Source organism: Devosia sp. Micro-HW1, assembly GCF_056341075.1.
This window is the reverse complement of sequence record NZ_CP094375.1, coordinates 688,369-803,711: the sequence shown is the minus strand read 5'-3', so window position 1 is coordinate 803,711 and position 115,343 is coordinate 688,369. Positions and strand designations below refer to the sequence as shown.

Below are 115,343 nucleotides of genomic sequence, written 5' to 3'. Positions count from 1 at the left end.
AGTGCCTATCTAGTGCGGCGATGCACGGCTGAAAAGGAGGCACTTTTTTAGCCAAAGATTACCTGGAGGTAAGTGCATGCAGCAGGGACAAGACATTGCCAGCGAATTCGTGGAGCGCTGGAACGAAGCTGCAGAGTTCGAACAGACCGGAACCTGTCCGGTGCGGCATATCCTCGACAAGATTGGCGACAAATGGAGCATGCTGATCGTCATGTACCTGGCGGCTGGCCCCAAGCGCTTTAACCAGCTGCACCGGGAAATTCCCGATATTTCGCAGAAGATGCTGACGCAGACGCTGCGCGACCTGCAGCGGGACGGGCTGGTGTCGCGGCATGTGTTTGATACCAAGCCGCCATCCGTGGAGTATCGACTGACCGGGCTGGGGCAATCGCTGATCGTGCCCTTTGGTCACCTGATCGACTGGGCCAACAGGAGCATACCAGGGATTGTTGCAGCGCGGGAGCACTTCGACCGGGCCGTGCTGGACTAGCTGGAAGCCGCGGTTTCGGCTTGCTATCGTCATCCCAGAGGGGACATTGACGATGAAAACTCTCCGTATACTGCGCTGGGTTCTGATCGTGATGGTGGTGATGGTCGTCGTCACCGGGCTGGGTCTTTGGCTCTGGGCCCGGCCAGACCGTCCCGGAGATTTCTATCGCTCCATGCAGCCGGCCGAGCCGCCGGGAACGCTTCTCGCCGTGCAGCCCTATGAGCTTGACGTACCGGCAGGCGCAGAAGCCTGGCTCATCCTCTATTCGACAACGCGCATCGACGATGCACCGGCGGTGGCGAGCGCCGTCGTGATGATCCCGACCGGTGCGCGAGGGCCGCTGAAGCCGGTGGCCTGGGCCCATGGCACGACGGGGATTGTCCCTGGTTGTGCGCCGTCGGTGGTTGGGCCGTTCGACAACGTGCCCGCGGTGACAGAATTGCTGGCCGAGGGTTGGGCCTATATCGCCACGGACTATGTGGGGCTCGGAACCGAGGGCGGACACGCCTACCTCGTTGGCGACGATGCGGCGCGGGCCGTGCTCGATTCCATTCGTGCGGCAGCGCAGATGGACGAAGCCGAGATTGGCACAGAAGCGGTGATCTGGGGCCATTCGCAGGGCGGCAATTCGGCGCTCTGGGCGGGCATGAGGGCACCTGACTATGCCCCCGAGATCAGTATTGTGGGAGCCGCGGCCTTCGCTCCTGCCAGCGACATGCCCGCCCTGATCGAAACGGCGCAAGGCGGCATGTTCGGCAAGATTGTATCGAGCTATGTGATCGAGGCGTATTCAAATGCCTATCCCGATGTGAACCGGGACGCCTATGTCAGCGGCCCTGCCTCGGCGTTGGCGAGGGACATTGCCGGCCGCTGCGTGGCCGATGCACGGACCTTGTTTTCGGTCTTCGAAACCAGGATCCTGCCTGCCGCCGGCATTTTTTCGGCAGATCCGGGCACGGGACCACTCGGCGAACGACTGCGCGAAAACATTCCCGCCGGTCCCTACGAAATGCCCGTATTCATCGGCCAGGGGCTCACCGACGACCTGGTCCTGCCTGCCGTGCAGCAGGGCTTTGCCCAGCAGCTGTGCGATGCCGGCGTCGTCCTGGATTATCGCGACTATGCCGGACGCGACCATGTTGGTGTGGTTGCCGCGGATTCTCCCCTCGTTGCGGACCTCATCGCATGGACCACTGCACGTTTCGCAGGGGAGACACCGACCAGTACCTGTCAGGGGCGGACCGAGGTTCCAACCTGATGCGGCGGGGAGGATCTCTCCACAGCTCAAACGCCCGAAAATTGGTAATCCAGCGCGGAATCGCCTATCTAACGAACAACTGGAACCAACGTAGAATCACAACGTGACAGATACGCCCGAAGATGTGAGCGGCGGCAGCCTTCCGCCCTCCGACATCGCCCCAATCTACATCACCGATGAAATGCGCAAGAGCTATCTCGACTACGCCATGAGCGTGATCGTCAGCCGTGCGCTTCCGGATGTCCGGGATGGCCTTAAACCCGTGCACCGGCGCATCCTGTTCTCGATGAGCGAGAACGGCTACGAGTACAACAAGCCGTTCCGCAAATCGGCTCGTGTGGTCGGCGACGTGATCGGTAAATATCACCCGCATGGCGATCAGTCGGTGTACATGGCCTTGGTGCGCATGGCGCAGGAATTCGCCATGGGCGAAATGCTGGCCGAGGGTCAGGGCAATTTCGGTTCGGTCGACGGCGACATGCCGGCAGCCATGCGCTACACCGAAGTGCGCATGCAGAAGATCACCAATTCCCTGCTCGACGACCTCGACAAGGACACGGTCGATTTCCGCGACAATTATGACGGCTCGGAACGCGAGCCGACCGTGTTGCCGGCGCGCTTCCCAAACATGCTGGTCAATGGCGGCGGCGGTATCGCCGTGGGCATGGCGACCAATATCCCGACGCATAACCTGGCCGAGACCATCAATGCGGCTTTGGCTGTCCTAGACAATCCCTCGATCACCACCGAGGAACTGCTCGAACACCTGCCGGGCCCGGATTTCCCGACAGGCGGCATCATTCTGGGCCGTGCGGGTATCCGTCAGGCCTATGAAACCGGCCGCGGCTCGATCATCGTGCGCGGGCGCTCAACCGTCGAGGAAGTGCGCAAGGAACGCGAAGCCATTGTCATCACCGAGATCCCGTATCAGGTGAACAAGGCGGCGATGGTGGAACGGATCGCCGAGCTGGTCCGCGAGAAGCGCATCGAAGGCGTGGCGGACCTGCGCGACGAATCCAGCCGCGAAGGCATGCGCGTCGTCGTCGAGGTGAAGCGCGATGCGCTGCCCGACGTGGTGCTCAACCAGCTTTATCGCTTCACGGCCTTGCAGAGTTCGTTCGGCTGCAATTTCGTGGCGCTCAATGGCGGCAAGCCGGAGCTGATGAATCTCAAGCAGATCCTGGACGCCTTTATCACTTTCCGCGAGGAAGTGGTGACGCGCCGTGCCCGGTTCCTGCTCAACAAGGCCCGCGACCGCGCCCATATCCTGGTTGGCCTGGCCGTGGCCGTGGCCAATATCGACGAAGTCATAGCCCTGATCCGCACCGCACCCGATCCGGCGACGGCGCGCGAGCAGCTGATGACCCGCCGCTGGCCCGCTGCTGACGTGGAGCCGCTGATCCGACTGATCGACGATCCGCGTCACCGCATCAATGACGACGGCACGTTCAACCTTTCCGAAGAACAGGCGCGCGCAATTCTAGAACTGCGTCTTGCCCGTCTCACGGCGCTGGGTCGCGACGAAATCGGCGATGAACTCAATGGCCTGGGCGCGGAAATCGAGGACTATCTCGACATTCTGAGGAGCCGCGAGCGCGTGCGTACCATTATCCGCGAGGAACTGGTGGAAATCCGCGAGCAGTTCGGTTCGCCGCGTCGCACGGAAATTTCGGACCATGTCGCCGATTTCGACGACGAGGACCTGATCGCCCGCGAGGACATGGTCGTGACCGTGAGCCATGCCGGCTACATCAAGCGCGTGCCGCTTTCGGCCTATCGGGCGCAGAACCGTGGCGGCAAGGGCCGTACCGGCATGTCGACCCGCGAGGAAGATTTCGTCGCGCGGCTCTTTGTGGCCAATACGCATACGCCGGTGCTGTTCTTCACCAGCCGCGGCATTGCCTACAAGCTCAAGGTGTGGCGCCTGCCGCTGTCGGCAGCCAATGCCAAGGGCAAGGCGCTGATCAACATCTTGCCGCTCGAACAAGGCGAACGCATCACCTCGATCATGCCGCTGCCGGAGGATGAAACCTCCTGGGGCAATCTCGACATCATGTTCGCCACGACCCGCGGCACGGTGCGCCGCAACTCGCTGGCCGACTTCGTGGAAGTGCGCCAGAACGGCAAGATCGCCATGAAACTTGATGAGGGCGATGAAATCGTCGGCGTCGAGACCTGCACCGTCAACAATGACGTGCTGATGACCACGGCCCTGGGCCAGGCCATCCGCTTCCGCGTCGACGACGTGCGCCTGTTCAAGGGCCGCGACTCCATGGGCGTGCGCGGCATCCAGCTGGCCGACAAGGACGTCGTGATCTCGATGGCCATCATCAACCACTCGGATGCCACGGCGGAAGAGCGGGCCGCCTATCTCAAGATGAGCCGGGCGCTGCGTGGCGAGGATGAGGGCGAGGATGCCGTCTCGGACGAGGGCGAAGTGGTGGCCGGTGCGCTGCCGCAGGATCGCTACGCGCTGATGAGCGCGACCGAGCAGTTCATCCTGACCATTTCCGAGAACGGCTATGGCAAGCGGACCTCGAGCCACGAATACCGGATCACCGGACGCGGCGGCAAGGGCATCGTGGCCATGGCGGTGAACAAGCGAAATGGCAATCTGGTGGCCAGCTTCCCGGTGGAAGAAGAAGACCAGATCATGCTGATCAGCGATGGCGGCCAGACCATCCGACTGCCTGTCGGCGGCGACAAGCCGATCGGCATCAAGGGCCGCTCGACCCAGGGCGTGATCGTGTTCGATACGGCCGAGGACGAGAAGGTCGTGTCCGTGGAGCGCATCAGCGAACCGGAAGGCGAGGAGGGCGAATTGCCCGACGCGCCGGAAGCTCCGGGTGACGGTCCTTCTGAGGAATAGGAAAGGGGCGCTTCGGCGCCCCTTCGCTTTGGCCATGACGCCTTGTGCCCGCAGGCCGTGGGAGACGAAAATGAGGGTGGATGGATCATGTCACTGTGGCGCGATCAGCTTTGAAGCAGAGATCGATCCCGAGCGCGTACGCATCTGCCATTGCACCGATTGCCAGCAATTGTCAGGTACCGCCTTCCGCGTGATCGTGCCTTGCGACGAGGACGAGTTCCGCCTGCTGGCCGGTGTGCCGAAGATCTACGTGAAGACGGCCGAGAGCGGGCGGAAACGCCAGCAGGCATTCTGCGGTGACTGCGGCTCGCCGATCTACGCCACGTCGGACGAGCCAGCTGGATCGCGCAGTCTCGGCCTGCGCGTGGGCACGCTCCGGCAAAGGCGTGACCTAGTACCAAGGCGCCAGTTCTGGTTCCGATCGGTGCTCCCCTGGTTGCCGCAGCTTCCCGGAATTTCGGCCGACGGAACCGCTCATCAGCAGTGACGTCATAGAGGGGTTTGCCCTTGCTGCCGATAGGCCCTTGCAAAGGCTGCGATGCGGTGGCTTGCTCCATGTAAGAGGAGTCTTGCCGTGTTCGATCTTTCCGTGCTCATCCCCTATCTCGGGGCCTGTTTCCTGCTCGCCATCGTGCCCGGTCCAACTGTTACCGTGATTGTCGCCAATTCGCTGGCGCGCGGCACGGGGGCGGGGCTGGCCATTGTTGCCGGGACGCAGGCCGGGTTTCTGGTGATGACGCTGGTCGTGGCTTTGGGCATGCAGGCGCTGGTGGCCTTCATGGGCGCGGCCTTTGACTGGATCAAGCTGATCGGTGCGGCTTATCTGGTCTGGCTCGGCTTCAAGATGCTGCGCAGTGACGGCGACCTTGGCGCGGTCGAGGCGGAGCGGGGCAAAAGCAACCTGCGCACGGCGCTGGAGGGCTTTCTGGTCATCCTCTCCAATCCCAAGGCACTGATCTTTCTCGGGGCCTTCCTGCCGCAGTTCGTCGATGTCAGCCAGCCGACTTTTCCGCAGGTGCTGGTCCTGGGCCTGTTTTTCATGGTGGTGGCCGGCTCGACCGACGCCATCTATGCTCTCGTGGCAGGTCAGGCGCGGGGTCTGCTGAGTGCAGCGCGGGTCCGCATGGTGTCGCGGGTTTCGGGTGTGATCCTGATGTTTGGTGGTGTGTGGCTGGCTTTGCAGAAACGGGCCTGAGCCTTCGTCTCCCCGCTCATCTTTTTCATCAAGGAATTCGCCCAATGCCTTCTACCCGAATCGAAACCCGCCGCGGCTGGCTCGGTGACCGGCGCCGCGACTTTATCGAGGCGGTGCAGGCCGCGCTTGTTGCCGGCATCCTCATTCCCGAAGGCGACCGCTGCGTGCGGTTGCTGGAATTGGACGAGGATGCGGTGATTTCGCCGCCCAGCGCGGGGCCGCGCTATACGGTCATCGAGATCAGCCTGTTTACGGGTCGCAGCATCGAAGCCAAGCGACGGCTCTATGCTTCCATGGTGGAAAAGCTGACGCCCTTCGGGCTGGCACCCAACGAGATCAAGGTAATCCTCCACGAAGTGCCACGGGAAAACTGGGGTCTGCGCGGCCTTCCTGCGAGCGAAATCGAACTGGGTTTCCGTGTTGACGTCTGACACTGCACCTCCACCGAGTTACGCCGCCCTCCTGATCATGAAGCCCGCGCGGCGGCTGGCGCTGGCCAGCGTGCCGGCAGATTTCTCGGACTGGCTCGACTACGCGGCGGTGATCGCACTGGTGGTGTTTGCCTGGGGCGAGGGGCCCTATGTGATGGCCCTCTTGGCCATGGCGCTGAGCCTGCCCTATGTGCTTGTCGGCCCTTTCCTGGCCGTCATCGTCGACCGGGCGCCGATCCGCACGGTGCTTGTGCTGAGCAACCTGGGGCGGGGGCTGGCGACGCTGGCCTTTGCCTTTGTCGATCAGACAGCGGTGTTACTGGCGCTGGTGCTGCTGCGAGGCTGCATCGATTCCGCCTTTACTCCGGCGCGTCAGGCAGCCATCCAGGCGACCACGCCCCTGGCGCTGCGTGGCCATGCCAATGGGCTGCATCAGGCGATCAACCAGACGTCAAAGATCGCCGGCCCGGCCGCAGGCGGCCTGCTGTTGGCAGTGTGGCAGCCGCAACAGGTGTTCCTGTTCAATGCCGCGCTATCCCTCGTAGCCATGGCATTGGCCGCTACCGTAATGGTGCCTGCCCGGACCCCTTCGGATGAGGCAAAGGGGAAGTTCTTCACTGAATCGCTCAAGGGTGTCGCTGAATTCCGGCGTAGCAGCAAATTACTGATTGCGCTTATCTTTTCGTCCTGCGCCTATTTCGCGTTCTTTCTCTATGACGCGTTGATTGCCCTATTGGCCGATGGTTTTGGCTTCGATGCCACGCTGTTCGGCCTGTCCATCGCCGCCTCAGGCTTTGGCGGCTTGTTCGGGGCGCTGATCGCGGGGCGGCTGGCCGAGAAGCGGCCAATACTCAGCATGGCGCTGGCTGCCATGGTGTCGGGCACGACGACAGCGTTGCTGGCCATTGCGGCGACGATGGGCTGGCCGGTGCAGCCCGCGGGTTTCCTCATGGTGCTTGGCTTCATGGGCGGGGCGACCGCCTTCATGCTGGTGCCATACCGGACCATCGTTCAGCGCGAGGCGCCGCCCGACCGGATCGCGAGGGTGTTTGCGACAGGCGAAGCTGTCATCGTGGGGTCGATGCTCTCGGCGCCACTGATCGGCAGCTTTATCGCCAGCCAGTGGGGCACGCCGATGGCGTTCCTGGCCGGTGCCGTCATGCTGGTCCTGCTTGGTGCCGGCACGCTTGCCTCGGTGCTGCGCTCGTGACAAAACCGCTTTAAAGAACAAGAGGAAGGGTGGAAATGAACGGTCTGGTCGGGTTTTATCCGGGTTCCTTCGACCCGTTGACCAATGGGCATCTCGATGTGATCGAGCGCGCCTGCAAGCTGGTCGATACGCTGGTCGTTGCGGTTGGCGTCAGCGCCACCAAGAAGAACCCGCTTTTTACCCACGAGGACCGTGTGGCCATCCTCGAACAGGTGCTGCCGCCCATCGGGACCCGCACGAATACGCAGTTCCGCATCGTCGACTTCTCCGGGTTGATGGTGCAGGCAGCGCGCGACAATGGCGCCAAGCTGATCATCCGCGGGCTTCGCGACACGACCGACTATAATTACGAGATGCAGATGGTGGGGATGAACGCCCAGATGGCGCCCGATCTGCAAACCGTTTTCCTGCCTTCCAGCCCACCCGTGCGGCATATCTCGGCCACATTGGTGCGCCAGATCGCAGAGATGGGCGGAGATATTTCCGCTTTCGTCCCTCCAATCGTCCTCAAGGCTCTCAAGTCCAAATGACCAAGTTCTTCCGCACCACCCTCGCCGCACTTTCGCTTGGCGCAGCCCTGGTTGCCGCTCCGGCCTTCGCCCAGTCGGGCGCGCCGCACCTGATCCTGACGCTGGAAGACGGCGTGGTCGATATTGAATTGCTGCCCGAACTGGCGCCAAAGCATGTTGAGCGCATCGTGGCGCTGACTGAGGCCGGTGAGTATGACGGCGTCGTCTTCCACCGCGTTATCGACGGCTTCATGGCCCAGACCGGCGACGTGGCCAATGGTGACTCGGACGATGCCAGCTACAACCTGCAGATGGCCGGCACCGGCGGTTCGGACCTGCCGGACGTGGAAGCAGAATTCAGCTCGGAAAGCTTCCAGCGCGGTATCGTTGGCGCTGCCCGCTCGCAGAACCCGAACTCGTTCAACTCGCAGTTCTTCATTACCTATGCCGATGCCAGCTTCCTCGACAACCAGTACACCGTGTTCGGCAAGGTCGTGAGCGGCATGGAAGCCGTCGACGCCCTGGAAAAGGGCGCGGGCCAGAGCGGCGCCGTCGCCAATCCCGACAAGATCGTCTCGGCCAAGATCGAGTATAAATGAGCTGATAGTCCTCTCCCTGTCGGGGAGAGGTGGCTCGGCGTCGTGAGCGGATGAGGGATACTTCAACCTCCAAAGGGGCTGTTGCGCTCCCTTCATCCGGCGCGACGCGCCACCTTATCCCTTACGGGGAGAAGATTGAGCGAGCCTTGCGCCCGTGGCGCAATCGCCTTACATGCGGGCCACCGTTTCCCAAAGAAAGTTGCAAAAAATGGCCTATGCAGATCCGGAAAACACCCTCGTCGTTGAAACCACCAAGGGCAAATTCGTCATTGCGATGAAGCCCGAAGTGGCGCCCGGCCATGTCGAGCACATCAAGAAGCTGGCCCGCGAAGGCGCCTATGACGGCGTGGTGTTCCACCGCGTGATCGAGGGCTTCATGGCCCAGACCGGCGACGTGAAATTCGGCAATTCCAACCTGACCGAATTCAACCCGCGCATGGCCGGCACTGGCGGCTCGAAGTATCCGAACCTGAAGCAGGAATTCAACGCCGAGCCGCACAAGCGCGGTACGGCCTCGATGGCCCGTGCCCAGGACCCGAACAGCGCGAATTCGCAGTTCTTCATCTGCTTTGCCGATGCACCATTCCTCAACCGCCAGTATACTGTTTGGGGCGAAGTCATCGAGGGCATGGAGAATGTCGACCAGATCAAGCGCGGCGAACCGGTTGTCGATCCCGACAAGATGGTCTCGGTCAAGGTTGCTGCCGACATCGCCGAGTAAGTTCGGCGCGGCGATCATTGCTGCTGCATTTTTGGCCCTCGCTTCGCCCGTTCAGGCAAGCGGGGGCCTTTTTTGTGAGGGCGAGGGCGGCTCGGTGGATATCGCCATGGGGCGTCTCGTGGTGATGCAGGTGCTGGGCGCCAATGCAGAAATCGACGGCAAGTCCTACTCGACGGGCCCGGAGCGCGGCGAAGGCGAGCCTTTCGCGGTGGGCCAGGCTTTTTCTGAGGGCGACAACCTGATGGTGGATTTCGTCGATCCCAATTTCGAAAACATCATCGTCAGCCTGCGCGTGGTCTGGGATCGGACCGCCGAAAGCTATTCTGGTGTCCTCAGTACGCCGGCCACAAAGGTCGACGTCGTCTGCATGGAGGGGTGAATGCGCTCGTGCATCATTGGCGTTGTAGGGGCCGTGCTTCTGGCGGTGCCGGTTGTGGCCCTCGACACAGTGGTCTGCGAGGATGCCGAGGGAGCAATCACCTTCACCTATGTGACCGGACCAGCCCTGGTGCAGCCGGTGCTCAGCGTCGAGATGCAGCTCACCGATGATTTTGGCATCTCCACTGACCCTGACCATCCCGATCATGACGGGGAATATGTCTCGAGTGGCTTTATCGGCGAGGATGTCGAGGGCGGGGATGTGTCGTGGAAAGACGACGGCGGCAGCGAGCATCTGGCGATGAGCTTCCGCATTGGTCGGGTTTACGAGGCGCGGAAGGCGCAGGTGGGCGGCGTGGTCTCGGTCGCCGGCGGTGGCCTCTGGACGGTCACCTGCCGGTCGAGCGATCTGGGAATGTAAGGCCAGCAGCTGACTTGACGGGGTAGGGCGCAGAGGCTCTGGTCGGCTTCCCGGACTTGCCAAAGTGAGTCCGCTTCTCGTCTCAGGTTGCTGATTTTGAAAATGGATACAGTTCTTTGGGCGCTGATGGGCGTCATCGCGGGCGCCTGCATTGCGGCGCAGGCGCCGATCAATGCCAGCCTTGGCCGCGCACTGGAAGTGCCGGTGGCGGCGGCGGCGGTGTCGTTCCTGGCCGGTGGCGTAGTGCTCTGGGCACTGGCCTTTATTTTCAGCCATCTCAGCAGCACGCCGATCAATTTCGGCGCGCCGGCGCCGTGGACCTTCGTGGCCGGTGGGCTTTTGGGCGCGTTCTATGTGTTCTCCAACATCACCCTCACCCCGGTCATGGGCGCCGCTGCAGTCATGGCGCTTTCGGTGACCGGACAACTCGTCGGTGGCCTGTTCCTCGACAAGATCGGGTTCATGGGGATGGCCGTACGAGAAATCTCGATGGGGCGCATCGCCGGGGCCGCTTTGCTGGTCATCGGTGCGGTGATGATCCGGGTGCTCTAGCGGGCCGGACGGGACGGGTTGGGTCCGGCCGGGGAACAGCTTTGCGCGATGCCCCGTTTCCGAGCGTGAAGACCCATGCTAACGAGCCCTCATGCGCGTATCTGAATTCGACTTCATCCTGCCCGAGACCCTGATTGCCCTGCACCCGGCGGAGCCGCGCGACAGCGCGCGCCTGCTGGTGGTGCGACCGGGTGAACCCCTGGCCGATCAGCATATTCCCGACCTCAAGACGTTGCTGCGACCAGGAGATGTGCTTGTCGTCAACGATACGCGGGTGTTGCCGGCGGAATTGAAGGGCACGCGGGTGCGCGGCGATGTCAGGGCCAATGTGTCGTTCAACCTGCATAAGCGTGTGGACGGCCATACATGGCGGGCCTTTGCCCGGCCGGCCAAGAAGCTCCACCTGCTCGACCGACTGGAATTGGGCAATGGCGACGCGGAACCGCTGATCGCACGCGTGGCCGGCAAGGGCGAGACGGGCGAAGTGACGCTGGAGTTCGAGCTCGGCGGCGCTCAGCTCGACGAGGCAATCAAGTCGCATGGGGCTATGCCGCTGCCCCCCTATATCGGCGCCAAGCGGGCCGTCGAGGAGCGCGACAAGGTCGACTACCAGACCGTTTATGCTGCCGAGGATGGCGCCGTGGCGGCGCCGACGGCAGGCCTGCACTTCACTGAAAAACTGCTGCAGGACCTTTCCGACATGGGCGTGACCATGGAGCGGGTGACGCTGCATGTGGGCGCCGGCACCTTCCTGCCGATGAAGGCGGACGATACCGAAGACCATGTCATGCACTCCGAATGGGGCGAGATCGACCAGGCGACTGTGGAGCGCATCAATGCCCGCCGCAAGGCGGGGGGAAGGGTGATCGCCGTGGGAACGACGAGCCTGCGGCTGCTGGAAACGGCATCACGCGCGACGGGCGAGCTGCAACCGTTTGTAGGGGACACGGATATCTTCATCACGCCCGGCTTCCGGTTCCGGACGGTCGACGTGCTGATGACGAATTTCCATCTGCCCAAATCGACGCTGTTCATGCTGGTCAGCGCTTTTTCGGGGCTGGATCAGATGAAGCGCGCCTATGAGCACGCCATCGCCTATGGATATCGCTTCTATTCCTATGGAGACTCGTCGTTGCTGCACCGGGCGCCGCATCCCGAGGATGACGTGTGACCGCGCGCCAGGCGCCAATCACCCGCTACACGGCCCGTATTGCGTCCATCCTCCGCCGCGAAGCCGAGCTGGACCAGTCGCACATGACGCTGTCGCGACTGGTGGATGTGCTGGGCCAGAAGGCGCACCGCCTGCTGCTGCTCGTGGTGTCGCTGTTCAACATGATCCCGGGGCCGCCCGGCTATGGCGGCACCATCGCGCTGACGACCTGCACCATTGCAGTCGCCATGCTGATGGGACGGCCGATCCGGCTGCCTGGTATCATTGGCCGTCGGCGTTTGCCGCTCGACCTGATGATCAAGGCGACCGACAAGATTGTACAGGTGGCCGGCATTCTGGCCCGGTTCTCTCGAGCGCGTTTGCGTTGGCTCACCTCCGCGGCGGCTAACACGCCCTATGCGATACTCGTCATCTGCGTAAGCCTGGTCATGGCGCTGCCGGTGCCCTTCATCAACGCCATTCCGAATGTAGGCCTCTGCATCATCGCCTTTTCAATGCTGAACCGGGACGGCATCGGCGTGATTGTCGGGCTGATGGCGACGGCCATAGGCCTCTGCGTCGCCATCGCCATTGTCTTCGGGGCCTTCCATCTGGGACAGGCCGCAATTGGGATGCTCGGCGCTGGTTAGATCCCGGCCGCGTCGTGGACCAGCGTGCCGCTGAAGCCGCAGGCGGCGCCGTGGTAGGGCATGCAGCCCTCCTTTTCCTCGACCGTCAAGGTGCCGTCGGCGTTGAAGGTCAGTCCGATCTCACAGACTTTCGCATTGACGGGCAGGGCTCGGCTGCGCTGTCGGTGGCGGGCGCGCTCAGAGGTTCAGGAGCGCATCAAGCATGTGCTCGAGGACAACAACAATTTCGCGCCGGTGACCACGGCCTGACCCAGTTGCGGGGGCAGGGGCGGCGCGATAGAACCCGCACCATGAAACAGGTCACCTTCTCCCTCCTCGCCTCGGACGGCATGGCCCGTCGCGGCCGCATCGATACGCCGCGTGGCGAGATCAACACGCCCGCCTTCATGCCTGTCGGGACCGCCGGCACCGTCAAGGCCATGTATCCCGAGCAGGTTCGGGAGACGGGCGCCGATATTCTTCTGGGCAATACCTATCACCTGATGCTGCGTCCGGGCGCGGAGCGCGTCGCGTCGCTGGGTGGTCTGCATGACTTCATGGACTGGCAGCGCCCGATCCTGACCGACAGCGGCGGATTTCAGGTGATGTCGCTGGCCAAGCTCAGGAAACTGACCGAGAAGGGCGTGACCTTCAAATCGCATATCGACGGCTCAGCCTATGAGCTGACGCCGGAGCGGAGCATCGAAATCCAGACGCTGCTCGACAGCGACATCATCATGCAGCTCGACGAGTGCATTGCCCTGCCGGCCGAGCGCAAGGAGATGGAACGGGCCATGGAGCTCTCCATCCGCTGGGCGGATCGATCCAAGACGGCGTTCAACAACCAGCAGAACCGCGCGCTATTCGGCATCGTGCAGGGCGGCGATGATGCCGAGCTGCGCGGACGTTCGGCGGCGGGGCTCAAGAGCATCGGCTTTGATGGCTATTCCATCGGGGGCCTTGCCGTGGGTGAGCCGCAGCAGGTGATGTTCCGCGTGCTCTCCGACATCACGCCGGAATTGCCGACCGACAAGCCGCGCTACCTGATGGGCGTGGGCAAGCCGGACGATATTCTGGGCGGCATCGAGCGCGGTGTCGACATGTTCGACTGTGTCCATCCGACCCGCGCGGGCCGGCATGGGCATGCCTATACGCGCTTTGGCGTCATCAACCTGAAGAATGCCCGGCATAAGGATGACCACCGTCCGCTGGACGAGGCATCGCCCAATCCCAATTGCCGCCGCTGGAGCCGTGCCTATCTGCACCATCTGGTTCGCACAGAAGAGATTTTGGGCGCCATGGTGCTATCGCAGATCAACCTGGCCTATTATCAGGAGTTGACTGCGGGAACGCGGTTGGCCATCGAGGCCGGGCGGATGAGTGACTTTGCGGCGGAGACGCGGGCGGCATGGGCCGCCGGCGACCTACCGGTTCTGTAATTCCCAGGGGGACAAGACTATGGCCAAGGGCGAACGTGGCGACGTGCTCAATCCGCTGATGAAGCAGCGCAAGCGTCTGGGTGACATCACGATGCGCGAGATGTTCGCGCTCGATCCCAACCGTTTCCAGCGCTTCTCGGCGACCGGCGCGGATATCCTGCTCGACTATTCCAAGAACCGCATCGACGAAGACGCCATGGCGGCGCTGTTCGAGCTGGCGCGGGCCTCGGGGGTCGAGGAGCGCCGCAGCCAGATGTGCGAGGGCGAGCACATCAACATCACTGAAGACCGTGCCGTGATGCACATGGCGCTGCGCTATCAGGGCGACAAGCCGGTCGAGGTGGATGGCAAGGACGTGATGCCTGACGTGCGCGCCGTTCTGGCGGCCATCGAGGCCTACACGAAGGCCGTGCGCTCGGGCGACATTCGCGGCCACGGTGGCGAACAGTTCACCGATGTGGTCAATATCGGCATTGGCGGTTCGGACCTCGGTCCGGCCATGGTGACGCTGGCACTGGAGCCCTATACCCGCTCTGACCTCCGGGCTCACTATGTCTCCAATGTTGACGGTGCGCATATCCACGATGTGTTGAAACGCCTCGACCCCAGGAAGACGCTGTTCATCGTCGCCTCGAAGACTTTTACGACCGACGAAACCATGACCAATGCCAATTCGGCGCGGGACTGGATTGCCGACACCCTGGGCGAAGAGGCCGTGCCGAACCACTTTGCGGCCGTGTCGACCAATATTCCGGCCTGCGCGAAATTCGGTATTCGCGAAGACCGCATTTTTGGCTTCTGGGACTGGGTCGGCGGTCGCTATTCGGTGTGGTCGGCCATCGGCCTGCCCATCGCGCTCGCCGTCGGCTACGAGAATTTTGCGAAGTTCCTGGCTGGCGCCGATGCCATGGACCGGCATTTCCTGGAAACGCCGCTGGAGCGCAACCTGCCTGTCATCATGGCGCTGATCGGCGTCTGGTATCGCAATGCCTGGGGTTTTTCGACCCATGCCGTGCTGCCATATGACCAGCGCCTTTCCCGCTTTGCCGCCTACCTGCAGCAGCAGGATATGGAATCGAACGGAAAGTCCGTGACGCTCTCAGGCAAGAAGGTCGAATGGCCAACCGGACCGATCGTCTGGGGCGAGCCGGGCACTAATGGCCAGCACGCCTTCTATCAGTTGATCCACCAGGGCACCGACGTCATTCCGGCCGACTTCCTGATCGCCGCCCGGCCACATGAAAGCCTGCCGCCGCACCATGACAAGCTGGTCGCCAACGTGCTGGCGCAGTCAGAGGCACTGATGCTGGGCAAGACCAAGGACGAGGTCGTAGCCGAGCTCAAGGCGCAGGGCCTCGACAAGGATCAGATCAAGGCGCTGGCGCCGCACAAGGTGTTCCCCGGCAACCGCCCGAGCAACACGCTGTTCTACAAGCAGCTGACGCCGGAAGTGCTGGGCTCGCTTATTGCGCTCTATGAGCACAAGGTGTTCGTGCAGGGCGTGATCTGGAACGTCAATTCCTACGACCAGTGGGGCGTGGAACTGGGCAAGCAGCTGGCCAAGGCGCTGCTGCCCAAGGTCAAGGGCGAACAGAGCGGAGAGGGCCACGACGCGTCGACGCAGGGTCTGCTCGGCTACTATCTCGCCAACAAGGGCTGACTATTGATCATTACGACGGACGAACAGCTCGATAAACTCAAGGCAATCGGGCGGATCTGCGCCATGGCCCGCGAGGCCATGGCCACGGCGATGCGGCCTGGCATGACGACGCTGGAACTGGACGAGATCGGCGCGAGCTTCCTCGCCGAGCATGGTGCGCTTTCGGCACCGGTGCTGACCTATGAGTTTCCCGGCGCGACCTGCATTTCGGTCAACGAGGAAATCGCCCATGGCATTCCCGGCGACCGGGTGCTCAAGGACGGGGACCTCGTCAACATCGACGTGTCGGCGATGAAGGACGGCGTGTTTGCCGATTGCGGCGCCTCCTACATCCTGGGCAAGGGCGACAGGCGGCTGGAAAATCTCTGCCGCGACGGCAAGAAAGCCATGTGGGCCGGCATCAATGCGGTCAAGGCAGGGGCGCCCCTTGCCGATATCGGCACAGCCATCGGCAAGGTGGCCAAGAAGGGCGGCTATACACTGATCCGGAACCTCGCCAGCCATGGCGTCGGCGACAGCCTCCATGATGATCCGGGCGAGATACCGACCTGGCCCGATCGCTCGGAGCGGCGGCGCATTCAGAATGGCCTCGTTTTCACCATCGAGCCCTTCCTGTCCATGGGTGGGCAGATGGCCGAGCAGATGTATGAAGACGACGAGTGGACGCTGACCGCCGAGCCGCTGGCACCAACGGTGCAATATGAGCACACGGTGGTGGCCACGCCGCGTGGCGCTGTGGTGGTGACGCTGGCAGGGTAGGGATGGCTACCAGATCTCTGATGGTTTGCCCGGTTCCAGCACTTCCACCGTGCCGCCCTGGGACTTGATCCGAGGGCCACTATCAACTCATGCGGTCGACGAGATTGGTCCTCGGGTCAAGCCCGAGGACGGAACCGTGGGTGGACGGGTTCTGATCTCACAGCCACACCAGCAGCAGCGGCCCGAGGATGATGAGGCCAATGCCCACGGCGAAGCGCAGGTTACCCAGCTGGCGGAGAGCTGGAACGCTGAGAAAGGTCGATAGGACGAAGAAGCCCGCCAGCCCGACCAAGGCCGGCATTAGCGGGTTCAGATTGAGCGCGGTATTTTCGGTCAGCTGCAGGTAGATCATGTGGCCACCGGAGAAACCGAGCAGCGCGACGATTACGACGGCAACAGCCTTGGCGGCGATCAGCAGCGCCTGATCAATCGTTGCGCTGGTGAGCAGCAGCGCCAGACCCGAACCGGTGACATGTACCGCGGCCAGGGTGCCGAATACTCCGCTGCCGGCCAGAAGGGGCACCAGTTCAGGCGGGGCGTTGAGGGGCAGCGAGCCGACCATGGGCAGATTGGCGCCGTACTGGGCCAGCAGCAGGATCAAATAGAGCATGACCAGCGTGCTTCCGGCAAAGACCAGCAGCGTCACGGCCAGGACTTTCAGGAGGTCGGTGGTATCCTGAGACATCAAATTCCCCAAACAGCGCGCCGGAAGCGCTCCCAGCTCTGCCGATAGTACGGCATGGCGCTGATTCTCAAACGCGATTGCGACGTGGGGCCGCCGTGAGGCGGGTTTGCGTTGTCGGCTGACCGGGCCGGCCGCGACGCGCAATACGGATCGGCTTGCGAAACTCTTCGGATAATTCCCCCGCATCCGCGCGGTAGTCGAGTTCAGCGTAAGGATCGGGATCGAGGAAAGTCTGGGTCATCGTGGGTGCGGTGCAAAAGCCTTGAGGCAAGGTGCCCAGATATTTGGGCAACGTCACGACAGACTAAGACGATGTCGAGGAAGAAGTGGTACGCCGGGTGGGGTTCGAACCCACGACCATTCGATTAAAAGTCGAATGCTCTACCACTGAGCTACCGGCGCCTAGAGGTTGGCGCGGAAAATAGCCAGACTTGTCATCGAGTCAACCGTATTCGGGCACTACTGCCCAACTGTCAGCGGCGTCCCGGCATAAGGCATGGGAATGCAGGCGATGGCGACCCGCTCGAAACGCTGGCAAAGCGAGCGCGCCTCGGCCAGTTCGGTGATCGGGCCGACCACGATGCGTTTGTCATCGCCATTGGCTTCGTCGACCACAAGCGGGGCCAGGCCGAACAGCAGGGGGCCAAGCTTGAGCGTGAGGTCGCTCCAGAGCGCGCCGGTCTGCTCGAACGGCACGGGGGCGCCGATCGCGATGCCATAAGTGTTGTCGTTGGGGGCGGCCAGGGCCACCTGCGGCGTAACAATCGCGGGCAAAGGCTGCTGGGTGTCGGCCGGGGCGGCAGCCTGAGGCAGGCTGGACTGGCGCACGGCGACCGATCCGCCATCGGCATTGAAGGTCAGGGTTTCGTTGGCGCCAATGGACGAAGTGAATGTCGAGCGATCCACCGAAGTGCCATCGGGCATGGTTTCGAGAATGCGCGGGACGCTGACTTCAAGGGCGCCGACGCGACGAGTCACCTCATTGCTCGAGCGCTCCTGAATGCCAAAGCGGGTGACCAGCAGTTCGTTTTCGCGCTTGAGGCGCGTGGTTTCTTCGCGCAGCTCGGCAACCTGGAGGCGCAGTGTTTCGATCGAGGCACCGGCGACACGCGGCTGATGCAGGCCGCCAATGACGCTCTGGGGCACCAGAAGCGATATATTGGACCCGAACACGGCCAGGGCAACGCTGACCAAAGCGACGATGCCCCAGACGGTGACGTCCGATTGCCGGAATTGTTCGGATGCTTTAGCCAAAGTAAAACCTCTGGAACGCCCGAATCGCCGGGCATATCGGGGCTAGAGTGGTCCCTTTGTTATTGGTTCGCCAACTCCTGGCTGCCATAAAATTGTGTAAATGCCGGGCGATGTCGCCGGCCTCTGGGAGTGCGTCATGACCGAGTTGCTGTCGATCATTCTGGCTGCAGGCGAGGGGACGCGGATGAAGTCCGCCTTACCCAAGGTTCTGCACCCGGTCGGTGGATTGCCCGTCGTCAGCCATGTTCTGCGTACTGTGCAGCGATTTGGTTCGAAAGTGGCCGTGGTCGTCGGCCCGAACCATGAGGCGGTAGAGGCAGCGGTCGCCCGGTTTGAAACCGGAGCCCAGATTTCGCGCCAGGAACAAAGGCTCGGGACTGCCCATGCCGTGCAGCAGGCCCGAGACGCCTATGGCGCTGCGCCGGGCCATGTCTTGGTGCTCTATGCCGACACGCCCCTGGTGACTTCAGCCACAATCGGGCAGATCGTGGAGAAGCTGGATCAGGGGGCCGACATGGTGGTCGTCGGTTTTCGCCCGGACAACCCGACCGGCTATGGACGGCTTCTGACCGATGGCGGCCGCGTGACGGCTATTCGCGAGCACAAGGATGCCAGCGAAGAAGAGCGGATGATTGGTCTCTGCAATTCCGGCATTCTGGGATTTCGCGGAGAAACGCTGCGCGCGGTGATCGACCGGATCGACAACAAGAATGCCAAGGGCGAATACTACCTGACGGATGCCGTGGAGCTGGCGGCCGGCGATGGCAAGCGCATCGATTTCATCGAGGCCGATGCGAGCGAACTCGTAGGCGTCGACAACAGGGAGAAACTCGCGGAAGCCGAGGCCACCTTTCAGGCCTTCAAGCGCAAGGAAGCCATGGAGAATGGCGCCACGCTTCGCGACCCCCAGAGTGTCTGGTTCTCCTGGGATACCGAGCTTGGTCGCGATGTGACCATTTTCCCCAATGTGGTGTTCGGTCCCGGTGTCAAAATCGCCGACAATGTTGAAATCCGGGCCTTTTGCGACATCGAGTACGCTGTCATCGGGGAAGGCGCTAGCATTGGTCCTTTCGCGCGCATCCGCGGCGGCGCGGAACTGGGACCAGATGTGCATCTGGGCAATTTTGTCGAAGTGAAGAAAAGCAAGATCGGAGCCGGGACAAAAGCCGGGCATCTGAGCTATCTGGGTGACGCCGAAATCGGTAGCAAGACGAATATCGGTGCGGGCACGATCACCTGCAATTATGATGGCGTAAACAAGGACAAGACGATCATTGGCGACAATGTCTTCATCGGGTCCAACGCTTCGCTGGTGGCCCCGGTGACGATTGGCGACGGGGCCTATACGGCTTCAGGCAGCGTCATCACTGAAGACGTTCCCGCTGATGCCATGGCCTTTGGCCGGGCGCGGCAGGTCAACAAGGACGGTTATGCGCCAAAGGCGCGTGAAAAGGCGCTGGCCAAGAAGGCTGCGAAAGGGAAGTAGCATGTGCGGTATTGTTGGGATTGTCGGTGATGCTCCCGTTGCCGGGCGGCTGGTGGATGCGCTGAAGCGCCTCGAGTATCGCGGCTATGACAGTGCCGGCGTGGCCACGCTGGAAAGCGGCGCAATTGCTCGCCGTCGTGCCGAAGGCAAGCTTGGGAACCTCGCCAGCAAGCTGGGCATGGAGCCGCTGGACGGCCATATCGGCATTGGCCACACCCGCTGGGCTACCCACGGTGCGCCGACCGAAACCAATGCCCATCCGCACGCTACCGAGCGCGTTGCCATTGTCCACAACGGCATTATCGAGAATTTCCGCGAGCTTCTGGCGGACCTCAAGCAGGACGGCTACCTGCCGCAAACGCAGACGGATACGGAATCCGTCGCCCTGTGGGTGACGCGCGAGCTCGACAATGGCGCAGAGCCCGAACTGGCCGTCGCCAGAACGTTGAAGAAGCTCAAGGGCGCCTTTGCGCTGGCGTTCATGTTCAAGGGTGAGGATGGCCTCCTCATAGCCGCGCGCCACGGTGCGCCGCTGGCCGTAGGCTTCGGTTCGACCGAAATGTATCTGGGCTCGGACGCCATGGCGCTCGCCCCATTCACCTCGCGCCTGACCTATCTCGAAGACGGCGACTGGGCGGTGATCACGCCGCGTGGCGTGACCATTCGCGATGGCAAGGACGCCATCGTGCAGCGCGAGCAGATGGTGAGCCAGGCTTCGGCCCTGCTGGTCGACAAGGGTAACCACCGCCATTTCATGGCCAAGGAAATCTACGAACAGCCGGAAACCATCTCGCATACGCTCAGCCACTATGTGGACATGGGCGCTGAGAAGGTCGCCATCCGCGAAACTATGCCCTTCGACTTTGCCGACCTCTCGCGTCTGACCATGAGCGCCTGCGGCACGGCCTATTATGCCGGCGCCATCGCCAAATACTGGTTCGAGCGCTATGCGCGGCTGCCTGTCGACATCGATGTGGCCAGCGAGTTCCGCTATCGCGAGCCGCCGCTGGAACGCGGTGGCCTGTCGCTGTTCATCTCGCAGTCGGGCGAGACGGCCGACACCCTGGCGGCTCTGCGCTATTGCGCCGGTCAGGGCCAGCATGTGGCCAGCCTCGTCAACACCCTGGAATCGACCATTGCGCGCGAAAGCGGCGTGGTCTTCCCGATCCTCTGCGGTCCGGAAATCGGCGTCGCCTCGACCAAGGCACTGACGGCGCAGCTCACCGCGCTGGCGAGCCTTGCCATTGCGGCGGGAAGGGCGCGTGGCGTGCTGAGTGCAGAGCAGGAGACGGAGCTTGTTCAGGCGCTGACGGCCCTGCCATCGGCCGTGTCAGCAGCCCTTGGTGCGGAAGCGCAGATCGTGGATATTTCCAAGCGCCTCTCCAAGGCCAAGGATGTGCTTTATCTTGGGCGTGGGGCAATGTTCCCCGTGGCCATGGAAGGTGCGCTGAAGCTCAAGGAAATCAGCTACATCCACGCCGAAGGTTATGCGGCAGGTGAGCTGAAGCACGGCCCCATCGCGCTGGTGGACGAAGCCATGCCGGTGATCGTCGTGGCGCCCTCGGACGAGCTGGTCGACAAGACGCTGAGCAATATGCAGGAAGTGGCGGCGCGCGGCGGAAAGATCATCCTCATCACCGATGAGGAAGGCGCGGAGAGCGTCGGCCATGGTGTGGCCGATATCATCAAGATCCCGCATGTGCATCCGTTCGTGGCTCCGATCCTGGCCACGATCCCGGTGCAGTTGCTGGCTTACCATACGGCCGTGTTCATGGGCACGGACGTGGACCAGCCGCGTAACCTGGCGAAATCAGTGACGGTGGAGTAGGCGGCGCGAACCCACATCCAGGTTGGGGCTGGCTAGGCTCACCCCGCCCGGATCAGCGGGATGGCGAGGTCTTTCCGGAACAGATAGAGCAGCGTGCGGGCCGCTTCGCCGTCGGGACCGGTCAGACCCGGATTGCGCAGCATGAGCATTTTTGCGTCGTCATGGGCGAATTCGAGCAGGTGGCGGTGGACGTCCGGCACGGCGAGCCGATAGCCGGGCATGCCGGATTGGCGGGTGCCCAGGACATCGCCCTGGCCGCGCAGCTCCAGGTCGCGCTCGGCGATTTCAAAGCCGTCCTCGGTGGATTTTATCGTGTCGAGACGGGCCCTGGCAGTTTCCGATAGCGGGTCCTTGTAGAGCAGCAGGCAGGCCGAGCGCTGGCTGCCGCGACCGACCCGTCCGCGCAACTGGTGGAGCTGGGCGAGGCCGAAACGCTCGGCATGTTCGATGATCATGATCGAAGCATTGGGCACATCGACGCCGACTTCGATAACGGTTGTCGCGACCAGGAGCTTGATTTCATTGGCCTTGAAGCGGGCCATGACCTCCTGCTTGGCGGCAGCAGACATGCGCCCGTGGACCAGGGCGACCTGGTCACCAAACACCTTTGCCAGTTCGGCGAAGCGGTCCTCGGCGCTCATGACCTCGAGCGTCTCGCTTTCCTCGACCAGCGGACAGACCCAATAGGCCTGCGCCCCTTCGGCGAGGCGTGACTGCAGACGGGCAGTGACGCGGGCGTAGTCGCCAATGGACAGCACAGCCGTATCGATGGGCTGGCGGCCGCGCGGCTTTTCCCGGAGGACGCTGACGGCCATGTCGCCGAAATGGGTGAGGACCAGAGTGCGCGGGATCGGGGTTGCGGTCATGACGAGGAGGTCGGTGTGACGCCCCTTGTCGGACAAAGCCAGGCGCTGGTGGACGCCGAAGCGGTGCTGTTCGTCCACGACCGTCAGGCCGAGATCGTGGAAGACGATGTCGGACTGGAAGAGGGCGTGTGTGCCGACGGCGATGTCGATGGAGCCATCTGCAAGTCCGGCGAGAATGGCGCGGCGCTCGGCAGCGGGCATCTTTCCGGTGAGGAGGGCGCAGGTAAGGCCAGCGCCTTCGCAGAGCGGCTGGATGGTGCGAAAATGCTGGGAGGCCAGCAGTTCGGTGGGTGCCATGAGTGTCGACTGGGCACCGCTTTCGGCCATGGCCGCCATGGCCATGAGGGCCACGACGGTCTTGCCGGAGCCCACATCTCCCTGGAGGAGCCTGGACATGCGGTCAGGTGCGGCGAGGTCGGCGCGGATTTCCTCGAGCGCCTTTTTCTGGCCGTCGGTAAGGGCAAAGGGCAAGGCGGCGGCGAGGCGCGCTGTGATCTCGCCAGTAAAGGCGCGCGCGACACCCCGCGCGGCAACCATGCTGGAGCGGACGAGCTGGAGCGTGATCTGGCCGGCGAGATATTCGTCATAGGCGAGGCGCTGGCGGGCAGGGGACCAGAGTTGGGCGTCGTCCGGGTTTTCTGGCAGGTGGACGGTCCGCATGGCGGCGGCGAAGGTCGGCCACTTGCGCTGGGCGATGGTTTCCTGGGCAACCCACTCGGGAAGGTCTGGCACGGCATCCACAGCCTGCCGGACGAGCTTGGTCAGCGCCTTCGAGGAAAGGCCATTGGTGAGCGGATAGACCGGTTCGACAAGCGGCAGGGTGGCGAACTTGTCGGGCTCGACGACATAGTCCGGATGGGTGATCTGCTTTTCGCCGTTGAAGAAGTCGATCTTGCCCGAAACGTACCGTTCCTCGCCAACGGGCAAGGCGCGCTCGACCCAGCCGCCCTGGGCGCGGAAGAAGACGAGGTTGATGTCGCCGGTCTCGTCATGGGCAAAAACGCGATGCGGGATGTGAGGCTTGCCGCGCGGCGGCGGCTGATGCCGGTCGATATGCAGACGCAGAGTGACGATCTGATTGAGATAGGCTTCCGATATGCCGACCTGGCGACGGCGGTCGACCACGCCCGATGGCATGTGCATGAGCACATCGAGGACGATGGCCTCCTGGCCATCAGGTGCGCCGAAGAAGCGGGTCAGCAGTGCGGCCAGCTTGTCTCCTACGCCTTTGATGGCATGGAGCGAGGCGAACAGCGGTTGCAGGCTTTCGGGGCGGGACAAGGGCGTCTCTCGTTGGGTCGCATGACGTGGTGACATTGCCGACCAAGGCGGGTAATAGACATGTCCAAATCGAGAACAAATTGCAATCATGGGTGTCCAAATGGCGGCCGGTGAAGACATTTCTATTCGTCGCAAGCGGCTGCGCTATCGGGCGTGGCACCGGGGCACCAAGGAGATGGACCTGGTGCTTGGGCCATTCTGCGACGCAAATATAGAGGGGTTCGATACGGCGACGCTCGACCGGCTGGAAGCGCTGATGAACGAGGAAGACCCACCCTTGCTCAAATGGGTGATGGGGCAGGAGGAGCCGCCGGCCAATGTCGACCGCGACTTCCTTGCGCTTGTCATCGCCGACCACCAGGCCAGGATCGAAAAATGAATGAGCAGACCGGCGCCGTCCCGGTGCTGCGCACAATCTCGAACGTGCCTGATGGCATGCAGCCGATGACGCTGGCGCGTCTTGTTGAACAGCGGCTCAAGGATGCGCCCGAAGACAGAGCGAGCCTGGTCTTCGTTGCGCGGGACGGTCGGCGCATGCAGCGCATGGCCGAAGTGCTTGGTGCGATGCTGCCCGGCCATACGATCGTCACCCTGCCGGCCTGGGACTGTTTGCCCTATGACCGCGTCTCCCCCAATACGGTGACGATTGCGGCGCGCATGAATGCGCTGGCGGCCCTGACATCCGGTGCAAAAGGCGCGGTCGTGCTGACTGCCGTCAATGCGCTGATCCAGAAATTGCCGCCGCGCGATCTCGTCGAGACGATGAGTTTTTCGGCAGCTGTCGGCCGCGTGGTCGACAGCGACAAGCTTGTCGCCTGGGCGGCCAACAATGGTTACCTGCGCGTGCCGACTGTGCGCGAAAGCGGGGAGTTTGCAGTCCGCGGCGGGCTGGTGGACCTGTTCCCGGCCAGTGCCGAGGCCCCACTACGTTTCGACTTCTTCGGCAGCCAGCTCGAATCGATCCGCACCTTCGATCCAGACAGCCAACGCACGACCGGGACGCTCAAGCGGATCGACCTGACGCCGATGAGCGAAGTGGTGCTCAACGAAGAGACCATTCGTCGTTTCCGGCAAAACTACACCGCGACTTTTGGCGGCAATACTGTCGATGACACTCTCTATGCGACGGTCAGCGGTGGTTCGCGCTATTCGGGCACCGAGCACTGGTTGCCCTTCTTTTACGACCACATGGACCGCCTGGCCGACTATGTCGGCGATGCACCATTTGTGTTCGATGATCAGGTCGGCGAGGCCTATGCCGAGCGCGCGACGCAGATCCGCGACTATTATGACGCGCGCGAAGCGGCTCGGCTGGCGCCAAAGGTGGCGGGGGCAGGGGCTCCCTACAAGCCGATCAGGCCCGAGCTGCTTTATGACTTGGACGTGGCACCGGTTCAGCTGGCGGGGGCTTCGGTCATCCAGTTCTCGCCGTTCCTGTCGCCCAATACCGCGTGGGGCGACGATGCGGGCGGGCATATTGCTCCGAGCTTTGCCGCAGAGCGTGTCGCCTCGGATGTCAACCTGTTCCAGGCGGTGGTGGATCGGCTGCTCGCCGAGCGGTGCAATGGGCGACGTGCGATTGTGGCCTGCTGGAGTGCCGGTACAAGGGACCGCATGGCGCAGGTCCTGAAGGATCACGGGCTGACCAATCCGCGCATGGCGGAAAACTGGCGGGATGCGGAGACGACAAGCGCTGCGACGACCTCGCTTGTGGTGCTGCCGCTGGAAACCGGGTTCGAGACCAAGGACCTGCTTGTCCTCAGCGAGCAGGACATCCTGGGCGAGCGTATCCTTAGGCCGCAGCGCAAGAGAAAGGCGTCGGATGCGTTGACCGAGGCGGCGAGCCTCAATGCCGGCGACCTCGTGGTCCATGTCGATCACGGTATCGGCCGCTTTGTCGGGCTCAAGGTGATCGAGGCGGGCGGCGCGCCGCATGAATGTGTGGAGCTGCAATATGCCGGCGACACCAAGCTCTACCTGCCGGTCGAAAATATCGAGCTGCTGACGCGCTACGGTTCCGACGACGCTTCGGTGACCCTGGACAAGCTGGGCGGTGTGGCCTGGCAGGCCAAGAAGGGCAAGCTCAAGAAGCGTATCCGCGAAATGGCGGAGCAGCTCATCAAGCTCGCGGCGCAGCGGCTGCTGGTGAAGGCCGACATCGTCGACATCAATGCCGGCGCCTATGACGAGTTTGCGGCGCGCTTCCCCTATGAGGAAACCGAGGACCAGCTGACCGCCATCGAGGCGGTGTTCGATGATATCACTTCGGGCAAGGTCATGGACCGGCTGGTCTGCGGCGACGTGGGCTTTGGCAAGACTGAAGTGGCACTCCGTGCGGCCTTTGCTGTGGCCCTGTCGGGCAAGCAGGTGGCTGTCGTCGTGCCGACGACGCTGCTGGCGCGGCAGCATTTCAAGACGTTCTCGGAACGTTTCCAGGGCCTGCCGGTGCGGGTGCGCCATGCCTCGCGCATGGTTTCGGCCGCCGAGCTCAAGGCGACCAAGGAAGGGCTGGCCGACGGGCAGGTGGACATTGTCGTGGGCACGCATGCGCTGCTCAGCAAGTCGATCAAGTTCAAGGACCTCGGTCTGCTGATCATCGACGAAGAGCAGCACTTCGGCGTCGGCCACAAGGAGCGCCTCAAGGAGCTCAAGGCCAATGTACATGTGCTGACGCTGACCGCGACGCCGATTCCGCGCACGCTGCAGCTGGCGCTGACCGGCGTACGCGATCTCAGCCTCTTGGCAACGCCGCCGGTGGATCGCCTAACCATCCGCACTTTCATCTCGCCCTTCGACCCGCTGTCGATCCGCGAGGCGCTGCTGCGCGAGAAATATCGTGGCGGGCAGAGCTTCTATGTCGTGCCCAAGATCAAGGACCAGCCGGACATTGCCGAATTCCTGCGGCAACAGGTGCCGGAGGTGTCTTTTGTGGTCGCAAATGGCCAGATGCCGCCGGGCGAGCTCGACGACATCATGAATGCCTTTTACGACAACAAGTTTGACGTGCTGCTGGCCACGACAATCGTGGAATCGGGCCTCGACATTCCCAATGCCAATACGCTGATCGTGCACAAGGCAGACGTGTTCGGGCTGGCGCAGCTCTACCAGATCCGCGGGCGTATCGGCCGCAGCAAGCAGCGCGCCTATGCGCTGTTCACCGTGCCCCCTGACCGCAAGCTGACCGACACGGCCGAACGACGCCTGGGCGTGCTGCAATCGCTCGAAAGCCTGGGTGCCGGGTTCCAGCTGGCCAGCCACGATCTCGATATCCGAGGCGCCGGCAACCTGTTGGGCGACGAACAGTCGGGCCATATCCGCGAAGTGGGCTACGAACTCTATCAGGCCATGCTGGAAGAGGCGGTGGCTGCGCTCAAGTCGGGTGAAGAGGAATACGAAGACCGCAACGAGTGGAGCCCGCAGATATCGCTGGGCATGCCGGTGATGATTCCCGAGCACTATGTGCCCGACCTGCAGCTGCGCATGCAGCTCTATCGCAAGCTGGGCGATCTGACCGATTTCAGGGACATCGACGCAGCGGGCGCCGAGCTGATCGACCGTTTCGGGCCCTTGCCCGAGGAAGTCGAGGCGCTGCTCAAGGTCATCCTGGTCAAGTCGCTTTGCCGCCAGGCCAATGTCGAGAAGGTCGATGCCGGACCCAAGGGCGCGGTTATCACCCTGAGAAACAACGAGTTCCCCAATCCTGCGGGACTGGTGCGCATGGTGAGCGACATTTCCAATCAGGTGCGCATCAAACCCGATCAGAAACTCGTGTTCGCGCGCAATTGGCCGACTGCAGAACAGCGCCTGAAAGGGGCCGCGGCCATCCTCTCCAAGCTCGCGAAACTGGCAGAAACCGGGGCCTGAGCGTGCCCTGGTTACCACGCTGCACCATAATGTTTTGGCAAGCGCCGTCGGTCATGTTATTGCCCGAATTGCGCCCTTGAAGGGCAGTTCAAATTACATGGCGGCGCGATGCCGCTCGGACCGCCAAGGAAGGCAAGGATATTCTATGACTTTCAGGAAACCCCTCGTCGCCGGAATCGCGGTGGCCGCTCTTATGCTGTCCCCGCTTTCGGCATTCGCGCAGGATGCTGCTGCTCCGGCTGAGACGCCCGCCGCCGAAGCACCGGCCGCTGAGGCTGCTCCGGCCGAGGGTGGCGCAGTGGACGAGATTTCTGCTGCTGTCGACGGCCTCGCGTCTCAGAACTGGCTCAAGGTCTGCGATCCGCTGCCCGACGGGCAGAAGGCCTGCCTGATGCGCCAGGTGCTGTTGGCCAATGGCCAGTTCCTCGGCTCGTTCCTGCTGCGCGACGATCCGGGCCAGGAAAGCCGCCTGCTTGCTGTTGCTGCGGTGCCGCTTGGCGTACTGCTGCCGTTCGGCCTGACCTGGCAGATTGACAATGCCAAGCCGATCCGCGTGCCCTACATGCTGTGCGACACCCAGTCGTGCTCGACCCAGCTGGTCATCAACGAGCAGTACATCAACTCGCTCAAGTCCGGCAACAAGCTGGTCCTGACCGCCAAGAACCGCCAGAATCAGGATCTCGCCATCGAGATCGACCTGGCCGGCTTCACCGCCACCTATGACAGCGACTCCGCGCTGACCTTCGAACAGCTGCAGCAGCAGGAATCGGGTCAGAATGCTCTCGAGCAGGTGCTTCAGGATCGCGCCGAGCAGCTTCGCCAGGAACTGTCGAGTGAGGGCGCTGCCCCCGCCGAAGGCGCTCCCGCCGAAGGCACCGAGGCTCCGGCTCAGTAGTAAGCTGGCTAACCTATAGAATGACGAAACGGGCGCAGGAGACTGCGCCCGTTTTTGTTTTGGTCAGCAGCCACACGTCCTGTGCTGTCCGTCATTGCCGGGCTTGTCCCGGCAATCCATCTTCTTGCGAGCATGGACCACCGGGACAAGGCCGGTGGTGACGATGTGGGGAGACCCTGTTTCGCCTGACGGCGGGGGCGTTTTGCTTCAGCGCTCACCCATGCCGATGGCAAAAGCCTGGCGGCGGAGAGGTGGCAAGAGCTTGAGGGCCCAGAGGCCACCCGCGCGCAGGGCCTGGCTGGGCAGCATGTCGGCCAGCAGCGAGCGGAAGAGCGTGTCGACCATGCCGCCGGTCCGGGCCAGGTCGCCCATGCGGCGGTTCGCGTAGTCGAGGCTGGCGGCCAGACCCCAGTCGGGGTCGCGGTGATCAACCGCCTCTACCGCGGCGAGCAGGTCGGCCACATCGCGCAGGCCCAGATTGAGCCCTTGGGCGCCGATCGGAGGGAAGGCGTGTGCCGATTCGCCGACGAGTGCGACGCCGTCCCTGCCTGCTGTATCCACGGTGAGTGTGGAGAGCGGGAAGACGAAGCTAGGCGAGGCCAGCGCGATCGCGCCGAACAGGCGCTGGGACCGTTCACCAAAGGCAGCCAGAAGGGCATCCGGGCCGCCGGCCTGCACCTTGCGCAGCACGGGTTCTTCATCGATCCACACCAGGTTGGCCCGATTGCCGCCAGCGGGCACCAGCGTGAATGGGCCGTGCGGATAGTGGAACTCGATCGACGCGCCGCCAATGGAACGGGCAAGATCGAGATCGCAGACCAGGGCCGCCTCGGCAAACTGATGCTCGCGCGTCGCGATGCCAACGGCCGATCGGATCATCGATTTCTTGCCATCGGCGCCGACAATGAGCGGGGCGCGCAGTTCGCTGCCATCGGCAAGGGTGACGACACCAAGCGCGCCCTCGCGCCGCCATGCGGTAACGGCCTGGTTTCGGGTTTCGAGGCCGGACGCGGGCGCGGCAGACTGGAACCCCGCAAGCAGCGCGGCATTACCAAAGTTCCAGCCAAAGGCCGAAAGCCCGATTTCCTCGGCGTCGAAAAGCGTTTCGGGCGCGCGGATTAGGCGGGGCGTGGCATCGATAATCCGGATGGCGGTGAGGGCATGACCCAATTCCTGCGGGTCATCGATGAGACCATTTTGGCGCAGGAAGTCGACGCTGGGCATCATCAGGGCGGAGGTGCGACGGTCCGGCGGGGCAGGCGGTGCCAGGTGAATGACCTGATGGCCGGCACGGGCGAGGCTGACAGCCGCCGCCAGGCCGGCAAGTCCACCGCCAACGACGATGATATCGGTATCCTGTGTCATCGTGCGGCATCCGCGAGGCGGCGGCGGTGGCCGCTCGGCAAGAAGACGCTACCGGCTAGTGAGCCCAGGAACATGGCCGCGAGGAATAGCCAGAGGCCATCGGGCTGGAAGGCGATGAGCGAAATGGCCGGGCCAGGGCAAATGCCCGACATGCCCCATCCCAAACCAAAAATGGCAGCGCCCCCAACGAGGCGCGCATCGATTTTCTTGTATTCAGGCTCGTGGAAGCTGGTGTCGAACAGCGGTGCCTGCCGGCGGCGGCCGATGCGAACGGCCACGAACATGACCAGGATGGCGGGGACGATGACGAAGGCGAGGCTCGGATCCCAGCCGCCCGTGGGAATGGCGGTGAAATCGAGAAACCGCAGGACTTTCAACGGGTCGACCATCTGCGAGACGTAGAGGCCGGCTCCGAACAGCGCGCCACTGAGAGCGGCAGTCGCGAGATAGGGAAGACGGAGCACAGCCATCAGACGATCCCCGTAACGGTGACAGTGACAATGGCCACCGAGAAGAAGACGGCTACGGCAACAAGGGAGCGCACTGACAGGCGGGCGAGGCCGCATACGCCGTGACCAGAGGTGCAGCCATTGCCGACCTTGGTTCCGAAGCCAATCAGGAGGCCCGAGACGGTCAGCCAGATAGGGACCGGGATGGACCAGTCTGCCGGTGGAGAAACCAGTTCAGCCGGCTCGATGCCGCCGACGCCCAATTGCGGGAAGGCCTTGGCGGCAAGGAAAGTGGTGCTTACCAGGGCTACGAGGAAAACGAGGCGCCAGACAACGGTCTGTGCCGGCGGCAGCAATTGGCCGAATATTCCGGAAATGCCGGCTATGCGGCCATTGCCCAACCAGAGCACGGCAGTTGCCAGCCCGATCAGTGAGCCGCCCAGAACAGCTGTGAGTGGAGTGAAGGATTCCATGGAAAGCCTCGCTTGGACTGTGGCAACCCGAGGGTAGCATCGGCGAAGGATGCGATACCAGCGCGCAGACGCGTGGGCCATTCCGTTTGATGACGCAGGGGCAGAAAAACTGCACAAGTACCCTTCACCCAAAAGCATGGTGTCCCTAGATTGCTTCCACGCGCTGACTCGCAACCTGGAGCTTAAGATGCTGGAACTGCTGGCCGATCCCAATGTGTGGATCGCCTTTGCCACGCTGACGGTCATGGAGATCGTGCTGGGCATCGATAATATAGTGTTCATCTCGGTGCTCGTTTCGCGCCTGCCGCGCGAACAGGCCGAATTTGCCCGCAAGCTGGGTATCGGCCTGGCGCTGGTGTTCCGCATTGTCCTGCTGTTCCTGATCAGCTGGATCGTGAGCCTCAAGGAGCCGCTGTTCAGCGCCTTCGGCCACGACTTCTCGTGGAAGGACATCATCCTGATCGCCGGCGGCGGTTTCCTGATCTACAAGGCTACCCACGAAATGCATGCGGCCATCGAGGACACGCATGAGGTTTCGCTCAAGGATGCCGCCAGCGCGACGCTGCAGGCGATCCTGGTGCAGATCGTGGTCATCGACATGGTCTTCTCGATCGACTCGATCATCACCGCCGTGGGCATGGTGCCGGCCGACCAGGTGTTTGTCATGGTCGCGGCGGTGCTGGTCGCTGTGGCCGTGATGTTCGTGGCCTCGGGCCCGATCGCAAAATTCGTGGCCGACCACCCGACCACGAAAATGCTGGCGCTGGCCTTCCTGCTGCTGATTGGCGTGACGCTCGTGGCCGATGGCCTCGGTTTCCACATTCCCAAGGGTTATATCTATTCGGCCATGGCCTTCTCGGTGCTGGTCGAGGCCGTCAACATCTTCGCCAAGAACCGCAAGCTCAAGGCGGGCGAGAAGATGCACAAGGCGGAGTTTACACCTTTTACCGGTGACACCGGTTCAGTGTCCTCCGCCGAGGCGATGGCGGCGCTCAGCGCCGGATACAGCGCGCCCGCCGCCTCCTCAAAGCCGGCACCAGCAGCCAGCAAGGCCGCCCCGGCGACCGCAAAGACGCGCGGCGGGGCACAGTCGCGGCCAAAGTCGGCGCCGCGCAAGCCGAAGGCTCCCAAATGACCAAAGTCGTCGCTATCAACGCCGTGGGAGGGCCTGAAGCCCTCTCTATCGAGGATTGGACGGTGGGTGAGCCGGGACCGGGTCAGGCGCGCGTCCGCCAGACGGCCATCGGCCTCAATTTCATCGATACATATCAGCGTTCCGGCCTCTATCCGATGCCACTTCCCTTCGTCGGGGGCAACGAAGCGGCCGGCGTGGTGACTGCAGTGGGCGAGGGGGTGACGGCAGTCAAGGTCGGCGACCGGGTCTGCTATCAGGGCATGGTCGGCGCCTATGCCGAAGAGCGCCTGGCATCGGTGGAGAAGCTGGTGCCCATCCCTGAAGGCGTGGATGATCAGACCGCGGCAGCGATCCTGCTCAAGGGGCTGACCGCCTACTACCTGCTGTTCAAGACATGGCCGGTGCAGGCCGGAGAGAGCATTCTCTGGCACGCCGCAGCTGGCGGCACCGGACAGATTGCAACGCAATGGGCGCGGGCCCTGGGGGCTACCGTGATCGGGACGGCAGGTGGACCGGACAAGGTACAGATCGCACTGGATCATGGCTGCCACCACGCCATCGACTACAAGGCCGAAGATTTTCCGACACTGGTGAAAGAGTTCACCGGGGGCCGAGGCGTCGACGTTGTTTATGACGGCGTTGGAAAAGCGACGTTTGAAGGTTCGCTGGACTGCCTCAGGCCGCGTGGGCTGCTGGCCAGCTTTGGCAATGCCTCCGGCGTGGTGAGCGTGCCCGATCTTGGAATACTGGCGCGCAAGGGCTCACTGTATGTGACGAGACCCACCGGTGCCCACTATTTCCCCAATCGCGAAAGCCTGCTCGAAGGCGCCAAGGCACTGTTCAATGCAGTCCAGTCAGGTGCGATCAGGATCGAGATCGGCCGAACCTTTTCGCTCGACGATGTGGCCGATGCCCATCGTGCGCTAGAGGCGCGGGAGACGACCGGCTCGGTGGTTCTGCTGCCATAGGGCCAGGAATTCACGCGTTTCGTCACCACGGGGCTCAATCGGGTGATCGATGCTTGCGGCAAGATGGATTGCCCGGCCAAGCCGGGCAAAGACGGCGTGGTGCCCAGGAGACCCTCGAACCGTCATGTGCCGAGATTGTGGGTGGCACTAGACACGTTTCTCGCGCGCCGCTAAAGGGGCGTGCAACGGGTAGGTGGCAGAGCGGTTGATTGCTCCGGTCTTGAAAACCGGCGAAGGTGAAAGCCTTCCGGGGGTTCGAATCCCTCCCTACCCGCCACCTTGTCGTCCTTGGACGTCGAGTGGCACGCCGCAGGGTGATCTCTCGGCGCTGCCTGGGAGCCTTGGGCTTGAGCGTGGCGCTGTCGTCAGGCTATGACGCACCGTACGCAATTCATCTGAAGAGGAATCTTCCATGAGCCGCAAGGAATTTGACGCTTCGCGCATGCGGCGCATGAAACGCGTGGCGGGCCGGCACGGGTTGACCATCCTCACCGCCGAGAAAATCAAGGTTCTCGGACAGGCGGGCGGGCATCAGGTGCGCGAGGACGAGACGTTCAAGATTGTCTACGGCGACATACCCAGGCCGTTCTCTGCCTCACTGGATGAAGTTGAGGAATGGCTCGAAAAGCTGGACGGCGAATCGGAGTAAGCGGCCAAATGGCGCTAATCCGGCGCAAGTTGTTGCCCGGCTTCCGGTTTCGGGAATATGCGACGATTTTGTAAAGGCGCGCGAAGCGTAAGCGAGCCTGACCTTCCCGGCAAGCGGACTTGTGATCCGTTACAGCCATATCCGTTATTCAACCGGTAACGGAATCGACGCACACTTGATCCTGTAGGCTCGTCTGGAGCCAGTCTGGTTCCAGACTATTGTGGTGCGGGCTTCTGCGGAAACCTCTCCTACTTCCGCATCCCGCTTCAGTGTGGAGGCGCGTTCCTCATGTTTACCTTGATCAACGCCGACGCCGAAGAAGACGACGCCGAAATCACCGACCCCCAGGAAATCGCTGAACTGTTTGCGGCCATAGCCGCCGTGGCTATCGAGGCCATCGGCGCAGGGCAGGCCCGCACGCTGTTTGAAGCGGTTGTCGAGCAGGAGGGTCGCGACCCCAACTGAACCAGCACACGGCCGCACCATTGCTCCTGCGCCGAATGGCGACTGTCCCGAACACATTCGGGCGCTGACGACTTGACGGACCGCGGTGTCTCCTGAAGCACTGCGTTCCGTCAGATCGGAGACACTGGATAGCTATGAGCGGAACCGATAGCGGCGCACGACGCCGCGCCGAAATCATGCCTTTGGGTGACGCAGCCCTTGTCGTCCGGTTCGACGAAGTCCTCAGCAACGAAGCCAATCTCGCAGCACTTGCGCTCGCCAAGCGGCTGGAGATCGAGCGACTGACCGGTGTCGTCGAGGTGGTTGCGAGCCTGGTTTCCGTATTGGTGCGCTACGAGCCATCTGCCATCTCGCTGCTCCGGCTGTCCGGCGAAATCGGGCTGTTGCTCGGGCCAGGCGATGGCGGCGCCGCGCCTCGAACTCATGACATTGCCGTGCGGTTTGACGGGCCAGACCTTGCCGAGGTGGCCGAAGCGCTGGGGCTGGGTGTGGACGACTTCGTGGCGCGGCACAATAAGGCGCCCTTGCGGGTGCTGACCACCGGATTTGCCCCGGGCTTTGTCTATTGCGGGTTGCACCACGAAGCACTGGTTCTGCCGCGCCGCACTGCGGTGCGACCGCGTGTTCCGGCCGGCAGCGTGCTTTTTGCGGCGGGGCAGACTGCGATTGCCGCAACCGATATTCCGACGGGTTGGCACGTGATCGGCACCACCGGCTTTCGCAACTTTCTTCCCGATCACGACCCCCCGACGGTGCTGCGGGCTGGTGATCTTGTACGCTTTGGAGCGATCCGATGACCGCCCGCATCCGCGTGCTGCGGGCAGGGCCTCTGGCGACTATTCAGGACAATGGCCGCGAGGGGCTGCTGACGCATGGGATCAGTGCTTCGGGGCCTATGGATCGGGGGGCGCACGCGCTGGCTGGTCGTCTGGCAGGGGCGAGTGGAGATGCCGGTATCGAGTTCACGCGGGCGGGGATCGATCTTGTGGTGGAGGCCGGTGAGCTGAATATGGGTTGGGCGGGCGGCGCCTTTTCCGTCTCCGTCAATGACGACGCCCTTGAGTGGCCCGGACAAGCGAGGTTGCGCACGGGTGATGCGATCTCAATTACACCGGGGCAAACGGGCAACTACGGCTATCTGCGCTTTGGTCCCCGTATCGATCTGCCAATGGTAATGGGGAGCCAGGCCACGAGCACGCGGGCTGGCCTCGGTGGGTTTGAAGGCCATGCTTTGAGTGCGGGTGATGCGCTGAACCTGTTGGGGGAGGGGCGTGCCACTGAGGCGGCTGTGGGATCGGAGCCGGGAGGCGGGCCGATCCGGTTCATCTGGGGCCTTCACGCAGAGCATTTCGCGTCGTCCTTGCGGAAGCGGTTCGTAACCGAGGCGTTTCGGATTGGTGCCTCGATGGATCGAATGGGAGTGCGTCTGGTAGATAGCGGGGCGGTGTTCGCGGGAGCAAGCATCCTGTCACTGGTCTCGGACCCGATCCTTGCCGGAGACATCCAGATCCTAGGGGACGGCACGCCGATCGTGCTGATGCGCGACCACCAGCCGACCGGGGGCTATCCGCGTATCGGCACGGTGATCACCGCCGACCTCGACCGGTTTTCGCAGATGCGACCCGGCGAGGCGGTTGCCTTTGAACCCGTAAGCGTGGAGCATGCTCAGCACCTGTTGCGGAGCAGCGTATGACCAGTATCGACCTTAATGCCGACCTGGGCGAGGGAATGGGAACCGACGATGACCTCCTGGCCATCGTATCGAGCGCCTCGATTGCCTGCGGTGGACATGCAGGCGATGCAGCCACGATCCGCCGCATCCTCAAGATCTGCAAGGCACGCGGCGTACGGGCGGGGGCGCATCCCGGATACAACGATCCCAAGCGTTTCGGCCGGTTCCGGCTGGTCATGCCGCTTGAACAATTGCTGGGGCAGATCCGCAGCCAGCTGTTCCTTGTGCGCCACATTGCCGACGAGGTTGAGGTGCCGCTCGCCTATGTGAAATTGCACGGCGCATTGGCCAATCAGACGGCCGAAGAACTTGCCTTTGCGGTCGGGATCTTCGCGTCCATTCAGGCCATGGACCCCAAAATGGCAGTGCTGGCGCTGGACAACAGCCAGCAGGTGCGTGCGGCCAAGGCGGTCGGTCTGCCGCTGATCCGGGAGGCCTATGCCGACCGTGCCTATACCAAAGAGGGTTTGCTGGTGCCGCGGGTGCAGCCGGGCGCCGTCATTCACGACCCCGAAACGGTGATTGAGCGTTGCCTGCGGCTGGCCAAGGCGGGCGAGATCGTGGCCGAGGATGGAACGGTTCTGAAGTCCTCGGCGCGGTCGATATGCCTGCATGGCGACACGCCAGGGGCCGTGGACCTGGCGCGGGAAGTGCGCGACGCTCTCGAGGGCGACGGGATAACGATCGCTCCGGCCGAACCGGAAGTCGAGACCGCAACGGAAATCTGAGCGAAAGACGGCTCCCTGGGTCCTTTGAAGGGGGGAGAGGTGAATTCGGCATTATGCCTTGAAGATCAAAGGACCCAGGTAGTTCGTTTGGCCGCGGGGCCGGTCAGATCGCCAGGTATTCCTGGCGGAGTTCGGCATTGTCGAGCACTTCCTTGGCGGTGCCGGCGAAGGCGACTTCACCGGTGTCGAGGATGACGGCGCGATCGGCGAGCTTGAGTGCGGCGACAGCGTTCTGCTCGACGATGATGGTGGTGATGCCCAGCGGCTTGATCGAGTGCAGGATGCGCTCGATTTCCTGGACGATGACCGGAGCGAGACCTTCATAGGGCTCGTCGAGTAGCAGGAGCTTGAGATCGCGGGCGAGGGCGCGGGCGATGGCCAGCATCTGCTGTTCACCACCCGAGAGGGTGACCCCTTCTTGCTTGCGGCGCTCGGCGAGGCGGGGAAAGCTCTCGTAGATCTGCTCGAGGCTCCAGCCATTTCCGGGCGACACCTTGGCGAGAGTAATGTTTTCCTCGACAGTCAGACCCTGAATGATGCGACGATCTTCGGGAACGAGCTGGATGCCCGAACGGGCAGCCTCGAAGCTCTTCATCTTGTGGATCGGCTGGTCATCAAGCCAGATTTCGCCCTGCCGCATCTGCGGATTGTCGACACGGGCAATGGTGCGCAGGGTCGAGGTCTTGCCCGCGCCATTGCGGCCGAGCAAGGCCAGGATTTCGCCCCTGCGGATGTCGAGAGAGACACCCTGCACGATATAGCTCTCGCCGTAATAGGCGTGCATGTCGCGCACCGAGAAGAAGGGACGCGTGGTTTCGACGGAGGCGGCGTGGGTGCCGGCGACGGCGGCTTCAGCTTGCATGGCAACGGCACTCATCAGTGAGTTCCCCCGAGATAGGCTTCCTGCACCTTGGGATTGCCGCGGACCTCGTCCGGGGTGCCGTCGGCGATGATGCGGCCCTGGGCGAGCACGGAAATCTTGTCGGCGAGCGAGAAAACGACATGCATGTCATGTTCGATGATGACCTTGGTCATGCCGCGGCTCTTGATCTTCTTGAGCAGCTCGATGGTGGTGTTGGTGTCGTGGCGGCTCATGCCGGCGGTGGGTTCGTCAAGCAGCAGCAGGCGCGGATGCTGGATGAGGCACATGGCCAACTCCATGCGGCGCTTGTCGCCACGCGAAAGGCTGCCTGCCTGCATGTCGCGCCGATTGAGCATGCCGACGTCCTCGAGCATGTGCTCGGCTTCCTGGCGGATGGCCGTTTCGCTGTCGAGCGAGCGCAGCATGTTGAGGGTGAACTTGCCGTCGCGCTTGGCGAAGGCGGGGATCATGACGTTGTGCAGCACCGATAGATCGGCAAAGATTTCCGGCGTCTGGAAGACCCGGGCAATGCCGAGCTGGTTGATTTCGTAGGGCTTGCGGCCGGTCAGGATCGCGCCATCGAACACGACCTGGCCGCTCGATGGGGGCAGCTTGCCGATGATGACATTGAGAAGGGTCGACTTGCCGGCGCCGTTGGGCCCGATGATGGCATGGGTCTGACCTTCTTCGACCGCAAGGTCGATGTCAGCCAGGGCATGCAGGCCTCCGAAGCGTTTGTGAACGTCCGCCACGTGCAGGACAATGTTGGGATTTGCCATTCTTGCTGTCCTTATTCTGCCGGCTGCGCCTGAGTGGACTTTGCCGAGGGCGTGCCCGAGCGGCGCACAGCGGAGGCGATGCGCCTGACGCCTTCCATGATGCCGCCAGGCAGGAAGATCACGATGACGACGAACAGGAGCCCGAGGGTCAGGTGCCAGCCGTCGCCCACGAATTTGCTGGTAACGGTGATTATGAAGGCATCAGCGCCATCGGGCAGGAAGTCCCAGAAGCGGGCGAGGATATTGTCGTTGAGGGCCGACAGGATGTTTTCAAAGTACTTGATGATCCAGGCGCCGATGACGGGGCCTACAAGGGTGCCGACGCCGCCGAGAATGGTCATTAGCACGACTTCGCCCGAGGCAGTCCACTGCATGCGCTCGGCGCCGGCCAGGGGGTCAGTAACGGCAAGCAGGGCACCGGCGAGGCCGGCATACATGCCCGAGATGACAAAGGCCGAGAGGGCATAGGGGCGGGTATTGAAGCCGGTGAACTGCATGCGGGTCTGGTTGGACTTGATCGACTTGAGCATCATGCCGAAGGGCGAGCCGGCAATGCGCTGGGCGAAGAAGAAGGCCAGGATCAGGAAGCCGGCGCAGAAGTAGAAGCCGGCATAGCCCGCGAGTTGCTGGCCGAAGAGGGTGGGCACCGGCTGGCCGACAAAGGTCTGGCCGATGGCGGCATCCAGCACGCGGGCGTCACCAAGGGTCAACTGCAGGCCGGTTTCGCCATTGGTGATCGGCGTGAGCACCGAATAGGCGAGGTTGTAGCTCATCTGGGCAAAGGCCAGGGTCAGGATCGAGAAATAGATGCCTGAGCGCCGCAGGCACAGGAAGCCGATGACGAGGGCGAAAAGGCCGGAGATCACTACGGCGAAGAGCATGGCCGGGATGGCATCGAGCGAGAGCAGCTTGAACGACCAGACCGCGGCGTAAGAACCGACGCCGAAGAAGGCAGCGTGGCCGAAGCTCAGGTAGCCGGTGAGGCCGAACAGGATGTTGAAGCCTACAGCGAAGATGCCGAAGATCATGAAGCGCTGCAGCAGGTCCGGGTAGCCAGCGCCGAAAGGCGCCAGCCAGATCGGCATGGCCAGGACCACGACGGTGAAGCCGAGGAAGAGGAAAAGATCGTTGCGGGACATGAACGTTGTGGGCATGTCAGCTCTCCATCACGCCGCGGCGGCCAAGCAGGCCACGGGGGCGAACGAGTAGAATGACGACGGCAACGAGATAGATGATGATCTGGTCGATGCCGGGGACGATGGCCTTTACCTGCGTCATCGAGGCGAAGGACTGGAGAATGCCGAGCAGGAATCCCGCGGCGACGGCGCCGGGCAGGGAGCCCATGCCACCCACCACCACGACCACGAAGGATAGGACGAGGAAGTCCATGCCCAGGTGATAGTTGGGCGGCAGCAGCGGCGTGTACATGACGCCCGCCATGCCAGCGACAACAGCGGCAAGCCCGAACATGATGGTGAAGCGCCTGTCGATATTGATGCCGAGCAGGCCCACGGTTTCGCGGTCAGCCATGCCGGCGCGGACGACCATGCCGAAGGTGGTGAACTGGAGGAAGGCGAAGACGCCACCGATCACCACTGCGGAGAAGAGGAAATAGATCAGGCGCCAGACCGGGTAGGTAATGACATTGGCTTGCATACCCAGCCAGGAGCCGATGTCGGCGGCGCCGCGCAAGTCGGTTGGCATGGGCTGAGGAATGGGGTTGGGTCCGAAGACGGACTTGATGACTTCCTGGGCGACAATGGCGAGGCCGAAGGTCACAAGGATCTGTTCGGCATGCGGGCGCTTGTAGAAGTGCTTGATGATGCCGCGCTCAAGCGCGATGCCGACCAGGAGCATGATCGGGATGGTGACGAGGATGGACAATGGTACGGAGTAGTTGACGAGAACCGCACCGAAATCGCCCAGCCACGCCTGGACCAGCGGCTCGCGGACTTCCAGGGGCGCGCCCCAGGGCGAGGTCTTGGTGGGGTCGATGGTGACCGTTTCCATGGTGAGGAACATGCGCACGGTGACGGCGCAGAAGGCGCCCAGCATGAACAACGCGCCATGGGCGAAATTGACGACCCCCAGCGTGCCGAACACCAGCGTGAGACCCAGGGCGATGAGCGCATAGGCGGCGCCTTTGTCGAGCCCATTGAGAAATTGCAGAAAGATGACTTCGAACATGGCGAGTTCCACGTTTTCGGCGCCAACCCCTCACCCGTCTCGGCCTTGGGCCGATCCACCCTCTCCCGCAGGGGGAGAGGGGGACTCGGTGGTCGTCGCACGCTCAGTGCTACCCTTCTCCCCTTGCGGGAGAAGGTGCCCCAAAGGGGCGGGTGAGGGGTAAGTCTACCCCTAGGCGCACATCGGGACCGGTTCCGCCGGGCCGAGGTCGCCGCCGAAGATCGACGGATCATAGGCTACGGTTTCGCGGTCGATTTCCTGCACCACGTTCAGCACGTCGTATTCGCTGGTGGGGGCGTCGTTGCCCTGCACCACGAGAACCGACTTGATGCACTGATGGTCTTCGGCGCGGTAAAGCGTCTTGCCGTTGCCCATGCCGTCGAACTCGTGACCTTCCAGAGCCTTGATGACTTCAGGCGGATAGAAGGTGCCGGCGCGCTCGCAGGCGTCTGCATAGAGCAGAGCCTGGACATAGGCAGTGTGGGCTGCCTGGGACGGCGGGGAGCCATAGGCAGCGCCGAACGACTTGGTGAAGGCGATCGAGCCAGCGTCCTGCAGGTTCCAGTGCCAGTTCGAAGTACCGAAGATACCCTTGACGCTTTCGCCGGCACCCTTGGCCATCAGCTCGGAGATGAGCGGGGTGACGATCTGGAAGTCCTTGCCGTTGGCCTGACGGTCACGCATGCCGAACTGCACGGCCTGGGTGAGCGAGTTCACCATGTCGAGGCCGTAGTGGTTGAGGATCAGCACGTCGGCGCCGGAATTGAGGATCGGCGTGAGGTACTGAGAATAGTCGGTGGCACCGAGCGGGGTGCGCACGGCAGCAACGGTTTCCCAGCCAAGGGCCTCGGTTGCGGCCTTGATGGACTCTTCCTGGGTCCAGCCCCAGGTGTAGTCGGCGGTCAGGTGGTAGGCGCGGCGATCATTGCCGTAGGACTGACCGAGCACCGGAGCAAGGCCGATACCCGACTGGTAGGCGTTGAAGAAGTGGCGGAAGCCGTAGCGGCGCTTGTCCTTGCCGGTCGTGTCGTTGGAATGGGTGAGGCCCGCCATGAAGATGACGCCCATTTCCTGGCAGAGGCCCTGCACGGCGATGGCTTCGCCCGAGGATGAGCCACCGGTGATCATGATCGCGCCGTCGCGCTCGATCATTCGGGTGGCGCCGGCGCGAGCCACGTCGGACTTGGTCTGGCTATCGGACGAAACGTAGACGACCTTCTTGCCCAGGATGCCGTTACCCTTGAGGGCGGACGGAGCCAGGACATTGAGAAGACCGCCGTCGCCTTCACCATTGAGGTGAGCGATGGCGAGTTCGTAGGCCTTCTGCTCGTCGGCGCCTTCTTCGGCATAGGTGCCGGTGAGGGGCAGATTGAGGCCGAAGGTAACGGTGTCTCCAGTGGGGTTGTTGCAGAACTCCTGAGCCCAGGCACCTTTGGTGAACATCATGGGCGCAACGCCCGAACCAATAATGCCGGCCATGCCGGTCTGCAGAACTCTGCGGCGGGAGAGCCCGCGCGTCAAAAGTGTCATCGATCTCCTCCTTATGGCGCGGGGCGACCGATACATTGCCGGGTGCTCACCGCTGGCCAAGTATTCGACGCATTGAAAATGACAGCAATAGGTCGTTGTAATCTCACAGAAAAATTGTAAATTGTTGATCTAGATAAGATAAGTATCTGTCAATTCGTTGACAAGGCGCATCCAGGGGAGGGGAAGCTCATGCGTGCACCGATCGGGTTCAGGATCAGCAACAGACGGAAATCCTTGAAGATTTCCCAGGCCGCCTTGGCGCGGCTGATCGGCATTTCGCCCAGTTATCTCAACCTCATCGAGAACAACAAACGCGACATCGGCGGGGCATTGTTGCAACGCGTGGCGCTGCATCTGGATATCGACATTGATGACCTGACGGGGCAGGCCGAGCAAAAGCTCCTGCAGGACCTGGAGGAGGCCTATGCCGATCCAATGGTCGAGTCGTTGCCATTCCAGCCGGATGAACGGCGGCAGATGGTTGCCCAGTATCCGGCCAGCGCTGCGGCCATGGCGCGTCTGCACAGGGCCTATGCGGGGGCGGTGGCCAATGCCGACGCCTATGCCGACCGGCTGCGCTCTGACCCCATGCTCGGCCAGATGTTGCACCAGATCCTGTCGGGCATCACGGCGGTGCGATCCAGTGCGGAAATTCTGGAGGACGTTCCGGATCTTGACGATGCCGAGCGGCAGAGATTCATCAGCGCCATTGGCCGCGAAGCCAAGGTGCTGGGCGATGTAGCGCGTAGCCTCATCGGCCAGTTCGAGAGCACCAGCCAGACTGCGGGTCGCATGTCGGCGCTGCGCGAAATCGATGACCTCATCATCGAGCACCGCAACTACTTTCCGGAGCTGGAGCAGGCCGCCGTGCACCTGCGCGCCGAGGTGGAGCAGCAGGGCCGGTTCGACCTTGCGACGCTGACGGAGACCCTTGAGCACAAATTCGGCGTGACGATCCGCGTCGGAGGGCGCCCTGATCTTGAGGATTTCCCCGGGCAGTACCGGTTTTCGCCGGAAAGCCGGACCATGTGGTTCCAGGGGACGACGACACAGGCAACGCGCTTGTTCCAGATGGCAAGGCTGCTGGGAGAGCTGTCGGCGCCTGACATCTTGCGTCAAACACTGGATGGGGCGGTTCTGTCGTCTCCTACGGCGCGGCGGCTGGCGGCTCGGGCGATGGGATCCTATCTCGCGGGGGCGATGGTCTTTCCGTATTCGCAATTCCTGGCCGCAGCCGAAGAGACTTCTTACGACATCGATCAATTGCGGCAGGCCTTCAATGGCAGTGTCGAGCAGGTGGCGCATCGGTTGGTGTCGTTGCGTCGCCCTGGCGAGGAAGGGATTCCCTTTGGCTTCCTCCGTTCGGACCCGGCGGGGCGCCTGACCAAGCACTTTCCGCTGCCGGGCCTGCTGCTGCCCAATGCCGGTCATGCCTGTCCGCTCTGGGCCATCTATGGGGCATTTCGCCAGCCGGACACGTTGCTGCGGCAAGTGGTGCGCTTCTCGGACGGATCGCGCTATCTGTTCCTCGCGCGGACCCTGCAGCATCGCCCGAATTCCTACCGCGACCAGCCTACGGTGATTTCGGTGATGCTGGCCTGCGACGTTCTGCATGCTGACCGGACGATCTATGGTGCGGGGCTGAACCTGTCAGACCAGAGTGCCGATGTACCGGTGGGGCCGAGCTGTCGGCTGTGCCCCAGACGGGACTGTTCCGCACGGCAAGAGGAGATGCTGGGACCGGGCGGGCAGCGCTCGGTGACGCGCCTGCCGCTGATCCCGCATGAATTCGGCCTTGGCGAAAACGGCTGATTGGGATTTAGTGTGGGAATTCGCGGAGGGGAGACCGCGGATTTCTGGGGGGAATTTTGGCTGTCGATATTCTGATTGCCGAAGATGAGCCGAGCATTCTGGAGTCGCTGGACTTCATCCTGCGCCGCGCGGGATGGAGCATCGATTCAGCGACCGATGGCGAGGCCGCGCTGGAAAAGGTGCGACGAAGTCGTCCGCGCGTGCTGGTGCTCGATGTGATGTTGCCGCGGCGCAGCGGCTTTGACGTGCTCAAGCAATTGCGCGCCGACGGCGACACCAAGGACCTGCCGGTGTTGATACTGACGGCCAAGGGGCAACAGCAGGACCGGCGCATAGCTGAGGAGCTGGGCGCGGACGGGTTTGTCACAAAACCCTATTCCAATGCCGAAGTGGTTGGAGCAGTGCGGCAACTGCTGGGTGAAGATGGCGGACCGGCGTAGGGTCGTTGGCGGCATGCTGGTGCTGACCCTGGGCGGCTTCCTGTTGCTGGTGCCGCCGCTGGTGCAGCTATTCAACCACCAGGTACGCTTCCTGGGTGTCCCGCAAATCGTGGTCTACCTCTTTGGGGTCTGGCTGGCGCTGATCCTGGGTACAGTGGCGTTGACACGGCACCTTGAGCCCGACCGGATCGAGCCGCAAAACGAGGGCGAAGGCTGATGTTGTCGGCCGATTTCGTCATCGCCACGTCCATCGCCTATGTGGGCCTGCTGTTCTTGCTGGCCTATCTCGGGGACCGCAGGGCACGCCGGAACAAGCAGAGCTGGTTGCATTCGCCGGCGGTCTACACGTTGTCGATCTCGGTTTATTGTACGAGCTGGACCTTCTACGGCGCCGTCGGCAATGCGGCGCGCAGCGGGCTTGAATTTCTCACCATCTATCTGGGACCGACGCTGGTCTTCGTTGGCTGGTATTTTCTGTTGCGACGCCTGGTGCGCATCAGTCACCTGCACCGCATCACGTCCGTGGCGGACCTGTTGTCGTCGCGGTTTGGCAAGTCGAGCCGGTTGGGCGTTCTGGTCACCTGCATCGCCGTGGTGGGCATCGCGCCCTATATAGCCCTGCAGCTCAAGGCCGTGACGTCGTCCATCCAGGCTGTGGCAGGCGCGTCGGAATTCGGGCGCGGAAGCCTGACGGGTATTGACGATGTCGGCCTGGCGCTCGGCGTGGCGGCGGCCATGGCGCTGTTCACAATTCTCTTCGGTACGCGCCACGTCGACGCCAAGGAGCAGCACCATGGCGTGGTGGCGGCCATCGCCTTCGAGGCCGTGGTGAAGCTGGCCGCGCTCGTCGCGGTGGGTGTTTTCGTCGTCTATATCGGTGGCGGGCTCGATGCGATCTTCACGCGTGCGGCCGAGGTGGGGGTAGAAGTCGATACGTCGGTGGCTTTTGACAGTCGCTGGATCACGACGCTGGTGCTGTCCATCGCTGCCATTGTCTGCCTGCCGCGACAGTTCCAGGTGACGGTCGTTGAAAACTCCGATGAGAACCATCTCCGCGTCGCCGGCTGGGCCTTTCCGGCCTACATGATGCTGATGAGCATCTTCATCCTGCCCATCGCCGTCTATGGGCTGACAGTGATGCCGGCGGGATCAAATCCGGACATGTTCGCGCTGACCCTGCCGCTGGCCGCCGGGCAGAACGGGCTGGCGCTCTTTGCCTTCATTGGCGGGTTTTCTTCGGCGACCTCGATGATCATCCTCGAATCCATCGCGCTGTCGATCATGGTCTCGAACCACATCATCATGCCGTTGGTGCTGCGTTTCAGCACGTCGGAGCTGTCGGCGGACGGGCAGGGCGTCAGCCGCCTGCTGCTGGTGGCGCGGCGGTTTTCAATCGTCCTGATCCTGTCGCTTGGGTTCTTCTATTTCTTCTTCACGCGCGATTCCGATGCGCTGGCGCCCATCGGCCTCATTTCGTTCACGGCCATAGCGCAGTTCTTCCCGGCGCTGCTGGCCGCCATTTTCTGGCGCGACGCGTCGCTGAAGGCGGTGACTGCGGCCATCCTTACCGGGTTCGTTGTCTGGGCATGGTGTTGCTTCCTCCCCTCGTTCGAGTCCGTGTCGGAATCGGTAGCGATACTGTTGCGGGTTGGACCTTGGGGCATAAGCTGGCTGCGGCCGGAGGCGATGTTCGGGCTTGAGGGTTGGGACCCGCTGACGCATGCGGCGTTCTGGAGCCTTTCCACCAATATTGTCATCCTGACAATCGGGTCGCTGCTGACCAATCCGTCGGCTCTGGAACGCATCCAGGCGACAGCCTTTGTCGATGTGTTCAGTCGCCGTGGGCTGCCACAGGGCAATTTCGTACGCGGCTCGGCAACGGCCAATGACCTGTTCTTCGTGGCAGAGCGCGTGCTGGGCGAACGACGGGCGGCTGCCCTGTTCGAGACGGCAGCACGGGAGCGCGGCGTCGACCCTGCCGTGCTAGAGCCAACCCCGGACTTCATCGCCCGGCTAGAGCGCGAATTGGCTGGTTCCATCGGTGCGGCTTCTGCGCATGTCATGCTGTCCAAGGTGGTGGCGGGCGGTGACGTGTCGCTCGAAGAAATGATGCAGATGGCCGACGAGACGCAGCAGGCCATCGAATATTCGCAGGAACTGGAGCGAACCTCGGCTGAGCTTCGGCTGACGGCGCGCAAGCTCGAGGACGCCAATTCGCAATTGCGCGAACTGGACAGTCAGAAGGATGAATTCCTGAGCCAGGTGAGCCACGAAGTGCGCACCCCGATGACGTCGATCCGGTCCTTCTCGGAAATCCTGATGGAGCCGGGCGAACTCAATGACAGCCAGCGGCAGCGTTTCATTTCAACCATTCACCAGGAAAGCCTGCGTCTGACCAAGCTGCTGGACGAAATCCTCGACCTGAGTGCTCTGGAGAGGGGTGAGCGCAGCTGGCGCAATGTGCCTGTCGATGCGGAGGCGGCGCTTGATCGAGCCGTAGCCGTGTGTGACGCGCTGCTGCGGCAGAAAGGCATGCGGGTGGAGTTCGGCGAGCGGGCGCAAACCACAATGGTGGAGGGCGACGGCGACCGGCTATGCCAGGTGTTCATCAACCTCATCTCCAATGCAGTGAAGTACAACGACGCGGGAGACCCCGTTGTGCAGATCAAGTCGGCGGTTCGCTCGGGCCATTTCGTGGTCGAGGTAGCCGACAATGGTCCAGGCATATCCAAGACCGACCGCAAGCTGATTTTCGAAAAGTTCTGGCGCGGCGTCGAAGGTGGAGGGGACCAGGGCGGGGCTGGTCTTGGGCTCGCAATCAGCCGGCAGATCGTGGCGCGGATGAACGGGTCGCTGGACCTCGTTCAGGGCCCGCTCCCAGGGGCATGCTTCCGGGTGCGGTTGCCTGTGGTCAAGCAGGTCATCCCGGCCTAGTCGATTCCTTCGTCGGGAATATTGAGCAGGTGGCCGCAGGCCTTGCAGTGGACTGCGTCGTGGTCGTGCCGCTCCAGGCCGCATTGCGGACACGGAAAATGCGCCTTGGCCGGCCGGAAGATCAGCTGGGCGAGGCGCACGAAGAGCGAGACGCCGAAGATCATCACGACGATGGAAATGAGTTTTCCATAGGTGCCGGGCAGCACGATGTCGCCATAGCCCGTCGTGGTCATGGTGGTGACCGTGTAGTAGAGCGCGTCGACATAACCGGCTATGCCGGCGTCCCGGTTGACGAAGGCCGTGAAGACGAATCCGGATACGACGAAGATAAAGACCAGCAGGTTGATGACGGCCTGGATGGTTTCGCGATGCTCGGCGAGGCCGTATTTTTTCAGCGGCCGCCAGACGAGGCTGCTGCGGCTCAGGGTCCACAGGCGCAGGATACGCAGGAAACCCAGATTGACCAGCCAGGTCGGCGCCAGGAGGGTGATCAGGATGAAGATATCGATGATGACCGGAAACTGCCTGACCCAAAGCAGCGGGTGATTGGAGGCGAGGCATCGTGCCGCCAGATCCAGTGCCAGAAGCGCGGCGATCGAATAGTCGATCCAAAGGAAGATCGGATCGTCGCGCAGGATCGGCGTGGCGATGAAGAAGACGATGATGGCCAGGTCCACAATCAGGATGATGGTCTGGAAACGCAGGGCCGCCGTGGTCTGACCATGGTAGAGGATGCGCAAGGTCGTGCGCAGCTGGACAAGCCAATCCGGCTGCCGCGCATCGACGGGATTGTCTGGCTGCTTGCCGATGTCTGCCACCCCTGTTCACCCCTCCCGAAGGCCCTTCGCGTCGGCATGGAATGGATGCCGGGCGGTCAGGGACAAAACTGACAGCGCGGTCACCGGTTCCGTATCTGGGGTGATGGCGTCGGCGTTTGCGTAGGCGGCGTGGTCGTGCCATTGGCGGTCGTGCTGCCAGATGTGTCGTTCGATTGCCGCACTGACGGCGCCATGCAGGCCTGGGCACCATTGACGCGGAATTCCGGCAGGAAGGACGCCTGAATATTGGGAAGCGGAAATCTTGCTGCCGCTGGCGGATGCTCTTCGTCGGGCCAGGTGAAAAGATCGGCCAGGCCGCCACCGGTGACTGCGATGTCGCAACGGCTCTCAAGATCGACGCAGACGCCGCCCTGGCATTGGGTGAGGGCACCTTCGAAGAGCATTGTGTAGGTCTGTCCGCCGCCAACGGTGAGGTCGAACTTGGTGCCGCGCACCGCAATGGACGCGGTGGGCGTATTGATCGAATACGCCGATTTCGGGCTGTTGCCGGAAATGAAACGGAAGGTTCCGGCCAGTGCATTGACGGCAAATCGGTCCGCGCCTGAGCCATTGAGTAAGTAAGTCTCGATGACAAGGGTGCTTCCGGGACCCACGACGAGGCGAGTCTGATCGTTAAAGAGCAGTTGCGCGGTGCCACGGGGGCCGGTGGTAACGCTGTCGCCCACCGAAACATCTGCGCCGACGACGAGGATTTGCTCAATGGCACCGCTCTTTGACGATGCATCCGGCTTGACGCCCACAGCTACTCCTTCGCCAGCGGCGAAGGCTGGCGCGAGCAAGATAAGCGAAGCAATGGCGGCGAGGGCGGTGTGGTTCATCATGATGAATACCATGCAACATCGCCGCTGAACCGGAACTGAACCGGAAGGGCACGTGTCTATTCTAGCAGATGCAGCGCGGCAACGAAAAGACGGGGGAGTTTGACCGCATGGCATGGGCAATAGACGTCGCCCGGTTGCCGCAGCGAGCGCGGCGCGGTATGTGCAGCACAAACAAGGCCGACAGCGTCGGCAAGAGGACCTCATGAAGCTCGCCTTCGTCATTCCCGCCTACAATGAAGAAAAGCTGATCGGCACGTGCCTGGAATCGGTACTGGCGGAAATCAAGCGATCCGGCGCTGATGCCGACGTGATTGTTGTCAACAATGCTTCAAAGGACCGCACTGGCGAAATCGCGCGCGGCTTTGAAGGTGTAAGGGTCGTCGATGAGCCCAAAAAGGGTCTGGTCAATGCCCGCGATGCCGGGTTTGCCGCCAGTGAGGGCTACGATCTCGTGGCCAATATCGATAGCGATACGATCGTGCCCGAAGGCTGGCTCGACACCGTGTTCAGCGAGTTCGCCAGGGACGACAAGCTGGTCTGTCTCAGCGGCCCCTACATCTACTACGACATGGCCTGGTATAACCGTGCCCTGATCGGCATGTTCTATGGCTTGACCTATCTCATCTACCTGCTCAACCGCTTTGTGCTGCGGGTCGGTTCTGTCGTCCAGGGCGGCAATTTCGTGTTCAAGCGCGATGCGTGGGCCGCGGTAGGCGGCTATGACCGCAGCATCGATTTCTTCGGCGAAGACACGGACGTCGCCGTTCGACTGTCCAAGGTGGGCGGGGTCAAGTGGACCTTTGCCCTCAAGATGAAGACCTCGGGACGCCGGCTCGAGAGCGAGGGTGTGTTCAAGACGGCAGGGACCTACACACTCAACTTCTTCTGGGTGACCTTCAAGGGCAAGCCCATGACCAAGGAATACAACGACATCCGCAAGGAGTGAGGCGGCACCCGGTTCGGGCTGGCGCCACGGACAGGTTAGGCTAAAGTCGGCATCAGCCACATGTCGTGGCCGGAGTCTGCCGGCCGATGAGCATTACCGCGCAGCTACCGCCCATTGCCCTGGCTCAGGCCAGCGCTGGCCTGCGCGCATTGGCGCAGGCATCCGGCCAGACGGTCGAGGCGCGGGTGCTCGCCCAGAATGCCAATGGCACGACGCAGGTCCAGATCGGCCGACAAGTGCTAAGCCTGATGCTGCCGCAGCCGCACCCGGCGGGAACCACGCTCACCCTTTCAGTGCAGCAGGCCGATGGCCAGTTGCGGCTGGCACTGATCGAAGTCCGCCCTCCGGGATTGCCGTCCGCAGGGATGCCCAATATGACCACGGCACCGGCGACCTCAGTCCAGCTTTCGGCCGCGGCTCTGGCGAGTTCGGCCGCGAGCCCGGCTATCAGTCCGGGGGCTATGCCGGGCGGATCCCCGGTCAGTCCCGCGCCGGGCGTGACCGGTCAGGTTCCGCCGACGACATCTCCGGGCACTGGTGCGATTGCCTCTGGTGTCTCAGGGGAGCCCGGCGCAGGGGTACGGGGCATTCCCGCTGCTCCCTTTGTTGGCCCGGCCCCGCTGTATCAACCGAGCATCGGCCCATCTGCCAAGGCGAGCATTTCCCCGGGGGTGCCGACGTCGTCTGCTTCCGCATCTGTCTTGACGCCTCCGGTAGCAACAGCGTTACCGCTCCAGGGCGGAAACGCGGCGCTGACGGCTGCGTTTCCGCCGCCAACTGTCGGGTCTCCCCCCACAGGCCCAGTTAGTGCGCAGGCCGGGACGAGTGCGCCTCTGGGTGCGCACGCACCGGTAGCGGACCCGGTGACCGCTGCGGTAACGCCTGCTCCCACAGGCGCGCGCGTCGCTGTGCCTTATGTGGTGGCTGCGCCCGCCGTTGCTCCTGTGCTGTTGACCGGGCTCGCGAGTTCGGCGGCAACAGCGCTGCCGCCGGTGGGACAAGCTGTTTCAGCAGGCACTGTGGGGCAACATGCGCCTTCGCCCAATATGCCGGGCACCAGTGCGGCATCAGGGGCACCGGCGCAGATACCGCCGCAGGTGACACAACCCTCGAGTCCGCAGGCGGCCCTGGCACAAATGGTGCAGCAGGCCCTGCCGCGACAGGACAGTATTTTCGGGCTGACGACCGCCCTGACCTCCATCGCCGGCAAGGTGGCCCTGCCAGAGCCGGTCGCCAAGGCCGCCCAGCAGGTGCTTGCGGCGCGGGTGCCTCTCGACGGGGTCAAACTGAGCGGCGCGTTGATCAGGACGGCGATTCAGCAATCGGGCATTTTTCAGGAGGCCGCCCTGGCGGGGGGGCAGGCCAGGGATGGAGACCTCAAAAGCGCGCTACTCACCCTCAGGCAGGGATTGGGTACCTGGCTGGGTAATCAGTCGCCCGTGGCGCAGGTCGGGAGCGTGCCCCCGCCAATAAGAGGGCAGGTGCCGCGGGCCAGGGCTGGCGAGGGGCTGCCCATGGATCAGCCTGATGACCCGGCCGAAGTTGGAAAGCTGCTGCTCGAGCGGACGGATGCTGCCCTTTCGCGGCTTCGACTGCATCAGAATGCTTCGCTGCCGGACCCCAATCCGATGCGGCAGGATGCGCAGTGGAGCATGGACCTGCCGGTCATCGTCGCGGGCCAACAGCAGATTTTGCAGATGCAGATTCAACGCGATGCGGACCAGGAGACCGAGCGAACCGAAGAGCGTAGCTGGCAGGTTCGATTTGCCATCAATCTCGCCGAGCGAGGCGAAGTTGGGGCGCAGATCTCGCTGCGGGCGAAAAATACCAGCGTGCTGCTCTGGGCCGACCAGGAAGCAACGGCCGTGTCTATGGCCATAGCGGTGGAAGAATTGCGTGGGGAACTGGCCGAGGTGGGTCTCGTGCCGGGGGCCATCGTGGTGCGGGCAGGCGCGCCGTCGGAGCAGCCTGCGCAGCCACCGGGACAGGTCGGGCATGTAGTGGATGCAACGCGATGAGTGACGACGAAATCCGTGAACGCGCACTGGCGGTAGCGCTACACTATGAAAAGGGCTCGAAAGAAGCACCGCGGGTGATCGCCAAGGGCAGGGGGCTGGTGGCCGAGCGCATCATCGCCCTGGCGGAGGAGAATGGCGTGGTGATCGAGGCCAATCCGCTGCTTGCAGAGGCATTGAGCGGGGTTGAGCTGGACGACACAATTCCCCTCGAACTCTATGACGCGATCGCTGTTGTGATCGGCTATGTGCTGAGGCAAACACGCCGCTGAACCTTGTCCTGGGGGGTGTCGGCTCCCATGTCTTCTTTACGGACAAGGGAGATTGTCATGCTCAGACCAGAAGACGAACGCGCCATCAATGACCTATTCGAGCGCTTGCGACGCGTCGAGGGAAACAGCGAACCGCGCGACGTGGATGCCGAAGCGCTGATCCGGCAAAGGCTTTCTGAAAATCCGGCAGCGGCCTACTACATGGCGCAGGCTGTCGTGGCGCAAGAGGCGGCGCTGCGCCAGCAGCAGGCCCGGATTGCCGAACTCGAGAAACAGGCAGAGCGCCGTGGCTCGGGTTTCCTGGGCAGCATTTTTGGCGACGATCCGCCACCGCCGCGCGAACCTATGCCACGCGAACCGCAGCGCCGTCCTGGTCCATGGGACCGCCAGGATGGCGGCGGCTTTCTGGCCGGGGCGGCGCAAACTGCACTTGGCGTGGCCGGCGGCGTGATGCTGGGTTCGGCAATCGCCGGCATGTTTGCGACTCCGGCTGCGGCTGAAGAGGCGCCGGTCGAACCGCAAGCCGATGACCCCATGGATGATGGTGGGGGCGACTGGGGTGGTGACTTCGATATTGGCGGCGACTTCTAGGCGTCAGCGTACAGTGCGCTTCTCGTAGAATTCGTTGCCACCGGCTTCGAGCACGTAGAACATGTTGTTGTAGGGGAAGCGCAGGCCGGCCGTGTGGAAATGCTGCGCATTCTGCACGCCCGGATGACGCGAGCCTCGCAGTACTTGGTCGGCAACCTGGGAAGCGAGGACCGCGCCGCTATCGGTCATCGGGCGGCTGAGTACGCCCTGCGCAAACTGGTTCTTCTGGCCGACGACGCCGCAGACGGTCTTTGGATAGCGCGGGTCATTGTAGCGGTTCATCACCACAGTGCCGACCGCAAGCATTCCTTCCGCGCTGGAGCGGTTGGACTCGAAGTACATCGCGCGCATCATGCATTCTTTTTCGCTCATCTGGTTCATGGCGAAATTGATGCCCATGAAGCTGCATCCGCCGAGGCTCGAGGCGACGATGGCGAGAGCCGCAACGCGGAGGAGCGTGGATCGAATGGCGCGCATGGAAATACTCCGGACTGTGGCGGAAAGGCCGCTTGATCCGAAAATGCGCGCTCAGGCTTAAGGAAAGCCTCAGCCGGTTGGTGAATAGTTTGTTAGCGGCGGCGCATGAGCCGAGCGAGCAACAGGCCGGTGCCAACGACGGCGATCAGAGGCAGCGGGTCGCGCTTTACCATCCGGGCACTTCGCGCCGCTTGTGTCCCGGCCATTTCCGCAAGATGCGCCGTCTGGCGCGCGGCGTCGTGGCTCAGCCCACCCAATTGCGTTCCCCACTCATGCGCATTGTGACCAAGATGGCTGGAGACATCCCGCCCAAGCCTCGCAATATCGCGGCGCACAAGGTGCAACTGGTCCGCAAGAGTAGCGGGTCGGCGCTGCTGCAGGCCAAGTTGGGCGAGGATTGTATCGAGGGACATAGGACGCTCCCGGGGGTTCCATTGAACAGACGGACAGGCATTGCGCATAAACGAGATATATGGCCGCGCGGTTCCGTCCCCTTGACCTACCCCTTGCGGCATTCCATCTAGATCGCATGGAGGGCGCCTATGAGTAAAAGCGCAGACCGGCTCAACAGGCTGTTTGATCGACTGGAACGGAGCGTTCCGGGTCTTGCTGCCGGCTGGCTGGCCCGTGTGCGCCGCCCCGAGGCCCGCTGGGTGCGCATCCCACTCGGCATCCTGCTCGTGCTCGGCGGTATTTTCAGTTTTCTGCCGGTGCTCGGCATCTGGATGTTGCCACTGGGGCTGCTGCTGCTGGCGATCGACCTCATTTTCCTGCAGAGCCCGGTCAACATGGCCATCCTGCGTGGCGGCCGCTGGTGGACACGCTGGCAACGATCGCGCCGCGACAAGAAGCGGGCTCGCGAGCAGCAGAAGTAGTCAGGCCAAGACGCTGTAATGGTCCTCGACCAGGTCGACGGCCGCCGCCAGCCTTTCATCGATAATGTGCAGATATTGGGTCCAGTCGGCCATCTGGGTGAGTTCGGCCTTGCCGTCGGAAATGCCGCGCAGCGCCAGTAGCGGCACGCCGAAAGTCTGGCATGCTCGCCGCACCGCGAAGGTCTCCATGTCCACCATATCCTCGGCAATGCCATCGTAGGCGGTGCCCGAGACGATATTGGCCCCAGTGGACAATGTCGCCGGGTTCAGGCCGGGCACCAGCGGGGCTAGCGGCAGCGTCGCCGGCAGGCCGAGGAAGGGCGTGATGCCCTTGGGGAAGCCGATCGGGCTGGCATCCATGTCGCGATATGACACTGAAACGGCCTGGTAGACGCTACATTGGTCCAGCCGGGACGAGCCCGCAGAGCCGAGGGACACGACGAGGCTGGGCAAGTCATCCTGCCTTGCGGCGAGCGCACGCGTGGTATTGATCGCAGCCTCGACCGGACCAACCCCGATCATCACCGGCTGGATACGGGCGCGCAGATGGGGGCCGAATTCGGCGTCGGCGGCCATGACATACAGGATCGACATGGGGTGACCCTAGCATTCGTGATCACCGGGCCAACAGGTATTTTCAATTCGGTAACCAGCCGGGTCCTAGGGTAGGACTTGCCGCGGCAGAAGGCGCGCGGCCCAGGGTCCGCAAGAAATGCGTTTTGCAGTCATCAGGGATAGTCGCGAGTGGAGCGAGCCGCAGGCTCGTTCATCTGGTCTGGGCCATGTGGTCGACACTGTCGAGGTCGAAAACGAGGCGCGCCGGCGCAAGAGCCTGCTCAAGCTCGATGAGTGGCAGCTGCGCCAGTTCGTGACCGACCGGCCGGTGCCGGAGCATGTGACGCAGATGTGCCGCCAGATCGACCTTGCCGCCGCAGCGCTGGCAAGGCTGTCGCCCATACCAGCCGACTATGCTGACGATCTTTACTGGCCGCGCATGTGGTAGGTGCGACCAGCCGGCAGGGCCGCCTCAGGCGGCCTTTTTTGCGCGGGGCGCGCGCTTGCGCGGTGACTTGATGGATTTGGCTGCCTCGGCAGCAAGTTCGCTGACCGCCTTGAACCAGTAGGCCTGATCCTGTCCTTCGGGACGGCCATCGGCCTCCCACAAAGCATAAGCACGACGCTGGATATCTTCGTTCATCATGGGGCTCCAGGAAGGTGGCCGGTCCAGCCTGCGCCCTTATGGTTGCGGTAGTGTTAAGCCGGACGGGCGTCCTGGATCGCATTCTGGTGCGCGCGTCATGTCGAACGGGACGTTCGCGAAGCGTCGTATGCCTAGCGACGCAAGGAGGAGGCCATGACACCTGATGAAACGGTAATCCGGGAAATTATCGAGAACTGGGCTGCCGCAGTGCGGGAAATCGACATGGAGGCGATCCTTGCCAACCATAGCGAGGACATCGTGATGTTCGACGTGCCCGAACCGCTGCAAAGCCGGGGAATCGATGCTTACCGGAAAACCTGGGACCTGTTCTTTCAATATTCGAAAGGTGGACCTGAATCTTTCAATGTGCGGGAGATGCAGGTGACAGCGGGCGACACCGTTGCCTTTGTCACGGCGATCCTGACCATTGAGGGTGGTCCGCTACGGCTGACGGTGGGACTGCGCCAGGAAGGCGGGCGCTGGCTGATAGCGCATGAACATCACAGTTATGCAGCAAAAATAGGGTAATCGCAGCTGACAGGAAATGTCAGCGTCGTCCCGGATAGTCGTTGAGCAACAGGTTCGGTGCGCCTAGTCTCGCCGCCGGCCAAAAGAATGGACTTTCGACATGTCTCCGTTTCACCTGATCCTGGCGAACAACCTGGTCGCCAATGTCACCAATTTCACGGTCTGGTTTGCCGTTACATTCTGGGTCTTCCTGGAAACGCAATCGGTCTTTGCCACCGGCATGATTGCCGGGATCTACTTGGTCTTCACGGCCGGCTTCGGTATCTGGTTCGGGTCGATCGTGGACCACAATTCCAAGACCAAGGTGATGATGGGCTCGAGCGCCGTTTCTGCGGTGTTCTATGTGCTTGGACTGCTGATGGTGCTTTTCGAGCCCGAAGGCGCGTTCACCGATCCCTACGGCCCCTATCTCTGGGGTTTCGTACTGCTCGTCATGCTGGGCGTGATCGTGGGCAATATCCGCTCGATTGCGTTGCCGACCTTGGTGACCATCCTCATTCCCGAGGATAGCCGTGACAAGGCCAATGGCCTTGTGGGCATGGTGAGCGGCATCGGTTTCCTGACGACCTCAGTCATTTCAGGTTTCCTCGTTGCCTATACCGGTATGCTGGGCGTGATGGTGCTGGCGCTCGTCGCGACGGTGCTGGCACTGGTCCATATGGCCTTCATCAAGGTCGACGAGGGGCGGATCGAGCCCAGCGCGGACGAGCCGGCCGAACCCAAGCGTGTTGACTTGGCGGGGACGATCAAGGTGATCGGGGCCGTGCCGGGTCTGTTTGCGCTGATCTTCTTTGCCTGCTTCAACAATTTCCTTGGTGGCGTGTTCATGGCGCTGCTTGATGCCTATGGCCTTTCGATGGTGCCGGTCGAAATCTGGGGGCTGACATTTGGTGTACTGTCGCTGGCCTTCATCCTCAGCGGCATCATCATTTCCAAGACCGGGTTGGGCAAAAATCCCCTGCGCACGCTGATGATGGTCAACGTCATCACATGGTCGGTGTGCTGCGTCTTCACCATCCAGCCCTCGTTCTGGCTGCTGGTAGCGGGGTGCTTTGTGTGGATGTTCCTCGGGCCCTATGCCGAGGCTGCCGAGCATACGACGCTGCAGAAGGTGGTGCCACTGGAACGCCAGGGCCGTGTCTTTGGCTTTGCGCAGTCGATCGAGCAATCGGCATCACCCCTCACCGCCTTCATGATCGGGCCGCTGACGCAATTCGTGGTCATTCCGTTCATGACGGATGGCGCCGGTGCGGACACAATTGGAAGCTGGTTCGGGACCGGGCCGGATCGGGGCATGGCGCTGGTCTTCACTATTGCCGGCCTGATTGGCCTGCTGGTCACCATCATCGCCTTCAATTCCCGCTACTATCGAGAGCTGTCGGCAGCCTATGCTGCCGGCAAGGATGATGATGGGGAAGATGGCGGAGAGGCCGTGGCCGTCCCCGCCTGAGCGAAAGGATTACGCCGGCAGTGCGCCTGTCGGCGTAATCTCCGGCCTCTTGGGCGGGAAGGCTAGGGCGAGCATAGCGGCGGCGAGGCCAACCGCGGCCGACGCCACGTAGAGCCAGTGGTAGTCCCCAAACGTATCGTATAGGTAGCCGCCACCCAGGGGGCCGAAGGCCATTCCGATTGATGAGGTCATAGTGATCCCGCCAAGGACTGTGCCGAGGACGTTGGGCCCGAAATAATCCCGGGCCAGCACCGAATAAAGCGGCATGACGCCGCCATATACCAGTCCCAGCACCACAGCCAGCAGGTAAAAGTGGGTCAATTCGGTGACGTATATGTAGCTGTAGATGCCTATGGCCTGCAGCACCAGACCCAGCACAATGACGCGCTTGACGCCAATGCGGTCGGCCATGACGCCAAAAATCACGCGGCCGAAGAGCCCCGCGAAGCCCTCCACACTGTAGATGCTGGCCGCAGCAATCGCCGAGGCGCCGCAGAGCATGGCATAGCTCACAGTGTGGAAGATCGGGCCAGAATGGGCGCCGCAGCAGAGGAAGAACACCGCCGCCAGCACGATAAACTGCGGTGTGCGGAATATCTTGCCGATACTGGTGGGTGGCTTTTCGGCCGGAACCACGTCACTTGACGGACTCGGGCTTTCGGCAAGGGCTTGTGGAGCGCGACGGATCAGGAACGCTGCCGGAATGATGAGTGCCGCCGCTGCAATTGCGGTCATCATCATCGCGCTGCGCCACCCATAGTTGGCAATAAGCACGGTGGCGAGCGGCGTGATGGTCATGGGCGCCACGCCGCCGCCAAGCGAGACCAGCGAGACAGCGAGGCTCCGATGCTTGTCGAACCACCCCAGGGTGGTAGCGATAAGGGGAGCAAAGAATGCGCCGCCCGAGGCGCCAACGAGGCCGCCATAGGCGATCTGGAATATCAGGAGGTCATTGGCGCGGCTGGCGATGAAGAGCCCGAGGCCCAACATCACGGCTGCCACCAGGATCACGGGACGGGCGCCTATTCGGTCAGTCAGCGTGCCCCAGAGAAAGCCGGCGACGCCCATGACAATGAAGGCGACTGTCATCGCCCCGGAAATGCCGGCGCGGGTCCAGCCGGTCTCGTCGGCAATGGGTTGAAGGTAGACGGGCAGGGCGAACATGGCGCCCATTGCCAGACAGGTGATCACGGCCCCCGCCGCGACAATCACCCAGCCATAGTGTCGTTCCATTTGGAAGCTCCCTCCTTGCAAGGAATTCTCCACAGCGACGGATGGAGCGCCGACGGTTCGACAGGTGCAAGCGAATTTTACTGCCGGGATGAGACGTCGCCTTGCCGCGGCTGGTTATGGGCCACATATTCATTCAATGAGTGAGAAAAATCCGACGCGGCGGGGAGACGCCGTCGCCCCAGCGGGAGAAGTCCGGAGTGAGGTTGCTGCCTTCGTCAGGAAGGTGGGGCAATTGGCACGGCCAAATGCCGGAGAAGACGGTCGACTCCTATTTGCCATGGACGCGACAATGAGCCGGCAACCCACCTGGGACATGGCGATGTCCCTGCAGGCGGGGATGTTCGACGCGATCCCGAAGGATGCGGCACTGCAGGTGCAGTTGATCTATTTCCGGGGGCTGGGCGAGTGCCGGGCTTCGAAATGGGTGATTGATGCGAAGGCCCTGGCCAAGCTGATGAGCACGATTTCCTGTCAGGGGGGCGATACGCAGATTGGTCGGGTGCTTGCCCATGCGCGGGACGAGCACCGGAAACGTCGAATCCATGCCGTGGTCTATGTGGGCGATGCGATCGAAGAGAGTGTCGATGCGCTTTGTGCCAAGGCAGGGGAGCTGGGTCTGATGGGCCTGCCGCTGTTCGTATTCCAGGAAGGGCGCGATGCACGGGTAGAAGCGGCATTCAAGGAGTTCGCGCGCCTTTCCAAAGGCGCCTATGCCCGTTTTGACAGCAGCGCACCGCAGCAGCTGGCGGACTTGCTGAAAGCCGTGGCGGCCTATGCCAGTGGCGGGCGGGCGCAGCTCAAACTGCAGTCAAGCGGTGCTGCGCGGGCGCTGCTAACACAGATCGAGGGACGATGAGTTGGGTTTTTCTGGGCGCGCTGGGGCTGGTGGGCGTGCTTTGGCTGGTTTTTGCCCTTCGCAACATGGACAGGCGTCTCGTCATGCAGGGGTTGCGCTGGATCGTCGGTACGGGGGCAGCTGTGCTCGCCGCTGGAGCGCTCCTGTTCCGGCGGATCGATATTGCGATGATTTTGGGGGCAGTGGCGGTTTCGGTGTTGCTGCGCGGACGGCTCGGACGATTTTCCTTCGATAGCCTGGGTGGCGGCGGTAGTTCCAATGTCTCCAAGGTGCGGAGCCGGTTTCTGGCGATGGAGCTGGACCACGATACGGGTGAATTGACCGGCCGGGTGCTGGATGGACAATTTGCCGGCTGGGATCTGATGGATCTGGGCGAGGGCGAAACGCGTGTGCTGATAGATGAAATCGGGCATGACGCCGAGAGCATCAACTTGCTGGAAAGCTGGCTCGATACCAACCGCGCCGGTTGGCGGGAGTATTTTGCGGAGACCGAAGCAGGCGGCGGGCCGGGCCAGTCAGCCGGCATGGCCAGCGACCCTGTTGCGGAGGCCTACGCGGTGCTCGGCCTGAAGCCCGGCGCGAGTGATGACGAGATCAAGGCGGCGCATCGAGAGCTAATGAAGGGCGTACACCCCGATCGCGGTGGCTCAGAATTCCTGGCCGCCAAGATCAATGAAGCCCGCGACTTGCTGCTCGGGCGGTGACGCGCGCAGGATGTGCTCAGTGGGCGCCGATATTGATCATCCAGCGCGTACCGAACTTGTCTACCAGCATGCCGAAGGTGTCACCCCATGGTGCCTTGACCAGCGGTTCGATGATCGTGGCGTCCTGAGCGAGGCCATTCCAGTAACCGGTAAGCAGCGCTTCCTCGTCGCCGCTCAACGAAACCGTGATGTTGCTGGTATCAGCCAGGTCCATGGTCTTGGGCGTGTCCGAGGCCATTATGGTCATGCCGTTGGGAATGTTGATCTGACCATGCATGACAAGATTGGCGTCGGCCGGGTCCTGCGCGGCGCCATTTTCGCCAAAGGTCATGATCTGCAGATCGCCACCGAAGACGCCGTGATAAAAGGTCAGCGCGTCACGCGCCTGGGTACGAAATCCGATATAGGGGTTGAGACGAGCGGTCATTTCATTCTCCCTAAGGTTGCGTCCTGGGCCAGTCTAGCGCTCCATCTTGACGGTTGGTAGGCGCGAATGCAGGAGGGTGTGATGGAAAGGTTCAGCGGCGGTTGTCTCTGCGGCAAAGTGCGCATGGTTGCCGAAGGCGAGCCCTATCGCGTCGGCATCTGCCATTGCCTCGATTGCCGCAAGCATCATGGCGCGCTTTTTTATGCGGCTGCAATCTTTCCGCGCGACGCCGTGCGCATTGAGGGCGATGTCAGCGACTACCAAGGCCGGTGTTTCTGTCCCACTTGCGGATCGTCTCTATTTGCCCGGAGCGATGACGAGATCGAGCTGCATCTGGGCGCCCTTGATGCGCCGGACCAGTTTGTACCGACCTATGAAAGCTGGACGATCCGTCGCGAGGCTTTTCTACCCGAATTCGTGGGCCTCGCGCATTTTGCGAAGGACCGAACAGGGTCGGGGCGCACGCAGGCCTAGGGGCGGGCGGCTCCTACACACATGGTGTTTCGCGGCCTCGACGGCATGCCTCTGCTGGGGCGCGGCGGTGTGACCATGGGTCTGGCAACCGGCAAGACCCCCCTCCTCATCTATGATGCATTGGTAGCGTGTTCGCGTAGGGAGTAGGTGTCCTTCGCCCAGGCGTTCAGCATGCGTGCAACCAGAGATCGCTAGGAAACTCCTCCGAGCTTGGTCCTGGAACTGCGCGCCCGCAGCAACTTTGGATCGCTTTTCGATGAAGTCGGCCAACAAACGGCGGCGAGCACCGCGCTCGGCGCCATTTCTTCCTGTCTCTGCCAGAATCAGGCGAGGCGTGCCCTGGCGTTGGCTTCAAGGAAAGCGGTTTTGGGACCGATTGGGACCCGCTTGGGGCAGGTGGGACCGAAACCGCTGTGATCTCTAAATTATTGCAGCGTCTGGCAGTTGAGACATATAAAATCATAGTCAATCATTTGGACCAAAGTCCAAGTGTAAGTAGACTTTTGCCCAAGACCAAAGTCCTGTCTCGTTCCCCCTTATAGGGGAAAAAATAATTAGACCGTTGCATCTACAGGTGTGGCGGGATTTTCGATTATCTTTTGACATTCATACGCAGGTTTTCTGGAAAATCTGGGTATTCATTTCCATTTTTTGCGACTTTTGGATTTGAAGTCGCAATAGGAGGATGTCATGAGAAAACTGGCTTTTGCTTTGCTCGTTGGTTCAACGCTTTCTGTGGCGGGTATGCCGACCGGCGCTTTCGCGCAGCAGGGTGGGCTCGTCCAGACTGTGTTGGATCTGTGCCCCACAGGATCGGGTCAGAGCTGCGTGCCGGCATTCCAGGTGGCGGTTACGACTTTTCCGGCCGGTCCACAGCGCGACGCTGATTTGATCCTGGTCAGTATGAGCCTCGCCGAGGTCGCGCGCCAACCACAAACGCCGGTCCTGGTTTGCCTCGATATTGCCGAAGGCATTCGGTTCGCGGGCGAATCTGTTGCAGATCCGGGCGATCGCCAGACCCTGATGGACCTCGCGACCAACCTTTGCAATCGCGGCTTCGAGACAGCGGCTATTCCGGGCGACGATGACGATGACGACGATGATGATGACGATGACTTCGATGAAGTTCCGGTGGTCGGCATCACCGATACGCCGCCGGTAGTCGACCCCACCGACCCCACCGACCCTCCCAGTGCACCCCCACCTCCGGTCGGTGACGACGACGATGATGACGACGACGACGATGATCATCATCATCACGATGACGATGACGATGACGATGATGATGACGACTACGACGACGAGGAAGATGGCGAGGAAGATTACGACGACGAGGACAATGATCATCACGACGACGATGATGACGATGACTACGATGACGAGGAAGATGGCGAAGAAGACTACGACGATGAAGACAATGATGATGATTATCATCACGACGACTGAGGACAGAATCCTGCGTTTCGCCTGACCCGGGCGGGGTGGCCTTTGCCGCCCCCCTCGCGGAAATTTTACGAGCTATAGAACCGAATCACCTTAGCCTGCCCCTGTATCAAGTTGGGGGCGGGCATTGCGTCATTCCATTTTCGTGGCGGCCATTGTCATGGCCCTGGTTCACCCTGTCGCAGTGACTTCGGCAGTTGGCGCGGGTGTTCCCAGACTTACGACGTCTGGGGCGTTTTCCGCTCCATATGGTTTTAGCATGTTCTGCTTGGCCAACAGGGCCTTTTGTCGCGGCGGGGGAGCCGAAGAAGTCGCTCTCACGCGTGAGTTGCTCTCGACACTGAACAGCGTGAATGGGCGAGTGAATTCCAGCATTCGGCCGGCTAGGGACCGTGTGGATACCTGGGCGCTCGGAGTGGCCGAGGGGGATTGCGAGGACTATGTGCTGGCGAAGCGAGCTGCACTGGTGAACGCCGGCGTGCCCGCCAGCGCGTTGCGCATCGCCGCCGCAACAACCCGCTCAGGTATCGGCCATGCTGTACTGGTCGTGCGCACAGATCAGGGTGACCTTGTGCTCGATAACTTGACGTCCACGATCAAGCCATCAGATCAGACTGGGTTGCGTTGGGTCGCCATGACCATGGCAGACGGACGCACCTGGAAGCGGATCGTCTAGGGGCCGGCTGCCAATTCGAAACGCTCATGCCAGACGCGTCGCGCGACGATGTGGTGCTTCTACTGACAATGCATGAATTTGGTGTGGCATATTTGTCACCTGGCAGAATAGCGCGGCTGGTCGTCGCGCTTGGCTTTTTTGCGCGTTTATTTTCAGTCGGGTACCGCCTTCGCTAGGATTGGGATTTTTACCAATTTTTCAGCGCCGACAAAGTCTTCACAATCTTGGATACAAGATTTGACTGCTGAGTTTTGAGTAATTGCGCCTCAAAAATTGGTCAATATCTGTGACGCTTAACTAAATATTAATTACCCGCTGACAGGCGGGGCAATAGAGGATATTGTCCCATTATCGAACTGTCCTAGAGTTTTTTGTTCGGGTGTTGAATGATGAGGGACGTAGTCAGAATAGCTTTCGTGGACGATCATCCCGTCCTGTTGAAAGGGATGGCTGCCATCTTTGCATGCGAAGACTGGCTCGACATCGTGGCTCAGGGCGACTCCGCAGAGGCCGCGATCGATATAGCAGCGACGCACAAGCCGGATGTGCTGGTCACCGATCTTTCCATGCCTGGGAATGTCTTCGGCGCCATATCAGAGATATCCAGCAAATTCCCTGATACCAGAGTGGTTGTCTTCACCGCTTTCTCAAGCGTGGATTCCGTACTGAAAGCCCTCGATGCCGGGGCGACGGGATTTGTCCTTAAAGGCGGGCGGATAGAGGAAGTGATCGAGGCCGTCGACGCGGTGATGCGCGGCGAGATGTATATAACCAAGCAGTATGCTGGACAGGTGCTTGGTGGTCTGCGCAATCGGGAAGCGCGGTCGCGGTTGAACAACGCTATCCGGCTGAGCGTGCGCGAAAAGCAGATTATCGGTCATCTGATGCATGCTCGCACTAATCGCGAAATCGCCGAGGCGCTTTTCATCAGTGAGAAGACGGTCAAATACTATATGAGCGGCCTGATGACGAAGTTGAATTGCCGCAACAGACTTGGAGTCGTGGTTGCTGCGCAACAGAGCGGTGGCCTGGACTAATTTGACGGTGCGTCAATTATAGGCAGATGCACCACGAGCCGGGTCCCTCCTGACGGCGATGACTGTATGGCAATTGTGCCATGAAGCGCGCTTACGCGGTTGTGCATCCCCTTCAGACCCAGGTGTTCACCGCTGCTGCCGGGATGCTGCGGCGGTGACAGGCCCGGGCCGTCATCGGCTACCTCGATCACCAACGCATCGTCATGAACGACGACTGACAACATCTTCTGTGCCCCAGGGGCGTGTTTTGTCGTGTTGGTGAGCCCTTCCTGGATGACGCGGTAAACGCAGATCTTGAGCGCCTCGTTGACCTGAGCGGGCAGGGGTTCGGAGTTGTAGTCGACGGATTCTCCCGTCAGGTCCTCATGGCGAAAGACTGCCAATCGCACCGTTTCTGCCAGGGTGAGGCCGCTGATTTCAGGCAGGATCAGTCCGGTCGATACGTTGCGCAGCTCCGTCATCGCTTCCTGGGTGATGTGAATAGTGCCCTCGACCTGGGAAAGAGCCTCCTCGGATGGTTCCTTGCTGGACCTGATCGCCCTAGCCGCCGCGGTCAGCCTCAGGATCGACAGTGTGAGCAATTGCAGGGGGCCGTCGTGAATATCGGCGCCCAGTCGACCCAGATATTGTTCATTGGCCTCACTCGCCCTCAAGCGGCTCTGATCAGCGATGAGCCGAAGTTCGGCGGTTTCCTTGGCCGTTCGGACTGCCTGGTTATAGCGCTCCCGCAACAGCCGTCGCTGGTTGGCAATGGTGTTCCCGGCCCGTCGAACGATGAGATAGAGCAGGCCGATCATCAAGGATGTGGTCACAGCCACCACGGCCCAGGTGGCGAGTTGTCCGCTGGCGAGCTCTCGCGCCAGAGCATCGGCACTTTCATAGGTTTCCGCGACGGCAACTACCTCAGACGTGCCGGTTCGATAGAGTGGCGCGTAGACTTCGATAAGGTTGATGTCGAGTGACTGCTCGAAGGCGTTTTCGGCGCGCAGGGCACTTTCGAACTCGCTGACCACGGCGCCCTTTGCGGCGGCCTTCACGTGGGTTGCGTCGAAGAACTGGCCAACGAGGTCCTTGTTTGTAGCGTAGAGCACCATGCCGTCGGACCGCCAAATCTTGACCGAAACCACGGTTTTGGACAGCGGCGAATGTATCAGGATGGCGTCGAGTGCGAGGCTGGAGGCTTCATCGAGAACGCCGCCGGGAACCAGCCCCTGCACGTGCGGCTCAAGAAACGACTCCATGAAATTGCTGGCCTGAACTCCGGACGCGGTGAGTACCGATTCCTTGATCTTGAGGCTGACCCAGGTTCCCAGAACAGCCATCGAGACACATAGAACGATCGCCGAAGCCAGCAGGAACTGGGCCGAGATCGAGCGCTGGGAAGCGTCGTTGGCGGACAAAGGTCTAGTCAACCACTGGACCAAGGTCTGGTCTCCGGACTGGACAGTTGGCGGGCAACAAAACCCGACATTGCTCAGTATCGTGCCGATCCCCTGCGAGCAACACTCAGTCTTGAAATTCCACAGTCGTGCCTGGTGCCGATTGGGGAGGGCTCTGGATTGGTCCTTGAGGGGACAGGGAGAGACAAATGGCTATCGAACTCAATCTCAACGACCTGCAGTTCGTTCTCAAGCAGATCAAAATCGGTGAGGCTCACGCCAATGGCGCCGCGTTGACGGAAATCCGGCTTCACCCGGTGACCGGCGAAGTGCTTTCGGATGGCGCGCTCTATGATGACAGTGGCGTGTTTATCGGGGGCCCTGGCTTCCCGCTTGTTGACGGTACAGGCGCTCCAATTGTCTATCCCCTCGCTATTCCGGATGCAAAGACGCCCTTTGGTATCCGCACGGTGGATGGCAGCTATAACAACCTGATGGAGGGCCGCGAACTCTGGGGCGCTGCCGATCAGACCATGCCGCGCTTCTTCGAAGCCAACTACATCAATGGCGGGCCGGAAGCCCCGTTCATGCCCGGCATTACCAACACCAATTACGGCACTGCCGGCAATGTGCTGGATCGCGATCCGCGAGTGATCTCCAATCTTGTCGTTGACATGAGCGTCAACAATCCAGCTGCAATCTATGCGGCGCTGGTCTTTGCCGAGTCAGAAGACCCCTATGCCGATCTGGCCGAGTTGATGGCACTGCGCGCGTCCGGCGGAGCGGATCTCACTCTGCTGCAGCAGGCCGTAGCGGAGGCCGAAGCAGCCCTCAATACTGCAGTCGGCAGCTATGACAGCAGCAATCCCGCGACATTTGACGCCATCCAGGATGCCTCTGCAGCCCTGACCGTGGCCGAGGAAGCGCTCGCTGCCGCCCAATCAAGCTCGACCGATCCAGAGGGTGCCTTCATGGCGCGGGCCGGGGAGCTGGGCATTCTGAACGAGGATGGCGGCCTCATTATTCCGAACGTGGCCCCGGACGAAGGCATTTCTGCGCCGTTCAACGCTTGGATGACCTTCTTCGGCCAGTTCTTTGATCATGGTCTGGACCTGATCACCAAGGGCAATAACGGTACAATCTATGTGCCGCTCAATAATGACGATCCGCTGGTGACTGGCGCTGATGGCGTGCTTGGTGACGATCCAACCACGGTTGACGTCGATGAATCGCTCGATGACTTGCCGGCCCAGTTGCGCTTTATGGTGTTGACTCGTGCGACGCCGACCAATGTTGATGGCGTGAACCAACACGTCAACACGACGACGCCGTTTGTCGACCAAAACCAGACCTATGCGTCGCACGCTTCGCACCAGGTGTTCCTGCGCGAGTATGCCCTGGTCTTCGATGCTGCCTACGGCTTCGCCGTGCCGAAGGCGACCGGCCGGTTGCTGGAAGGTGAAGAAGGCGGCCTGGCCACCTGGGCCGATGTGAAGGATCAAGCGCGCACCCTGCTCGGCATCGAACTCGATGACCGCGACGTGCTCAACGTCCCGCTGCTGCGCACCGACGCCTATGGCGAATTCATCCGTGGCGCCAACGGTCTGCCGCTGATTGTCACCGGTCTTGGCGGGGATGGAACGCCCAATACCAGCGATGACGTCGTGGTCAGCGCTAATATCGGTGTGCCTGTGCGTCCATGGGACATTGGCGCGGTGCGCACTTCCCATGCCTTCCTCGACGATATCGCGCATAATGCCGCGCCGCAATTCGTCGATCCGGACCGCGATCCGAACACGCTCAACAGCATCTGGACCACGGCGGATACGGATACGACGACCGGTAACACCATCGTGCCCAATACCCTTGGTGTGCGTACCCAGTATGACGATGAATTGCTCGACCGCCACTTCATCACGGGCGACGGGCGCGGCAATGAGAACTTTGGCCTGACCGCGGTGCACCATGTCTTCCACTCGGAGCACAACCGGCAGACCGTGATCCAGAAGCTGAAAATTCTGGAAGAGGGTAACCTGGCCTTCGTCAACGAATGGCTGATTACGGATCTGACCCAGGGTCAGCTCGACACCCTGCATACGAACCTCAATGCGGCTGTGAACAAGCACGCCTTCATCGAAGACCTAACCCTGAACTGGGACGGTGAACGCATCTTCCAGGCAGCGCGCTTCGCTACCGAAATGCAGTATCAGCACCTCGTCTTCGAGGAATTCGGCCGCAAGATCAATCCGGCCATCGACCCCTTCGTGTTCAACTCGGTGACCGATATCAATCCGGCCATTTTCGCCGAATTCGCTAATGTCGTGTACCGTTTCGGCCACTCCATGCTGACCGACAGCCTGCCCCGTGCCTTCTACGATCCCACTGGCTCGGCCGATACGTCCTTCCTCAATACGGTGGACGAGGGCCTGATCGCGGCCTTCCTTGATCCCGTCGACTATGATCTCAACGGCGCGATCACGGACGAGCAGGCGGCCGGCGCCATCGTTCGCGGCCTCACCAATGTGCGCGGGAATGCGATAGACGAGTTCGTCGTCGATGCCTTGCGCAACAACCTGCTGGGACTGCCGCTTGACCTGGCTGCAATCAACATTGCCCGCGGCCGGGACACCGGCATGCCGACCCTAAACCAGGCTCGTGAGCAGCTCTTTGCATCCACTGGGCACAGCTTCCTCAAGCCCTATGCAAACTGGGCGGAATTCTCGATAGGGCTGAAAAACCCGCTCTCGGTGGTGAACTTCATTGCCGCCTATGGCACGCACACGGCTCTCCTCGCCGCCACGACGCTGAATGACAAGCGTGCCGTGGCCATGGAACTGGTGTTTGGGGTCGATGCCGAGGGCAATGCGACCACGCTGGCCAATCGCGATGACTTCATCAACGGCACCGGCGCCTATGCGGCGGCCCTGGGTGGCCTCAACAACGTTGATCTGTGGATTGGTGGTCTTGCAGAGAAAATCCTGCTGTTTGGCGGCATGCTCGGCTCGACCTTTACGGCCGTGTTCGAAGCACAGATGGAAGCGCTGCAGGATGCGGATCGCTTCTACTACCTGACCCGAACCCAGGGACTCAACTTCCTCGACTCCCTGGAAGCCAATGCCTTTTCCAAATTGATCATGGCCAATACCGACTTGGCCGGACCCGGTGATGACGGCATTCGCGGGACCGAGGACGACGAGATCCGCCATCACATTGGCGTCGACTCGTTCGGCAAGTATGACCTCGTGCTGGAAGCCGATCCGACCTATCAGCAGGACTATAACGGCGCCGATCCGGGCAAGGACCCCAACGACATCGACCCCGTCCTGGCCGCCCTGGGCTACTCCCAGGTCAACCGCACCCTGCCGCCCGCCTTCCAGACCTACTACGATACCTACCTGCGCTACATTGGTGGCGAGCATGTCGTGCTCGGCGGCACATCGGGCAATGACGTCCTGATCGGCGATCTGGGCGACGATGGCATCTGGGGTGACGCTGGCGATGACTATATCGAGGGCGGTCAGGGCGTAGACCTGATCATGGGTGGCTACGGCGACGACATCATCATGGACGAAGGCGATGAAGGCGACTTCATCAAGGGCGATGCCGGCAATGACGTGATCTCCAGCTCCAACGGCCTGGATGTGTTGATGGGCGGCGAAGGCAAGGACGTCATCTTCACCGGCAAGGACGACACTGAAGTCTTCGGTGGCGAAGGCGACGATTTCATCATGGGTGGCGACGGCGTCGACCTGCTGATGGGCAACGAGGGTGATGACTGGATCGAGGGCGGTGGCGGCTTTGATACGACAGCTGGCGACAATTCGCAGTTGTTTTTCAATTCCGATATTCTCGGCCATGACGTGATGTTCGCCGGCTCCGAGGAGCATGATTTCGACGCCGAGTCCGGCGATGACATCATGGTGCAGGGCGAGAGCGTCATGCGCAACGAGGGCATGTTTGGCTTTGACTGGGTGAGCTATCAGGGCTCGGCCATCGCTGCCGACGCCGACATGCGCATCCGTATCTTCACCACGGAGGAAGCCGATATCCTGCGCAACCGCTTCGACAAGGTCGAGGCGCTGTCGGGCAGTGCCGGCGATGACATTCTGCGGGGTGACGACCGAGAAGCCGGTGACGCCCCTGCAGTCCCCACCGTGAACAACACCGAAACGCTATTCTTCAAGGATGAGCTGAGCCAGGCCGGCCTCGACCGCATCGAGGGTCTCCGCGAATTGCTGGGAAGCCTCGTTGCTGGCGTGCCCGAGGGCAACAGCGAAAGCATTGTGGCCTTCACCGGCGGCAATATCCTGCTCGGCGCCGGCGGCGATGATACGCTGCAGGGCAATGGCGGCAATGACTTCATCGACGGCAATGCCGCTCTCAATGTGCGGATCCGCCTGACGGCACCGGACTTGGCGAACACAGCTGCCAACGAGATCGCCACGATCTACACCCTCAAGCATGTTTTCACGGGTGCCGAAGGTGCCGGCGTCCAGCCCGCATGGATCGGCAAGTCGTTGTTCGAGCTGCTCGTCGCTAGGATCATCGTGCCCAGCCAGATGCATATCGTGCGCGAGATCATCGCTGATGCCGGCGAAGAGGACGACATCGATACGGCAGTGTTCAATGACAACCTGCAGAACGATGATGGCACGTTTAACTACACCATCGTCGCCAACGGAAATGGCACTGTCACGGTGTCCCATATCAATGTCAGCAACATCGACGACCCGGTCACCGGTCGCCCGTTGATCTCCGATGGCGTGGATACGTTGCGCAATATCGAGCGCCTGCAATTCCTCGACCAGACGGTCGAGTTCACCGCGCCGCAGCTCTACCTGCAGCATACGGCCAATACGCTTGCCGAGGCCTTTGGCGGCAATGCGGCCACTGGCTACACCGACAATGACGGTGCCTGGACCGACAACTGGGCCGAGACGGGGGACGACGGCAGCTCGACCTCGGATGGCGGAGGCCAGATACGGATCAGCAATGGCCGACTGGAATTCGACGGTGCCGATACCGCCAGCAATGGCGCTGTCATCCAGCGCGGTGTGGCGGGTCTCGCCAATGCGCTGTCGGCCCGGGTCTCGTTTGACTTCGGCGAGAATATCGACGCCGGGGAGACGGTGTTGATCGAGTTTTCCCGCGACGGCACCGCATTGGAGGAAATTCTCACCATCACCGATACATCGGGCAATGGCAACGTGCGGGATTTCCAGCTGACCGGGCCGTTCACGGCGGGCGCTTTCATGCGCTTCACGGTTTCGGCCATGAACAATGACGCCGACGTGGCCTGGGTGGACAATCTCAGCATTGTCGGGGTGACATCGCAGAATGTGAACTACCAGGCGACCTTCACGGAAGGAAACGGTACCAATACCGGCGCCGACGTGGATGTCACCGGCAATGCCCTGATCATCGAGAACGACGAGATTGTTTCGGCTCGCATTGTCCTGACCAATTCCAGGCCGGGTGACGCCTTCGATATCCCCGGGGACCTGCCGGGCAATATCATCAGCAGCGTTCAGAACCTGGGCGGCCAAATTATTGTCACCCTGACCGCCGGCAATGGTGGTGAGCCGGACGAGTCCGATTGGCAGGCAGCTCTGCAGGCGGTGGAATTCCGCAACACGTCGCAGAACCCGGATCCGACGCCGCGCATCATCCAGATTACCGTCAATGACGGCTTCCTCAACAGCAATGTGGCGACGACGACGATTACGGTTGTGCCGATCGACGATGCGGTGAACGCTAACAACGACAGCGTCATCACGAACGTCCTGCCCGGCACGAGCCTGGTACTGCCAAAGTGGGCTCTGCTGCTTAACGATACCGATCCTGACAGCCCGATAGACATCACGGCGGTCTCTTCGCCTAACGGCGTTACAGCGGTGCTCGGTGCCAATGCGATCACAGTTACGGATACCGGGGTGCAGGACGGCAGCTTCGTCTACACCGCCAATGGTGGGTCAACCAACGACAATGCCACCGTCAACATCGATACGGTCAATCTGTTCGCGGAATCCTTCGGCACGACGAGCTACACCGAAAGTGATGGCACAGGCGCAACGGAATGGGCCGACAACTGGGTGGAAATCGGCGACGACGGTAGCAATATTTCTGCGTTTGGCCAGATACGCATCCAGAACGGCCAACTCGAGTTCGATGTTGGCAATTCGGCGGCGAACAGCAATGGCGCCCAGATCCAGCGGGCAATTGCAGGTCTGAACGGCCTGACCGGCGCCCGCATATCCTATACCGCGTCGTCTGCTGGCCTGGACGCCGGGGAGAACGTAAGGGTTCTTTTCTCCCGCGACGGGGCAGAAGCCAACTTCGTGGAACTGCAAGTCATGAGCGGCACCACGGCGACGGCAACCTACACCCACAACCTGGTAGGGCCATTCACGGCCAACGCTACGCTCCGGTTTGTCGCCAGCGCGATGAACGATCAGAATGACTTTGTCATCGTGGACAATATAGCCATTGGCGCGCCGATCGCTGCGCCCGTTAACGGCACTGGGGCCAGTGAAATCCTCTACGGTGATGCGGCGAGCTCGACCTTCGATGCCGGAACGGGCAATGACGTCATTCTGGCCGGAGACGGCAACGACACCATCATTTGGAATGCCAACAACGCCACCGCTGCCAGCAATACCAATAGCGACGGCAGGGATATTGTGGATGGCGGGGCCGGCACAGACGACACCTTCGTCATCAACGGTAACGCCGCCAATGGTGTGGCCGAGACCTACCGCGTTTACTCGCGGATCGCCGCGGATGCTGCGGGGCTGGTCGTGCTCAATCCAGATGCCGAAATCGTCATTACCCGGGGCGGTACGACCAGCGATTTCATTATCGCTGAACTCGACAATATCGAGGAAATCGTCATCAACACCGACAATGGCAACGACACTGTCCTCGTGATCGGCGACTTTTCATCGACCAGCCTCGACATCAACACGATCACCATTAATGGCGGATCGGGCGATGACACGGTCGACTTTTCCGCACTGACTTCGGCCCACCGCATCTTCTTCCGCTCCAATGGTGGCAATGACACCATTATCGGCAATGTTCGCCCGCAGGATGTGATCGAGTTGGCACCGAACGAGGATGTCTCGGGTTACCAGCTCACCAACAATGGCGACGGGACGCAGACCTATTCGAATGGCACCCATTCGATCACCTTTACCGGTGCTCTGCCCCCGCAGTTCCAGAATGGGCATGGCGGCAGCGAGTCTCTGCTCGGTGATGAAGACATTGAAGACCTGCTCGAAATGGCGCAGGACCCCGATTTCATCCGCGATGCCTCCGGCTATGGCAACAACGTCGCCAATCCCAATTATGGTACGGCCGGCCAGCAGTTTATCCGCCTGACCGACGCCTACTATACCGACGGCATGTCTGGCATACGCCAGACGGCGCTTACGCCGCGTCAGATTTCCGACATCCTGGCCAACCAGGACGAAGACGGTGACGGCGTCGAGGAAAGCCTGGTCAACGACTTTGGTGGTACGAGCCTCCTGACATTCTTCGGCCAGTATTTCGACCATGGCCTCGACTTCGTGGCCAAGGGTGCGCCGGGCTCGGTGCAGATCGGTTCGCCGACCTTCCCGATTGCCGCCCCCCGATCAAACATCGTGCCGGGCACCGGCGTCGATCCAGACGGCATCCCCAATAGCGGCGATGAAATTCCTGCCGAGTACATCAACAATGTCTCGCCTTTCGTCGACCAGAACCAGGCCTATGGTTCGCACGACGCTGTGACCGACGTCCTGCGGCGCTGGGAGCTCGATAGCAATGGTGACGCGGTTCAGACAGCCTATCTGCTGGCGGGCGACATCGACGAGAGCGGCTATACCCTCCTGCCGACACTGACCGACATTCGCGCCAACTACCGGATCATGACCAATGGTGGCGAACTGACATCCGAGGATATCAGCGATTTCGATGGTACCGGACAAGCACTGTTGATCGATTTCATTCCCAGATTCGTTCTCCTGCCTGATGGGACGGAAAGCCAGGATCTGGATCTCGATCAGATCGGCCACTTCTTCGTGACCGGGGACGGCCGCGCAAATGAAAACGTGATGCTGACTTCGATCCATACGATCTGGCATCGAAACCATAACTACTGGGTCGATGAGCTGAAGGAGCGTACCAACAACGAGTGGACCGAGCAGGAGTATTTCGAAGCTGCGCGTATCCGCAACATTGCTGAGTACCAGCGGGTCGTCTTCACCGAATTCGCCACTGCCATGGCGGGCGGCTTTGACGATGACGACGATCATGGTTTCGAAGGCTATGACCCCGGGATCGACGCTTCGATTTCGGTCGAATTTGCCCAGGCAGCCTACCGCTTTGGTCACTCGATGCTCAACGAGACTGTCAGCTATGTAGACGACAATGGCGTACGCCAGGAAATCTCCCTGGTGCAGGCATTCCTCAACCCGGCACAGGTGGTCAATCTGGGTGTGGGCAACTTGCTGGCCGGTTCGGTGCAAGTCCAGCACCAGGCAATTGACGAGAACGTCGTCAATGCCCTGCGCAATCAGCTCGTAGGACGACCGCTCGACCTGGCTGCACTCAACATCTTCCGTGGCCGCGATATGGGTATTGCGCCGTTCAACACGGTGCGCACCCAGCTCTATGAGCAAACCAACCTGACTGCATTGCGCCCCTATTCGGGTTGGGCAGACTTTGTCCAGCGCAATGGTATCTCTGCTGTCATGCTGGCCAAGCTGCAGGAAGCCTACCCAGACGGGTTCGAGACTATGGACCTCTGGGTCGGCGGACTGCTCGAAAAGCCGGTGGCCGGACAGTTGGGTTCTACCTTCGGATACATTTTCCTCGAACAGCTGAACCGCCTGCAGCACGGCGACCGGCTCTACTATCTCGAAATCTTCGATGACTCCCTGTTTACCGACGAGAACGACGTCTCCTTCGCGGAGATCATCGCTCGCAACACCGGTCTGACTGGCCTGCCGGAAAATGTCTTCGACCTGGATGGATCCAATGCTCCGGCAGATGACGACGAGAATATCCTCAATGACTTCGATGACGAGGAAGGCCACGGCCAGGATGATGACGAAGACGAAGACGAAGACGAAGATGACGACGAAGATGATGATGATGACACCGTCGGCGAGGATGACGACGACGAAGACGACGACGAAGATGAAGACGATGATGACGACGAAGACGACGAAGACGATGATGATGCTGAAGATGATGATGCTGAAGATGACGGCGGCGCGGGTGTAGGTGCGCCGATAGTCGGGACGCCTGCTGGCGGGGTTCTGCTGGGGACGTCTGGTGCGGATCTGATCTTCGGGCAAGGCGGCGTCGACTACGTCATTGCGGGAGCCGGGGCGGATATTGCCCGGCTCGAGGGCGGCAATGACTTTGCCGATGGCGGTGCGGGTCGCGACGTGATCTGGGCCGGCGACGGCGATGACGACGTGCTGGGCGGCGACGACGACGACATGCTCTATGGCGAAGCCGGGAATGACTGGATCTCGGGCGATGCCGGCAATGACCTGATCGACGGCGGTGCCGGAGACGACGAGCTGTTCGGCGGCGATGGCAATGACAAGTTCATTGGCCGGATCAATGACGGCAATGACCTCATCGATGCCGGATCGGGCATCGACACCCTGGACCTGGGTACATTGACTGCGGCGACGCACGTCAACCTGGGGACAGGCGTGGATGGTCGCGGCTCGGTCTCGGGAGCGCAGTCCGGCACCGATGTTCTCTATGGCGTCGAGAATGTGACCACCGGTTCGGGAAACGACCGGATCGTGGCCAGCAACGCTGTCAACGTAGTGGATGGCGGGGCTGGGCAGGACGTGTTCGTGTTCGGCAGCGCCGCCGCCGCGGACGGTGACACGATCCTGAACTTCGAGGCTGGCGACAAGGTCGAACTGAGCGGCATGCTTGCGGGCAACCAGGCGTTCACCCTGGTGAACGGGGCGCCCACGGCCGGTCAGATCGCGGTGACCCATGAAGTGCGCGAGGACGGTGAGTACACGGTTGTGACCGGTAACGTGGATGGAGCCGATGCGGATTTCCGCATCTCCATCACCGGTAACCACAACCTGACCGCCACCGACTTCAACCTCTGACGGAACAGGCCTGGCCGGCGACGAACCGGCCGGGCCTGACGCATTTCGAGGGTTTCCAAAATGGCCAAACCAAATTCCAGCAAGGCACTTGCCGAACGGCGCGCCGATGCCATGCTCAAGAGTGAGTTCAAGGGCATCGGTATCTTCCTGTTCTGGATTTCCGGCATCATCAATGTGCTGGCCCTGACCGGCTCGTTCTACATGCTGCAGATCTACGACCGGGCGCTGACCAGCGGCTCGGTCCCCACGTTGATCGCGCTGTCGGTCCTGGCCGTGGGGCTCTACCTGTTCCAGGGCGCCTTCGACATCATCCGCTCGCAGCTTCTGGTGCGTATCGGGGCGCGAATTGACCGCATCCTGTCGCCCATTGCCCACCGGGTGGCGGTGGACATGCCTCGCTTCGGCTTTTCGACCTCGGAAGCGCTGGAGCGCGGCCGGGACGTGGATACGCTGCGCGGCTTCATGGGTGGGCAGGGGCCGATGGCTCTCTTTGACCTGCCCTGGGTGCCGCTTTACATCCTCTTCGTCTATTTCCTGCACCCGGTCCTGGGGGCGGTGACGCTGGGCGGGGCGGTGGTGCTGACGCTCCTGACGGTGTGGACTGAACTCAAGTCGCGCAAGCTGGCCGGTGCCGCGCACCAAGCCAATATTGCGCGCAATGCCATCGCCGATTCCAACGCGCGCAATTCCGATATCATCAAGGCAATGGGGATTTCCGGACGGGCAGTGGAGCGCTACACGCGGGCCAATACTGAGCATCTGGTGCTGCAGACGCAGGTGACCGACGTCACCGGCACATTCAGCGCCATTTCCCGCGTCCTGCGCATGCTGCTGCAATCGGGGCTTCTGGGCCTTGGCGCCTATTTCACCATCCAGGGCCAGATGTCGGCCGGGGCGATCATTGCGGTGTCGGTGGCGTCGGCGCGGGCCCTCGCGCCAATCGACATGGCCATCGGGAACTGGAAGGGCATGGTGATGGCGCGCCAGGCGTACAAGCGCCTGCGCGAAACGATGGTAGCGCTGGCCGACCTGCCCGAGCCGATCGACCTGCCGCCGCCCAGCCAGTCGATGCGGGTGGAAAAGATCACAGTGGCGGCGCCCTCATCGGGGCAGATCCTGCTGACCGAAGTCGGGTTCGAGATCAAGGCGGGGCAGGGCCTTGCGATTGTCGGTCCCAGCGGCGGGGGCAAGACCACCCTGGTGCGGGCGATGACCGGAATCTGGCCGATCCTGCGGGGCTCGGTGCGGCTGGACAATGCCGACCTGCCGCAATGGAAAGAAGACGTCCTGGGGCGCTATGTCGGCTACCTGCCGCAGGAAGTGGCCCTGATGGACGGCACCATCGTGGAGAATATCTCCCGCTTTTCTCCAAAACGCGATGGCAAGGGCGTCGTCGCTGCGGCGGTGGCAGCCGGCATTCACGAGATGATCGTTCGCCTGCCGGATGGCTACGACACCCAGCTGGGGCCGCAGGGCACGGCTCTGTCGGCCGGGCAGCGGCAGCGGATCGGGCTGGCCCGGGCGCTCTATGACAACCCCTTCGTGGTGGTGTTGGACGAGCCCAACGCCTTTCTTGATACCGAGGGCGAACAGGCGCTCAACCGCGCCATTGCCGGGATCAAGGAACGGGGTGGCATCGTCATTGTGGTGGCCCATCGCCCGAGCGTGCTCGAGCAGGTGGATCTGGTGGCCGTGATCCAGTCGGGCAAGCTGACCGCCTTCGGGCCCAAGGCGCAGGTGCTGGGCATGCAGACCAGCGTCGAGAAGGACAAGCCCGACCGGCAGCCGGTGCGCGCAGCGGAGTGATGAGAGATGCTGATCGAGGTCAAATCCAGCCAGAACGCGGATGTTGAAGCCAAAGGGGCCAAGCGTTTCGAATTCAATCTTGCCGAGCGACTGACGCGCCTGCCGGCCTACTTTGCCCTCCTGGTCCTGGGTATTGCTGCCTATATCCGCTCGCTAGGCCCGGTCCAGGCCGGCGTACCGGAGAATGCTGGCCGGAGCGGCGAAGATAACGGCGCAGAGGATGCGCCCCGGGATCAGGCCGTGGCCCAGATCGACGACCTGGTGCCATCAGCGACCGATGAGATCACAACCGGCAGTATCGGTGAGGGTGGCGGCCGGCAGAGCCTTGGAATCGAGCCGGGCAATCCCTGGCCCGGCCCCTTCGTGGTACCAGACTTCGCGCAGCTCTATTTTGCAGAGCCGAGCTTTTATGTTCCGGCCATGCGCCCCTTCCTGCCTGCCGCGCTCATGGACTTCCCCGGCAATGACAATTTTGGCGGACGATCCGTCTCCATCCCCGCCAATTTTCCAGCCCAGGACTTGCCCGACCCCGCGGAGCCGGTTGGATCAGTGCCGGACGGAGGTGATGATGACGGAGGCGATGATGACGAAGATGATGACGGCGGGCCCGAAACCAGCAATCGGGCCCCTGTGGTTGTCGGTCCGGTGCGCCTCAATGATGTCTTCGCAGGCCAGGTGGTGCTGATCGCACTGGTTCATCTGCTGCGCGGTGCCTCCGATCCGGATGGCGACACGTTGCAGGTCAAGAATGTGGTGGTCACGGGTGCCGAACTGGTGGCCACGGCCGAGGGCTGGCTGCTCCAGACCCGTCCGGGCATGATCGGTCCGGTCGTCGTGACCTACCGGATTACAGACGGCCAGGCGTGGGTCGGCCAGGAAGCCATGTTCGAGATCGTGCGCAAGGTAATGGCGCTGGGCGATGGTGATGATCTCATCATCGGCTCGGCCTATGACGACGATATCGATGCCCGTGGCGGCCACGATATTGTCGATGCCCTCGATGGCAATGACCATGTGTCGGGCGGATTGGGCAATGACCACATCAATGGCGGCGATGGAGACGACGTGCTCCTGGGCAATGCTGGCAATGATGTGATCTTCGGTGGCAATGGCAATGACCTGATCCGCGGAGGGGCCGGCAACGACCGTCTGTTTGGCGATGCCGGGAACGATACGGTCCTGGGCGAGGCGGGCGACGACCATATTGAGGGCGGCGCTGGCAATGACCACCTTGATGGCGGAGATGGCCGCGACGCCCTTTACGGCGGGGCCGGCGACGACAGGCTGATCGGTGGCGCGGGCGACGATATTCTCGAAGGCGGCGACGGCAATGATCTGCTCGAAGCGGGCGCGGGCGATGATACGCTCGATGGTGGCGCCGGCGATGACGTCCTTGTCGACGGCGCCGGCAATGACACCGTTCTTGGTGGCGATGGCGACGATACACTGGTGGCGGACGCCGGCGACGATATGATGGATGGTGGCGACGGTTTTGACACGTTCGACCTGTCTGGCGTGCAGGTGGACATGGTTGTCGACCTGGTGGGCGGCACCAGCTATGGCGCCGAGACGGGCACGGACGGACTTGCCAATATCGAAGAAATCATCGGCGGCGCCGGCGACGACATGATCGTGGTCGGCGGCAAGGCCACGGTGCTTTCGGGTGGCCGGGGCAAGGACACGTTTGTCTTCGAGGTCACCGATGTCAATCCCGCGCTCAGCGATCACGTCGTGCACAAGATCCTCGACTTCGTCGTCGGAGATCGGGTGCGGATGCGGAACTACGACCTGGATCGGGAGGCCCGCGAAGTCGAACGGGACATGTTCGAGGCCATCTATGGCGATGACAGCGATGACTGGCTGAGCTCCGACGTGCCCCTGCAGGTCTCGCACGAACTCATCGATGACGAGAACTGGACCATCATCGTCGCCGATCTCGACGGTGACAATATCTATGACCTGGCGGTCAACATTCAGGGCGTGATGCTGCTGCCGCCGGACAATCTTGCTTGAACTGTAATGCGTTGAGGGGACTTCCAGAATGACCATGATCGATGCCGCCGGCCTGTTCGGGCCATCATCATCGCCTGACCGCGCCGCTCGCCAGGGAGCCGATCCGGCAGGCTTTTCCATGCGGGGGCGGGTGATCTGGGGCCTCGTCTTCGCTGTTATCTTGCTCGCCGGTATTGGCGGCTGGGCCGTCACGGCCAAGCTGTCGGGTGCGGTCATCGGGCAGGGCACAGTCATGCTCGACGAGGACCTCAAGGTGGTCCAGCATGTGGATGGCGGCGTGGTGCGCGAAATCGCTGTGCGCGTCGGCGAACGGGTGCAGGCCGGTCAAGTGCTCCTGCGCCTCGATGCCTCCCAGGCCGAGGCCGAACACGCCATCCTGTCGGGGCAGGTGATCGAACTGGAAGCGCGGCGCTTCCGCCTCGTGGCCGAGCGCGACAACAGCACCGGCCTCGATGTGCCGGCCAGCTTTGTCGAAGGGAACCAGTCCGGCCAGGTCGCCGTGGATGAAGAGGCCCAGCTGTTCGACAGCAACCTCGCCTTCCGCACCACCCAGATCGAACAGATGGAACTGCAACTGGGCCAGCTGCAGCAGGAAATTGTGGGGCTCGAGGCCCAGCAGGCCGCGACGGCCAGCGAGTTCGAACTCGCCAGCGTTGAACGCCAGCGCCTTGATGAGCTGGCCGGCGATCAACTTGTAGAAGTCTCTCGCCTCACAGCAGCCGAACGCGATACCGCCCGCCTTGAGGGCCAGATGGGCGAGGTCGGCGCCGCCATTGCCCGGGCGAAGTCCCGCATCAGCGAGCTGCAGGTGCGCATCATGGGCATGGACAGCGACCGCCGCACCGTGGCGCAGCGCGAGTTGCGCACCGTCGATGCGCAATTGGCCGAGCTGCGCGAACGGCTGAACGCCGCCACCGCGCGCCTGGCCCGCGTCGAAATCCTGGCGCCCGCCTCGGGCGTGGTCAACGAGCTCAACGTGAACACGCTGGGCGGCGTCATCTCTCCGGCCGAGCGGCTGCTCACCATCGTTCCTGATGATGCCGACCTTACCATCGAGTTCCGCGTCGCGGTCACCGATATCGACCAGGTGACCCTGGGCAAGCAGGCGACCTTGCGCTTCTCGGCTTTCAACCAGCGTGTCACCCCCGAAGCCGAAGGCCAGGTCACCCGCGTCGCGGCCGCCGCCCAGGTGGACCCCGCCACTGGCCAGAGCTATTACAACGCCGTGGTCGAGGTCACCGATGAGGCCATCGACGTCACCCAGCTTGTTCCCGGCATGCCGGTTGAAGTCTTCGTCCAGACCGAGGAGCAATCGGCCATCGCATACTTCATGAAACCCTTCACAGACCAGGTCTCAAGGGCTTTCCGCGAAGACTGAAACGCGATCAAGTCCAGAACTGGCGGCGAAGGAGATGACCGTCGGCGTGAGCTGCTGCCAGTTCGGTGGACAGGAAGTCGGGCTGGCTGGACAGCAGCATTCGATCTATGCCGAGAGCGGTTTCGTGGCAAAAACGACCTGTAGCGTTTATCCATCCGCAAGCCGTCGATAGGAATGTTCTACCGTCGTGATATGGGAGCGCATCGTTAGCTCCGCACCGGCACGATCACCACACAAGATAGCCGCCACGACATTGGAGTGCTCTTCGTGCGAGCGGCCGAGACGACCCAATGAGCTGAATTGAGCGCGGCGGAAAGGCTGCAAGCGCTGGCGCGTGGCGCTTGTCAGTTCCATGAGATAGCTATTGTGCGCGCCGGAATAGATCATGGAATGAAAGGTTTCGTTGGCCTCAACGTAATGTTGCGCGTCACCCTCACGCACTATGGCAGCCATGCTTGTGTGGTGGGTGCTCAAGGCCTGGCGTTCCCCCACAGTCATGGCCACAGCCGAAAGACCCGCGCAAAGCGCCTCGAGATAGGCCATGACTTCGAACATGCCAGCCAGGGTTGCATCGTCTGGTTGAGCAACGACCGCACTGGAGTGGGGGCGCTGTGCTACCAATCCGCTGGCGCGCAAGAGACGAAGCGCCTCGCGGATTGGTGTGCGTGAAACGGAGAATTCTGCAGCAAGCCCTTGTTCGTCGAGCGGTGTGCCCGGCGCCAGCTCGCCGTTGATGATGCGGGCCGCAAGGGTCTGCCGGATCTGCTCGGCGGAAGTGCGGGGGGGACGCTGATACACGCGGGGACTCTTCTCTGCCTCAGGGCCTGGGCATCATGCTGACATGGGCGGCGCCGATCTTCCAACCGTCCGCGGTCCGCACCCAGGTTTGTTGCTGGCGCCCAACCGCGTCGGGGAAGTCGCTCAGATGAAACATGGTGGAGGCCACGGCAACATCTGCACCAAAAGCGGTGATCACTGTTTTGTCGAGATCACGCTCAAATGGGGCTTGAGCCGCGCGGAAAGCGCGGACTTCGTCGATGCCATATTGGACTTCGCTGACGCCGTAACGGACAACGTCCAGCCGATGAAGGAAGAAAGCATCCAGCATGGCGACGTCATTGGCCAATAGCGCGGTCTCGTAGGTGTCAAAGGCAGACCGCACCTCTGCCAACACGGCGGGATCGTTGAAGATCATGCTGGTGATTCCGCCATCACGGACTGCCTGAGGCTGGCGAGCGGTGTTGCCCACCCCACAATGCCGCCTTGTGCCACGATCATCTCGATGGCCGCATCCTTGAACTGTGGGAAGTAGCTTTCAGTGGCGTCCTCAATGAGCAGGCATTGATAGCCCCGGTCATTTGCCTCACGCATCGAGGTCTGGACGCAGACTTCGGTGGTGACGCCGGAAAAGACCAGGTGGGTAATTCCCAGTGCCTCCAGGCGCTCCTGGATTCCAGTGGCGTAGAACATGCCTTTGCCCGGCTTGTCGATGACAATCTCCCCATCCTCAGGGGCCAAGGCATCGACGATCTGGTTACCGGGCTCGCCGGCAATCAGGATGCGACCCATGGCGCCCACGTCGCCGATGCGCAGACCCGGTTTGCCGCGATTGCGCTTGGCCGGGGGGCAATCGGAAAGATCGGGCTGGTGCGCCTCTCGGGTGTGTATGATGGGCCAGGCCTGGGCGCGAAACAGCGAGATCAGCGCCGCCGTGCTGGGGATGATCGCCTCGAGACGCTCTACGTCATTGCCCAGAGAGTCTCCGAAGCCACCGCGCTCGATGAAGTCACGTTGCATGTCGATGACCACCAGCGCCGTGTGATCAGGGTCAAGGGCATAAGGGTAGGGGCGGGCAGGGATGGAGATGGTGGTCATCAATGCCCTGCCATGTGCTGACCGATAGTGTTGCGGTCGGTGTCCTCGACCTTGCTGACATAAGTAATGGTGCCACCGCTCATCACCGCCACGCGGTCGGCCAGTTCGAGGATTTCGTCAAGGTCTTCGGACACAAGCAGTACCGCGGCCCCGCGATTGCGCTGCTCCATGATCTGGCTGCGGATTTCCGACACGGACGCGAAGTCGAGGCCAAAGCACGGATTGGCGACGATCAGCACATCGACGTCGCCCGAGAGTTCACGGGCGAGAACGGCGCGCTGCACATTGCCGCCCGAGAGGGTTTCGATCGGGGCGTCCGGCGAAGTCGTCTTGACGCGATAGCGGGCGATTAGCTCCTCGGCTTTGACCCGCAGCGGCCCGGGCGACATCCACCAACCGAATTTGGCAACCGGTGGCTTGTCGAAGGAGCGGAAGGCGATGTTTTCGGCGACGCTCATGCGCGGCACGGTGGCGTTCTTGAGCGGCTCTTCGGGCAGGCCAAAGACCTTGTAACGGTCGAAATCACCGCGTTTGGGAAAAAAGTTCTGGCCACGAATGCGGATGGCGCCGTCGCTGAGGGCGCGTTGTCCCGCAAGGGCCTCAACCAGGGCCGACTGGCCATTGCCTGAAACTCCAGCAATGCCGACGATTTCGCCGGCATGGACTTTCAGATTGACCGCCTCAATGGCATTGCCGCCCTCGGCATCGTCGGCGAACAGGCCGGCGAGTTCGAGGATTTCCTTTCTCTCGTTGTGTTGACGGCGCTCGGCGCGTTCGCGGATTTCGGTGTCGCCAATCATCATCTGGCTCATTTCGGCCACGCTCGCGGTCTGGGCGTCACCCGAGCCGGTGAACTTGCCGCGCCGCAGAACCGTGAAGCCATCGCAAAAGGCTTTCACCTCCCGGAACTTGTGCGAGATCATCAGGACGGTGATTTCCTTGCGGCTGGCCATGTCGCCAAGGAGGCCAAGCACCTCGTCGGCCTCGCCGGGCGTCAGCACCGAAGTGGGTTCGTCGAGGATCATGAAGCGCTGGTCGAGGTAGAGGAGCTTCAGGATTTCCAGCTTTTGCTTTTCACCGGCCGACAGCGCCGAAACCTGGGCATCCAGCGGCACTTGGAAGGGCATGGTTTCCATGAACTGAGCAAGAGACTTCTTCTCCCTGCGCCAGTCGATGACCGAGGGCGTGTCGGCGCGGGAAATGACAAGATTTTCGGCGGCCGTGAGGCAGGGGACAAGGGTGAAATGTTGATAGACCATGCCGATGCCATTGGCCCGGGCGTCACGCGGTGAGCGGATGGAGACTTCCTTGCCATCGAGCAGAACCTGGCCTTTGTCGGCCGAGTAGAAGCCCATGATGGACTTGACCAGGGTTGACTTGCCGGCCCCGTTTTCGCCCAGCAGGGCATGAAAGGAACCTGCCGGGACATTGATGCTGACATCATCAAGGGCGACCAGCGGACCAAAAACCTTGGTCATCCCGATGGCTTGCAGCGAGGGTGCGCGACCGGCAGCAGTGACGGGAGCGAGAGCGTTCATGGCAAGGCCTCGATCAGCGCGGTCGAATTGGAGACGGCGCCGAAGACGCCGCCTTGCATCTTGATCATGTCGACGGCCGCGTCGTGATTGCTCTGCTTGGTGGCGGCGCAGCAATCTTCGAGCAGCAGGCACTCATACCCGCGGTCATTGGCGTCTCGCATAGTGGTGTGGACGCAGACATCGGTGGTGACGCCGGAAAAGATGATGTTGCGGATGTTCTTCAAGCGCAGCACCATTTCGAAATCGGTGGCGATGAAGGTGCCCTTGCCTGGTTTGTCGATGATCTGTTCGCCGGGCAGGGGCTGCAATTCGGGGATGATTTCCCAGCCCGGCTCACCGCGCACGAGGATACGGCCGCAGGGGCCCTGGTCGCCGATGCCGGCGCCGATGCGCTGGCTGCGCCACCACTTGTTGGCTGGCAGGTCCGAAAGGTCCGGCTTATGGCCTTCACGGGTGTGGATGATGGTGTAGCCCTTGGCGCGCATGGCTGTGAGGACCCGCTGGATCGGCTCGATAGGCGCCCGCGTCAGGCTGATATCGTAGCCCATGGTGTCGACGTAACCGCCAGGGGCACAGAAATCGACCTGCATGTCGATCACCACGAGGGCAGTGTTGTGCGGGCCCCAATTGCCGTCAAACGGCCAGGGATAGGGATCGGCGCTGGCGATTGTGGAACCACCGGTGACCATGGCGGCGTCTATGCGTTCGTCGATCAAGCTCATGGTCAACCTCATTTCGTGATGGAAAGTTCGCCCGGCACCTCGCGCGCGGCTCCCCTGGAGCGGGCCGCGGCGATCATGATGACGAGCGTGAGGATGTAGGGGGCGGCATTGAAGAAGTAGTAGCCCTGGGAAATGCCAACCGATTGCAGCGAGGGGCCGACGGCGCCGGCGGCGCCGAACAGCAGGGCAGCCCAGATGCAGCGGATCGGGTCCCAGCGCGCAAAGATCACCAAAGCCACGGCCATCAGGCCCTGACCGGAGCTCAGGCCCTGGTTCCAGGAGCCGGGATAGTAGAGCGAGAGGAAAGCTCCGCCGATGCCGGCCAGAAAGCCGCCTGCGGCAGTGGCGAGGAAGCGCACCAGATCGACCGAAACGCCCATGGCCTTCGCCGAGGCGGCGCTGTCGCCGGTCATGCGGACGATGAGGCCCCAGCGGGTATTCGCGAAGGCCCAGCTCATTGTGACGGCAAGCGCTATGCCGACGAAAAACAACGGGTTTACCTGGAGAGCCTGGGCCAAAGCAGGGTTGCCGGTCCAGTCACCTAGCGGGATGGCATCGAGCCGGGGAGCCGATGGCTGGATATAGGGCTTGCCGAAGAAGAAGGCGACACCCGTGCCGAAACTCATGATGGCAATCCCCACGGCGATGTCGTTCACCCGTGGCAGCTTGCAGATATATCCGTGCATGGCGCCGAGGATGAGTCCCGAGCCGCCAGCGGCGATCACCCCGATCCACGGATTGCCGGTGTGGAAGCTGACCGCGTAGGCAACCATGGCGCCGAGCACCAGATTGCCCTCAAGCCCCAAATTGATGCGGCCCGACTTTTCAGTGAGGCATTCGCCCAGGGCCACGAACATGAACGGAGTGGAGACTCGGATGGCGCCGCCCAGCATGGCGATGAGAACGGTCCAGAAGCCGGCGTCACTCATGTGCGGTCTCCACGCAGATCGGGCTGGAAGAATTTCAGTCGTCCGTAGAGCGTGTCGCTGGCGAGCAGCACCACGAAGATTATGCCCTGGAGCACCAGGACAGTGGCATCGGGCATTCCCATGCGGCGCTGAACGAGGCCACCGGCCGCAGCGAGGGCACCGAACAGGATGGCAATGGGTATGACCATCAGAGGATTGTGGCGTGCGAGGAAGGCGACAAGAATGCCGGTGAACCCATAGCCGGCCACCAGGGAAGCATTGGCCTGGCCGTGAATGGCGGCGACTTCGAAGAAGCCCGCAAGCCCGGCGCAGGCTCCGGCAATGACGCAGCAGGCAACCATGAGGAAGCCGACCGGCAGGCCCTGGGCTTGGGCGGCGCGCACGTTGCCCCCGGTCATGCGCGCTGCAAAGCCGAAGGTGGTTCGGCTCATAAGCACCCACAGAACGATAGCCGCGAGAATCCCGGCGGCAAAGCCCCAATGCACGTCCGTGCCGGGTATGGCGCCAATGCGATAGGCATCGCCAATTGGCATTGTGGATGGCTTGTTGGCCGAGGCCGGGTCACGCAGTGCGCCTTCCACGAAAAAATTCATGATGGCGATGGCGATGTAGCTCAGCAGCAGCGAGGAGATCGTTTCATTGACGCCGCGATAGTGGCGCAGCCAGCCAGCCATGCCGATCCAGAAGCCGGATGCAGCCATGGCGGCCAGCGCCATGATGATCCAGGTGATGGGGACCGGCGCGCCGCCAGAAACCAGCGGAATGGCGATTGCCGCCGCGCTCATGCCGCCCAGCACCAGGGCGCCTTCAGCACCGATAATGGTCAGGCCTATGCGGGCAGGAATGGCGAAGGCGAGGCCGGTCAGTATTAGTGGCGCGGCGCGCTGTAGCGACTGCTGGAGCGAGAAGGGTGAGCCGAGGCCGCCAGTCCAGATCAGGGGAAAGAAATCCAGCGGGGATTTGCCAATGATGAGCAGGAAGATCGAGAAGATCAGCGCTGAGGCAACAAGCGCAAGAACTGGCACGAAGATAGCTTCGGCAAGTTTTAGGGTGCGCACACTCGGGGCGCGGTGAAGTGGCACTGAGGGGCTCGCAACTGTCATTCAGGCCTCCTTGATTTCACTGGGGTTCCCCTCTCCCTTTGCGGGAGAGGGATCGTGCGGAATCAAGTAATCGAACCGACGACGCCTTCGAGGAGGTAGCCCATGCCGTCCAGGACAGGATCGTAATTGTCCATTTCGCCCTCTATGACGACATTGCCGGCATTGTCCTTGAGGGGCCCGACATAGATGGGCTTGGACGCCTTGAGGTCGGCAATAGCGGCGTCGGCAGCTGCAATGGCTTCGGGCGTGGCGCCGGCGCCGTAGGGCGTGTTCTGGATCATGTCATTGTGGTAGCCGCCAGCCACGAAGTTGGGCAGCGGCTCGCCTTTTGCGAGCAGGTCTGCATACATCGAATAGATGGTCGACCACTTGTATTCGGCGCCGGTGATGAAGCCATTAGGTGCCAGCGGGGCCTGGCTGGCATTGTGACCGCAGGTCTTGACGCCACGGCTTTCGGCCGTTTCCACAACGACCTTCGGGCCGTCCACATGGCAGGTGATGATGTCGCAGCCAGCGTCCACCAGAGCATTGGTGGCCTCTGCTTCGCGCACCGGCATGGACCATTCACCGGTGAAAATCACTTGCACAGTGGCATTGGGATTGGTCCTGCGAGCGCCGAGCAGGAACGAGTTGATGTTGCTCAGGACCGAGGGGATCGGCTTGGCGGCGACGAATCCGAGCTTGCCAGTGGGCGAAGCGGCCCCGGCGGCAACACCGTCTACGTAGTGGGCCTGGTTGAGATAGCAGAAATAGGAGCCTGCATTGGCCGGATCGGCATCGGTCCAGAGCGGAGCGGCGTGGCGGAACTCGACATCGGGGTACTTCTTGGCCAGTTCAACCACGAAGGGGCTGTAATAGCCGAAGGATGTCGCCAGGATCAGATTGGCGCCATCGAGATTGATCATTGATTCCATCGATTGGCTGACGGCGTCGGTCTCGGGCACGTTTTCCTCTTCGATCACCGTGACGCCCGGTAGCTGCTTGAGAATTTCCATGGCGACTGAATGCGCCTGGTTCCAGCCGAAGTCATCTCGCGGGCCGACATAGACGGTGCCGATTGTGAGGGGAGACTGTGCTCGCGCCCAGCCGACCGGTAGGGCAGCGGCGGCAATCCCCGCGGCACCGGCCTTGAGTAAGGAACGACGGGACAGGTTGAATGGCAACATTGGTGAACTCCCTCGATCCATCCCGATATCGGGTGGCTAGAGAAGATGTTGCAAACCTCATGCCAACCGCCATCTGGGGTCAGTAACCGAGTTCTATCAGCCGGTTAGCGTCCGTGCGGACGCTGGAAGATTAGCTTCGGGACCGCCTGATTGCATACATTGACCGCATCAGTGCCTCTTTTGTGTGCTAATTTTGAAGGTTGCATACAGTTTGGTCGGATGCCAATCTTCCACGCATCGACGAGATGGAATTCGCTCATGACCCTCTTTCTGCCGGACCTGTCCGCCCTCCGCCAATTCTATGCATCGGGCGGCTCTCCGCTGGAAATGGTCGAAACGGTCTTGGCTGCATGTGACGAGTATCCGGACAAGGCCGTCTTCATCACCCGGGTAAGTGCGGACCACCTGCGCGACGCCGCTCGGTCGCTGATGGCCAGTCATCCCGATCACAATGCGCTGCCGCTTTGGGGCGTGCCATTCGCGGTCAAGGACAATATCGACGTCGCCGGACTGCCCACGACGGCGGCTTGCCCCGCCTTTGCCTATCGGCCTGAGCAAGATGCACACGTGGTCGCGCGTCTGAAAGCGGCAGGCGCCCTGGTGATTGGCAAGACAAACCTCGATCAGTTTGCAACGGGTCTCAATGGCACCCGATCGCCCTATGGGGCACCGCGCTCGGTTTTCGATTCAGACTACATTTCCGGAGGTTCGAGCTCCGGTTCAGCCGTCGCCGTTGCCGCAGGTCTCTGCAGCTTCGCCTTGGGGACCGATACTGCGGGCTCAGGCAGAGTGCCGGCTGCATTCAATAATATTGTTGGCATAAAGCCGTCTTTGGGTCTGCTTTCGACATCGGGAGTCGTGCCTGCGTGTCGTACCGTCGACGCCGTCAGTATTTTCGCTGGCAGTGTGGCAGATGGTGTGGCCATCCGAAGGGTTGCGGAGGGGTTCGATCCGCAGGATGCCTATTCCAGGCCGGCGGTTCCTGCTCTTCTTCCGGGCAGCTTGCGCATTGGGGTGTTGTCTGGCTCCGAGCGCGAATTCTACGGCAATCTAGCTGTCGAACTCGCCTATGACCGCGCCATCGCGGCCGCCCGATCGCTCGGCGCCGCTATTGTCGAGTTCGACTATGCGCCCTTCCGTGCAGCGGCAGAGCTGCTCTATGGCGGGCCGTGGGTGGCCGAACGCCTCGCTGCAATTGAGGATTTCCACGCCCAGCATGCCGACGAAATGGACCCTACGGTCAGGACAATTGTCGAAGGGGCTTTCAACCAGACGGCCGTGGACGCCTTCAAAGGCCGCTACCGGTTGGCGGGCCTCAAGCGAGAGGCCGAGCAGGCCTGGGCGAAAGCCGATGTGCTGCTGCTGCCCACGGCGCCGACGACCTATACGGTCGCCGATATGAAGGCTGAACCGATCGCCCGCAATAGCCACCTCGGGCGCTACACCAATTTCGTCAATCTGTTCGATCTGGCCGCTATAGCAGTGCCGGCGGGGTTTGACGCTGAATGGCATTTGCCCGCGGGCGTGACCCTGGTTGGCCCCGCATTCAGCGATGATGCGCTGGCCCCTTTGGCAGGAGCGCTGCATCGAAAACTTGGCCGAGGCATGGGGCGCAGGCTGGATCAGGACATCCCCCCGTCTTAGTCCCCGCCACGGGCGATCGCAAAAGCCTCGTGGTAGTCGGCGCATAACTCACTCTTCGCGGAACGCTCTGGAGACCTGGTCGGTGAAGGGCTTCATGAAATAGGCGATGGCAAGCTGTTCCTCGGTTTGAACGAAAACTTCTACAGGCATGCCGGGAATGAGTTCGGTGGGTTCGATTGCGCTGTCGAGCAATTCTACATCGGCGGTGTAGTAACCTTGCCCAGTCGCCTGATCGATTTGAGCGGCGGAAGCGACGCGTGTGACGATGCCCTGGACCTCGGGCGTGACGCGCTGGTTGAATGCGGAAAAGCGCAGGGTCGCTTCCTTGCCCACAGTGACCTGGTCGATATCCGTCACCGACACCCGGAATTCAATCGTCAGGTCCGCATCGTCTGGCACAATGGTGAGGAGCCGCTCGGCGGGTGAGATCACGCCACCCAGCGTGGATACGTTGAGCTCGTTCACGACGCCTGATACGGGGGACACGATGTCGACCCGAGCCAGACGGGCCTGTGCCGCCCGGTGATGCTCCCGCAATTCGGCAAGCGCGGCATCGACTGCGCGGAGTTCGCGCTGCGCTTCAGTGCGGCGCTCACTATCCATACTCAGGATGCGCACGCGCAATTCGCTGATGCGGGATTCAGCGCGGGCGATCGAGGCAGTAATCTCGCCGACTTGGCCATCCAAGCGCGCCGCATCGGCTTCTGCAGCGCTGAGCCGCGTGGCCTCCACGAGCTGTTCCGACGCGAGTGCGCGCAGTCGCTCGCGGTCGGTCGCGGCCAGCTCAAGCTGACTTTGATAAGCGTTGCGCTGGGCGTTCAGGCCCACAACCTCCTGCTCAAGCTGGCCAATCTGTAAATGCATCTGTTCCAGCTGAGAGGTGCGGGAATTCAGATTGCTCTGGAAGAGCTGCTTTTCTTCGTCGATGGCGACCTGGGCTGGTTGCAGGCGGGCATCGAAATCGGCTGGCACCTGCATCGTGGTCAGGCCGTCGCGCTCAGCAAGGAGCCGAAGCCGACGTGCCTGTTGCTCAACGATTTGCCCGTCGAGAATGGCGTAATCTGCAGCAACCTGCGTAGCATCGAGCCTCAGCAGAACTTGCCCGGCAGTGACGCGGTCACCAACCCGAACGGCGATTTCGCGCACGACCCCTCCGTCGACATGCTGGACCACCTTGAGGTCTTCGTCGACCTGCACGGTGCCCTGCGCGATGACCGCACCTGAGAGGCGCGCCGTTGCGGCCCATCCCCCAATTCCGCCCAGCAGGGCAATGGCAAAAGCGGTTGCCCAGATAACCCGCCCTCGCATGGAGAAGCGAGCCGGATCACCCCCCTTGTCGGGCCTGGCGCTATCCTGCTGTGAGAAAAGCGAAGTCGCGTCGATCGTCGTCATGGCGTGTCCTTAACTCGATACAAAATCATGCCAGATGTTCGGGAGCGGTCAGCAGAACGCCCTGGATGTTGATGGCGATGTCGGCGCTGTGGTCGCCATCGATGTCGGCCAGGATGACAGTCCAGTCCATGTCATCGATGCGCTCGTGCCGCACTTGCAGGGGAATGTCGGAGTTCAGCCAGTCATCGTCGTCGTCGCCATAGATGGCTTCGAACAGATCCTTTTCGGCCCGCTTGTTGTCTCGGCCGAGATCGTATTCCCGGACGCGGACGCGATCGCCCACGACGAAATCGAGGATCTTGTGCACCACGTCTTCGCTGAGCGTCGGATCGTGGTCGGTGACCTCGAACACGAATGTGTCCCGTCCCCGACCACCCGACAGCACGCTGGCCCTGCCGCCCACCACAAAGAGATCGTCCCCAGATCCCCCCTTGAATTCCTCAATCCCCGATATCGTGTCGGTGCCAATGCTGGCCCCGTAAACGGTGCCGCCGACGAGATCGACCACGATGTCATCGCCGGTCGCCGAGGCGTCAAAGATATCGTGACCCTGGCCGCCATCGAGAACGTCGTCTCCGGTGCTGGCGATCAAGGTATCGTCGCCGTCTCCCCCAGACACAGTGTCGTCGCCATCTCCATCGATCAGCACGTCATTGCCGGATCCGCCAATGAGTGTGTCAGCACCCTCGCCGCCGTCCAGCAGGTCATCACCCATGCCGCCGTCCAGATGGTCCGCGCCCGCACCGCCGAAAAGGCGATCGTCGCCCCGGTCGCCGATCAATGTATCGTGGCCGTGCCCGCCATGGAGATGGTCGTCGCCGATGCCGCCGTCGATATAGTCATCGCCGGCGTCGCCGAAGAGGGTGTCGTTCCCCGCCTCGCCGAACAATCGGTCATGTCCATTGCCGCCAAAGACGACGTCGTTACCGGCTCCCGCAAAGATTATGTCGTCGCCCTCGCCGCCGACCAGCACGTCATCGCCGGCACCACCATTGATATGATCGTCGCCGGCGCCGCCTTCGACGTGATCGTTGCCATCCATGGCGTCGACGATGTCATTGCCGTCCCGTGCATCGATATCGTCGTCGTAGGGTGACCCGACCATCAGGTCGTCGCCTGAAGTGCCCAGATGCTGCATGCGGACTATGTCGAGTTCGGCCGTCTGATCGATCCAGGCCCAGCCGTCGGTTATGCGATAGGCAATCCTGACGGGTCCCATCATGCCGTGTTCGGTCTGCAGCGCCCAGCCGTTCTGCGTGTTCACCAGATCTGCGCCACTGACCCTGATGTTGTATACGGCCAGCTCGTCCCCATCGGGATCGGAAGCGCCACGCAGCAAATGCACAAGGCCAATCAGCACCATTTGGCCGGCAAAGACGTCGTTGAGACGAACCGGCCCCATCGCGACGGGCGCCCGATTGGAGGGGTTTACAGTGTCATCGTCGTCGTTGTCGTCCTTATCGTCTTCGCTATGATCCGAGCTGTCGAGGGGAGGCGGTTCCTGCACCAGCGGAAATGCCGGTGCGTAGGGCAAACCGAAGACATTGTCGTTCACCGGCGGATGAAAGACCGCTGCCGGGCGGAGGACCGGGACCGACGGGGCGAGGAAGGTCGGCGCGACAAAGTGGAACTGCGGGAAGTCCGGAGGCTGAAAGGCTGCGGGCCAGGGATTGCCGCGGCCAATGGTGTTTTGCGGTGGATCGTCTTCCGCGATGCTTCCGGTTTCACCCTGGTCCACGCCAGCGACCGCCAGGTCGTCCAGCTCGGCGACCCGTTTGTCTCGCGGCGCCGCGGCCGGCTGGTCCTTTGTGGGCCGTTCTTCCGGTTCCTCGCTCTGACGCGCTGCCGTCGCGGTCATCGATCGCAGGTAGACGGCGATGCCCACGACGACCATGGCGAAAATCGCTGGGAGCCGCGACAGCCGCTCCGCCGTGGAAAATTCGTAGCGCTTGCCGCCGACTTTTTCGGCATCCTGCTTCTGCGTGGATTTGACGTCGATCAGCATCGTCATCACTCCGCAGCGCGCAGTGTGCTGCGCATGGCCGGCGCCTGCTCGGCAGCGGCCGGCATGCCGAGGATCTGCGCCTTCGGACCGAATGCCGACAGCTTTCCGTTCTGGACCACGGCCACCAGGTCCACATGCTCAAGAACGCTGGGTCGATGGGCCACGACAACGGCGATCCCGCCACGGGCCCGGATGGCAGATATGGCCCGATTGAGCGCCTGCTCACCCTCGGCGTCGAGGAAAGCGTTGGGTTCGTCCAGCACCACCACGAATGGGTCATTGTAGAGTGCGCGCGCGAGCCCGATGCGCTGGCGCTGACCGGCGGAAAGTGCCGTTCCGTTCGGCCCCATCTGCGTGTCATAACCGTCAGGGAGACGCACAATCATTTCATGGATGCCGGCCGCTATGGCGGCGGCCACGACGCCCTTGCCGTCCCGTTTCGGCGAGAAGCGGGAAATGTTCTCGACGATGCTGCCGTCCATCAGCGCCACTTCCTGGGGCAGATAGCCGATATAGTGGCCAAGCACGTCTTCCTTCCACTGCGGCAGGTCAGCATTATCGAGCCTGACCGAGCCACGCAGCGTTGGCCAGATGCCGGTCATGGCGCGAACCAGGGTCGTCTTGCCGCCGCCGCTGGGTCCAATGATGGCGAGCGCCTGGCCCGCCTTTACCTCGAACGCGACCTCGGAGAGCAAGACCTGTCCGGTGGCGGGGGCCGCCACCGTGATCTTTTCCACCCGCAAGGATTTGGAAGGGGCGGGCAGGTCGATCGGTGCCGGGAGGTCGGCCAGCGCGACCATGGTTTCGCGCAGCCGGCGGAAGGCCTGTCGAGCGGTTACCATGCCCTTCCAGTTGCCAATGGCCATATCGATGGGGGCGAGGGCACGCGCAGAGGCGACGGACACTGCGATGATCGCGCCTGCCGACATCTGGCCCTTGATCGTGAAGTAGGCGCCCAGGCCCAGAAGAGCAGACTGCAGCAACATGCGCAGCACGCGCGAGATGGCCGCAAATGTCCCGGTGACATCGGTCACTTTGGTCTGCAGCACGAGATGCTCGGTATTGGCGCGGCTATATCGTTGTACCGCCCGTTCCGAGATGCCCATGGCCTTGATGATATCGGAATTGCGCGCGTTTGAATCGGCAATGGCCCCGCGGGCGATGTTGGCCTGGTGTGCAGCGGTAGCCAGTTTGCGGGATTTGAGTTCCGTCCAGACGGTGAGCAGCGCCAGGACGACCGCGCCACCGAGTGTCACCGCTCCCAGGACGGGGTGAAGGAAGTAGACGAACAGAATATAGAGGGGCACCCACGGCAGGTCGAAGAGCGCAACCGGCCCCTGGCTGCCCATGAAATTGCGCAGCGTATCCACGTCGCGGCCACGCTCAAGAGCCTCACCGGTCGAAAAGCCAAAGCGGGGCATGTCGACGCTGACTCGATGAGCGATGGGCGAGAGGATGCGATCGATCCTCGCCCCGATCCGGACGAGCAGCTGGGAGCGGATGATGTCGAATGCGCCCTGGAACAGATAGAGCCCAACAGCAAGCACCGACAGCGCGATGAGCGTCGGGATGGACCCACTGGTCAAGGCGCGATCATAGATCTGCAGCATGTAGAACGAGCCGGTCAGGGCCAGCACATTGATGATTCCCGAAATCCAGAACAGGAAGACGCCGATGCCCTTGAATTCACGCTTGAGCAGGTCGTCACTGCGCTGTTCTGCGAGTGCCTTTGCGGAAGCAGGCTTGGCCATTTTGGTGTCCCTCGTTCCCAAGAAAAGGGCCCGACCGGCGCTAGCCGGTCGGGCTAGTGCCTATAGATTGAAATCCGACGAGTTCAGATTGTGGTTTCCGGAAATCGAAATCCGGAAGTCGGGCTGGCCTCCATCGGTATTGCCCGTTACCACCGTGTATTCGCCGTCTTCGCGGACTTCGTGGGTTACGGCGATCTGGCCGGCTGAGGGCGCCCCGTTCACCAGCGTGAACGCACTGTTGCCCGCAAGCATGCCCGACAAGTCAACCTTGTCGCCGGCTTCGAAGTTGAGAATGGTGTCCCCGTCGGCGGCGGCAGCGCTGCGGAAAACAAAGACGTCTTCTCCCGCTCCGCCATCCATGATGTTGACGGCATTGCTGGCAATGATGGTGTCGTTGCCCGAGCCGGTGGTGACATTCTCGATGCCGTAGAGCGTGTCGTTACCGGTCTGGCTGCCGGCAACGTAGCCGCGTCCACCGATGCCGGTTCCGAGGTTGACCTCGACATCCGAGGTGATCGACCCGATGTCGAGTTTGTCCGTACCCGCACCGCCGTCTATCAGGTCGTTGCCATCGTTGGCCCGGCCGATGAAGGAGTCGTTACCGGAGCCCCCGAACAGCTCATCATCGCCGGCACCACCATCGATGAGGTCATTGCCAGCATCGCCCGAGAGCCAGTCGTTGCCGGCTTCGCCGTAGAGCATGTCGTCGTCATCGCCACCCAGGATGTCGTCGTCGCCTTCACCACCCCAAACGATGTCACGCCCGGCACCCGCATCGGCAAAGTCGTTGCCTTCATCGAGCCGGATCGTATCGCGCCCGGCACCGGCGACGACATAGTCCACGCCGCCCATGCCGAAGATCAGGTCGTCGCCCGATGTGCCGATAAGCACGTCGCCCAGGCCCGTTCCGGCGATCGGATTGCCGTTGCCAGCAGGCGCGGGGCCTTCAGTGTCATCATCTTCATCGCCGTCGACATCGTCGTCGTGATCTTCGTCTTCGTCATCGTCCTCGTTGTCATCATCGTAATCGTCATGTTCGCCGATGATGGCGTCGAAATCGCCGGCATAGCTGATCGAGTGACCGTTGCCGTTGGACAGCGTCGACTGCCCGGTTTCTTCATCAAAGGTCCGCTCGTAGGCGTTGGGATCACTGTCCGTGGGCAGCTCGATGACGTCCTGCGGGCGCAGTGTCCCCACGATCGTGTCGTTGCCACCGTTGGAGCGGAAGACAATACGGTGTGCGGAGGAGAGCGCCGAGATATCGACGATGTCGTCGCCGGCACTTCCCTCGACCGTAATGGTCGAGAAGTTGAGGCTGGTACCGGTGAAGTCGCCCAGCACCTGGACGGTGTCGCCAGCCGTATTGCCCTGATTGAGGCCACCGCCATCATCGGCGCTGACATTGAGCGTGTTGATGATGATTTCCTCGACATTGTCGAGTTCAGCGATCACCGATTCGACGCCGTTGACGGTCCGCGTGACGACAATTTCCGTCGTCGCACGGAAGGTTGTCGCCAGGGTGGCGGCAAGCAGGGCGTTCTGGCCGCCGGTGACGGCGTAGATGCGGAAGGTTTCGGCACCGTTGACCCCGGTCAGGCGATAGGTGTCGGTGCCGGCGCCGCCATCGATGATATCGCGGCCTTCGGTGCTGGTCTGATCAATCGTGTCGTTGCCGCCGTTGGCGAGGATCACGTCGTTGCCGCCGCCGCCATTGATCGTATTGGCGTTGTTGTTATCGACGAGGATGTTGCCTGCGCCGGTTCCGTTGAGGGTGCCGTTCGTGTCGTAGCTCAACGTCGCTGTTGCGTTGCTGTTGTTGCTGCCGGTCGCGGTATAGGTGAATGAACCGCCGGCGGTCTGGGTGGTTGGATCCGTGAACGTGACGTTACCATTGGCCCGTGCAAGACCGGTGAGACCATTGGCACCGGACACCGCAGTGACTGCAAGGGTGCTGTCCGGATCGACGTCGTTGGCCAGCAGCGCCCATTCCGGCAACACGATCTGCGTGCCACGGGCAATATTGGTGATGATGCTGTCGGCCGATGCGGTGGTTGGATCCTGTACAGGCGTTATGGTCACCGTATGGGTAGCCGGCGTGCTTTCGAGCAGGCCGTCGCTGACCGTTACCTCGATGATGCGCGGTGCGGCCGAAGGATTGTCGGACGTGTTGCGGAACGTGATGGCCTGGATGGCAGCCTGGTAGGCCGCGCCGGTTGCCGCGCCGGTAAGCGCCACAGTGATTGTGCCGTTCTCGGCGGTAACGAGACCGGTGATCCCGGCGGGAAGGGTGCCGAATGCCAGGACGTCGCCGGCCGAGGCATTGGTCAGGACCACCCGGGCAGAGGCGATCGTATCCTTGTCGTCGGTGACCAGAGGCTCAGACCCGATCGAGATGGCGGCCTGACCTTCTGTGAAGGTCGAGGCGATATTGACGTTGGGCGGATTGAGAACCTGCGTCCCGTTGGCGGTGATCACCAGATTGTCGACGGTGAAACGCTCGGGCAGCAAACCGAAAAGATCGTTGTCGAGCGTGCCTTCCAGACGGAAGCGAATGGCGCCGTTGGCTGTGAAACCGGTTCCGACCGGCAGGGTCAGTGTTTGGTTGCCGCCATTGTCACCATTGAAGCTGGCCACAGTGACGAAATTCACGCCATCGGCGGCGTATTCAAAATGCAGTCGCTCATCGTCCCCGCTGAGGAAGCCGGTGGAGATGTTGTTGTCCGAGACATTGAAGGTGACGGACGCGGATGTCACTCCAGACAGGTCCAGTGCCCGGGTCAGCGTAGCGCCGTTGGCGGCATTGACGTTAAACCGCAGCTGGTTGCTGTTATCCTGGTCAATCTGCACATTGCCGGCAGTGACCGAGTTGGCGCCGTCACCAGCTTCCGTCCAGCCTGCGGCGAAGCTGTGGGAGCCATCGTTGTTGGTGGCGCTCCGCACATCGAAGCTGTCGGCAAACGTGCGGGTGACTGTGTTGAAACCGTCCAGTGCGACGGTCGGCGCGGTATTGCGCAGGTCCATCACCTGGTCGGCGAATTTCAGCAGCTCGATATTGAACAGGCGGTCGACGCCTTCGTTCTGGAGGTTTTTGCCGGTGGCCGGATCGATCGCGCCGACCGTCTCGTCGATATGGCTGACTGTGACGCTACCGTCTGCATTGAAGATGACTTCGTAGTTCTCGCGGACGTCCCAATAGACCGCCGTGTCGACGTCATCTTCCTGGCCGCCGTCGACGATCTCGCGCTTCGCTTCGAGCTGGCCAGGCGTGATGGTGCGCGAGAACAGCAGCGACTCAAGTGTCGCCCCGTTGAACTGCACCACACCATTGTTGACGATAGGCTTGGTCAGCCCGTCGGCGCGGCCGATGACGACCCCGGACGCATCGGTGATCTCGATATAGACATTGAGCCACTTGTCGCCGTCGATAATGTCGTTGCCGGCCATGCCACGGATGGTGTCCGATCCGCCGCCGCCAAGCAGAATGTCCGAACCATCGGCGGTGTTCATCACCCCGACGAGCTTTTCCTTCGTGGGATCAATCACCTCGAAAGTGACCTCGTCTTCGTCTTCGCCGGGGACTTCCCGCAGATTGTGGGGATTCCAGACGTCGAACCGCTCGAGATGGTCGACCAGTTCAGCCAGACCATCGATCAGGTGAAGGTTCTTCTCCAGCAATACGTTGGAGAAGCTCTCGATCGGCGCATCGGCATCGATCTGGGCGGCATTGCCGTTGACGTCGTAGGCGCCCAGCACGACTTCGCGGCCGGTAAGCTTGTCGTCGTAATTCCAGCCGGACAGGCCTTCGACCAGGTCGTAGCGATCGCGCAGGATATTGTTCTGCTGGTTGACGAAGATACTGACATTCATGTCGGCGTCGGCGGCGTAGTTATTGCCCTTGAACGCCACCCAGTCGAAACCGGCCATACCATTGCTGCGGTTGATGCCGATCCCTTGGATCATGACGTCATCGCCGGACTCGCCGTCGAAGTCGGTGTCGTTCTCGCCGGACAGCATGATGTCGTGGCCGATAACGCGGGAGTTGAAGAACAATTCGGAATTGTCGCCGGACAGGGTGTTCATATTACCCTGGCCTTCCATCCAGTCGTTGCCTTCATTGCCATAGACGACACCACCACCGCCGGACGCAGCGCGGATGAAGTCGTCACCACGACCGCCGAAGATGCTCTTGTCTTCCGATCCGCCGGACAGGACGTCATTGCCTTCGCCGCCGAAGATCAGGTCGAGGCCCATGCCGCCATTGATGACGTCATCTCCGGCTTCACCCTTGATAACGTCGGCCTCGCCGACATCGGTGCCGCTATCGGTGATGATGTCGTCGCCGTCGCCACCGTGAATGTGATCTACGCCGAACCCGCCTTCGATGCGGTCACTACCGCCTTCTCCCCAGATGGTGTCGTCGCCTTCACCACCAATGATGGTTTCACTGTTGTTCGTGCCGCCCAGAACCACGTGTTCACCGCCGGTGAAGCGCAGATAGTTGGTACCGCGGATCACGAGGGAATCCGTGCCGGTGACGGCCGAGATGACGTCCGGCTCGCGGGTGGGATCGGCATTGCCGAGTCCGGCATTGTACTGACGCGACTGGTCCATCTCGATGATGTAGTCCGCAGTCTGGAAGGCGGCGCCGTTAATGTGCAGTCCCACATCTTCGGTGTTGGTATTGCGACGGATGACGTCGGCGAAACTGTCGCTTTCGAGCTCCGTGAGCAGGTTCATGCCCTGCGTGCGGCTGAGGTAGTAGAAGCGGTCCCCGTTCTGGAGACGTTCGATCTGCAGTTCGAAGACGTAGGTGAAGGTCGAGCCCAGCATGCCGCCGAACGCCATCAGCTTTTCGGCCAGGCCGCCAATCCAGAAGTCGACCTTTTCGAGCCCGCCGAGAAGGGCGTTGGCATAGCTGCCGGTTGCGTTCAGGAAGTCGAGGCGATCGTTCTTCTGTTCAACGGTCTCGTCGGACTTGCCGAAGACAAGATCCCAGGCCGCGTCGCGCTTTTGCTCTGCGGTAACCGCAGCAACAATGTTGGCATGCGTACCGTAGGCAGCGATGAAGTTTACGATCGAAAGCGGGTTCTTGATCGCCTGCGCGAAATCGGCCCAGCTCTCATATGGCTTGAGATAGGTGTCGTTGGTCTGCTCGTAGATCTGCCGGCGGGCGGCATTCAAAGAGGGCACGCCGGTTTCGCGAGCGCGGGTGATATTGAGCGTTGCCAGATCGAGTGGCAGGCCCACGAGATTGTTGCGCAGCGCGTCGGTGGTGAACTCGTCGATTTCGTTGCCGGCCTGGCGCGTCATGCCGCGCAGAATTGCGCCCGCCGCGGTGTGCGCGTCGGTGCCCTGCGCATCGAACATCACCGGGTTGAGGAAGGCGTCGAACAGTTTCTGCTCGGTGGCCGTCACCGCGCCATTGGCAAAGTTGAGCAGCTCAACCGATTCATTGAGCATCGAGTGACCGAAGCGGTAGACGACCTGAGCAAACTCTTCAAAAATCAGCGGGTCGATTTCGACGGAGTTTGAGAACACGAACGGGTCGATCTGCGGCGCGACGGCGCGGACAAATTCTTCGAAGACCAGGTGCTGATAGACCATTTCGGTCGAGAAGCGTGCGGCCTGGAACAGGCGCTCGCCGTCCCAACCCAGATTGAGCCCATCAATGTAAGCGGCCTTGTCGGAAGCCGTTTCGAGACCCGCACGGTAGGTGGCGAGCTGCTGCGCGGTGATGTCCGTGCTCAACCACTCGTTGAGGAATGCCAGGTCGCCGTCCGCGATCAGTGTCTGGCGGATCTGGTCGATGCGCAGGTTATGCTCGCCGTGGAAGATGGCGTGGGTGGCCGTCAGGGCGATATTTTCGTTGCCGCGGCCATCACCGACGATGAAGTGGCGGTCGAGCAGTTCGTTGTCATAGGTCGATACGCCGCCAAACATGTTTGGCGCTGCCTGGGCATTGCCGGTGTCGCCATCAGCATCCGGTGTACGCAGACCGTAAACCGTGGTCTGGCCACGACTGACGATGTACTCGCCGGGTACCGCGGTGTGCGCGATATCATTGAGGAAGGCGCGACCGGCGGAAACGGCTTCCATGGCGTTGACCGTGGCGCCGGGAGTGCCGGAGAAGAGCACTCCGTTGGGACCAACCAGCTGCGGCATGCCGTTTTCGTCGCGGATGAATTCGCCATAGAGGTCGGTCAGGACAGCGGGAACGGCATGGACGTTCATGTCATCCAACTTGATGCCGAGCTTGGTTTCGGCCTGGACCTTGATGTCCTTCCAGGTCGGCGGTCCACCAGTGGCGCTTTCGAGCATGCGGCCAGTGGCAACTGGCTTGCCATCGACCATGGCGTATTCGCGCAGGAACACCTGGTGGGAAGCATTGGACGTATAAACCTGGTTGAGGTCGATCCAGGGCGTAGTTTCGTTGATGTGCTCGCGAATATCGTCTGCAGTCCCCAGCACCCCGTCGGCGCCAGGCTGGTTGGTGGCGCGCGTCAGCACCATGAAGTTCGTCGGCGAGCCTGGGATATAGAGCGGGTCATCAGGCTGCAGCGGCACATAGACCGTGCCCGAGCCGCCCTTGGTGGTCAGGTCGAGGCCGTGGTCGAAGAACTGGCCGAAAATGGTCATGAAGCCATTGAATGAGGCGGTGTCACCAAGGTCAGCCGCAATGTTCTTGATGAAGACGTTGTTGCCGTCCATCTCGAGGCCATGCGTCTCCGCCAATGCGCGCAGGGCGGCGTCGGCGTTTTCCAGGGCGGTGTTGGCGGCACCCAGGTTCTGCAGGGCCGTCTGCACCGCCTGCTGGGCAGCGGCAATGGCGACGGGATCCGGGTTCTCTGCGGCGTTTGCAGTGTTGAGGGCCGTTGTCGCGGACGCCAATGCGGCCTTTGAGGCGGTGACCGACGCCGCTGCAGCAGTCGCCACATCAATAGTCGGCATCATGCTGCGCACGATGGCCAGCTGTTCTGCGCCCGTGATGCCATTGACGGCCAATGCCGCTGCAATCGCAGCCGGGCTATGCAAGGTCTGGTCGGCAACCAGATTGGAGATCAATCGCGGCTGCGCGTCATAAACACTGCCGGTCGTCAGATTATAGTTGGGCGCAGCGCCGTCCCTTGTATTGCTGCCCGCGGAACCAAGGTTCATGTCCATCAGGCGCTGCATGGGCTGGCCCGAAGATCCGAACCGCTCCATGCCAGGCTGGAAATTGTTGAAGGAGCCGTCGACGGTCCGCAGGCCGTATGGCACGAGCGGACTGGACACGAGCTCGCTCAGTGGCGTGCCGGCCGAATGGGCCTCCGCAATCTTGATCTGCTTGAGGATGTGTTCGAGATCGCCCTTGATCAGCTTGACCATAATTATGCCCTCTGACTGTCCCGACCAAATGGGGACTTGTTGCACCTTGCCATCAGCATGAAGGATGGGCCCGATCTGCGTAATGTCGGAAAGTCTAACGATGTTTGCGGCCTAATGACCCCTCATTAACTGGGCCTTGGCCCAGTTTTGGTTGTCGTCATTTGCGCGTGCAGAATCGAACCCTTGCAATACAAGTGCGTCACATCATTCAAGTGATTTGGAAGAAACTAGATCTCTATGCTGCCCTTGGCGGCGAGAGCGACCTCAACACGGTTTCGCGCATTGAACTTGGTCATCAGGCTGGCCATGTAATATTTGACAGTCTTCTCGGTGAGATTGAGACTCTCAGCGATTTCCTTGTTGGTGCGAGCCTGCATCAAGTGCCCGACAATCTGTCGCTCCCTGACATTCAAGCGCACCGCGGCAGCGACCTCCCGGTGGTGATCGCGCCGCCGAAGACCTAGCAGCACCTCGGCCGCGTATTGACGGGCGATATAGAGCTGATCCGTCCTGGCGGCTTCGATCGCCTCCAGTATTTCCGAGGCCGGGCAGCCCTTCAGCACGAAGCCCATGGCTCCGGCGTCAAGCGCCTTGATGGCAGAGTCGACGCTGGAGAATGCCGTTAGAATGATGATGCGCGTGCCGGGAAAGTCGACCGAGATTTGACGGATGGTTTCGACCACGTCACCTGGCATGCTGAAATCCATGATCAGGATCTGTGGCCCAGCTGCCTCGACAAGGGCCAGCGTCGTCGGCGCGTCCACGGCCTCTCCGACCAGTGCATACTGAGGATAATCGCGAAACAGGTCGGTCAGCCCTCTGCGCATCAACGGATGGTCGTCGGCGATGGCGATTGTTGTTTCGGTCAAAGCTTCTTCGCGCCGTATTGGCGGCTCCCTTATGCCGCCAACAGTATTGAAGTATTAATAGATCGTAAATAACGTCCGGCGTCTTCTTGAAAATGTGATTAACTCGGCGCAAGAACTGGACCAAAGTCCAGCTACATCGATCAAATCTTGTCTATATAGGATTGCGAGATTAGATCGCGAAAAGTTGTCTTTGTGACCCGTCTTTTGATTGGCTCTGGCCCTTGGCGTTATGGGTCCTCAAACTGACGGAGCAGATATACTTACCTCATCCCAAGAAAGGCGCGACGCAGTGGCTTGATCTGCCGCCAATAACTTGGTCAAACTCCCACGATGGAGGCAGGAGGCCTCTAAGACTATGGGTGCACGAATAAGCGCCGGCTTCGCCCGCTGGGAACGAAAGAGCCTCACGATCAAGTTTCTCGTTGCGGGCAGCTTGGTGATGGTCGCCACAACCATCCCGGCTGCGTGGGTGATTGGCAATATCGCCGAAGTGAACCTGCTTTTTCACCGGGCGGCCGCAACGGCTCTCTTTATGGACAATGTCGTTGCGCCCGAGCTCCAGGGACTGAACGACGGACCTCTCTCCCCTGCGGAGATCGCTCGTGTCGATGCCCTGCTGGACGACCCGGACCTGACGGCGCGCATACCACATTTTGAAGTCTGGATGCCCGACGGAACCGTCGCATTTTCGAGGGATGCCGATCTTATCGGCCGTCAGTTTCCATTACCTGCGCCAGCCACCCGGGCCCTACAAGGCCAGGTCGAAGTCGGTAAGGCCGACCTTGGTGCGGGTGAGCATGTCGTACGCGATTTCAAGCAACAGTATCTGGAGATCTATGCGCCCCTTCATGGCACCGGAACGGGCGAAATTTACGCGGTCATGGAACTGCACGAAGATCTCGGGCCGCTTGAGCAGAATGCGTGGGAAGTGGTTAGAACGGCGTGGGTAGTGGTGGTGGCGGCCATGCTGGCCCTGTTTGGCACCATGTTCATGATTGTCCGTGGTGGAGCGAGGACGATAGATGCCCAGAAGTCCAGGCTTGAGCTGCAACTGGGCGAAACGCACAGGCTCGCCCAGCGCAATTCGGCGCTCCACGAACAGGCCGTAGAAGCCGCGCTGCTCAAGGTTGAGCTTCACGAAAATCTTCTTCGGTCCATCGGCGCGGACCTCCACGATGGTCCCGCACAGCTTCTGGCCTTTTCCAGCGTCAAGCTCGAAAGTCTGCGGCGCACCCGTGACGAGAGCGCGAGACTCCTCATCATTGATGATTTGGAAAACAAGCTTCGCGAGGTGCAGGACGATATCCGGGATCTGGCCACCGGCTTTGTCGTGCCCGGCATCGAACAGCTCAGCATCGACACCGTCGTTATGGAGGCAATTTCCTTCAGCGAACGGCGCATGGGCGTCGCTGCGCACCTGAAGATGTCGAAGCTGGACGTGCCATGCTCGAGGGCTTTCAAGATGTGCGTGTACCGCTTCATCCAGGAAGGACTCAACAATGTGTGGAGTCACGGCGGCGGCGTTCAGGCAAATATTCTCGTTGAACTTCGCGATCAAACCCTTTGCGTTCTCATCCAGAACGTCGTGACAGCGGACAAGAAAGCCAGCCGTCCGCGCCGCGGTCTTGGCATCAGGGCGTTGAAGATCAGAGCAGAAAGCCTGAACGGCAGTGTTTGGCTATCCCTATCCTCGGAGATCGCCGAACTGGGACTTGTACTGCCCTTGGAGACAATACATGCGTGATGTGGTCACGATCGTGGTGATAGACGACCATCCAATATTCAGGTCCGGGATGGTTCAATTGCTTCAGCTGGAAGAACGATTTGTCGTCGTGGCCGAAGGCGCTACTGCCGCAGAAGCCGTATCGCTGGTCGAGCAGCACAAACCACAAATCCTGACGCTGGATCTCAGCATGGACGAAAGCGGCCTTGGCGTTATTGCACCGGCCCGTCGCGCCAGTCCCGACACCAGCATCATCGTTCTTACTGCCTCTGACGCTGCCTACGACGTTCAGACTTCGCTGGAACTCGGCGTCGATGGTTACATCCTGAAGGGCGCCGGCGGTTCCGAGATTATGGATGCAATCGATATGGTTGCCGCGGGCCAGAAGTTTATATCGCCGCGCGCCATTAGCCGTGCCCTGGCGTCATCCCAGGCTCCGGAGGCGCAGGCCAAACAGAAACTGAGCACCTTGTCCGCGCGCGAACTGACGGTGCTGGCAATGATTTCTCAAGGCCTCAGCAATCGTGAAATCGGACAACGGCTCGGGATTCAGGAGAAATCCGTAAAGTTTCACGTTACCAATATATTCGCGCGGCTCGGCGTGCGAAATCGAGTGGAAGCGACGATCGTCTTTCGGGCCACTTCTTAGCCGATCAATCGCAACTCGTCCGGTAGGCAATAGTTGGTCCGCCAAGCATGGATCGCATTGTCTGCTTAGCGTCATGCGGCACAAGGCGGACAGGCAGGTCACGGCCCCAAATCGGTCGTGGGGGAAGGCCTGGGAAGGGCAGGGTAGGGCCGGAAGCAGAATGGCAGCTTCAGGTTGCTTTGGACGAATAGCCGACATCCACCTAGCTCCGATGTCATAGGCCCAATGGTCCGCCGATCCGGTCGAGTTCGGTGTCTGCATGACATGGATTGCCACGACACTAGCCGTGGCCCAGCCCACGGCTAGTCGTCATTTGGAAATTCCAAAACCATCGGGCCTCATCACGGTGTGCAAGACCTGACGTGGTCGTATTGCAAGCGAGATGAGGTCGCGATCAAGGAATACTTGATGTGGTTGGCCAGCGAGCGTTAAATGACGTAATAATACCCACAACATCGACCATGAACCTAATCTAAACGCTCAAGGAAGCCGGACAACTTGGACAAGAAGAGATCGTGCGCTTCAATCTGGGCCCAGTGGCCGCAAAGCGGAACCGTAATCAGGCGAGCTTGTTCCATACGCGATGCCGCGCGGCGGGACGCATCAGGAGGAACCATCCGATCCTCCTCGCCGTGAAATAATAGCGTTGGAACAGTAATACGGGAGACAAGACTGGATAGGTCATTGCCCATGCCCCTTCGTTCCAAGGTTGCCTGATTGTACCGGGCATATGCAATCCCTCCGCGCGGTTGGTTCGCCTCACGGATAAACTCAGCCGCAACAATTGGCGGTATCGAGGCTGGATCATGGACCATCGCGCGCAAAGCTGCCGCAGTGAAAAAATTGGCCGCTCTGACACCGGGCAGCAATATCCAGTCAGGCACCTGCGCAACCAACCAAGCAAAAAACTGGGTGCACCGATTTCCTATTCTTGGAACCAACCCTCCGGATGCAATTAGAACCAGGCCAGAAACTGTTCGCGGATAGCGCAGCGCCAGGTTAAGAGCCACGTCGCCGCCCATCGAGACGCCGATAACAATGGCGGATTTTATCCCTAGTCTCTCAAGTACTTCGACCGCCACTTTAGCAAGTGCGTCGGGTCCACCTACCGGGACTGCGTCGATGCTGCCTCCAAATCCGGGTAGGTCAAAAGCCCACACGGGGCGATCGCGGCTCAGTGGTTCCATAAGCCGATACCAGGAAATTGCGGCGCTATCGCTACCGCCCCCATGAATGAGCAAGAGCGGCACGCGGGTATCCGTGTCCGAACTCGGCGCGGCGTGCAGCACTCGTAGCAGGCCAAACCTAGTATCAAGGCTTATGGGCGTCGCGCCTGGCGGAATAAGTCGGTCCAACTGAAAACTATTCATCAGGCACGACCATCGGCCATAATTTTCACTGGAAACAGCGCAATTATGTTGATCAGCTTGATTGAGTTCCGCGATCAAGCAAATGCGTCCGCGGCCAAGGCCGATGGGCTTCGCAGTGTTCCTTGTCACGACTGGGCAATGGTGCGACGGGTTATGAGACCTTGTCTGAGGGCAGGCCCTGTCGCGACCGGAACATCTCAAACGGCCTCAGTCTTTCCTCGATAGGGAGCCAGTTGGCGGTTGGCGCCTGCCAGTCGCGCGGATCATCCGCAAAATGGCGATAGCTGGTGCAGTAGTCGAACCCGTGCTCAGCGGCCTCATTGCGATCGGCAGCAAAGACCACGTGGTCAATACCGGCGAAAAGTGCACTGAGATAGCACATCGCGCAGGGCTCACCTGAGGCCAAGAGCGTGGCGCCTGACAAATTCGACGTACCTTGCGTACGACAGGCGTCGCGGATCGCTTCAACCTCGGCATGCGCGGTTGGGTCATGATGCACCCGGACGCGGTTGACACCGCGTCCGAGAATATTGCCGTTGCGATCAACCACCAGAGCGACAAACGGAATACCACCTTGGAGTACATGCTCCATGGAAAAGACCACTGCTTCTTCCATGAGGCTATTGTGGCGCTTCGCAACGTCTGATCGCATTAGCCATGCTCCTGAAGTTTTGCGCTGTCGGCAAGCTTGAGCCAGACGACGCCACCGATGATGACCGCAAGCCAGAATGTCTGCGCGAGGGTGAGCGACTCGCCCAGAAGGATGCTGCCGAACGCTGCGGCGCCAACGGATCCGATGCCAGCCCAAACCGCATAGCCGATGCCCACATCGATGGTCCTAAGGGCCATACTGAGAAAGTAGAGTGTCAGCAGGAAGAATACGACGGCTGCAACCGACCAGCCAAGAACGGTAAAGGCCTCACTGCCGCCGACGCTGAGCGCGTAACCGATTTCGAAGACGCCAGCAAGGAGCAGGCTTATCCATGCCCAGGTACCGCTTTCGCTGCCGTGGCTATTCGTTGTCATGTTGAAAGTCCTTACGTGAGTTTGTGAGAAGCGAATCTGTTGCGCTGACCGCTCGTTACGCTGCGCCGCTGAGGCGCAGGCCGACCACGCCCCCGACGACCAGCAGAATGCCGAGGGTCTTCTTCCAGTTGAGCGACTGGCCGAAGAACAGCACGCCCAGCACAACAATTCCGACGCCGGCCGCTGAGGTCCAGATGGCGTAGCCGACGCCGACATCGAACGTGAGAAGGGCGAGACTAAGGAAGAATGTCGCGACCGCTCCGCTGATTAGGGTTGCGGCGGTCCAACCGACATGGGTGAACCCTTTCGCCTTGCCTGCGCTGATTGCGACTGCGATTTCCAGGATCACAGCAATTCCAAGGTAGAGCCAGCTCATCGTATTTTCCTTTGGTGAGTATGATGTGGTCAGGCATTCGCCTGAAGGGTGGAGTGTTTTGCGCCGAGCGCATCGAGCGCCTGTCGCTATGCGTGCTGCGGCGGCGTACCGCGGAAAATCCGCTCTCCCCACGATTGTGAGGGCCGATGTTGTGCCCATATGTTCGTGTGTAGGGTGCAACCTTCGCGATGGCGCAGGGCAGGCAGTGCTTTACAAGCTGCACGAACACCCCGCGCATAGAGCCTCGCCTCGGTCGCAGGCCGGATCAGAAAGTAGCGTTGACTATGTCGAGGCCGTGCTTGAAGGGTGCCCAAGAGGCTGGCGTTGTCGAGGCCCGTGGGGAGTTGGCGACATGTCACAATTTCCGACGGGCACAGATAAAACAGGAACGAGATATCCTGCTCCATTGCCGAATTTAGGCAGCTCACTGGTCACCGCGCAGACCCGCAGGGAACCAGTCCGCCAAGGTCGGCCAAAGAACTGTGATAAGGCTTGATACATTTCGGCCCCAAACAACGACCCCGACCCGACCGCGCACCAGGCAAGCCGTCGAAAGTGGTGTCGACATAAGATTTGGCCGACAATTGCCTGCCCACCACACCGCAGTGAAGTGATTAAAATAGCATCAAATTGATCACTTGCACTGATCACCTTCCAGCGCCAACACTTGGCTATCCCACCTCAAGTAACCAAGGGTGTTGGCGGAGAAGCTTTTGATTTGGTCGGTCGGATTACGCCCCGAAACTGGCTAAATTACGCGGTCGCAACTGCCATCCGCAGCGCTACGTTTTCCCGCGTCAGGCGCTCAGATCGATCAGGATATCCGCAAGTCGCCGCGCCGCCGGGCCCAAAGTTTCGTCCAGTCGATGCGCAACATAGGCCTCTGAGGCCACTTCACCGTTGCGGCCCAGAGCCCTGACATTGAGCCTGACCAACTGCCCTGTCTCAAGCTCGCTCTCTACCAGCCAAAAGGGAAGGCGCCCCCAGCCGACACCGCCCAGAATAAGTTTGTGCTTAGCGTCTTGCGTGTTGACGCGGCATGTCTGCGGAGAGAGCACACCAAAATCACGCCCTTCTGATATCGCGGAGGGGTCGGACAGGACGATCTGGAGATAGTCTGAGAGCTCCAGCGCCTCCAAAGGCCTGCCCACCTTGCCTCTTGCCAGTGGATGCATAGCAGAAACCACGGCCACCTGAGCAATGGATGTCAGTGCGTCAAACTTGATACGAGGGTCGCGGAAATCCTCCCCGACCATGACCGACAAGGCGCAGCGGTTTTGGCGGAGTGCCTGGAGTGGGCCGCCGAGAGGCTCGACCTGCACCCGAACCGAAACCGAGGGGAAGGCTTCCCGCATTCGGGCGATTGCCTGTCCAACCTGTTGCATTGGATAGAGCGTGTCGACAGCAATCCCCAGTTCGGTCTCCACCCCTTCTACAAACCCACGCGCTTTCGCACGCAACACGTCGACCCGAATAATGATGTCTCGGGCGTTGCCAAGCAGAACATGCCCTTGTGGCGTTAAAACTGGCCGATGCCCGGAGCGGTCGAACAACTCAACGCCCAGCTGAGCCTCGAGGTTGGCGATGGCGACACTCACACCTGACTGTACGCGCGACAACCTCTTAGCTGCGGCACGAAAGCTTCCGCTATCTGCAATAGCAACAAATGTACGCATTTGGTCGAGGGTCAGAGCGTCAAGCATGATCACCAAATCTGATTGGACTGATTATTTTTATATCACTTATGTTGCTCGATCTTCAAGGGCAGTCTCGCGTCATCAATGTCCAGGGAGATGTGTGCTCATGACCGAGGTTCTTGTTCTCTATTATTCGTCTTACGGACACGTCGAGACGATGGCAGAGGCCGTTGCGGAAGGTGTACGGCAGGCGGGAGCGTCAGTTGCGATTAAGCGCGTGCCGGAACTCGTGCCTGAAAACGTCCGGGAACGCTCAGGCTACAAAATGGAACAGGCTGCACCAGTCGCCACCGTGTCTGAGCTCGCCGAATACGACGCCATCATTATCGGCACGCCGACCCGGTACGGCAACATGGCTTCGCAGATGAAGAACTTTCTCGACCAAACTGGCGGCCTCTGGTTTGAAGACAAGCTTGTCGGCAAGATTGGCAGCGTCTTTACCTCGACCGGTAGCCAGCACGGTGGTCAGGAAACAACCATCCAGTCGACGCAAACTGTCCTGTTCCATCTCGGCATGATCATCGTAGGCCTACCCTATAGCTTCAAAGGGCAGATGCGCATGGATGAGATTACCGGTTGCTCCCCCTATGGCGCCTCGACGCTAGCTGATGATGGCATGGGTGGGAATCGTGAGCCCAGTGAGAACGAACTCGAAGGCGCTCGCTTCCAGGGGCGCCACGTCGCCCAAGTCGCCATGGCCCTGAACGCCGGGCGGCAAATCGCGGCGGCATAATCATGGCCCCGTCACAATCGAACCTAACGACCACCAGCTGGTCGGCAGTCCTCCTGATTGTCGCTGCCGGCATTGTTGCCGCATTGCAGGTCGGCAAGGCCTCCATCGCTGCCCCTTTGCTACAGAACGACCTTGGCATTGGCCTGTCAGCGCTAGGCTGGCTAACAGGCGTGTTTGCCGTTTTGGGGTTGGTGGGCGGCATCCCAACGGGCGCGCTTGTCGGTCGCTTCGGAGCACGTCGCCTGTTGCTTCTGGGGTTGCTGGTCACAGCGCTTGGCGCTGCGTCCGGCGCCCTGGTAAGCGATTTGTCTGGGCTTTTGACATCGCGCGTTGTCGAAGGGGCCGGATTCTTATTGATAACAGTAGCCGCCCCATCAATCCTGAGCGTTGTTGCGCGGCCTTCAGATCGAGACCTGGCGTTCGCGCTGTGGAGCTGCTTCATGCCCGTGGGCATGGCCGCAGCCATGCTGGCCGGCCCCCTTTTTGCGGACTGGCGGACCATGTGGTGGGTCAGCGGCGCGCTGGCACTCGGTCTATGTATACTGGTGCCAATCGCAGTTCCATTGGCAGGTGAGCGGGCTCCATGGTCCTGGCGGACTCTTCAAGCCAACACTGCCGCTGTCCTTGGCTCGGCAGGCGCAGTTGGACTGGCCGCCACCTTCGGGCTCTACAGCCTGATGTTCTTCGCCATATTCAGTTTTCTGCCTGTCCTCTTAATGGATCAGATGGGGGTGGATCACCTGACTGCGGGCCTGCTCAGCGCACTGGCCTCTGTTGTCAACGTCATCGGCAATTTGGGGGCAGGTTTCATGCTCTCGCGCGGTGTCGGAAGGCCAGCGCTCCTGATCTCTGCAAGTTTGATCATGGGGCTGGCGGGCCTTGGTATCTTTCTTCCCATTTTTCCGAGCACGACCACTTATCTGCTCTGTGTTCTGTTCTCCGCGGTTGGTGGCTCGATACCCGCGACGCTGCTTTCGTCGGCACCGATCGTAGCACCGCGGCCAGTTCTGGTACCCGTCGTCATCGGGCTTATCGTCCAAGGCAACAATCTTGGCCAAATTCTCGGACCAACTGCGGTTGGCAGTGCAATTGAACATTTTGGGTGGAGTTCAGCCGCGCTCATCGTTGCTGGGGCAGCGCTTCTCACAGTGCTGGTGGTCTTGGGCTACCGGCGTCGGATCGGCAGGACGCTCTGATGGCCCCCCTAACCCCCGCAACGACACAAGAGGAGAGCTCCTATGAGTATTGACTTCAACCACACAATTCTCATGGCCGATGATCCGCAGATGTCGGCCCAGTTCATGGCAAGAGTTCTGTCTCTGCCGGCGCCCACGAAATGGGGACCATTCTGGATGGTCACCACCGACAATGGCGCGAACCTCGACTATATGAAGGCCCAGACCGGAATCGTCGCGCAGCACTATGCGTTCCTGGTTGACGATGCGAGCTTTGACATCATCCTCAATCACATTGAGGATGAACGCCTTGCCTACTGGGCCGATCCCGGCAGGGCAACTCGCGGCCTGAATAGGCATGACGGAGGACGCGGCCTCTATTTCAACGATCCCGATGGGCACTTGCTTGAAGTCATTACGCGACCTTATGGCAGCGGCGGCTGGAACCCGTAACCTGCGAGCTCAACGCGCCATTTGGCTGTGTGGGGACCAAGGCATCAAGGTTCGGGTTGCGTCCCAATCCGCGCGGCAACCGAAAAGGGCTGCCGCGTTTTTCGCGCTACGCAGATGTAGACCGCCAGAGCGACGACCAGCCAAAGCGCCGCGGGCATCAACCATGAGCATGAGGACCCTGATCACTTCGCGCGATCAATCTGATCAAGTTGTCCTACCTTTGCGGGTCCGCTCCTGGGTGCCACCTTTCACCAGTCTTGGACTCGAGAGGAGGTAACCAATGGCAGAATTTCTGCTCCACGCCGTCGCAACGGATGCCCTTGTGAAAGTCACAACTGCACCTTCGCACATCAGAGGCGGACAACTGACCGAAACGACCGTGGCCATTGGTCGGACGCGCACAAAGCTGCGTCAACCCCTAAGCCGCCCTCGCGACTTTCGCTTATATGGTCGAGTGGGAGGATAAGCAGACTGGTCGCCCATATGCCAAATAACGTGGACACATCAATGGATCTATGGTGTTCGCGCGGTCCTCTGGAGCCCGTTGGCTTCTCTTCAAGGCTCGCCACGAAGAAGGTTACGTCTCGATGATGCCTCTCACCCCAACCATCACACGGATCGTTGAAACAGCTATCTATGTTGACGACATTGCACGTGCCGCTGAATTCTATGATCTAGTCTTCAACTTTCCAGTTCTGATGCGAAGTGATCGTGTCGTGACCTATGACGCCGGGACATCGACAGTACTGCTCCTGTTCAAGAGAGGCGAAACCCAGTCCGACCTGGTTCTGCCTGGTGGAACAATCCCATCACATGATGGGTCAGGGCCTGCCCATTTCTGCTTGGGGATCACGGCCGAACAAGTCTCTATCTGGGAACAGCATTTGGAAAGGCTGAAGGTTGAGGTCATTGGCCGCATGTCTTGGGACCTTGGGGGCCACAGCATCTATTTTCGAGATCCAGACCAGCATCTGATCGAGCTGGGCACGCCGGGCATCTGGCGAAACTACTGACAGCGGCGCGTCGGTTCTTCGATCCGTCCGGAGTCCGCTACGTTCTCCATCGATGCTCCCGGTGGCTTTGCAGTTGAATGTCTGCCTTGATGCCGGGGCACCACCTAAACTTAGGCGGGGCATTAGTTTCGGGGCCCCACCATGAGGGTGACCTGACGTCAAAAGCGGGTCGCAAAGTCATCCGAGACGGTGCACGAGGCATAGTCTTTTCCTTGAGGGTCGCTAATGAACACTCCGCCCACGGATCTCAAGTCCAGTCGGTTCTCACCACTGGCATGGGCTAATCTGTGCGCCCAATTGTCAGAGCAACTTGCACTGGCTGCAGCACCTTTGGTCGCCGTTGTGGTGTTGGGGGTCGGGCCCGCAGAAACTGGCTGGCTACAGACGGCTCAGACCTTGCCATTCCTGCTCTTGGCTATACCGGTCGGAGTTCTGGTAGACCGGGCCGCGCGCCGGCAACTGATGATCGGTGCCGAAGCGATCCGTGTCGCTTGTCTTGGCCTGATGATGTTTTTGCTGGCCACAGGCCAACTGAACTTGCTGCTTCTGGCGTTACTGGGATTTGTCGGCGCGGCTGGGACTGTCTGTTTCAATGTTGCCACCCCGGCACTTGTGCCCGCACTTGTGCCCCGCGCGCGGCTGACTGAAGCCAATCGCTGGCTTGAGTTCGTCAGGAGCGCAGCCTACCTCGGCGGTCCGGCGATCGGGGGTGTTGTTATCGGATGGACCGATGCCTTACCGGCCTATGGCATCGCGCTGGCCCTCTCGATAATGGCCATAGGCTGGCTCGCCACATTGCGCGCTGATGGGCCGCCTAAACGAAATGGGACCAACATATGGCGTGAGGTGTGTGCGGGGGCAGGATTTGTGGCCACTCACCCGCTCCTGCGGCCAATTCTGCTGACCGCGGTCCTATTCAATCTAGCCTGGTTCGTGCTGCAGGCAATCTATGTCGCTTATGCCATCCAAAATCTTGATATGACTGCAAGCACGGTTGGAATGACCTTGGCTCTCTACGGCGGCGGAATGTTGGTCGGAGCGCTTTTCGCTCCAGTCCTGGCGCGAAATATGGCGTTCGGCAGGCTGATCTTGCTTGGGCCTTTGGGTGGGCTTGCGGGCGCGCTGCTGATTACGGCAACGCTGGCCGTGCCCAGCCCGATCCTCTCCGGCCTCGGCTACTTCCTGTTCGGCGCCGGTCCTGTCCTTTGGACCATTGCGACCACAACGTTAAGACAATCCGTTACACCACCATCGATGCTTGGCCGCGTCTCGGCGCTGGTCATGGCCGCAACATATGGCGCACGGCCAGTCGGTGCGGCCTTAGGCGCGGTCACCGCACTGCATTGGGGCGTGGAGGCTTGTCTACTGCTGTTCGTGCTTGGTTTTGTGGCGCAGTTCGCCGTGATCTATTCTTCTCCAGTTCCGCGGCTAGCTGTTTTGCCTGTAACTGTCGACCGATATAGTGAGGGCGAGGCCATTTGACACTATGGGTGCCAAAGCCCCGCAATCGTGGTTGGAAGGCTATGGGGGCGAGTGCTCCGACCCTGGCAAGTTGCCTTCAATCAGTCGCGGAATTCCGCTCATAGTGCCACTAATTGATCAATCAGCTGGATCGCGCCAACGACGTGTCAGCAGATCGCCGGCGGGTGCCGCATGAGGCAATGCCCCAGGGCCGGGCCGCAAACCATTCAGTGCAATCGTCACAAGTCGATCGCGCGCCTTTCGAGCATCGTCCAACCAATCCTCGCGCCCAAGGGCCTCAAATTGTTCCACCAGCGACCACCTGCCGAGTTGTTCTACAAGCAACGCGATGTCCACCGTCGTGATGCTATCGCTTAATACATTGGCGCGATGGCATCGTTCGACAAGCGTTCCAACAACATCATCTAGACGCGTGAACCTTGATGCCATCACCTCCGTGACCTCAATGGTGCCTGCAATGGGACCCAACGATCCACCGCCGAACGCGATGACTGATTGGATGTAGTGCACCAGACCATCCCAGGGGTCATCATATACTATCCCGGTTTCTGCCGCTGTAACCCATTCCTGCAACGACAGCTCACACAGATGTTGGAAGAGCTCTTCCTTCGTACTGTAGCGCCGGTAAAGGCTGGCGATCCCCACTCCAGCCCGCTTTGCTATCATGGCGACAGTGGCGTAGCGCCCTTCCATCGCCAGCACCTTTTTTGCTGCTTCCAAAAGAGCTTGGTCATTTCGTTCGGCTTCTGCCTGTCGGGGCGCTTTTCGATTCACGAGTG

General features: G+C 61.5%; 98 protein-coding genes, 2 tRNA genes and 1 pseudogene. 61 read left to right on the top strand and 40 right to left on the bottom strand.

The features are described 5' to 3' along the window. Nucleotides 1-76: 76 nt before the first annotated feature. The 18 genes from MQW79_RS03685 (at nt 77) to map (ending at nt 16,270) form a co-directional block, all read left to right on the top strand. On the top strand, nt 77-490 hold the full coding sequence (locus tag MQW79_RS03685) for a winged helix-turn-helix transcriptional regulator (protein ID WP_476586904.1): 414 nt from the start codon (nt 77-79) through the stop codon (nt 488-490). Nucleotides 491-542: 52 nt separating this feature from the next. After that, nucleotides 543-1,748 carry a lipase family protein gene (locus MQW79_RS03680; RefSeq protein ID WP_476586903.1) on the top strand — a complete coding sequence of 402 codons (1,206 nt, stop codon included), beginning with the start codon at nt 543-545 and terminating at the stop codon, nt 1,746-1,748. A gap of 181 nt (nt 1,749-1,929) precedes the next feature. Next, entirely contained in the window at nt 1,930-4,617 is a 2,688-nt protein-coding gene (gene gyrA / locus MQW79_RS03675; RefSeq protein WP_476588179.1) for a DNA gyrase subunit A, read from the top strand. Between the two features lie 70 nt (nt 4,618-4,687). After that, complete coding sequence (locus tag MQW79_RS03670; RefSeq protein ID WP_476586902.1) at nt 4,688-5,104, top strand: GFA family protein; 417 nt, start codon at nt 4,688-4,690, stop codon at nt 5,102-5,104. Nucleotides 5,105-5,191: 87 nt separating this feature from the next. Then, nucleotides 5,192-5,812 (top strand): LysE family translocator, encoded by a 621-nt coding sequence (locus tag MQW79_RS03665; protein ID WP_476586901.1) that lies wholly within the window; start codon nt 5,192-5,194, stop codon nt 5,810-5,812. Nucleotides 5,813-5,856: 44 nt separating this feature from the next. Further along, nucleotides 5,857-6,243: a tautomerase family protein gene (locus MQW79_RS03660; protein ID WP_476586900.1), complete on the top strand. Its 387-nt coding sequence runs from the start codon at nt 5,857-5,859 to the stop codon at nt 6,241-6,243. Beyond that, the gene (locus MQW79_RS03655; protein WP_476586899.1) at nt 6,233-7,453 is read left to right on the top strand and encodes an MFS transporter; all 1,221 of its coding nucleotides are present in this window, start codon (nt 6,233-6,235) and stop codon (nt 7,451-7,453) included. The genes MQW79_RS03660 and MQW79_RS03655 overlap by 11 nt, the downstream gene beginning before the upstream one ends. Before the next feature lie 35 nt (nt 7,454-7,488). Then, nucleotides 7,489-7,983: a pantetheine-phosphate adenylyltransferase gene (coaD, locus tag MQW79_RS03650; RefSeq protein ID WP_476586898.1), complete on the top strand. Its 495-nt coding sequence runs from the start codon at nt 7,489-7,491 to the stop codon at nt 7,981-7,983. Beyond that, nucleotides 7,980-8,561, top strand: a complete 582-nt coding sequence (locus tag MQW79_RS03645) for a peptidylprolyl isomerase (protein WP_476586897.1) — start codon at nt 7,980-7,982, stop codon at nt 8,559-8,561. The genes coaD and MQW79_RS03645 overlap by 4 nt, the downstream gene beginning before the upstream one ends. 208 nt (nt 8,562-8,769) lie before the next feature. Continuing rightward, nucleotides 8,770-9,282, top strand: a complete 513-nt coding sequence (locus MQW79_RS03640; RefSeq protein WP_476586896.1) for a peptidylprolyl isomerase — start codon at nt 8,770-8,772, stop codon at nt 9,280-9,282. A 106-nt stretch (nt 9,283-9,388) separates the two neighbouring features. Beyond that, entirely contained in the window at nt 9,389-9,661 is a 273-nt protein-coding gene (locus tag MQW79_RS03635; protein ID WP_476586895.1) for a hypothetical protein, read from the top strand. Further along, nucleotides 9,662-10,081 carry a hypothetical protein gene (locus tag MQW79_RS03630; RefSeq protein WP_476586894.1) on the top strand — a complete coding sequence of 140 codons (420 nt, stop codon included), beginning with the start codon at nt 9,662-9,664 and terminating at the stop codon, nt 10,079-10,081. A gap of 102 nt (nt 10,082-10,183) precedes the next feature. Continuing rightward, nucleotides 10,184-10,633: a DMT family transporter gene (locus MQW79_RS03625; RefSeq protein WP_476586893.1), complete on the top strand. Its 450-nt coding sequence runs from the start codon at nt 10,184-10,186 to the stop codon at nt 10,631-10,633. Nucleotides 10,634-10,724: 91 nt separating this feature from the next. Then, nucleotides 10,725-11,804 carry a tRNA preQ1(34) S-adenosylmethionine ribosyltransferase-isomerase QueA gene (queA, locus tag MQW79_RS03620; RefSeq protein ID WP_476586892.1) on the top strand — a complete coding sequence of 360 codons (1,080 nt, stop codon included), beginning with the start codon at nt 10,725-10,727 and terminating at the stop codon, nt 11,802-11,804. Then, nucleotides 11,801-12,433, top strand: a complete 633-nt coding sequence (locus MQW79_RS03615; protein WP_476586891.1) for an exopolysaccharide biosynthesis protein — start codon at nt 11,801-11,803, stop codon at nt 12,431-12,433. The genes queA and MQW79_RS03615 overlap by 4 nt, the downstream gene beginning before the upstream one ends. A gap of 290 nt (nt 12,434-12,723) precedes the next feature. After that, nucleotides 12,724-13,851, top strand: a complete 1,128-nt coding sequence (gene tgt, locus MQW79_RS03610) for a tRNA guanosine(34) transglycosylase Tgt (protein ID WP_476586889.1) — start codon at nt 12,724-12,726, stop codon at nt 13,849-13,851. Between the two features lie 19 nt (nt 13,852-13,870). Continuing rightward, a complete protein-coding gene (pgi, locus tag MQW79_RS03605) occupies nt 13,871-15,511 on the top strand; it encodes a glucose-6-phosphate isomerase (protein WP_476586887.1) in 1,641 nt (546 codons plus the stop codon). Between the two features lie 3 nt (nt 15,512-15,514). After that, a complete protein-coding gene (gene map, locus MQW79_RS03600) occupies nt 15,515-16,270 on the top strand; it encodes a type I methionyl aminopeptidase (RefSeq protein ID WP_476586886.1) in 756 nt (251 codons plus the stop codon). Nucleotides 16,271-16,427: 157 nt separating this feature from the next. On the opposite strand, the gene MQW79_RS03595 is transcribed toward map, so the two are convergent. From MQW79_RS03595 to MQW79_RS03585, 3 genes are all read right to left on the bottom strand, one after another. Continuing rightward, nucleotides 16,428-16,955: a hypothetical protein gene (locus MQW79_RS03595; RefSeq protein WP_476586885.1), complete on the bottom strand. Its 528-nt coding sequence runs from the start codon at nt 16,953-16,955 to the stop codon at nt 16,428-16,430. A gap of 327 nt (nt 16,956-17,282) precedes the next feature. Beyond that, a tRNA-Lys gene (locus tag MQW79_RS03590) sits at nt 17,283-17,357 on the bottom strand. Nucleotides 17,358-17,414: 57 nt separating this feature from the next. Continuing rightward, nucleotides 17,415-18,209 (bottom strand): coiled-coil domain-containing protein, encoded by a 795-nt coding sequence (locus MQW79_RS03585; RefSeq protein WP_476586884.1) that lies wholly within the window; start codon nt 18,207-18,209, stop codon nt 17,415-17,417. A 136-nt stretch (nt 18,210-18,345) separates the two neighbouring features. Here MQW79_RS03585 and glmU point away from each other — a divergent pair, with 136 nt between their 5' ends. Both glmU and glmS read left to right on the top strand, forming a co-directional pair. Next, nucleotides 18,346-19,695 (top strand): bifunctional UDP-N-acetylglucosamine diphosphorylase/glucosamine-1-phosphate N-acetyltransferase GlmU, encoded by a 1,350-nt coding sequence (glmU, locus tag MQW79_RS03580; protein WP_476586883.1) that lies wholly within the window; start codon nt 18,346-18,348, stop codon nt 19,693-19,695. 1 nt (nt 19,696) lies between these two features. Then, entirely contained in the window at nt 19,697-21,523 is a 1,827-nt protein-coding gene (gene glmS / locus MQW79_RS03575) for a glutamine--fructose-6-phosphate transaminase (isomerizing) (protein WP_476586882.1), read from the top strand. A 38-nt stretch (nt 21,524-21,561) separates the two neighbouring features. Here glmS and recG read toward each other — a convergent pair whose 3' ends face one another. Further along, complete coding sequence (gene recG / locus MQW79_RS03570; protein WP_476586881.1) at nt 21,562-23,706, bottom strand: ATP-dependent DNA helicase RecG; 2,145 nt, start codon at nt 23,704-23,706, stop codon at nt 21,562-21,564. Between the two features lie 64 nt (nt 23,707-23,770). On the opposite strand from recG, the gene MQW79_RS03565 reads away from it, so the two are divergent. From MQW79_RS03565 to MQW79_RS03555, 3 genes are all read left to right on the top strand, one after another. Continuing rightward, complete coding sequence (locus MQW79_RS03565; protein ID WP_476586879.1) at nt 23,771-24,049, top strand: FAD assembly factor SdhE; 279 nt, start codon at nt 23,771-23,773, stop codon at nt 24,047-24,049. Further along, nucleotides 24,046-27,534, top strand: coding sequence for a transcription-repair coupling factor (gene mfd, locus MQW79_RS03560; RefSeq protein ID WP_476586878.1), 3,489 nt, complete (start codon nt 24,046-24,048; stop codon nt 27,532-27,534). The genes MQW79_RS03565 and mfd overlap by 4 nt, the downstream gene beginning before the upstream one ends. Before the next feature lie 145 nt (nt 27,535-27,679). Continuing rightward, on the top strand, nt 27,680-28,429 hold the full coding sequence (locus tag MQW79_RS03555) for an invasion associated locus B family protein (RefSeq protein WP_476586876.1): 750 nt from the start codon (nt 27,680-27,682) through the stop codon (nt 28,427-28,429). Nucleotides 28,430-28,636: 207 nt separating this feature from the next. On the opposite strand, the gene MQW79_RS03550 is transcribed toward MQW79_RS03555, so the two are convergent. Genes MQW79_RS03550 through MQW79_RS03540 form a run of 3 tightly spaced genes read right to left on the bottom strand, consistent with a single transcriptional unit; the run spans nt 28,637 to nt 30,716 of the window. Further along, on the bottom strand, nt 28,637-29,794 hold the full coding sequence (locus MQW79_RS03550; protein WP_476586875.1) for an FAD-dependent monooxygenase: 1,158 nt from the start codon (nt 29,792-29,794) through the stop codon (nt 28,637-28,639). Beyond that, nucleotides 29,791-30,264, bottom strand: coding sequence for a DUF6691 family protein (locus MQW79_RS03545; protein WP_476586874.1), 474 nt, complete (start codon nt 30,262-30,264; stop codon nt 29,791-29,793). The genes MQW79_RS03550 and MQW79_RS03545 overlap by 4 nt, the downstream gene beginning before the upstream one ends. Continuing rightward, the gene (locus tag MQW79_RS03540; protein ID WP_476586873.1) at nt 30,264-30,716 is read right to left on the bottom strand and encodes a YeeE/YedE family protein; all 453 of its coding nucleotides are present in this window, start codon (nt 30,714-30,716) and stop codon (nt 30,264-30,266) included. The genes MQW79_RS03545 and MQW79_RS03540 overlap by 1 nt, the downstream gene beginning before the upstream one ends. Nucleotides 30,717-30,903: 187 nt before the next feature. Here MQW79_RS03540 and MQW79_RS03535 point away from each other — a divergent pair, with 187 nt between their 5' ends. From MQW79_RS03535 to MQW79_RS03500, 8 genes are all read left to right on the top strand, one after another. After that, nucleotides 30,904-31,851 carry a TerC family protein gene (locus tag MQW79_RS03535; protein WP_476586872.1) on the top strand — a complete coding sequence of 316 codons (948 nt, stop codon included), beginning with the start codon at nt 30,904-30,906 and terminating at the stop codon, nt 31,849-31,851. Beyond that, nucleotides 31,848-32,819 (top strand): quinone oxidoreductase family protein, encoded by a 972-nt coding sequence (locus tag MQW79_RS03530; RefSeq protein WP_476586871.1) that lies wholly within the window; start codon nt 31,848-31,850, stop codon nt 32,817-32,819. The genes MQW79_RS03535 and MQW79_RS03530 overlap by 4 nt, the downstream gene beginning before the upstream one ends. A 187-nt stretch (nt 32,820-33,006) precedes the next feature. After that, nucleotides 33,007-33,096 (top strand) — tRNA-Ser (locus MQW79_RS03525). Nucleotides 33,097-33,231: 135 nt separating this feature from the next. Further along, nucleotides 33,232-33,468, top strand: coding sequence for a hypothetical protein (locus MQW79_RS03520; protein ID WP_476586870.1), 237 nt, complete (start codon nt 33,232-33,234; stop codon nt 33,466-33,468). A 288-nt stretch (nt 33,469-33,756) separates the two neighbouring features. Next, on the top strand, nt 33,757-33,933 hold the full coding sequence (locus MQW79_RS03515; protein ID WP_170926370.1) for a hypothetical protein: 177 nt from the start codon (nt 33,757-33,759) through the stop codon (nt 33,931-33,933). Between the two features lie 134 nt (nt 33,934-34,067). Beyond that, nucleotides 34,068-34,730, top strand: coding sequence for a 5-oxoprolinase subunit B family protein (locus MQW79_RS03510; protein WP_476586869.1), 663 nt, complete (start codon nt 34,068-34,070; stop codon nt 34,728-34,730). Continuing rightward, nucleotides 34,727-35,626 carry a 5-oxoprolinase subunit C family protein gene (locus MQW79_RS03505; RefSeq protein ID WP_476586867.1) on the top strand — a complete coding sequence of 300 codons (900 nt, stop codon included), beginning with the start codon at nt 34,727-34,729 and terminating at the stop codon, nt 35,624-35,626. The genes MQW79_RS03510 and MQW79_RS03505 overlap by 4 nt, the downstream gene beginning before the upstream one ends. Next, entirely contained in the window at nt 35,623-36,393 is a 771-nt protein-coding gene (locus MQW79_RS03500) for a LamB/YcsF family protein (protein WP_476586866.1), read from the top strand. Before MQW79_RS03505 ends, MQW79_RS03500 begins: the two co-directional genes overlap by 4 nt. Nucleotides 36,394-36,496: 103 nt before the next feature. On the opposite strand, the gene MQW79_RS03495 is transcribed toward MQW79_RS03500, so the two are convergent. The 5 genes from MQW79_RS03495 to MQW79_RS03475 form a co-directional block, all read right to left on the bottom strand. Then, nucleotides 36,497-37,255, bottom strand: coding sequence for an ABC transporter ATP-binding protein (locus MQW79_RS03495; protein ID WP_476588178.1), 759 nt, complete (start codon nt 37,253-37,255; stop codon nt 36,497-36,499). A gap of 14 nt (nt 37,256-37,269) precedes the next feature. Next, nucleotides 37,270-38,034 (bottom strand): ABC transporter ATP-binding protein, encoded by a 765-nt coding sequence (locus tag MQW79_RS03490; RefSeq protein ID WP_476586865.1) that lies wholly within the window; start codon nt 38,032-38,034, stop codon nt 37,270-37,272. Nucleotides 38,035-38,045: 11 nt separating this feature from the next. Further along, nucleotides 38,046-39,188 carry a branched-chain amino acid ABC transporter permease gene (locus MQW79_RS03485; protein WP_476586864.1) on the bottom strand — a complete coding sequence of 381 codons (1,143 nt, stop codon included), beginning with the start codon at nt 39,186-39,188 and terminating at the stop codon, nt 38,046-38,048. A gap of 1 nt (nt 39,189) precedes the next feature. Beyond that, a complete protein-coding gene (locus MQW79_RS03480) occupies nt 39,190-40,221 on the bottom strand; it encodes a branched-chain amino acid ABC transporter permease (protein ID WP_476586862.1) in 1,032 nt (343 codons plus the stop codon). A gap of 171 nt (nt 40,222-40,392) precedes the next feature. Beyond that, nucleotides 40,393-41,751 carry a substrate-binding protein gene (locus tag MQW79_RS03475; protein ID WP_476586861.1) on the bottom strand — a complete coding sequence of 453 codons (1,359 nt, stop codon included), beginning with the start codon at nt 41,749-41,751 and terminating at the stop codon, nt 40,393-40,395. A gap of 189 nt (nt 41,752-41,940) precedes the next feature. Here MQW79_RS03475 and MQW79_RS03470 point away from each other — a divergent pair, with 189 nt between their 5' ends. The 4 genes from MQW79_RS03470 to MQW79_RS03455 are packed head-to-tail and all read left to right on the top strand — an operon-like array spanning nt 41,941 to nt 46,937. Continuing rightward, entirely contained in the window at nt 41,941-43,563 is a 1,623-nt protein-coding gene (locus MQW79_RS03470) for a helix-turn-helix domain-containing protein (protein ID WP_476586860.1), read from the top strand. Nucleotides 43,564-43,619: 56 nt separating this feature from the next. Beyond that, entirely contained in the window at nt 43,620-44,003 is a 384-nt protein-coding gene (locus MQW79_RS03465; protein WP_476586859.1) for a response regulator transcription factor, read from the top strand. Between the two features lie 13 nt (nt 44,004-44,016). Next, the gene (locus tag MQW79_RS03460) at nt 44,017-44,220 is read left to right on the top strand and encodes a hypothetical protein (protein ID WP_476586858.1); all 204 of its coding nucleotides are present in this window, start codon (nt 44,017-44,019) and stop codon (nt 44,218-44,220) included. Continuing rightward, entirely contained in the window at nt 44,220-46,937 is a 2,718-nt protein-coding gene (locus MQW79_RS03455) for an ATP-binding protein (protein WP_476586857.1), read from the top strand. The genes MQW79_RS03460 and MQW79_RS03455 overlap by 1 nt, the downstream gene beginning before the upstream one ends. Here the strand turns inward: MQW79_RS03455 and MQW79_RS03450 are convergent. After that, the gene (locus MQW79_RS03450) at nt 46,934-47,755 is read right to left on the bottom strand and encodes an ion channel (RefSeq protein WP_476586856.1); all 822 of its coding nucleotides are present in this window, start codon (nt 47,753-47,755) and stop codon (nt 46,934-46,936) included. The genes MQW79_RS03455 and MQW79_RS03450 overlap by 4 nt on opposite strands. 80 nt (nt 47,756-47,835) lie before the next feature. Further along, nucleotides 47,836-48,609 carry a FecR family protein gene (locus tag MQW79_RS03445; protein ID WP_476586855.1) on the bottom strand — a complete coding sequence of 258 codons (774 nt, stop codon included), beginning with the start codon at nt 48,607-48,609 and terminating at the stop codon, nt 47,836-47,838. A gap of 190 nt (nt 48,610-48,799) precedes the next feature. Here MQW79_RS03445 and MQW79_RS03440 point away from each other — a divergent pair, with 190 nt between their 5' ends. From MQW79_RS03440 to MQW79_RS03425, 4 genes are all read left to right on the top strand, one after another. Then, nucleotides 48,800-49,543 carry a glycosyltransferase family 2 protein gene (locus MQW79_RS03440; RefSeq protein ID WP_476586854.1) on the top strand — a complete coding sequence of 248 codons (744 nt, stop codon included), beginning with the start codon at nt 48,800-48,802 and terminating at the stop codon, nt 49,541-49,543. Nucleotides 49,544-49,629: 86 nt separating this feature from the next. Next, the gene (gene fliK, locus MQW79_RS03435; RefSeq protein WP_476586853.1) at nt 49,630-51,561 is read left to right on the top strand and encodes a flagellar hook-length control protein FliK; all 1,932 of its coding nucleotides are present in this window, start codon (nt 49,630-49,632) and stop codon (nt 51,559-51,561) included. Continuing rightward, on the top strand, nt 51,558-51,830 hold the full coding sequence (locus tag MQW79_RS03430) for an EscU/YscU/HrcU family type III secretion system export apparatus switch protein (RefSeq protein ID WP_476586851.1): 273 nt from the start codon (nt 51,558-51,560) through the stop codon (nt 51,828-51,830). Before fliK ends, MQW79_RS03430 begins: the two co-directional genes overlap by 4 nt. A 57-nt stretch (nt 51,831-51,887) precedes the next feature. Beyond that, complete coding sequence (locus MQW79_RS03425; protein ID WP_476586850.1) at nt 51,888-52,421, top strand: DUF2076 domain-containing protein; 534 nt, start codon at nt 51,888-51,890, stop codon at nt 52,419-52,421. Nucleotides 52,422-52,424: 3 nt separating this feature from the next. Here MQW79_RS03425 and MQW79_RS03420 read toward each other — a convergent pair whose 3' ends face one another. Both MQW79_RS03420 and MQW79_RS03415 read right to left on the bottom strand, forming a co-directional pair. Continuing rightward, complete coding sequence (locus MQW79_RS03420) at nt 52,425-52,898, bottom strand: cell wall hydrolase (protein ID WP_476586848.1); 474 nt, start codon at nt 52,896-52,898, stop codon at nt 52,425-52,427. Between the two features lie 92 nt (nt 52,899-52,990). Beyond that, complete coding sequence (locus tag MQW79_RS03415) at nt 52,991-53,311, bottom strand: hypothetical protein (protein ID WP_476586847.1); 321 nt, start codon at nt 53,309-53,311, stop codon at nt 52,991-52,993. Between the two features lie 129 nt (nt 53,312-53,440). On the opposite strand from MQW79_RS03415, the gene MQW79_RS03410 reads away from it, so the two are divergent. After that, nucleotides 53,441-53,773 carry a hypothetical protein gene (locus MQW79_RS03410; protein WP_476586846.1) on the top strand — a complete coding sequence of 111 codons (333 nt, stop codon included), beginning with the start codon at nt 53,441-53,443 and terminating at the stop codon, nt 53,771-53,773. Here MQW79_RS03410 and MQW79_RS03405 read toward each other — a convergent pair whose 3' ends face one another. Then, nucleotides 53,774-54,367 (bottom strand): 5'-methylthioadenosine/S-adenosylhomocysteine nucleosidase, encoded by a 594-nt coding sequence (locus MQW79_RS03405; RefSeq protein WP_476586845.1) that lies wholly within the window; start codon nt 54,365-54,367, stop codon nt 53,774-53,776. A 118-nt stretch (nt 54,368-54,485) separates the two neighbouring features. On the opposite strand from MQW79_RS03405, the gene MQW79_RS03400 reads away from it, so the two are divergent. Next, on the top strand, nt 54,486-54,776 hold the full coding sequence (locus tag MQW79_RS03400; protein ID WP_476586843.1) for a hypothetical protein: 291 nt from the start codon (nt 54,486-54,488) through the stop codon (nt 54,774-54,776). 24 nt (nt 54,777-54,800) lie between these two features. Here the strand turns inward: MQW79_RS03400 and MQW79_RS03395 are convergent, their stop codons facing one another. Then, nucleotides 54,801-54,971, bottom strand: coding sequence for a DUF2934 domain-containing protein (locus MQW79_RS03395; protein WP_476586842.1), 171 nt, complete (start codon nt 54,969-54,971; stop codon nt 54,801-54,803). A 156-nt stretch (nt 54,972-55,127) separates the two neighbouring features. On the opposite strand from MQW79_RS03395, the gene MQW79_RS03390 reads away from it, so the two are divergent. Then, nucleotides 55,128-55,502, top strand: a complete 375-nt coding sequence (locus MQW79_RS03390) for a nuclear transport factor 2 family protein (RefSeq protein WP_476586840.1) — start codon at nt 55,128-55,130, stop codon at nt 55,500-55,502. A gap of 100 nt (nt 55,503-55,602) precedes the next feature. After that, nucleotides 55,603-56,952 (top strand): MFS transporter, encoded by a 1,350-nt coding sequence (locus MQW79_RS03385; protein ID WP_476586839.1) that lies wholly within the window; start codon nt 55,603-55,605, stop codon nt 56,950-56,952. A 9-nt stretch (nt 56,953-56,961) separates the two neighbouring features. On the opposite strand, the gene MQW79_RS03380 is transcribed toward MQW79_RS03385, so the two are convergent. Next, the gene (locus tag MQW79_RS03380; protein WP_476586838.1) at nt 56,962-58,185 is read right to left on the bottom strand and encodes an MFS transporter; all 1,224 of its coding nucleotides are present in this window, start codon (nt 58,183-58,185) and stop codon (nt 56,962-56,964) included. A gap of 289 nt (nt 58,186-58,474) precedes the next feature. On the opposite strand from MQW79_RS03380, the gene MQW79_RS03375 reads away from it, so the two are divergent. Then, nucleotides 58,475-59,041, top strand: a complete 567-nt coding sequence (locus MQW79_RS03375) for a vWA domain-containing protein (protein WP_476586837.1) — start codon at nt 58,475-58,477, stop codon at nt 59,039-59,041. Further along, the gene (locus MQW79_RS03370) at nt 59,038-59,745 is read left to right on the top strand and encodes a J domain-containing protein (protein WP_476586836.1); all 708 of its coding nucleotides are present in this window, start codon (nt 59,038-59,040) and stop codon (nt 59,743-59,745) included. Before MQW79_RS03375 ends, MQW79_RS03370 begins: the two co-directional genes overlap by 4 nt. Before the next feature lie 16 nt (nt 59,746-59,761). On the opposite strand, the gene MQW79_RS03365 is transcribed toward MQW79_RS03370, so the two are convergent. Next, a complete protein-coding gene (locus tag MQW79_RS03365) occupies nt 59,762-60,172 on the bottom strand; it encodes a VOC family protein (RefSeq protein ID WP_476586835.1) in 411 nt (136 codons plus the stop codon). An 81-nt stretch (nt 60,173-60,253) separates the two neighbouring features. Here MQW79_RS03365 and MQW79_RS03360 point away from each other — a divergent pair, with 81 nt between their 5' ends. The 4 genes from MQW79_RS03360 (at nt 60,254) to MQW79_RS03345 (ending at nt 63,802) form a co-directional block, all read left to right on the top strand. After that, nucleotides 60,254-60,646 carry a GFA family protein gene (locus MQW79_RS03360; RefSeq protein WP_476586834.1) on the top strand — a complete coding sequence of 131 codons (393 nt, stop codon included), beginning with the start codon at nt 60,254-60,256 and terminating at the stop codon, nt 60,644-60,646. Between the two features lie 690 nt (nt 60,647-61,336). Continuing rightward, on the top strand, nt 61,337-62,092 hold the full coding sequence (locus tag MQW79_RS03355) for a hypothetical protein (RefSeq protein WP_476586833.1): 756 nt from the start codon (nt 61,337-61,339) through the stop codon (nt 62,090-62,092). A gap of 157 nt (nt 62,093-62,249) precedes the next feature. Beyond that, on the top strand, nt 62,250-62,765 hold the full coding sequence (locus MQW79_RS03350; protein WP_476588177.1) for a transglutaminase-like cysteine peptidase: 516 nt from the start codon (nt 62,250-62,252) through the stop codon (nt 62,763-62,765). A 416-nt stretch (nt 62,766-63,181) separates the two neighbouring features. Further along, entirely contained in the window at nt 63,182-63,802 is a 621-nt protein-coding gene (locus tag MQW79_RS03345; protein WP_476586831.1) for a response regulator, read from the top strand. Here MQW79_RS03345 and MQW79_RS03340 read toward each other — a convergent pair. Then, on the bottom strand, nt 63,799-65,202 hold the full coding sequence (locus MQW79_RS03340; protein ID WP_476586829.1) for a sensor histidine kinase: 1,404 nt from the start codon (nt 65,200-65,202) through the stop codon (nt 63,799-63,801). The genes MQW79_RS03345 and MQW79_RS03340 overlap by 4 nt on opposite strands. A gap of 188 nt (nt 65,203-65,390) precedes the next feature. On the opposite strand from MQW79_RS03340, the gene MQW79_RS03335 reads away from it, so the two are divergent. The 4 genes from MQW79_RS03335 to MQW79_RS03320 are packed head-to-tail and all read left to right on the top strand — an operon-like array spanning nt 65,391 to nt 80,508. Then, nucleotides 65,391-75,311 carry a peroxidase family protein gene (locus MQW79_RS03335; RefSeq protein WP_476586828.1) on the top strand — a complete coding sequence of 3,307 codons (9,921 nt, stop codon included), beginning with the start codon at nt 65,391-65,393 and terminating at the stop codon, nt 75,309-75,311. 60 nt (nt 75,312-75,371) lie between these two features. Further along, nucleotides 75,372-77,117, top strand: a complete 1,746-nt coding sequence (locus tag MQW79_RS03330) for a type I secretion system permease/ATPase (RefSeq protein ID WP_476586827.1) — start codon at nt 75,372-75,374, stop codon at nt 77,115-77,117. A gap of 6 nt (nt 77,118-77,123) precedes the next feature. Further along, nucleotides 77,124-79,130, top strand: a complete 2,007-nt coding sequence (locus MQW79_RS03325; protein ID WP_476586826.1) for a cadherin-like domain-containing protein — start codon at nt 77,124-77,126, stop codon at nt 79,128-79,130. A 28-nt stretch (nt 79,131-79,158) separates the two neighbouring features. Then, complete coding sequence (locus tag MQW79_RS03320) at nt 79,159-80,508, top strand: HlyD family type I secretion periplasmic adaptor subunit (protein ID WP_476586825.1); 1,350 nt, start codon at nt 79,159-79,161, stop codon at nt 80,506-80,508. A gap of 147 nt (nt 80,509-80,655) precedes the next feature. On the opposite strand, the gene MQW79_RS03315 is transcribed toward MQW79_RS03320, so the two are convergent. The 8 genes from MQW79_RS03315 to MQW79_RS03280 all read right to left on the bottom strand — a co-directional run bounded on the left by MQW79_RS03315 (nt 80,656) and on the right by MQW79_RS03280 (nt 87,841). Continuing rightward, nucleotides 80,656-81,306 (bottom strand): GntR family transcriptional regulator, encoded by a 651-nt coding sequence (locus tag MQW79_RS03315; protein ID WP_476586824.1) that lies wholly within the window; start codon nt 81,304-81,306, stop codon nt 80,656-80,658. 19 nt (nt 81,307-81,325) lie between these two features. Beyond that, on the bottom strand, nt 81,326-81,703 hold the full coding sequence (gene hpxZ, locus MQW79_RS03310) for an oxalurate catabolism protein HpxZ (RefSeq protein ID WP_476586823.1): 378 nt from the start codon (nt 81,701-81,703) through the stop codon (nt 81,326-81,328). Beyond that, complete coding sequence (locus MQW79_RS03305; RefSeq protein WP_476586822.1) at nt 81,700-82,383, bottom strand: cysteine hydrolase family protein; 684 nt, start codon at nt 82,381-82,383, stop codon at nt 81,700-81,702. The genes hpxZ and MQW79_RS03305 overlap by 4 nt, the downstream gene beginning before the upstream one ends. Continuing rightward, nucleotides 82,383-83,921 (bottom strand): ABC transporter ATP-binding protein, encoded by a 1,539-nt coding sequence (locus tag MQW79_RS03300; RefSeq protein WP_476586820.1) that lies wholly within the window; start codon nt 83,919-83,921, stop codon nt 82,383-82,385. Before MQW79_RS03300 ends, MQW79_RS03305 begins: the two co-directional genes overlap by 1 nt. Beyond that, nucleotides 83,918-84,610 (bottom strand): biuret amidohydrolase, encoded by a 693-nt coding sequence (gene biuH / locus MQW79_RS03295; protein ID WP_476588176.1) that lies wholly within the window; start codon nt 84,608-84,610, stop codon nt 83,918-83,920. The genes MQW79_RS03300 and biuH overlap by 4 nt, the downstream gene beginning before the upstream one ends. Nucleotides 84,611-84,651: 41 nt before the next feature. After that, nucleotides 84,652-85,572, bottom strand: coding sequence for an ABC transporter permease (locus MQW79_RS03290; RefSeq protein ID WP_476586818.1), 921 nt, complete (start codon nt 85,570-85,572; stop codon nt 84,652-84,654). Then, on the bottom strand, nt 85,569-86,675 hold the full coding sequence (locus tag MQW79_RS03285) for an ABC transporter permease (RefSeq protein WP_476586817.1): 1,107 nt from the start codon (nt 86,673-86,675) through the stop codon (nt 85,569-85,571). Before MQW79_RS03285 ends, MQW79_RS03290 begins: the two co-directional genes overlap by 4 nt. A 62-nt stretch (nt 86,676-86,737) precedes the next feature. Beyond that, nucleotides 86,738-87,841 carry a BMP family ABC transporter substrate-binding protein gene (locus MQW79_RS03280; protein ID WP_476586816.1) on the bottom strand — a complete coding sequence of 368 codons (1,104 nt, stop codon included), beginning with the start codon at nt 87,839-87,841 and terminating at the stop codon, nt 86,738-86,740. A 258-nt stretch (nt 87,842-88,099) separates the two neighbouring features. On the opposite strand from MQW79_RS03280, the pseudogene atzF reads away from it, so the two are divergent. Beyond that, a pseudogene (gene atzF, locus MQW79_RS03275) lies at nt 88,100-89,476 on the top strand (allophanate hydrolase); the annotation flags it as partial. A gap of 57 nt (nt 89,477-89,533) precedes the next feature. On the opposite strand, the gene MQW79_RS03270 reads toward atzF, so the two are convergent. The 5 genes from MQW79_RS03270 to MQW79_RS03250 all read right to left on the bottom strand — a co-directional run bounded on the left by MQW79_RS03270 (nt 89,534) and on the right by MQW79_RS03250 (nt 102,867). Beyond that, a complete protein-coding gene (locus MQW79_RS03270; RefSeq protein WP_476586815.1) occupies nt 89,534-90,877 on the bottom strand; it encodes an HlyD family type I secretion periplasmic adaptor subunit in 1,344 nt (447 codons plus the stop codon). Between the two features lie 25 nt (nt 90,878-90,902). Beyond that, on the bottom strand, nt 90,903-92,882 hold the full coding sequence (locus MQW79_RS03265; protein ID WP_476586814.1) for a cadherin-like domain-containing protein: 1,980 nt from the start codon (nt 92,880-92,882) through the stop codon (nt 90,903-90,905). A gap of 5 nt (nt 92,883-92,887) precedes the next feature. After that, on the bottom strand, nt 92,888-94,633 hold the full coding sequence (locus MQW79_RS03260) for a type I secretion system permease/ATPase (protein WP_476586813.1): 1,746 nt from the start codon (nt 94,631-94,633) through the stop codon (nt 92,888-92,890). Between the two features lie 60 nt (nt 94,634-94,693). Further along, nucleotides 94,694-101,998 carry a peroxidase family protein gene (locus tag MQW79_RS03255; RefSeq protein WP_476586811.1) on the bottom strand — a complete coding sequence of 2,435 codons (7,305 nt, stop codon included), beginning with the start codon at nt 101,996-101,998 and terminating at the stop codon, nt 94,694-94,696. A 227-nt stretch (nt 101,999-102,225) separates the two neighbouring features. Beyond that, the gene (locus MQW79_RS03250) at nt 102,226-102,867 is read right to left on the bottom strand and encodes a response regulator (protein ID WP_476586810.1); all 642 of its coding nucleotides are present in this window, start codon (nt 102,865-102,867) and stop codon (nt 102,226-102,228) included. A gap of 355 nt (nt 102,868-103,222) precedes the next feature. Here MQW79_RS03250 and MQW79_RS03245 point away from each other — a divergent pair, with 355 nt between their 5' ends. Both MQW79_RS03245 and MQW79_RS03240 read left to right on the top strand, forming a co-directional pair. Then, a complete protein-coding gene (locus MQW79_RS03245) occupies nt 103,223-104,611 on the top strand; it encodes a sensor histidine kinase (protein WP_476586809.1) in 1,389 nt (462 codons plus the stop codon). Beyond that, the gene (locus tag MQW79_RS03240) at nt 104,604-105,239 is read left to right on the top strand and encodes a response regulator (protein ID WP_476586808.1); all 636 of its coding nucleotides are present in this window, start codon (nt 104,604-104,606) and stop codon (nt 105,237-105,239) included. The genes MQW79_RS03245 and MQW79_RS03240 overlap by 8 nt, the downstream gene beginning before the upstream one ends. A 467-nt stretch (nt 105,240-105,706) precedes the next feature. On the opposite strand, the gene MQW79_RS03235 is transcribed toward MQW79_RS03240, so the two are convergent. The 5 genes from MQW79_RS03235 to MQW79_RS03215 all read right to left on the bottom strand — a co-directional run bounded on the left by MQW79_RS03235 (nt 105,707) and on the right by MQW79_RS03215 (nt 109,714). Then, nucleotides 105,707-106,687, bottom strand: a complete 981-nt coding sequence (locus MQW79_RS03235; protein WP_476586807.1) for an alpha/beta fold hydrolase — start codon at nt 106,685-106,687, stop codon at nt 105,707-105,709. A 73-nt stretch (nt 106,688-106,760) separates the two neighbouring features. Beyond that, nucleotides 106,761-107,261 carry a nucleoside deaminase gene (locus tag MQW79_RS03230; protein WP_476586806.1) on the bottom strand — a complete coding sequence of 167 codons (501 nt, stop codon included), beginning with the start codon at nt 107,259-107,261 and terminating at the stop codon, nt 106,761-106,763. After that, on the bottom strand, nt 107,261-107,635 hold the full coding sequence (locus tag MQW79_RS03225) for a DMT family transporter (RefSeq protein ID WP_476586805.1): 375 nt from the start codon (nt 107,633-107,635) through the stop codon (nt 107,261-107,263). The genes MQW79_RS03230 and MQW79_RS03225 overlap by 1 nt, the downstream gene beginning before the upstream one ends. 55 nt (nt 107,636-107,690) lie before the next feature. Next, entirely contained in the window at nt 107,691-108,011 is a 321-nt protein-coding gene (locus tag MQW79_RS03220) for a DMT family transporter (RefSeq protein ID WP_476586804.1), read from the bottom strand. A gap of 797 nt (nt 108,012-108,808) precedes the next feature. Continuing rightward, nucleotides 108,809-109,714: a LysR family transcriptional regulator gene (locus MQW79_RS03215; RefSeq protein ID WP_476586803.1), complete on the bottom strand. Its 906-nt coding sequence runs from the start codon at nt 109,712-109,714 to the stop codon at nt 108,809-108,811. A gap of 100 nt (nt 109,715-109,814) precedes the next feature. On the opposite strand from MQW79_RS03215, the gene wrbA reads away from it, so the two are divergent. From wrbA to MQW79_RS03190, 5 genes are all read left to right on the top strand, one after another. Beyond that, complete coding sequence (gene wrbA / locus MQW79_RS03210) at nt 109,815-110,441, top strand: NAD(P)H:quinone oxidoreductase (protein ID WP_476586801.1); 627 nt, start codon at nt 109,815-109,817, stop codon at nt 110,439-110,441. Between the two features lie 2 nt (nt 110,442-110,443). Then, nucleotides 110,444-111,637 carry an MFS transporter gene (locus tag MQW79_RS03205; protein ID WP_476586800.1) on the top strand — a complete coding sequence of 398 codons (1,194 nt, stop codon included), beginning with the start codon at nt 110,444-110,446 and terminating at the stop codon, nt 111,635-111,637. Nucleotides 111,638-111,679: 42 nt separating this feature from the next. Then, the gene (locus MQW79_RS03200; protein ID WP_476586799.1) at nt 111,680-112,069 is read left to right on the top strand and encodes a VOC family protein; all 390 of its coding nucleotides are present in this window, start codon (nt 111,680-111,682) and stop codon (nt 112,067-112,069) included. Nucleotides 112,070-112,656: 587 nt separating this feature from the next. Then, a complete protein-coding gene (locus MQW79_RS03195; protein ID WP_476586798.1) occupies nt 112,657-113,082 on the top strand; it encodes a VOC family protein in 426 nt (141 codons plus the stop codon). Nucleotides 113,083-113,307: 225 nt separating this feature from the next. Further along, nucleotides 113,308-114,564, top strand: coding sequence for an MFS transporter (locus MQW79_RS03190; RefSeq protein ID WP_476586797.1), 1,257 nt, complete (start codon nt 113,308-113,310; stop codon nt 114,562-114,564). A 117-nt stretch (nt 114,565-114,681) separates the two neighbouring features. Here the strand turns inward: MQW79_RS03190 and MQW79_RS03185 are convergent, their stop codons facing one another. Next, nucleotides 114,682-115,338, bottom strand: coding sequence for a TetR/AcrR family transcriptional regulator (locus MQW79_RS03185; protein WP_476586796.1), 657 nt, complete (start codon nt 115,336-115,338; stop codon nt 114,682-114,684). Between the last annotated feature and the right edge of the window lie 5 nt (nt 115,339-115,343).

Bases quoted from the DNA above. Each gene is read 5' to 3' on its own strand.
- MQW79_RS03480 (WP_476586862.1), bottom strand. From the start codon at position 40,221: ATGTTCGAAGTCATCTTTCTGCAATTTCTCAATGGGCTCGACAAAGGC.
- MQW79_RS03660 (WP_476586900.1), top strand. From the start codon at position 5,857: ATGCCTTCTACCCGAATCGAAACCCGCCGCGGCTGGCTCGGTGACCGG.
- MQW79_RS03555 (WP_476586876.1), top strand. From the start codon at position 27,680: ATGACTTTCAGGAAACCCCTCGTCGCCGGAATCGCGGTGGCCGCTCTT.
- MQW79_RS03375 (WP_476586837.1), top strand. From the start codon at position 58,475: ATGAGCCGGCAACCCACCTGGGACATGGCGATGTCCCTGCAGGCGGGG.
- mfd (WP_476586878.1), top strand. From the start codon at position 24,046: ATGAATGAGCAGACCGGCGCCGTCCCGGTGCTGCGCACAATCTCGAAC.
- MQW79_RS03330 (WP_476586827.1), top strand. From the start codon at position 75,372: ATGGCCAAACCAAATTCCAGCAAGGCACTTGCCGAACGGCGCGCCGAT.
- MQW79_RS03420 (WP_476586848.1), bottom strand. From the start codon at position 52,898: ATGCGCGCCATTCGATCCACGCTCCTCCGCGTTGCGGCTCTCGCCATC.
- glmU (WP_476586883.1), top strand. From the start codon at position 18,346: ATGACCGAGTTGCTGTCGATCATTCTGGCTGCAGGCGAGGGGACGCGG.
- MQW79_RS03670 (WP_476586902.1), top strand. From the start codon at position 4,688: ATGAGGGTGGATGGATCATGTCACTGTGGCGCGATCAGCTTTGAAGCA.
- MQW79_RS03395 (WP_476586842.1), bottom strand. From the start codon at position 54,971: ATGAACGAAGATATCCAGCGTCGTGCTTATGCTTTGTGGGAGGCCGAT.
- biuH (WP_476588176.1), bottom strand. From the start codon at position 84,610: ATGGTCACCGGTGGTTCCACAATCGCCAGCGCCGATCCCTATCCCTGG.
- MQW79_RS03305 (WP_476586822.1), bottom strand. From the start codon at position 82,383: ATGACCACCATCTCCATCCCTGCCCGCCCCTACCCTTATGCCCTTGAC.
- MQW79_RS03680 (WP_476586903.1), top strand. From the start codon at position 543: ATGAAAACTCTCCGTATACTGCGCTGGGTTCTGATCGTGATGGTGGTG.
- MQW79_RS03505 (WP_476586867.1), top strand. From the start codon at position 34,727: ATGACCGCCCGCATCCGCGTGCTGCGGGCAGGGCCTCTGGCGACTATT.
- MQW79_RS03685 (WP_476586904.1), top strand. From the start codon at position 77: ATGCAGCAGGGACAAGACATTGCCAGCGAATTCGTGGAGCGCTGGAAC.
- MQW79_RS03260 (WP_476586813.1), bottom strand. From the start codon at position 94,633: ATGGCCAAGCCTGCTTCCGCAAAGGCACTCGCAGAACAGCGCAGTGAC.
- MQW79_RS03245 (WP_476586809.1), top strand. From the start codon at position 103,223: ATGGGTGCACGAATAAGCGCCGGCTTCGCCCGCTGGGAACGAAAGAGC.
- MQW79_RS03280 (WP_476586816.1), bottom strand. From the start codon at position 87,841: ATGTTGCCATTCAACCTGTCCCGTCGTTCCTTACTCAAGGCCGGTGCC.
- MQW79_RS03470 (WP_476586860.1), top strand. From the start codon at position 41,941: ATGCGTGCACCGATCGGGTTCAGGATCAGCAACAGACGGAAATCCTTG.
- hpxZ (WP_476586823.1), bottom strand. From the start codon at position 81,703: ATGATCTTCAACGATCCCGCCGTGTTGGCAGAGGTGCGGTCTGCCTTT.
- MQW79_RS03290 (WP_476586818.1), bottom strand. From the start codon at position 85,572: ATGAGTGACGCCGGCTTCTGGACCGTTCTCATCGCCATGCTGGGCGGC.
- MQW79_RS03400 (WP_476586843.1), top strand. From the start codon at position 54,486: ATGCGTTTTGCAGTCATCAGGGATAGTCGCGAGTGGAGCGAGCCGCAG.
- fliK (WP_476586853.1), top strand. From the start codon at position 49,630: ATGAGCATTACCGCGCAGCTACCGCCCATTGCCCTGGCTCAGGCCAGC.
- queA (WP_476586892.1), top strand. From the start codon at position 10,725: ATGCGCGTATCTGAATTCGACTTCATCCTGCCCGAGACCCTGATTGCC.
- MQW79_RS03300 (WP_476586820.1), bottom strand. From the start codon at position 83,921: ATGAACGCTCTCGCTCCCGTCACTGCTGCCGGTCGCGCACCCTCGCTG.
- glmS (WP_476586882.1), top strand. From the start codon at position 19,697: ATGTGCGGTATTGTTGGGATTGTCGGTGATGCTCCCGTTGCCGGGCGG.
- MQW79_RS03455 (WP_476586857.1), top strand. From the start codon at position 44,220: ATGTTGTCGGCCGATTTCGTCATCGCCACGTCCATCGCCTATGTGGGC.
- MQW79_RS03475 (WP_476586861.1), bottom strand. From the start codon at position 41,751: ATGACACTTTTGACGCGCGGGCTCTCCCGCCGCAGAGTTCTGCAGACC.
- MQW79_RS03380 (WP_476586838.1), bottom strand. From the start codon at position 58,185: ATGGAACGACACTATGGCTGGGTGATTGTCGCGGCGGGGGCCGTGATC.
- MQW79_RS03405 (WP_476586845.1), bottom strand. From the start codon at position 54,367: ATGTCGATCCTGTATGTCATGGCCGCCGACGCCGAATTCGGCCCCCAT.
- MQW79_RS03390 (WP_476586840.1), top strand. From the start codon at position 55,128: ATGACACCTGATGAAACGGTAATCCGGGAAATTATCGAGAACTGGGCT.
- MQW79_RS03385 (WP_476586839.1), top strand. From the start codon at position 55,603: ATGTCTCCGTTTCACCTGATCCTGGCGAACAACCTGGTCGCCAATGTC.
- MQW79_RS03410 (WP_476586846.1), top strand. From the start codon at position 53,441: ATGAGTAAAAGCGCAGACCGGCTCAACAGGCTGTTTGATCGACTGGAA.
- MQW79_RS03510 (WP_476586869.1), top strand. From the start codon at position 34,068: ATGAGCGGAACCGATAGCGGCGCACGACGCCGCGCCGAAATCATGCCT.
- MQW79_RS03215 (WP_476586803.1), bottom strand. From the start codon at position 109,714: ATGCTTGACGCTCTGACCCTCGACCAAATGCGTACATTTGTTGCTATT.
- MQW79_RS03225 (WP_476586805.1), bottom strand. From the start codon at position 107,635: ATGACAACGAATAGCCACGGCAGCGAAAGCGGTACCTGGGCATGGATA.
- pgi (WP_476586887.1), top strand. From the start codon at position 13,871: ATGGCCAAGGGCGAACGTGGCGACGTGCTCAATCCGCTGATGAAGCAG.
- MQW79_RS03490 (WP_476586865.1), bottom strand. From the start codon at position 38,034: ATGGCAAATCCCAACATTGTCCTGCACGTGGCGGACGTTCACAAACGC.
- MQW79_RS03485 (WP_476586864.1), bottom strand. From the start codon at position 39,188: ATGCCCACAACGTTCATGTCCCGCAACGATCTTTTCCTCTTCCTCGGC.
- MQW79_RS03240 (WP_476586808.1), top strand. From the start codon at position 104,604: ATGCGTGATGTGGTCACGATCGTGGTGATAGACGACCATCCAATATTC.
- MQW79_RS03350 (WP_476588177.1), top strand. From the start codon at position 62,250: ATGGCCCTGGTTCACCCTGTCGCAGTGACTTCGGCAGTTGGCGCGGGT.
- MQW79_RS03515 (WP_170926370.1), top strand. From the start codon at position 33,757: ATGTTTACCTTGATCAACGCCGACGCCGAAGAAGACGACGCCGAAATC.
- MQW79_RS03285 (WP_476586817.1), bottom strand. From the start codon at position 86,675: ATGACAGTTGCGAGCCCCTCAGTGCCACTTCACCGCGCCCCGAGTGTG.
- MQW79_RS03255 (WP_476586811.1), bottom strand. From the start codon at position 101,998: ATGGTCAAGCTGATCAAGGGCGATCTCGAACACATCCTCAAGCAGATC.
- MQW79_RS03540 (WP_476586873.1), bottom strand. From the start codon at position 30,716: ATGGAATCCTTCACTCCACTCACAGCTGTTCTGGGCGGCTCACTGATC.
- MQW79_RS03425 (WP_476586850.1), top strand. From the start codon at position 51,888: ATGCTCAGACCAGAAGACGAACGCGCCATCAATGACCTATTCGAGCGC.
- MQW79_RS03205 (WP_476586800.1), top strand. From the start codon at position 110,444: ATGGCCCCGTCACAATCGAACCTAACGACCACCAGCTGGTCGGCAGTC.
- MQW79_RS03365 (WP_476586835.1), bottom strand. From the start codon at position 60,172: ATGACCGCTCGTCTCAACCCCTATATCGGATTTCGTACCCAGGCGCGT.
- MQW79_RS03630 (WP_476586894.1), top strand. From the start codon at position 9,662: ATGCGCTCGTGCATCATTGGCGTTGTAGGGGCCGTGCTTCTGGCGGTG.
- MQW79_RS03495 (WP_476588178.1), bottom strand. From the start codon at position 37,255: ATGCAAGCTGAAGCCGCCGTCGCCGGCACCCACGCCGCCTCCGTCGAA.
- MQW79_RS03430 (WP_476586851.1), top strand. From the start codon at position 51,558: ATGAGTGACGACGAAATCCGTGAACGCGCACTGGCGGTAGCGCTACAC.
- MQW79_RS03500 (WP_476586866.1), top strand. From the start codon at position 35,623: ATGACCAGTATCGACCTTAATGCCGACCTGGGCGAGGGAATGGGAACC.
- MQW79_RS03625 (WP_476586893.1), top strand. From the start codon at position 10,184: ATGGATACAGTTCTTTGGGCGCTGATGGGCGTCATCGCGGGCGCCTGC.
- MQW79_RS03335 (WP_476586828.1), top strand. From the start codon at position 65,391: ATGGCTATCGAACTCAATCTCAACGACCTGCAGTTCGTTCTCAAGCAG.
- MQW79_RS03530 (WP_476586871.1), top strand. From the start codon at position 31,848: ATGACCAAAGTCGTCGCTATCAACGCCGTGGGAGGGCCTGAAGCCCTC.
- MQW79_RS03445 (WP_476586855.1), bottom strand. From the start codon at position 48,609: ATGGTATTCATCATGATGAACCACACCGCCCTCGCCGCCATTGCTTCG.
- MQW79_RS03220 (WP_476586804.1), bottom strand. From the start codon at position 108,011: ATGAGCTGGCTCTACCTTGGAATTGCTGTGATCCTGGAAATCGCAGTC.
- MQW79_RS03320 (WP_476586825.1), top strand. From the start codon at position 79,159: ATGACCATGATCGATGCCGCCGGCCTGTTCGGGCCATCATCATCGCCT.
- MQW79_RS03545 (WP_476586874.1), bottom strand. From the start codon at position 30,264: ATGGCTGTGCTCCGTCTTCCCTATCTCGCGACTGCCGCTCTCAGTGGC.
- MQW79_RS03645 (WP_476586897.1), top strand. From the start codon at position 7,980: ATGACCAAGTTCTTCCGCACCACCCTCGCCGCACTTTCGCTTGGCGCA.
- MQW79_RS03635 (WP_476586895.1), top strand. From the start codon at position 9,389: ATGGGGCGTCTCGTGGTGATGCAGGTGCTGGGCGCCAATGCAGAAATC.
- MQW79_RS03265 (WP_476586814.1), bottom strand. From the start codon at position 92,882: ATGCTGATCGACGTCAAATCCACGCAGAAGCAGGATGCCGAAAAAGTC.
- MQW79_RS03370 (WP_476586836.1), top strand. From the start codon at position 59,038: ATGAGTTGGGTTTTTCTGGGCGCGCTGGGGCTGGTGGGCGTGCTTTGG.
- wrbA (WP_476586801.1), top strand. From the start codon at position 109,815: ATGACCGAGGTTCTTGTTCTCTATTATTCGTCTTACGGACACGTCGAG.
- MQW79_RS03460 (WP_476586858.1), top strand. From the start codon at position 44,017: ATGCTGGTGCTGACCCTGGGCGGCTTCCTGTTGCTGGTGCCGCCGCTG.
- MQW79_RS03535 (WP_476586872.1), top strand. From the start codon at position 30,904: ATGCTGGAACTGCTGGCCGATCCCAATGTGTGGATCGCCTTTGCCACG.
- MQW79_RS03415 (WP_476586847.1), bottom strand. From the start codon at position 53,311: ATGTCCCTCGATACAATCCTCGCCCAACTTGGCCTGCAGCAGCGCCGA.
- MQW79_RS03230 (WP_476586806.1), bottom strand. From the start codon at position 107,261: ATGCGATCAGACGTTGCGAAGCGCCACAATAGCCTCATGGAAGAAGCA.
- MQW79_RS03195 (WP_476586798.1), top strand. From the start codon at position 112,657: ATGATGCCTCTCACCCCAACCATCACACGGATCGTTGAAACAGCTATC.
- gyrA (WP_476588179.1), top strand. From the start codon at position 1,930: ATGCGCAAGAGCTATCTCGACTACGCCATGAGCGTGATCGTCAGCCGT.
- MQW79_RS03565 (WP_476586879.1), top strand. From the start codon at position 23,771: ATGGCGGCCGGTGAAGACATTTCTATTCGTCGCAAGCGGCTGCGCTAT.
- MQW79_RS03520 (WP_476586870.1), top strand. From the start codon at position 33,232: ATGAGCCGCAAGGAATTTGACGCTTCGCGCATGCGGCGCATGAAACGC.
- MQW79_RS03360 (WP_476586834.1), top strand. From the start codon at position 60,254: ATGGAAAGGTTCAGCGGCGGTTGTCTCTGCGGCAAAGTGCGCATGGTT.
- MQW79_RS03640 (WP_476586896.1), top strand. From the start codon at position 8,770: ATGGCCTATGCAGATCCGGAAAACACCCTCGTCGTTGAAACCACCAAG.
- MQW79_RS03355 (WP_476586833.1), top strand. From the start codon at position 61,337: ATGAGAAAACTGGCTTTTGCTTTGCTCGTTGGTTCAACGCTTTCTGTG.
- MQW79_RS03270 (WP_476586815.1), bottom strand. From the start codon at position 90,877: ATGACGACGATCGACGCGACTTCGCTTTTCTCACAGCAGGATAGCGCC.
- MQW79_RS03325 (WP_476586826.1), top strand. From the start codon at position 77,124: ATGCTGATCGAGGTCAAATCCAGCCAGAACGCGGATGTTGAAGCCAAA.
- MQW79_RS03200 (WP_476586799.1), top strand. From the start codon at position 111,680: ATGAGTATTGACTTCAACCACACAATTCTCATGGCCGATGATCCGCAG.
- coaD (WP_476586898.1), top strand. From the start codon at position 7,489: ATGAACGGTCTGGTCGGGTTTTATCCGGGTTCCTTCGACCCGTTGACC.
- MQW79_RS03190 (WP_476586797.1), top strand. From the start codon at position 113,308: ATGAACACTCCGCCCACGGATCTCAAGTCCAGTCGGTTCTCACCACTG.
- MQW79_RS03595 (WP_476586885.1), bottom strand. From the start codon at position 16,955: ATGTCTCAGGATACCACCGACCTCCTGAAAGTCCTGGCCGTGACGCTG.
- tgt (WP_476586889.1), top strand. From the start codon at position 12,724: ATGAAACAGGTCACCTTCTCCCTCCTCGCCTCGGACGGCATGGCCCGT.
- MQW79_RS03440 (WP_476586854.1), top strand. From the start codon at position 48,800: ATGAAGCTCGCCTTCGTCATTCCCGCCTACAATGAAGAAAAGCTGATC.
- recG (WP_476586881.1), bottom strand. From the start codon at position 23,706: ATGTCACCACGTCATGCGACCCAACGAGAGACGCCCTTGTCCCGCCCC.
- MQW79_RS03550 (WP_476586875.1), bottom strand. From the start codon at position 29,794: ATGACACAGGATACCGATATCATCGTCGTTGGCGGTGGACTTGCCGGC.